Annotated in this window: 102 protein-coding genes, 1 tRNA gene and 1 other RNA gene (1 of these 104 only partly in view); 45 read left to right on the top strand and 59 right to left on the bottom strand. The window is 70.2% G+C overall.

Annotated features, from left to right (window positions below; translation table 11 throughout):
- The 11 genes from atpD to ACSGDB_RS07170 form a co-directional block, all read right to left on the bottom strand.
- Window positions 1-1,361 carry the 5' portion of a F0F1 ATP synthase subunit beta gene (gene atpD / locus ACSGDB_RS07220; protein WP_434993846.1) on the bottom strand. 103 nt of this gene lie to the left of the window's left edge, so only the first 1,361 of its 1,464 coding nucleotides appear in the window; its start codon is at window positions 1,359-1,361; its stop codon lies off the left edge, out of view.
- 85 nt (window positions 1,362-1,446) lie between these two features.
- Complete coding sequence (locus tag ACSGDB_RS07215; protein WP_434993845.1) at window positions 1,447-2,340, bottom strand: F0F1 ATP synthase subunit gamma; 894 nt, start codon at window positions 2,338-2,340, stop codon at window positions 1,447-1,449.
- Between the two features lie 92 nt (window positions 2,341-2,432).
- Window positions 2,433-4,067 carry a F0F1 ATP synthase subunit alpha gene (gene atpA, locus ACSGDB_RS07210; protein WP_434993844.1) on the bottom strand — a complete coding sequence of 545 codons (1,635 nt, stop codon included), beginning with the start codon at window positions 4,065-4,067 and terminating at the stop codon, window positions 2,433-2,435.
- 99 nt (window positions 4,068-4,166) lie between these two features.
- Window positions 4,167-4,979 (bottom strand): F0F1 ATP synthase subunit delta, encoded by an 813-nt coding sequence (locus tag ACSGDB_RS07205; RefSeq protein WP_434993842.1) that lies wholly within the window; start codon window positions 4,977-4,979, stop codon window positions 4,167-4,169.
- Window positions 4,979-5,533, bottom strand: coding sequence for a F0F1 ATP synthase subunit B (locus ACSGDB_RS07200; protein WP_434993840.1), 555 nt, complete (start codon window positions 5,531-5,533; stop codon window positions 4,979-4,981). Before ACSGDB_RS07200 ends, ACSGDB_RS07205 begins: the two co-directional genes overlap by 1 nt.
- A 50-nt stretch (window positions 5,534-5,583) precedes the next feature.
- A complete protein-coding gene (locus ACSGDB_RS07195; RefSeq protein WP_019481292.1) occupies window positions 5,584-5,799 on the bottom strand; it encodes an ATP synthase F0 subunit C in 216 nt (71 codons plus the stop codon).
- A 75-nt stretch (window positions 5,800-5,874) separates the two neighbouring features.
- Window positions 5,875-6,696, bottom strand: coding sequence for a F0F1 ATP synthase subunit A (gene atpB / locus ACSGDB_RS07190; protein WP_434993837.1), 822 nt, complete (start codon window positions 6,694-6,696; stop codon window positions 5,875-5,877).
- Window positions 6,697-6,781: 85 nt separating this feature from the next.
- On the bottom strand, window positions 6,782-7,099 hold the full coding sequence (locus ACSGDB_RS07185) for a hypothetical protein (protein WP_434993835.1): 318 nt from the start codon (window positions 7,097-7,099) through the stop codon (window positions 6,782-6,784).
- 1 nt (window position 7,100) lies between these two features.
- A complete protein-coding gene (locus ACSGDB_RS07180; protein ID WP_434993834.1) occupies window positions 7,101-7,610 on the bottom strand; it encodes a hypothetical protein in 510 nt (169 codons plus the stop codon).
- A 117-nt stretch (window positions 7,611-7,727) separates the two neighbouring features.
- A complete protein-coding gene (locus ACSGDB_RS07175; protein WP_434993833.1) occupies window positions 7,728-8,771 on the bottom strand; it encodes an MraY family glycosyltransferase in 1,044 nt (347 codons plus the stop codon).
- Window positions 8,768-10,657 (bottom strand): polysaccharide biosynthesis protein, encoded by a 1,890-nt coding sequence (locus tag ACSGDB_RS07170; protein WP_434993831.1) that lies wholly within the window; start codon window positions 10,655-10,657, stop codon window positions 8,768-8,770. Before ACSGDB_RS07170 ends, ACSGDB_RS07175 begins: the two co-directional genes overlap by 4 nt.
- A 201-nt stretch (window positions 10,658-10,858) precedes the next feature.
- Here ACSGDB_RS07170 and ACSGDB_RS07165 point away from each other — a divergent pair, with 201 nt between their 5' ends.
- A complete protein-coding gene (locus ACSGDB_RS07165; protein WP_434993829.1) occupies window positions 10,859-11,833 on the top strand; it encodes a glycosyltransferase in 975 nt (324 codons plus the stop codon).
- Window positions 11,833-12,777 carry an NAD-dependent epimerase/dehydratase family protein gene (locus ACSGDB_RS07160; protein ID WP_434993828.1) on the top strand — a complete coding sequence of 315 codons (945 nt, stop codon included), beginning with the start codon at window positions 11,833-11,835 and terminating at the stop codon, window positions 12,775-12,777. Before ACSGDB_RS07165 ends, ACSGDB_RS07160 begins: the two co-directional genes overlap by 1 nt.
- Before the next feature lie 23 nt (window positions 12,778-12,800).
- Here ACSGDB_RS07160 and ACSGDB_RS07155 read toward each other — a convergent pair whose 3' ends face one another.
- The 10 genes from ACSGDB_RS07155 to argS form a co-directional block, all read right to left on the bottom strand.
- Entirely contained in the window at window positions 12,801-13,505 is a 705-nt protein-coding gene (locus tag ACSGDB_RS07155) for an L-threonylcarbamoyladenylate synthase (protein WP_434993827.1), read from the bottom strand.
- A 67-nt stretch (window positions 13,506-13,572) separates the two neighbouring features.
- Complete coding sequence (locus tag ACSGDB_RS07150; protein WP_434993826.1) at window positions 13,573-14,514, bottom strand: glycosyltransferase; 942 nt, start codon at window positions 14,512-14,514, stop codon at window positions 13,573-13,575.
- Window positions 14,511-15,380: a peptide chain release factor N(5)-glutamine methyltransferase gene (gene prmC, locus ACSGDB_RS07145; protein ID WP_434993824.1), complete on the bottom strand. Its 870-nt coding sequence runs from the start codon at window positions 15,378-15,380 to the stop codon at window positions 14,511-14,513. The genes ACSGDB_RS07150 and prmC overlap by 4 nt, the downstream gene beginning before the upstream one ends.
- A gap of 2 nt (window positions 15,381-15,382) precedes the next feature.
- Window positions 15,383-16,462: a peptide chain release factor 1 gene (gene prfA, locus ACSGDB_RS07140; protein ID WP_434993822.1), complete on the bottom strand. Its 1,080-nt coding sequence runs from the start codon at window positions 16,460-16,462 to the stop codon at window positions 15,383-15,385.
- A gap of 183 nt (window positions 16,463-16,645) precedes the next feature.
- Entirely contained in the window at window positions 16,646-18,820 is a 2,175-nt protein-coding gene (rho, locus tag ACSGDB_RS07135) for a transcription termination factor Rho (RefSeq protein WP_434993821.1), read from the bottom strand.
- Between the two features lie 329 nt (window positions 18,821-19,149).
- Window positions 19,150-20,133: a homoserine kinase gene (gene thrB, locus ACSGDB_RS07130; RefSeq protein ID WP_434993820.1), complete on the bottom strand. Its 984-nt coding sequence runs from the start codon at window positions 20,131-20,133 to the stop codon at window positions 19,150-19,152.
- A gap of 1 nt (window position 20,134) precedes the next feature.
- Complete coding sequence (thrC, locus tag ACSGDB_RS07125) at window positions 20,135-21,238, bottom strand: threonine synthase (protein ID WP_434993818.1); 1,104 nt, start codon at window positions 21,236-21,238, stop codon at window positions 20,135-20,137.
- Window positions 21,239-22,570 (bottom strand): homoserine dehydrogenase, encoded by a 1,332-nt coding sequence (locus ACSGDB_RS07120; protein WP_434993817.1) that lies wholly within the window; start codon window positions 22,568-22,570, stop codon window positions 21,239-21,241.
- On the bottom strand, window positions 22,567-24,102 hold the full coding sequence (gene lysA / locus ACSGDB_RS07115; RefSeq protein WP_434993815.1) for a diaminopimelate decarboxylase: 1,536 nt from the start codon (window positions 24,100-24,102) through the stop codon (window positions 22,567-22,569). The genes ACSGDB_RS07120 and lysA overlap by 4 nt, the downstream gene beginning before the upstream one ends.
- A 5-nt stretch (window positions 24,103-24,107) precedes the next feature.
- Window positions 24,108-25,757 (bottom strand): arginine--tRNA ligase, encoded by a 1,650-nt coding sequence (gene argS, locus ACSGDB_RS07110; protein WP_434993814.1) that lies wholly within the window; start codon window positions 25,755-25,757, stop codon window positions 24,108-24,110.
- Window positions 25,758-25,972: 215 nt separating this feature from the next.
- Here argS and ACSGDB_RS07105 point away from each other — a divergent pair, with 215 nt between their 5' ends.
- The 8 genes from ACSGDB_RS07105 to ACSGDB_RS07070 all read left to right on the top strand — a co-directional run bounded on the left by ACSGDB_RS07105 (window position 25,973) and on the right by ACSGDB_RS07070 (window position 34,510).
- Window positions 25,973-26,500, top strand: a complete 528-nt coding sequence (locus ACSGDB_RS07105; protein WP_434993812.1) for an FMN-binding protein — start codon at window positions 25,973-25,975, stop codon at window positions 26,498-26,500.
- Between the two features lie 10 nt (window positions 26,501-26,510).
- Window positions 26,511-27,371 (top strand): FAD:protein FMN transferase, encoded by an 861-nt coding sequence (locus ACSGDB_RS07100; protein WP_434993810.1) that lies wholly within the window; start codon window positions 26,511-26,513, stop codon window positions 27,369-27,371.
- On the top strand, window positions 27,368-28,879 hold the full coding sequence (locus tag ACSGDB_RS07095) for an FAD-dependent oxidoreductase (protein ID WP_434993809.1): 1,512 nt from the start codon (window positions 27,368-27,370) through the stop codon (window positions 28,877-28,879). The genes ACSGDB_RS07100 and ACSGDB_RS07095 overlap by 4 nt, the downstream gene beginning before the upstream one ends.
- 91 nt (window positions 28,880-28,970) lie before the next feature.
- A complete protein-coding gene (locus tag ACSGDB_RS07090; RefSeq protein WP_434993808.1) occupies window positions 28,971-29,375 on the top strand; it encodes a VOC family protein in 405 nt (134 codons plus the stop codon).
- A gap of 245 nt (window positions 29,376-29,620) precedes the next feature.
- A complete protein-coding gene (locus ACSGDB_RS07085) occupies window positions 29,621-30,379 on the top strand; it encodes a LamB/YcsF family protein (protein ID WP_434993807.1) in 759 nt (252 codons plus the stop codon).
- The gene (locus tag ACSGDB_RS07080) at window positions 30,376-32,037 is read left to right on the top strand and encodes a 5-oxoprolinase/urea amidolyase family protein (protein WP_434993806.1); all 1,662 of its coding nucleotides are present in this window, start codon (window positions 30,376-30,378) and stop codon (window positions 32,035-32,037) included. The genes ACSGDB_RS07085 and ACSGDB_RS07080 overlap by 4 nt, the downstream gene beginning before the upstream one ends.
- A gap of 11 nt (window positions 32,038-32,048) precedes the next feature.
- Window positions 32,049-33,785: an acetyl/propionyl/methylcrotonyl-CoA carboxylase subunit alpha gene (locus ACSGDB_RS07075; protein ID WP_434993805.1), complete on the top strand. Its 1,737-nt coding sequence runs from the start codon at window positions 32,049-32,051 to the stop codon at window positions 33,783-33,785.
- A gap of 32 nt (window positions 33,786-33,817) precedes the next feature.
- The gene (locus tag ACSGDB_RS07070; RefSeq protein WP_434993804.1) at window positions 33,818-34,510 is read left to right on the top strand and encodes a GntR family transcriptional regulator; all 693 of its coding nucleotides are present in this window, start codon (window positions 33,818-33,820) and stop codon (window positions 34,508-34,510) included.
- A gap of 18 nt (window positions 34,511-34,528) precedes the next feature.
- On the opposite strand, the gene ACSGDB_RS07065 is transcribed toward ACSGDB_RS07070, so the two are convergent.
- Both ACSGDB_RS07065 and ACSGDB_RS07060 read right to left on the bottom strand, forming a co-directional pair.
- On the bottom strand, window positions 34,529-35,293 hold the full coding sequence (locus ACSGDB_RS07065; protein ID WP_434993979.1) for a putative hydro-lyase: 765 nt from the start codon (window positions 35,291-35,293) through the stop codon (window positions 34,529-34,531).
- 32 nt (window positions 35,294-35,325) lie between these two features.
- Complete coding sequence (locus ACSGDB_RS07060; protein WP_434993803.1) at window positions 35,326-36,543, bottom strand: NRAMP family divalent metal transporter; 1,218 nt, start codon at window positions 36,541-36,543, stop codon at window positions 35,326-35,328.
- A 218-nt stretch (window positions 36,544-36,761) separates the two neighbouring features.
- On the opposite strand from ACSGDB_RS07060, the gene ACSGDB_RS07055 reads away from it, so the two are divergent.
- Window positions 36,762-37,259 carry a tetratricopeptide repeat protein gene (locus ACSGDB_RS07055; protein WP_434993802.1) on the top strand — a complete coding sequence of 166 codons (498 nt, stop codon included), beginning with the start codon at window positions 36,762-36,764 and terminating at the stop codon, window positions 37,257-37,259.
- Complete coding sequence (locus ACSGDB_RS07050; RefSeq protein WP_434993801.1) at window positions 37,259-37,786, top strand: hypothetical protein; 528 nt, start codon at window positions 37,259-37,261, stop codon at window positions 37,784-37,786. The genes ACSGDB_RS07055 and ACSGDB_RS07050 overlap by 1 nt, the downstream gene beginning before the upstream one ends.
- Window positions 37,787-37,904: 118 nt before the next feature.
- On the opposite strand, the gene ACSGDB_RS07045 is transcribed toward ACSGDB_RS07050, so the two are convergent.
- The 4 genes from ACSGDB_RS07045 to ACSGDB_RS07030 form a co-directional block, all read right to left on the bottom strand.
- A complete protein-coding gene (locus ACSGDB_RS07045) occupies window positions 37,905-38,855 on the bottom strand; it encodes an NAD(P)-dependent alcohol dehydrogenase (RefSeq protein ID WP_434993800.1) in 951 nt (316 codons plus the stop codon).
- A gap of 58 nt (window positions 38,856-38,913) precedes the next feature.
- Window positions 38,914-39,699, bottom strand: a complete 786-nt coding sequence (locus ACSGDB_RS07040; RefSeq protein ID WP_434993799.1) for a hypothetical protein — start codon at window positions 39,697-39,699, stop codon at window positions 38,914-38,916.
- Window positions 39,700-39,926: 227 nt separating this feature from the next.
- The gene (locus ACSGDB_RS07035) at window positions 39,927-41,309 is read right to left on the bottom strand and encodes a glutamate decarboxylase (protein ID WP_434993798.1); all 1,383 of its coding nucleotides are present in this window, start codon (window positions 41,307-41,309) and stop codon (window positions 39,927-39,929) included.
- 28 nt (window positions 41,310-41,337) lie between these two features.
- Window positions 41,338-43,422, bottom strand: a complete 2,085-nt coding sequence (locus ACSGDB_RS07030) for a chloride channel protein (protein WP_434993797.1) — start codon at window positions 43,420-43,422, stop codon at window positions 41,338-41,340.
- Window positions 43,423-43,746: 324 nt separating this feature from the next.
- Here ACSGDB_RS07030 and ACSGDB_RS07025 point away from each other — a divergent pair, with 324 nt between their 5' ends.
- The 7 genes from ACSGDB_RS07025 to ACSGDB_RS06995 all read left to right on the top strand — a co-directional run bounded on the left by ACSGDB_RS07025 (window position 43,747) and on the right by ACSGDB_RS06995 (window position 49,451).
- A complete protein-coding gene (locus tag ACSGDB_RS07025) occupies window positions 43,747-45,063 on the top strand; it encodes an ATP-binding protein (protein ID WP_434993796.1) in 1,317 nt (438 codons plus the stop codon).
- 98 nt (window positions 45,064-45,161) lie between these two features.
- Window positions 45,162-45,234: transfer RNA gene (locus tag ACSGDB_RS07020), tRNA-Arg, on the top strand.
- 103 nt (window positions 45,235-45,337) lie between these two features.
- Window positions 45,338-46,069 carry a DUF4129 domain-containing protein gene (locus tag ACSGDB_RS07015; RefSeq protein WP_434993795.1) on the top strand — a complete coding sequence of 244 codons (732 nt, stop codon included), beginning with the start codon at window positions 45,338-45,340 and terminating at the stop codon, window positions 46,067-46,069.
- A complete protein-coding gene (locus ACSGDB_RS07010; RefSeq protein ID WP_434993794.1) occupies window positions 46,066-46,524 on the top strand; it encodes a hypothetical protein in 459 nt (152 codons plus the stop codon). The genes ACSGDB_RS07015 and ACSGDB_RS07010 overlap by 4 nt, the downstream gene beginning before the upstream one ends.
- A gap of 71 nt (window positions 46,525-46,595) precedes the next feature.
- Window positions 46,596-47,564, top strand: a complete 969-nt coding sequence (locus ACSGDB_RS07005; RefSeq protein ID WP_434993978.1) for an AAA family ATPase — start codon at window positions 46,596-46,598, stop codon at window positions 47,562-47,564.
- Entirely contained in the window at window positions 47,557-48,924 is a 1,368-nt protein-coding gene (locus tag ACSGDB_RS07000) for a DUF58 domain-containing protein (RefSeq protein ID WP_434993793.1), read from the top strand. The genes ACSGDB_RS07005 and ACSGDB_RS07000 overlap by 8 nt, the downstream gene beginning before the upstream one ends.
- Before the next feature lie 38 nt (window positions 48,925-48,962).
- On the top strand, window positions 48,963-49,451 hold the full coding sequence (locus ACSGDB_RS06995; protein ID WP_434993792.1) for a hypothetical protein: 489 nt from the start codon (window positions 48,963-48,965) through the stop codon (window positions 49,449-49,451).
- An 85-nt stretch (window positions 49,452-49,536) separates the two neighbouring features.
- Here the strand turns inward: ACSGDB_RS06995 and ACSGDB_RS06990 are convergent, their stop codons facing one another.
- Window positions 49,537-51,156, bottom strand: coding sequence for an HNH endonuclease (locus tag ACSGDB_RS06990; protein WP_434993791.1), 1,620 nt, complete (start codon window positions 51,154-51,156; stop codon window positions 49,537-49,539).
- A gap of 492 nt (window positions 51,157-51,648) precedes the next feature.
- Between ACSGDB_RS06990 and ACSGDB_RS06985 the strand changes: the two genes are divergently transcribed.
- The gene (locus ACSGDB_RS06985) at window positions 51,649-52,620 is read left to right on the top strand and encodes a helix-turn-helix transcriptional regulator (protein WP_434993790.1); all 972 of its coding nucleotides are present in this window, start codon (window positions 51,649-51,651) and stop codon (window positions 52,618-52,620) included.
- 80 nt (window positions 52,621-52,700) lie between these two features.
- Entirely contained in the window at window positions 52,701-56,738 is a 4,038-nt protein-coding gene (gene hrpA, locus ACSGDB_RS06980; protein WP_434993789.1) for an ATP-dependent RNA helicase HrpA, read from the top strand.
- On the opposite strand, the gene ACSGDB_RS06975 is transcribed toward hrpA, so the two are convergent.
- The 4 genes from ACSGDB_RS06975 to ACSGDB_RS06960 form a co-directional block, all read right to left on the bottom strand.
- Window positions 56,710-57,312, bottom strand: a complete 603-nt coding sequence (locus tag ACSGDB_RS06975; RefSeq protein ID WP_434993788.1) for a hypothetical protein — start codon at window positions 57,310-57,312, stop codon at window positions 56,710-56,712. The two genes, hrpA and ACSGDB_RS06975, sit on opposite strands and share 29 nt — an antisense overlap.
- Window positions 57,313-57,364: 52 nt before the next feature.
- A complete protein-coding gene (locus ACSGDB_RS06970) occupies window positions 57,365-57,790 on the bottom strand; it encodes an HIT family protein (protein WP_434993787.1) in 426 nt (141 codons plus the stop codon).
- A 175-nt stretch (window positions 57,791-57,965) separates the two neighbouring features.
- A complete protein-coding gene (locus tag ACSGDB_RS06965) occupies window positions 57,966-58,793 on the bottom strand; it encodes a sulfurtransferase (RefSeq protein ID WP_434993786.1) in 828 nt (275 codons plus the stop codon).
- Window positions 58,794-58,916: 123 nt separating this feature from the next.
- Complete coding sequence (locus ACSGDB_RS06960) at window positions 58,917-59,576, bottom strand: MBL fold metallo-hydrolase (RefSeq protein WP_434993785.1); 660 nt, start codon at window positions 59,574-59,576, stop codon at window positions 58,917-58,919.
- A 77-nt stretch (window positions 59,577-59,653) separates the two neighbouring features.
- On the opposite strand from ACSGDB_RS06960, the gene ACSGDB_RS06955 reads away from it, so the two are divergent.
- The 3 genes from ACSGDB_RS06955 to ACSGDB_RS06945 all read left to right on the top strand — a co-directional run bounded on the left by ACSGDB_RS06955 (window position 59,654) and on the right by ACSGDB_RS06945 (window position 61,348).
- A complete protein-coding gene (locus ACSGDB_RS06955; protein ID WP_434993784.1) occupies window positions 59,654-60,151 on the top strand; it encodes a Fur family transcriptional regulator in 498 nt (165 codons plus the stop codon).
- A gap of 94 nt (window positions 60,152-60,245) precedes the next feature.
- Window positions 60,246-60,761 carry a MarR family winged helix-turn-helix transcriptional regulator gene (locus tag ACSGDB_RS06950; RefSeq protein WP_434993977.1) on the top strand — a complete coding sequence of 172 codons (516 nt, stop codon included), beginning with the start codon at window positions 60,246-60,248 and terminating at the stop codon, window positions 60,759-60,761.
- Window positions 60,762-60,799: 38 nt separating this feature from the next.
- The gene (locus ACSGDB_RS06945) at window positions 60,800-61,348 is read left to right on the top strand and encodes a MarR family winged helix-turn-helix transcriptional regulator (protein ID WP_434993783.1); all 549 of its coding nucleotides are present in this window, start codon (window positions 60,800-60,802) and stop codon (window positions 61,346-61,348) included.
- Between the two features lie 46 nt (window positions 61,349-61,394).
- Here ACSGDB_RS06945 and ACSGDB_RS06940 read toward each other — a convergent pair whose 3' ends face one another.
- The 7 genes from ACSGDB_RS06940 to ACSGDB_RS06910 form a co-directional block, all read right to left on the bottom strand.
- Window positions 61,395-62,300, bottom strand: a complete 906-nt coding sequence (locus tag ACSGDB_RS06940; protein WP_434993782.1) for a metal ABC transporter permease — start codon at window positions 62,298-62,300, stop codon at window positions 61,395-61,397.
- A 3-nt stretch (window positions 62,301-62,303) separates the two neighbouring features.
- Window positions 62,304-63,143, bottom strand: coding sequence for a metal ABC transporter ATP-binding protein (locus ACSGDB_RS06935; RefSeq protein ID WP_434993781.1), 840 nt, complete (start codon window positions 63,141-63,143; stop codon window positions 62,304-62,306).
- 61 nt (window positions 63,144-63,204) lie between these two features.
- Window positions 63,205-64,197 carry a metal ABC transporter solute-binding protein, Zn/Mn family gene (locus ACSGDB_RS06930; RefSeq protein WP_434993780.1) on the bottom strand — a complete coding sequence of 331 codons (993 nt, stop codon included), beginning with the start codon at window positions 64,195-64,197 and terminating at the stop codon, window positions 63,205-63,207.
- Window positions 64,198-64,288: 91 nt separating this feature from the next.
- Complete coding sequence (locus ACSGDB_RS06925) at window positions 64,289-65,368, bottom strand: hemolysin family protein (RefSeq protein ID WP_434993779.1); 1,080 nt, start codon at window positions 65,366-65,368, stop codon at window positions 64,289-64,291.
- Entirely contained in the window at window positions 65,365-66,801 is a 1,437-nt protein-coding gene (locus ACSGDB_RS06920; RefSeq protein WP_434993778.1) for a hemolysin family protein, read from the bottom strand. Before ACSGDB_RS06920 ends, ACSGDB_RS06925 begins: the two co-directional genes overlap by 4 nt.
- A 2-nt stretch (window positions 66,802-66,803) precedes the next feature.
- Window positions 66,804-67,001 (bottom strand): hypothetical protein, encoded by a 198-nt coding sequence (locus ACSGDB_RS06915; RefSeq protein ID WP_434993777.1) that lies wholly within the window; start codon window positions 66,999-67,001, stop codon window positions 66,804-66,806.
- A 120-nt stretch (window positions 67,002-67,121) separates the two neighbouring features.
- Entirely contained in the window at window positions 67,122-68,573 is a 1,452-nt protein-coding gene (locus tag ACSGDB_RS06910) for a GuaB1 family IMP dehydrogenase-related protein (RefSeq protein WP_434993776.1), read from the bottom strand.
- Between the two features lie 166 nt (window positions 68,574-68,739).
- On the opposite strand from ACSGDB_RS06910, the gene ACSGDB_RS06905 reads away from it, so the two are divergent.
- The 6 genes from ACSGDB_RS06905 to ACSGDB_RS06880 all read left to right on the top strand — a co-directional run bounded on the left by ACSGDB_RS06905 (window position 68,740) and on the right by ACSGDB_RS06880 (window position 79,783).
- A complete protein-coding gene (locus tag ACSGDB_RS06905; RefSeq protein WP_434993775.1) occupies window positions 68,740-72,597 on the top strand; it encodes a multifunctional oxoglutarate decarboxylase/oxoglutarate dehydrogenase thiamine pyrophosphate-binding subunit/dihydrolipoyllysine-residue succinyltransferase subunit in 3,858 nt (1,285 codons plus the stop codon).
- A 114-nt stretch (window positions 72,598-72,711) separates the two neighbouring features.
- Complete coding sequence (locus ACSGDB_RS06900; RefSeq protein WP_434993774.1) at window positions 72,712-73,311, top strand: GDSL-type esterase/lipase family protein; 600 nt, start codon at window positions 72,712-72,714, stop codon at window positions 73,309-73,311.
- Window positions 73,312-73,537: 226 nt separating this feature from the next.
- Window positions 73,538-75,322 carry an ABC transporter family substrate-binding protein gene (locus ACSGDB_RS06895; RefSeq protein WP_434993773.1) on the top strand — a complete coding sequence of 595 codons (1,785 nt, stop codon included), beginning with the start codon at window positions 73,538-73,540 and terminating at the stop codon, window positions 75,320-75,322.
- Between the two features lie 103 nt (window positions 75,323-75,425).
- The gene (locus ACSGDB_RS06890; RefSeq protein WP_434993772.1) at window positions 75,426-76,958 is read left to right on the top strand and encodes an ABC transporter permease; all 1,533 of its coding nucleotides are present in this window, start codon (window positions 75,426-75,428) and stop codon (window positions 76,956-76,958) included.
- A gap of 9 nt (window positions 76,959-76,967) precedes the next feature.
- Window positions 76,968-78,002, top strand: a complete 1,035-nt coding sequence (locus ACSGDB_RS06885; protein ID WP_434993771.1) for an ABC transporter permease — start codon at window positions 76,968-76,970, stop codon at window positions 78,000-78,002.
- On the top strand, window positions 78,002-79,783 hold the full coding sequence (locus tag ACSGDB_RS06880) for an ABC transporter ATP-binding protein (protein WP_434993770.1): 1,782 nt from the start codon (window positions 78,002-78,004) through the stop codon (window positions 79,781-79,783). Before ACSGDB_RS06885 ends, ACSGDB_RS06880 begins: the two co-directional genes overlap by 1 nt.
- Before the next feature lie 70 nt (window positions 79,784-79,853).
- Here ACSGDB_RS06880 and ACSGDB_RS06875 read toward each other — a convergent pair whose 3' ends face one another.
- Window positions 79,854-80,819: a zinc-binding dehydrogenase gene (locus ACSGDB_RS06875; protein ID WP_434993769.1), complete on the bottom strand. Its 966-nt coding sequence runs from the start codon at window positions 80,817-80,819 to the stop codon at window positions 79,854-79,856.
- Between the two features lie 133 nt (window positions 80,820-80,952).
- Between ACSGDB_RS06875 and ACSGDB_RS06870 the strand changes: the two genes are divergently transcribed.
- Complete coding sequence (locus ACSGDB_RS06870; protein ID WP_369299106.1) at window positions 80,953-81,027, top strand: 50S ribosomal protein bL37; 75 nt, start codon at window positions 80,953-80,955, stop codon at window positions 81,025-81,027.
- Window positions 81,028-81,148: 121 nt separating this feature from the next.
- Here the strand turns inward: ACSGDB_RS06870 and rsrA are convergent, their stop codons facing one another.
- Window positions 81,149-81,409: a mycothiol system anti-sigma-R factor gene (rsrA, locus tag ACSGDB_RS06865; RefSeq protein WP_104165803.1), complete on the bottom strand. Its 261-nt coding sequence runs from the start codon at window positions 81,407-81,409 to the stop codon at window positions 81,149-81,151.
- A complete protein-coding gene (locus ACSGDB_RS06860) occupies window positions 81,406-82,101 on the bottom strand; it encodes a sigma-70 family RNA polymerase sigma factor (protein WP_434993768.1) in 696 nt (231 codons plus the stop codon). Before ACSGDB_RS06860 ends, rsrA begins: the two co-directional genes overlap by 4 nt.
- A 342-nt stretch (window positions 82,102-82,443) precedes the next feature.
- Between ACSGDB_RS06860 and ACSGDB_RS06855 the strand changes: the two genes are divergently transcribed.
- The 11 genes from ACSGDB_RS06855 to ACSGDB_RS06805 all read left to right on the top strand — a co-directional run bounded on the left by ACSGDB_RS06855 (window position 82,444) and on the right by ACSGDB_RS06805 (window position 92,073).
- Entirely contained in the window at window positions 82,444-82,959 is a 516-nt protein-coding gene (locus ACSGDB_RS06855; protein WP_434993767.1) for a DoxX family protein, read from the top strand.
- A gap of 5 nt (window positions 82,960-82,964) precedes the next feature.
- The gene (gene aroA, locus ACSGDB_RS06850) at window positions 82,965-84,329 is read left to right on the top strand and encodes a 3-phosphoshikimate 1-carboxyvinyltransferase (protein WP_434993766.1); all 1,365 of its coding nucleotides are present in this window, start codon (window positions 82,965-82,967) and stop codon (window positions 84,327-84,329) included.
- Window positions 84,326-85,456: a ribosome small subunit-dependent GTPase A gene (gene rsgA / locus ACSGDB_RS06845; protein WP_434993765.1), complete on the top strand. Its 1,131-nt coding sequence runs from the start codon at window positions 84,326-84,328 to the stop codon at window positions 85,454-85,456. The genes aroA and rsgA overlap by 4 nt, the downstream gene beginning before the upstream one ends.
- 163 nt (window positions 85,457-85,619) lie before the next feature.
- Window positions 85,620-85,823, top strand: a complete 204-nt coding sequence (locus ACSGDB_RS06840) for a cold-shock protein (RefSeq protein ID WP_043446208.1) — start codon at window positions 85,620-85,622, stop codon at window positions 85,821-85,823.
- A 134-nt stretch (window positions 85,824-85,957) separates the two neighbouring features.
- A complete protein-coding gene (gene hisN, locus ACSGDB_RS06835) occupies window positions 85,958-86,767 on the top strand; it encodes a histidinol-phosphatase (protein WP_434993763.1) in 810 nt (269 codons plus the stop codon).
- Between the two features lie 30 nt (window positions 86,768-86,797).
- A complete protein-coding gene (locus ACSGDB_RS06830) occupies window positions 86,798-87,559 on the top strand; it encodes a class I SAM-dependent methyltransferase (RefSeq protein ID WP_434993761.1) in 762 nt (253 codons plus the stop codon).
- Between the two features lie 31 nt (window positions 87,560-87,590).
- Window positions 87,591-88,511: a metal ABC transporter substrate-binding protein gene (locus ACSGDB_RS06825; RefSeq protein WP_434993760.1), complete on the top strand. Its 921-nt coding sequence runs from the start codon at window positions 87,591-87,593 to the stop codon at window positions 88,509-88,511.
- On the top strand, window positions 88,508-89,272 hold the full coding sequence (locus tag ACSGDB_RS06820) for a metal ABC transporter ATP-binding protein (RefSeq protein ID WP_434993759.1): 765 nt from the start codon (window positions 88,508-88,510) through the stop codon (window positions 89,270-89,272). The genes ACSGDB_RS06825 and ACSGDB_RS06820 overlap by 4 nt, the downstream gene beginning before the upstream one ends.
- A gap of 1 nt (window position 89,273) precedes the next feature.
- The gene (locus ACSGDB_RS06815; protein WP_434993758.1) at window positions 89,274-90,167 is read left to right on the top strand and encodes a metal ABC transporter permease; all 894 of its coding nucleotides are present in this window, start codon (window positions 89,274-89,276) and stop codon (window positions 90,165-90,167) included.
- Window positions 90,095-90,919, top strand: a complete 825-nt coding sequence (locus ACSGDB_RS06810; protein WP_434993756.1) for a metal-dependent transcriptional regulator — start codon at window positions 90,095-90,097, stop codon at window positions 90,917-90,919. Before ACSGDB_RS06815 ends, ACSGDB_RS06810 begins: the two co-directional genes overlap by 73 nt.
- Window positions 90,920-90,972: 53 nt before the next feature.
- Window positions 90,973-92,073 (top strand): carboxylate-amine ligase, encoded by a 1,101-nt coding sequence (locus ACSGDB_RS06805; protein ID WP_434993754.1) that lies wholly within the window; start codon window positions 90,973-90,975, stop codon window positions 92,071-92,073.
- A gap of 57 nt (window positions 92,074-92,130) precedes the next feature.
- On the opposite strand, the gene ACSGDB_RS06800 is transcribed toward ACSGDB_RS06805, so the two are convergent.
- The 10 genes from ACSGDB_RS06800 to prfB form a co-directional block, all read right to left on the bottom strand.
- Window positions 92,131-94,275: an alpha-galactosidase gene (locus tag ACSGDB_RS06800; protein WP_434993753.1), complete on the bottom strand. Its 2,145-nt coding sequence runs from the start codon at window positions 94,273-94,275 to the stop codon at window positions 92,131-92,133.
- A gap of 40 nt (window positions 94,276-94,315) precedes the next feature.
- Window positions 94,316-94,543 (bottom strand): hypothetical protein, encoded by a 228-nt coding sequence (locus tag ACSGDB_RS06795; RefSeq protein ID WP_434993751.1) that lies wholly within the window; start codon window positions 94,541-94,543, stop codon window positions 94,316-94,318.
- Window positions 94,544-94,591: 48 nt separating this feature from the next.
- Entirely contained in the window at window positions 94,592-95,734 is a 1,143-nt protein-coding gene (locus ACSGDB_RS06790; protein WP_434993750.1) for a D-alanyl-D-alanine carboxypeptidase family protein, read from the bottom strand.
- A 118-nt stretch (window positions 95,735-95,852) separates the two neighbouring features.
- Window positions 95,853-96,220, bottom strand: a transfer-messenger RNA (tmRNA) gene (ssrA, locus tag ACSGDB_RS06785).
- Window positions 96,221-96,336: 116 nt separating this feature from the next.
- Entirely contained in the window at window positions 96,337-96,711 is a 375-nt protein-coding gene (locus ACSGDB_RS06780; protein WP_434993749.1) for a hypothetical protein, read from the bottom strand.
- Window positions 96,708-97,181 (bottom strand): SsrA-binding protein SmpB, encoded by a 474-nt coding sequence (smpB, locus tag ACSGDB_RS06775; RefSeq protein WP_434993748.1) that lies wholly within the window; start codon window positions 97,179-97,181, stop codon window positions 96,708-96,710. The genes ACSGDB_RS06780 and smpB overlap by 4 nt, the downstream gene beginning before the upstream one ends.
- 64 nt (window positions 97,182-97,245) lie before the next feature.
- Window positions 97,246-98,721 (bottom strand): peptidoglycan DD-metalloendopeptidase family protein, encoded by a 1,476-nt coding sequence (locus ACSGDB_RS06770; RefSeq protein WP_434993747.1) that lies wholly within the window; start codon window positions 98,719-98,721, stop codon window positions 97,246-97,248.
- 101 nt (window positions 98,722-98,822) lie between these two features.
- On the bottom strand, window positions 98,823-99,737 hold the full coding sequence (gene ftsX, locus ACSGDB_RS06765; protein WP_434993746.1) for a permease-like cell division protein FtsX: 915 nt from the start codon (window positions 99,735-99,737) through the stop codon (window positions 98,823-98,825).
- Window positions 99,734-100,438 carry a cell division ATP-binding protein FtsE gene (gene ftsE, locus ACSGDB_RS06760; protein WP_434993745.1) on the bottom strand — a complete coding sequence of 235 codons (705 nt, stop codon included), beginning with the start codon at window positions 100,436-100,438 and terminating at the stop codon, window positions 99,734-99,736. The genes ftsX and ftsE overlap by 4 nt, the downstream gene beginning before the upstream one ends.
- 168 nt (window positions 100,439-100,606) lie before the next feature.
- A complete protein-coding gene (prfB, locus tag ACSGDB_RS06755; protein ID WP_434993744.1) occupies window positions 100,607-101,722 on the bottom strand; it encodes a peptide chain release factor 2 in 1,116 nt (371 codons plus the stop codon).
- 240 nt (window positions 101,723-101,962) lie between these two features.
- Between prfB and ACSGDB_RS06750 the strand changes: the two genes are divergently transcribed.
- Window positions 101,963-104,083, top strand: a complete 2,121-nt coding sequence (locus ACSGDB_RS06750) for an acyltransferase family protein (protein ID WP_434993743.1) — start codon at window positions 101,963-101,965, stop codon at window positions 104,081-104,083.
- A gap of 112 nt (window positions 104,084-104,195) precedes the next feature.
- On the opposite strand, the gene ACSGDB_RS06745 is transcribed toward ACSGDB_RS06750, so the two are convergent.
- From ACSGDB_RS06745 to ACSGDB_RS06715, 7 genes are all read right to left on the bottom strand, one after another.
- Window positions 104,196-104,666: a pilus assembly protein TadG-related protein gene (locus tag ACSGDB_RS06745; protein WP_434993742.1), complete on the bottom strand. Its 471-nt coding sequence runs from the start codon at window positions 104,664-104,666 to the stop codon at window positions 104,196-104,198.
- Complete coding sequence (locus tag ACSGDB_RS06740; RefSeq protein ID WP_434993741.1) at window positions 104,663-105,049, bottom strand: hypothetical protein; 387 nt, start codon at window positions 105,047-105,049, stop codon at window positions 104,663-104,665. Before ACSGDB_RS06740 ends, ACSGDB_RS06745 begins: the two co-directional genes overlap by 4 nt.
- A 100-nt stretch (window positions 105,050-105,149) precedes the next feature.
- On the bottom strand, window positions 105,150-105,554 hold the full coding sequence (locus ACSGDB_RS06735) for a TadE/TadG family type IV pilus assembly protein (RefSeq protein ID WP_434993740.1): 405 nt from the start codon (window positions 105,552-105,554) through the stop codon (window positions 105,150-105,152).
- A 15-nt stretch (window positions 105,555-105,569) separates the two neighbouring features.
- Window positions 105,570-105,785 carry a hypothetical protein gene (locus tag ACSGDB_RS06730; RefSeq protein ID WP_434993739.1) on the bottom strand — a complete coding sequence of 72 codons (216 nt, stop codon included), beginning with the start codon at window positions 105,783-105,785 and terminating at the stop codon, window positions 105,570-105,572.
- Window positions 105,786-105,816: 31 nt separating this feature from the next.
- Window positions 105,817-106,758, bottom strand: a complete 942-nt coding sequence (locus ACSGDB_RS06725) for a type II secretion system F family protein (RefSeq protein WP_434993738.1) — start codon at window positions 106,756-106,758, stop codon at window positions 105,817-105,819.
- The gene (locus tag ACSGDB_RS06720; protein WP_434993737.1) at window positions 106,755-107,612 is read right to left on the bottom strand and encodes a type II secretion system F family protein; all 858 of its coding nucleotides are present in this window, start codon (window positions 107,610-107,612) and stop codon (window positions 106,755-106,757) included. Before ACSGDB_RS06720 ends, ACSGDB_RS06725 begins: the two co-directional genes overlap by 4 nt.
- Window positions 107,609-108,835 carry a CpaF family protein gene (locus ACSGDB_RS06715; RefSeq protein WP_434993736.1) on the bottom strand — a complete coding sequence of 409 codons (1,227 nt, stop codon included), beginning with the start codon at window positions 108,833-108,835 and terminating at the stop codon, window positions 107,609-107,611. The genes ACSGDB_RS06720 and ACSGDB_RS06715 overlap by 4 nt, the downstream gene beginning before the upstream one ends.
- Window positions 108,836-109,244: 409 nt before the next feature.
- On the opposite strand from ACSGDB_RS06715, the gene ACSGDB_RS06710 reads away from it, so the two are divergent.
- Both ACSGDB_RS06710 and ACSGDB_RS06705 read left to right on the top strand, forming a co-directional pair.
- Window positions 109,245-111,743, top strand: a complete 2,499-nt coding sequence (locus tag ACSGDB_RS06710; RefSeq protein WP_434993734.1) for a hypothetical protein — start codon at window positions 109,245-109,247, stop codon at window positions 111,741-111,743.
- Window positions 111,744-111,833: 90 nt separating this feature from the next.
- Window positions 111,834-113,999, top strand: a complete 2,166-nt coding sequence (locus ACSGDB_RS06705; protein WP_434993733.1) for a GH25 family lysozyme — start codon at window positions 111,834-111,836, stop codon at window positions 113,997-113,999.
- Window positions 114,000-114,006 lie beyond the last annotated feature (7 nt).

The raw sequence follows: 114,006 nt of genomic DNA, 5'->3' as shown, positions 1-114,006 counted from the left end.
TTGCAGATCGCCGAGAAGCCCTCGATGGTGTCCTTGATGGAGACCGTCGAGCCCTCCACACCGGTGAACTGCTTGGCGGTGTAGGTGTTCTGCGAGAGGAACTGCTGGATGCGGCGCGCTCGTGCGACGACGACCTTGTCCTCCTCGCTGAGCTCGTCGATGCCGAGGATCGCGATGATGTCCTGCAGTTCCTTGTTCTTCTGCAGGATCTGCTTCACGCGCACGGCCGTGTTGTAGTGGTCGTGGCCGATGTACTGCGGGTCCAGGATGCGCGAGGTCGAGGCGAGCGGGTCCACGGCCGGGTACAGGCCACGGGACGCGATCTCGCGGGAGAGCTCGGTGGTCGCATCGAGGTGCGCGAAGGTGGTCGCCGGGGCCGGGTCGGTGTAGTCGTCGGCGGGGACGTAGATCGCCTGCATCGAGGTGATCGAGTGACCCTTGGTCGAGGTGATGCGCTCCTGGAGGAGGCCCATCTCGTCGGCCAGGTTGGGCTGGTAGCCCACGGCGGACGGCATGCGGCCCAGCAGGGTCGACACCTCGGAGCCCGCCTGGGTGAACCGGAAGATGTTGTCGATGAAGAGCAGCACGTCCTGGTTCTGCACATCGCGGAAGTACTCCGCCATGGTCAGCGCCGACAGGGCGACACGGAGGCGCGTTCCGGGCGGCTCGTCCATCTGGCCGAAGACGAGGGCGGTGTCCTTGAGGACGCCCGCCTCCTCCATCTCGACCCAGAGGTCGTTGCCCTCGCGGGTACGCTCGCCGACGCCGGCGAACACCGAGGTGCCGCCGAAGTTGCGGGCCACACGCGTGATCATCTCCTGGATGAGCACAGTCTTGCCGACACCGGCGCCACCGAACAGGCCGATCTTGCCACCCTTGATGTACGGCGTCAGGAGGTCGATGACCTTGATGCCGGTCTCGAGCATCTCCGTGGAGCCCTCGAGGGAGGCGAAGCTCGGTGCCTTGCGGTGGATGGGCCAGCGCTCGGTGATCTGCAGTTCGGACTCGTCGACGTCGAGCGGCTTGCCGAGGACGTTGAAGATGTGGCCCTTGACGCCGTCGCCGACGGGCACGGAGATCGCCGAGCCGGTGTCCTGCACCACGGTCCCGCGGACGAGTCCGTCGGTGGCCTGCAGCGAGATGGCGCGCACGAGGTTGTCGCCGAGGTGCTGCGAGGTCTCGAAGGTGATCAGGCGGGTCTCACCGTTGAGAGTGATCTCGGTGGTGAGGGCGTTGTACATTGCGGGGATTGCGTCGGCCGGGAACTCGACGTCGACAACCGGGCCGATGACACGTGCAATACGGCCGGTGGCGCCGGGGGCAACTGAGTCCGTACCGTGTTCAACAGTCTGGGCAGTCATCTCTCTCACTTCATTTACGTAGATGGCGTGGAACTAAGTCTAGCGGTGCACCCGGCGCCCTCGAGGACCCGGATGGGGAGGTGCGTCAGGAGGCGTTCAGCGCGTCCGCGCCGGCCACGATCTCCGAGAGTTCCTGGGTGATCTCGGCCTGACGTGCGGTGTTGCGCAGGCGCGTGTACTTCTTGATCAGCTCCGTCGCGTTGTCGCCGGCGGACTTCATCGCCCGCTGGCGGGCGGCGAGTTCGCTGGCCGCCGCCTGCAGCATGGCGGCGAAGATGCGCGATTCGATGTACCGCGGCAGGAGGGCGTCCAGGACCTGCTCGGGCTCCGGCTCGTACTCGTACAGCGGCAGGAGGTCACCCGGCTGGGTCACTTCCTCGTCCACGACCTCGAGCGGGAGCAGGCGCATGACGGCCGGCTCCTGCACGACCATGGAGCGGAACTTCGTGTAGACGACGTGGATCTCGTCCACTCCGCCGTCCTCGTAGTCCTTCAGGAACGCGGCCAGCAGGGCCTCGCCGATCTCGCGGGCCGTGCTGAACTCGGGCGCATCGGTGGAGCCCGTCCAGACCTTCTCGTAGCCGCGTCCACGGAAGTCGAAGTACACCTGGGACTTCCGGCCCACCAGGAAGGCGTGGATCTCCTTGCCCTCCGAACGGAGCGTCTCGAAGAGCCCTTCCGCCTGCTTGAGCGCGCTGGCCGAGTACGACCCTGCGAGACCGCGGTCGGAGGTCATCACCAGGACGGCGGCCCGGCGGACCTGCCCGTGCTCGGTGGTCAGCGGGTGGTCGATTTCAGACTGCGACGATACGGCCGAAACGGCGCGCGTGATCGCGTTGGCGTACGGCAGTGCCGCCGCGACACGTGAGCGCGCCTTGCCGATGCGAGAAGTCGCGATCAGCTCCATCGCCTTGAAGATCTTCCGCGTCGACGTGGTCGAGGCGATCTTCTGGCGGTAGACCCGGATCTGGGCTCCCATTCTTGTCCTTTCCTTCGCCTCCGCTACGGGAAGCGATCAGGCCAGGGTCCTGCGGCCGGGAGGGGCTGGGCCCCTCCCGGCGAGCAGATCCTCTAGCGCTTCTGTCGAACGATCTTTTCCTGCTCGACCGAATCGGCGTCGATCGCTTCGAACTCCTCGTGGCCTGCGCCGAACCCGTCCGCGCCGGCACCGAAGAAGCCCTGCTTGAACCCGGTGATCTGCGTCTTCAGTTCCTCGGCCGTCGAGTCCTCGAGCTTGCCCGTCTGGGCGAGCGTGGTGAGGACCTGCGACTTGTGCCCGAGGTGCTCCAGGAACTCCGTCTCGAAGCGGTTGATGTCCTCGACGGGGACGTCGTCGAGGTACCCGTTGGTGCCTGCCCAGATGGACACGACCTGCTGCTCGACCGGCATCGGCGAGTACTGGCCCTGCTTGAGCAGTTCCATCAGGCGTGCACCGCGGGTCAGCTGCTGGCGTGACGCCGCGTCGAGGTCGGACGCGAACATCGCGAAGGCCTGCATGTCGCGGTACTGCGCGAGGTCCAGCTTCAACGTGCCCGAGACCTTCTTCATCGACTTCACCTGTGCGGCGCCGCCCACGCGGGACACCGACACGCCGACGTCCACGGCGGGACGCTGGTTGGCGTTGAAGAGGTCCGACTGCAGGAAGATCTGCCCGTCGGTGATGGAGATGACGTTGGTCGGGATGTAGGCCGAGACGTCGTTCGCCTTCGTCTCGATGAGGGGCAGGCCCGTCATCGAACCGGCACCGAGCTCGTCGGAGAGCTTGGCGCAACGCTCCAGCAGGCGGGAGTGCAGGTAGAACACGTCGCCCGGGTAGGCCTCGCGTCCCGGCGGGCGCCGGAGCAGCAGGGACACCGCACGGTAGGCCTCGGCCTGCTTCGACAGGTCGTCGAACACGATGAGGACGTGCTTGCCGCCGTACATCCAGTGCTGCCCGATGGCGGAACCGGCGTAGGGGGCCAGGTACTTGAAGCCCGCGGGGTCGGAGGCGGGAGACGCGACGATGGTCGTGTACTCCAGGGCGCCCTTGTCCTCGAGGGTCTGGCGGACGGCGGCGATCGTCGACGCCTTCTGGCCGATGGCCACGTAGATGCAGCGGACCTGCTTGTTCACGTCACCGGAAGCCCAGTTGGCCTTCTGGTTGATGATCGTGTCCACGGCGATCGCGGTCTTGCCGGTCTGCCGGTCGCCGATGATCAGCTGGCGCTGTCCCCGGCCGATCGGAATCATGGCGTCGATGGCCTTGAGGCCGGTCTGCATGGGCTCGTGCACCGACTTGCGCTGCGTGACGCCGGGAGCCTGGGTCTCGAGCGCACGGCGCCCTTCGGCGACGATCTCGCCGAGGTCGTCAATCGGCTGGCCCAGGGGGTCGACGACGCGGCCGAGGAAGGCGTCACCGACGGGGACCGAGAGGATCTCGCCCGTGCGGTGTACTTCCTGGCCTTCTTCGATCCCGTTGTAGTCACCGAGCACCACGACACCGATCTCTCGGGTGTCGAGGTTCTGGGCGAGTCCGAGCGTGCCGTCCTCGAACCGCAGCAGCTCGTTGGCCATGACGGAGGGAAGACCCTCGACACGGGCAATGCCGTCGCTTGCGGTGGTCACGCGGCCGACTTCGACGCGCTCCGCGTTTCCGGGCTCGTAGGACGCCGCAAAGTCGTTCAACGCACTACGGACGTCTTCGGCGTTGATGGTCAATTCGGCCATCTCAGTCCCTGCTCTCCTGTGTTGTGATCACCATGGGATGCGTGGCGACCGGTGTGTGATTCAGTGATTGTGGCGCGGATCGGACAGGGCGCGGACGCCCTATCCCGCCAGCTTGCGGCGAAGTTCGGACAGCCGCGTGATGACGGTCGAATCGACCATCTCGTCTCCCACGCTGACACGGACTCCGCCGATCAGTGTGGGGTCCACGGTGACGTTGACCTTGAGCTCGCGGTCGTACATCGCGTTCAGACCGGACTCCAGCCGTTCGAGCTGGCTTGCCGTCAGCGGACGGGTGACGCTGACATTGGCAATCCAGCGCTGCTGGCGCGCGGCGACCAGTTCGAGGAACCGTTCGACGAGGATCGCGGGCTTCAGCCCGCGCGGGGAACGCACGGCCTGGGCGATGAGGAGCTTACCGGCGGGCCCTGCCTGGGGTACGAGCTTCAGGCCGAGGACCACCTTCGACTCCGGGGTGGCCTGCGCGTCCGAGAGCGCCCTCTGCAGGGCGTGGTTCGACGCGACCACCTGGATGAAGGAGAACAGCTCGTTCTCGAGCCGGTCCAGGCCCTCCACACCGCTGCCCCGCTCGGCCACGGCGATGACCACGGTGGCTGCGAGGGTCTCCAGGGCATCACCGATGTCGCGGGCGTTGGCCCAGCGCTCGCTGACGAGGTCCCTGACCACGGCTGCGGCTTCGGACGACACGCGGCCCGCGATCAGCTGGTCGACGAGCACCGCCTTGTCCTTGCCGGTGCGGGAAGGGTCCGTCAGTGCGCGGCGCAGGCCGGCATTGCTGTCGAGGATCGACAGCACGCCGAACAGCTCCTCCGCGAGGCCGAGGGTCGCGCCCGGCAGGCGGGCCTCCAGCCCTTCACGGACGGTTGCCAGGGACTGGCTCGATACTCCTGCCATTACTTCGCCGCACCTGCGCTCTGTGACGAGGTCTCGAGGTCAGCGAGGAAGCGGTCGATGACGCGGGACGAGCGGGCGTCGTCCGCGAGGGACTCCCCGACGATCCGGCTCGCGAGATCGGTCGCGAGCGTGCCGACCTCGGCGCGGAGCGAGACCACGGCGGCCTGCCGCTCGGCCTCGATCTGCACGTGGGCCTGCTCGGAGATGCGTGCCGACTCCGCGGCCGCCTTCTCCTTCAGGTCCGCGAGGATCTGGGCGCCCTCGGCGCGTGCTTCCTCACGGATGCGGTTGGCCTCGGTGCGGGCGTCCACGAGCTGCTGCTTGTACTCCTCCAGCGCCGCGTTGGCCTCCGCCTGTGCGGCTTCCGCCTTGGCGATGCCGCCCTCGATGGCGGCCGTCCGTTGTTCGAACGTCTTCTCGAATGCCGGCATGACGTACTTGATGACGATGAACATCAGCACGGCGAAGCCGGCCAGTGTCACGAGGAACTCCCACCAGTTCGGTGCGAGCGGGCTCGTGCCCTCCTCCGCCGCCATAATCGCTGCGTTAAGCATTTTTCACCCGTCTTTCTTCAGCTGGTCTTCGGTCGGTCAGGGCGGCCTTGTCAGGCGCCGATGACGAAGGCGAAGACGAGACCCAGGATCGCGAGGGCTTCGGTCAGCGCGAGGCCGAGGAAGGCGATGGGCTGGAGAACACGCTGTGCCTCGGGCTGGCGAGCCACGCCATTGATGTAGGCCGCGAAGACGAGACCGACGCCGATACCACCGCCGATTGCGGAGAGACCGTATCCAACGAGGTTGAGGCTACCCTGTACTTCCATTGTGTTCCTTTCAAGATGCCGCCTTGGTGCGACAGGTTGTTTGGGATCATCCCCGACGGGGAAGACTTGTGTGAATCAGTGGGCGTCGGCGTGCAGTGCGCCTTCGATGTAGATCGCGGCGAGCAGCGTGAAGACGTAGGCCTGCAGGATCATGATCAGTACCTCGAGCATGTACATCGCCACGGCGCCGACCAGGACCAGGACGCTGGTGCCCTGCAGCAGGATGTTGCCCGTCATGACCATGTACTCGATCGCGGATCCGGCGAGGGTCACGATGAGGTGCCCGGCGAGCATCGTCGCGAAGAGCCGCAGCGAGTGGGTGACCGGCCGGACGATGAAGTTCGAGATGATCTCGATCGGCACGACGATCGGCAGGATGTACCAGGGCACACCCGACGGCACGACGGCGAGCTTGAAGTAGCGCAGGCCGTGCTTCTGGACGCCGATGCCGACCCAGAGGACGTAGAAGATCGCCGCGATGGCGTAGGCACTGCCCGGGTGCGAGAAGGAGGGCAGCTGCAGGAACGGGATGGCCCCGAAGATGTTGTTCACCAGCACGAAGAAGAACGCGGTGAACAGCCAGGGGACGTACCGCATGAAGTCCCTGCCGCCGATGATGTCCTTGCCGATGGAGTTGCGTACGAAGCCGTACGCGGACTCACCGAGGAACTGCACCTTGCCGGGAACCATCTGCTGGCGCCGCGACGCGATCAGGAAGAAGGCGGCGATGATGATCACGGACAGGATGACCATGAGCATCTGCTTGCCGAAGCCGGGATCGAACCAGACTCCGTAGGCGTCACCCCAGGGGAGGATGTCCCGGTAGTGGGTGTCCTCGATCGTCGGGGCTACGAATCCCTCTTCGGTAGTTGCGGCCGGGAGCGCAAGCGCGATCAACGCGTTTCCTCTCTGCAGTGTCCATCGTTGGGCAAGATCTGTTCGGCCGCAGCGTGACTGGTCCGACTCATGAAGTTCTGGGGATTCACTCCGGTTCATCCTCGGCACCGGACGTCGGCCGGTCTCCGCGCTGCGGATCCGGCGTGTGGTCCTGGGTGAGGTTGTGCATGTGGGAGAGGTAGAAACCCCCTGCTGCACCTAAGAACGCTCCCGCCAGCACCAACCAGCGCGTGTCGAGGAGATTATCCAGCCCCCAGCCTATCAAACTCCATACCGCGATCCCGCCAATCATGTAGCTCAGGACCGCGATGCCGGCGTTGTAGCCGCCGTTGGAAAACCGCGCCTCATCCGGCGTCGGGGTGTCTCCGGAGGAGTGGTCCGGACCCGGGGAGGTGCCGCTCACGTCAGGGTCCTTCCGGCCGTGGGGGTGCGGGGGAACCCGCGGTCGCCCCGGGCGCGTCGCCGTAGAGGGGCGTGCGGAGCCGCGAGAACGCGAGGACCTCCGCGACCTGCCACACGAGGACGGTCGCGAGGGCGCCCCAGAAGAACCAGGTCCGGTCCAGCCAGTCCGGCGTCCCGAACAGGAACAGGACGGCGGCGAACCCGACGACCTTGATGGCGTAGGTGACGGCGAACAGTCCGAGTGCCCCGGAGGGGTTGGTCCTGCCGGTGAAGTGGCCGATCAGCAGGCTCACGCCGAAGAACACCATGACCAGGGCCGCGCCGAACAGGACGCTGAGGCCGGCGGCGGGTGAGGCCGCGAGCAGCGCGACGGCCGCGAGCAGGACGGCGGTCGCCGCTCCCCCGGCGGCACTCCGTCCGAGGATGCCCAGCCAGGGACTCTCGGTGGGCCCCGATGCCGGGGGGAACGACGCGTGGTCGGCTCCGGTGGCCGGGTGCTCCGGTCGTGGCACGTGCTGTCCGCTCTGTCGGCTGCGCCGTCGGCGCCCTGCTGGTCCCCCGGTCGACGGCGTCGTCAGGTCGGGAGCCGGATCGGCGGGCCCCACCCACCGCGCCCGGCGCCTGAAATTCTACCTCACGGGGCGCTCCGGTCCGGCGTCGACCGCGGCTCGACGACGTGCGAGTGCACGGAAGATCCGCGGGGAGTAGAGGTACAGCGCGACCACGGCGGCGGCGAAGAGCGAGGCGGACACCGCGAGGGGCGCCGGCGCGGTGGCGAGCACGAAGCCCGCGGCGCCGGTGAGCGCGGAGAGGACACTGACGAGGAGCGCGACCTGGACATGGGTGAGCCCGGTGTCGGTGAGCCTCTGGTACACGTGCTGGCGATGCGCGAGGGCCAGCCGCTCCCCGCGCCGGGCCCGGCGCAGGACCGTGGTGAACGTGTCCGCCAGGTAGATGAGCACCGGCGAGAGGAGGTATTCGAGGTAGACGCCCGCGAGCAGTCCCGTGACGGCGATGGCCGCGATCGACGCCCCGAGCAGGTAGCTGCCGACGTCGCCCAGGAACACGAAGCCCCGGCCGAGGTTCCAGGGCAGGAACCCCGCGAAGGCCGCGGCGACCACGAGCCCCGCGACCGTCAGCCACAGCTGGTCGCTGAGGACCCCCGCCCACGCGTAGAAGAGTCCCACGACCACCCCGTGCAGGCCGGAGATGCCGTTGATGCCGTCCATGAAGTTGGCGGCGTTGATGTACGTGGCCACGGCGACCGCCCCGACGGGGACCCACCAGTAGCTGCTGTCCTCGATGGTCGTCGCGAGGACAGCCGTGCCGAGCACGCCGATCATGAGTTGCGCGGCGATGCGCACCCGGATGGACAGGCCGCGGAAGTCCTCGATCCACCCGAGGGTCGCGGCCGCTCCCACCATGCCGATGACCACGAGGATGAGCGAGCGGTCGACGGCGACGAGGCCGATGGCGAGGGAGACGGCGAGGGCGACGAGGATCGCGGCCGCGACGGCCATCCCCATGCCCCGGATCACGACGGTGGTGTGCGAGGAGCGGCTGTTCGGGATGTCGACCACGCCCCACCGCTTCAGCAGCGGCTTCACGACGAGGGGCAGTGCGAGGGACAGGCCCAGGGCGACGAGCCCCACGACCACCAGCTGCGCGGTCATGTCGCGGGTCCGACCGTGCGGGCGGTCGACGGCGCCGCGACGTCGTCCGGGAGGACGTCGAGCTGGCCCCGCCCGAAGCCACCCTCGGTCTTCCAGCGCTGCAGGTTCAGCTTGCCCGGGTGCAGCGGGGCCACCGACGTGTGGGAGATCTTCGGGTGGAGCGGACGGGAATCGTTCTCGCCCACGCCGATCAGGTCCTCGTGCATCTTCTCCCCCGGCCGGAGGCCCGTGAAGACGATGTCGATGTCCTTGCCGGACATCGCGATCATGCGCTGGGCGACATCGAGGATCTTGACGGCCTCGCCCATGTCGAGGATGAGCACCTCCCCGCCGCTGCCGATCGCGCCCGCCTGGACGACGAGCTGGCAGGCCTCGGGGATGGTCATGAAGAAGCGCGTCACCTCGGGGTCGGTCACCGTGATGGGGCCTCCGTTGCGGATCTGCTCGGTGAACAGCGGCAGCATGGAGCCGCGGCTGCCGATCACGTTGCCGAAGCGCACCGACACGTAGCGCCGGCCCGTGGCCTCCGCGTGCCAGGAGGTGAGCTTCTCGGCGACGCGCTTGGAGTGCCCGAGGACGCTCGTGGGGTCGGCCGCCTTGTCCGTGGAGATGTTGACGAAATGGGTCACGCCGACGGCGGCGGCGGCCCGGAGGACGTTGAGCGACCCCTGGACGTTGGTCTTCCAGGCCTCTTCCGGGTACTGCTCGAGCAGCGACACGTGCTTGAGGGCGGCCGCGTGGAAGACGACCTCGGGCCTGCGGTCCTCGAAGATGTCCAGCAGGGCGTCGGCGTCCCGGATGTCCGCGAGGACGGTGTCGCGACCGGTCAGCAGGCCCCGCCCAGTGAGGGAGATCTGCGTGGACTGCAGGCCGGTCTCGTCGCGGTCGAGCATGATGAGCTCCGACGGGGCGAAGGTCGCCAGCTGGCGGCACAGTTCGGAGCCGATCGACCCGCCGGCCCCCGTCACGAGCACGCGCTTGCCGGCGACGTACCCGGCGACCTCGTCCGGGTGGATGTCCACCGGACGGCGGCCGATGAGGTCCTCGACGGCGACCTCGCGGAAGTCCGCGATGCCGGCGCCGGCGGCGCCGAGCATGTCCCGCAGCGGGGGCAGGACGAGCACCCTGATGCCGAGCCCGGCCACGAGGTCGGACACCCGGCGTACCTGGGCGGCCTCCACCTCGGAGAACGCGATGACCAGGACCGAGGCCTGCGTCCTCGCGACGATGTCCCGCAGGTCGTCGACCCGCCCGAGGACCGGCACGGTGGAGAGCCGCAGGTGCTTCTTGGCCGGATCGTCGTCGATCAGGCCGACCGGGAAGTAGGGCGAGCCGGGGTCCTGCATCATGCGGCCCACGAGCGAGTTGCCGAGGAACCCCGCACCGTAGATCAGGGTGCGCTGTGCGTCCTCGCCGGGCTTCGCCTTGCTCTCCACGTACATGCGCTTGAGGTAGCGGGTGGCGGCGAGGAACATGCACGCGAACGGGAACGCGATGACGCCGATGCTGCGCGGGACCTCGATGACCGTGAAGAACGCGACGCTGACGAGCACCAGGATGACGGCGACGAGCACCGCGACGATGACGAGCAGCTTCGCCTCGTGGAAGCTCCCGAAGCTGTACCTCCCCCGGTACAGCGCGAAGCTGAGTCCCACCACCAGCTGGGAGACGACGGCCACCGCGCAGAACACGGCGATGCCGGGGACGTTGATCTCCTTGACGAGGAGTTCGTAGCGCAGGATCAGCGCGAGCAGGATGGCCACGATCCAGGCCGCGGCGTCGAGCAGGTACTGCGACCACAGCCAGATGGCCGGTTTGTCGCCGGAGGAGGCCACGGCCGTCGAGCCGGATGTCCGGGGGGAGGCCCGGCCTTCGTTGAGTCCCATGATTCCTAACGGTGTCATGCATTCGTTCCACCGCGAACCGGGCGCGCGGCGGCCCGGGAGCGCCCGTCACCCGTGGTGTCGGGACCCGTCCGGCAGGGGCTGGAACACGGTGTAATAGACTGCTGGTACCCCAGAATACTAACCGCCCCGCCTGTGCCAGGACCGTTGCACACCGTCATGGCGCGGCCCGGAAGGAACAGGTTGCACGTCCCCGACGCCGGCTCGCCCCGCGTGTTCCTCGTGATCACGACGTTCAACCGGGCGGCCCTCCTGCGGGAGCTCCTCGCGTCGATCGCGTCCCTCGAACCGGCACCCGCCGCCGTCGTCGTGGTCGACAACGCCAGCACCGACGCCACCGGCGAGGTCCTCGCCGGCACCCGCCTCCCGGTACCCCTGCTCGTGGAGCGGCTGCCCGTGAACGCGGGCGGCTCGGGCGGGTTCGCGGCCGGCGTCGCACGTGCCCTCGCCGAAGGAGCCGACTGGGTGTGGCTGATGGACGACGACGTCGTCGTCCTCCCCGACGCCCTCGCGTCCTTCGGCCCCTGGATGGGCCGGTACTCGTGCATCCACGGCCGCCGCTACGACGCCGCGGGACGGCCCTTCTTCTGGCAGCACGTGCTCGACGAGTTCACCGGCGTCCACCTGCCGGTCCGGGGCGACGTCTTCGCCGCGTCACCGGTCTTCCACACCAATGTCGCGTGCTTCGAGGGCATGCTCGTCGCGGCGGACGTTGTCCGTGAGATCGGCCTGCCCGACGCCCGGTTCTTCCTCAACGGCGACGACCTCACGTACGGGTGGCTCGTCTCGCAGCGGTACCCCGTGGCGTACATCGACGCCTTCGTGCTCCGGAAGACGCGCGCGCAGCGGCAGGTGGACCTCGGCGTCCGCCACCTGAACGAGTCGAGCGACCTGTCCCGCTTCTGCGGGATGCGCAACCGCGGCCACCTCGCGCGGTACCTCCAGCTCCACGGGCGCTACCACCGGGTGGGCTTCGCCCTCGGCACGCTCCTGTCCGCCGCGAAGGAGCTCGTCCGCCTGGTCGCCGTCGAGCGCTCCGTCTCCGGTGCCTCCCAGGTGTGGCGCGGGTGGAGGGCTGCCCGGGTGATCCTGCACGATCCCCACTGGCGGCCCGAGCCGCCCCTGCGGGAACCGGTCGGGCAGACGGGCGGCTCCTGATGCGCTGGCTGGTGCTCGGGGGTTCCGGTTTCGTCGGCTCCGCGGTGCTGCACGCCCTGCACGCGGCCGGCATCGATGCGCACGCCCTGCCCGCGCCGCGGCTCGCGACGGCCGCCGACACACCCGCGGCACTCCTCGCCGCCGCGGCCGCCACGGACACCACCGGGCTGGAGACCGCGATGGCGGGATGCGACGTCGTCGTGAACGCGGCAGGCCTCGCCACCCCGTCCGCGACCGGCGGCGCGGACCTGCTCGGCGCCAACGCGCTGCTGCCCGCCGTCGCCGCGCGCGCCGCGTCCGCGGCCGGGGTCCGCCGCCTCGTCCACCTCAGCAGCGCGGCCGTGCAGGGCCGGACCCCGGTGCTCGACGAGACCGGGACCGTGCGCCCCTTCTCGGCGTACTCCCGCAGCAAAGCACTCGGCGAGCAGGCCCTGGAGCTCGCGGCGGCGCGAGAGGACTCCCTGGCCGTCGTGACGGTGCGGGCCACTTCGGTGCAGGGCGGAGGGCGTCCGACGACGGCGGCCCTGGCGCGCCTGGCCCGCTCGCCGCTCGCGTCCGTCGCGTCCCCCGGGACCGCGCCATCGCCGATCACCTCCGTCGGCTCCCTCGCGGAGCTGGTCCTGGCGCTCGGTCGTCACCGCGGGGCTCTTCCGCCGCGGGTGCTGCAGCCCTGGGAGGGCCTCACGGTGCGCACCGTCCTCGAGGCCGCGGGCGGGAGACCCCGGGTGCTGCCGGCACCGCTGTGCCGCGCCGTGGTCCGTGCCGGCTATCTGGTCTCGTCCCTGGTGCGCGGACGCCTCGACGGGCACGTGCGGCGCGTCGAACTCATGTGGTTCGGCCAGGACCAGGTGCCCGGCTGGGCCGCGGACCAGGGCCTGGTCCCCGCGCCCAGGGTCCGCGAGGTCCTCGCCGGCGCCGCGACGCCCGGTGCCGGCGGGCGCTGAGCCGGACCCCCTCGGGCCGTGAGCTACGCCCCGGCGGCCGGTGCGTCCGGTGCGGCGCCTGCGGCCGGTCCGGCACCGTCGATCCCGACGACGCCCGGCACCACGTCCCGCAGCTGCTCGAGCGACACCGTGCCCTGCCGGACCACGCGCAGCGCCTCCCCCGTCGTGTCGACGATGGTGGACCCCGTACCGCCGCCGTCGGGGCGCGGACCGGCGTCGAGGTAGACGGCCACCGACTCCGCGAGCTGCTCGGCGGCCTCCGCCGCCGTCGTCGCGGCCGGGTGGCCCGTCCGGTTCGCGGAGGACACGGCGAGCGGTCCCGTGAGCATCAGCAGCTCGAGGGCGACGTCGTCGTCGGGCATCCGGAGCGCGACGGTGCCGAGGGTGTCGCCGAGGTCCCAGGTGAGGGACGGCTGGGCCAGGCAGATGAGGGTGAGGCCGCCGGGCCAGAACGCCTTGGCGAGGCGGCGGGCGTCGGGGTGGACGTCGGTCGCCAGGCCGTCGAGGGTCTCGATCCGCGGTATGAGGACCGGCGGTGGCATGTTCCGTCCGCGTCCCTTGGAGGCGAGCATGGTGGCCACGGCCTGCGGCGAGAAGGCGTCCGCGCCGATGCCGTAGACGGTGTCGGTGGGCAGGACGATGCACTGCTTGAGCGATACCGCCCGCTGTGCGGCGGCCAGCCCTTCGCTGCGCTGGGCGGGATCGGAACAGTCGTAGCTCGTTGTCACCCGATCATCCTTCCACTGCTACCCGCGCCCGCGCACATCGGCGACGGTCCCCGCCCGGAGCGTGGACTCAGGACGGCGGCGGCGGCCCGAAGCCCGTCCCGCGGAGGCCGGCGGAGTAGGCGGCGAACCAGGAACGCAGGCCCCGGAGGTCGCGCTGCGTGAGGAAGTAGTAGGGGAAACCGATGACGTCCGCCCCGAACCACCGGAGGTTGCGGTACTTGCGGGCGAGGTAGGCCCGGTTCCGGAAGTAGGAGAAGCGCTTGAAGTCGCCGTCGGGGATCACCGGGGTGATGAAGCCGCCGAAGATCGGCTTCATCTCCGACCAGGTGGCCGGGTGCCGCACCGCGACCGTGGCGAGTGTGCCGTACTTCAGGCCGGCCTTCCGCACGCGGGCCAGGAAGTCCACCTCGTCGCCGCGGATGAAGAACTTCATGTCCGGCAGGCCGATCTTCGGGAACACGTCCGCGCGGACCAGGGCGCCGTTGAAGAAGTGCACCATGCCCGGCAGGTAGCCCCTGGCCTCGAGTGCGGCGCGGTCGTTCGTCAGCAGCCCGTTGATGCGGAAGTTGAAGGACAGGCGTGAGGGGTCCGACGTCGCCGCGACGAGCGGGCTCACGATGTCGAGCCCGTGCTCGTCCGCGGCCTTCAGCAGTTCGGCGAGGCAGCGCCCGTCCTCGGGGTGGCCGTCGTCGTCCATGAGCCAGATCCACTCGGCGCCGCTCGCGATGGCCGCGAGGATGGCGAAGGCGAAACCGCCCGCTCCCCCGAGGTTGGCTTCCGAGCGCAGGTGGTGGATGGTGCTTCCGGCCGCCGTGGCGGCGTCGACGACGTCGGTCGCGGGCGTCGAGCCCGAGTCCACGAGGGCCACGGTGCCGATCGGCGCGGTCTGCGCCGCGAGAGACCGCAGGAGCTGCGCCAGCTCCTCGTGCCGGTCGTAGGTGACCGCCGCGACGGCGACCAGGGGACGCGGGCCGCTGCCCGGCCGGCCGGGTGGGGTGTGCTCGGTCATCGGTGTGCCTCTCGGGGATCGGGGGCGGGGGTGCCGGCGGTCAGGACGGCACTCGTGGCACGGTCACGGCCGCTGAGGTCCTGGTGGGTGGTGACGGCGGTCCAGGCGCCCGTCCGCTCGAGGAGGGTGGCGACCCACGGGGCCTGCACCTCCGCGTGCTCCATCACGAAGTACCCGCCGGGCCTCAGCAGGCGGGCCGCGGAGGCCGCAGCAGCCCGCGGGACCTCCATGCCGTCCGCTCCCCCGCCGTACAGCGCCATCCGCGGATCGTGCGCCGCGACCTCCGGCTCGTGGGGGACGGCCTCCGCGGGGATGTAGGGCGGATTGGAGACCACGATGTCGAACGTCGCGTCGTGCTCCGGGAGAGCCGTCGCGAGGTCGCCCCGGACGAGCTGCACGCCGTAGCGCGCGAGGTTCGGTCCCGCCCACGCGAGGGCGAGGTCGCTGAGCTCGACGGCGTAGACCTCCGCGCCGGGCACCTCGTCGGCGACGGCGGCGGCGATCGCACCGGACCCCGTGCCGAGGTCGACGATCCGCGGCGCGGCGAGGCCCGCCGCACGGTCGATCACGAGTTGCGCGACGGTCTCGGTCTCCGGCCTCGGGATGAAGACACCGGGTCCCACCGACAGTTCGATGCGGCGGAAGTACGCCACGCCGGTCAGGTGCTGCAGCGGCACGCGCCGCGCCCGCTCGTCGACGAGGGCCTGGAAGCCCTCCGGGACCGCCGACCCCATCAGCGCCAGGGCCCGCAGCCGTCCGCGGGAGACCCCCAGCAGGTGGGCCGCCAGCAGCTCGGCGTCGACCCGCGGACTGGGAACGCCCGCCGCGCGGAGCTGCCGTTCGGCCGCCCGCAGCGCTTCCTCCACGGCTACTCGTCCGCGCCGATGGCGTCCAGGCGGGCCTGCTCGTCCATCTCGATGGCCGACTGCACCACCGGCTCGAGATCGCCGTTCATCACCGCGTCCAGGTTGTAGGCCTTGTAGCCGGTCCGGTGGTCGGCCACCCGGTTCTCCGGGTAGTTGTACGTGCGGATGCGCTCCGACCGGTCCATGGTGCGGATCTGCGACTTCCGGATGTCGGAGTTCGCGGCGTCGATCTTCTCCTGCTCGTGGGCGAGGATGCGCGAGCGGAGCACGCGCATCGCCGCTTCACGGTTCTGCAGCTGGGACTTCTCGTTCTGCATGGCGACGACGATCCCCGTGGGCAGGTGCGTGATCCGCACCGCCGAGTCGGTCGTGTTCACGGACTGGCCGCCCGGCCCCGAGGAGCGGTAGACGTCGATCTTGAGGTCGTTCTGGCTGATCTCGACCTCCTCGGGCTCGTCCACCTCGGGCAGCACGAGCACGCCGGCGGCCGACGTGTGGATGCGGCCCTGCGACTCGGTGACGGGTACGCGCTGGACGCGGTGCACCCCGCCCTCGAACTTGAGGCGCGCGTAGACGCCCTCCGCGGGGTCGTTCGAGGACCCCTTGATGGCCATCTGCACGTCCTTGTACCCGCCGAGGTCCGACTCGTTCGCGGAGATCAGCTCGGTCTTCCAGCCGCGGGACTCCGCGTAGCGCGTGTACATGCGCAGGAGATCGCCCGCGAACAGCGCGGCCTCGTCGCCGCCCTCGCCGCCCTTGACCTCGATGATGACGTTGCGGCCGTCGTTCGGGTCGCGCGGGATGAGGAGCCGGCGCAGCTTCTCCTGCGCCGTCGCGAGCTGCTCCTCGAGGACGGGCACCTCGGCCGCGAACTCGGGATCCTCGGACGCCATCCCCCGGGCGGCCTCGAGGTCGTCCTCGAGTGCCCTCCAGCGGTTGTGCGCGTCGACGATGCGCCCCAGCTCCGCGTACCGGCGGCCGAGCCTGCGGGCCAGCGCCTGGTCGGCGTGGACGGCGGGGTCGGCGAGCTGGTCCTGCAGCTCGGAGTGTTCGTCGAGCAGTCCCTGGATGGACTCAAACATCGGAAGTACCTCTTTCGGCTTGTGCAGCCAGTCTACGAAGGTCGAGAAGGCAGAAATGACCACCCTGCAGTGCGTTCACCGGTCGTTCCTGCCCTCTCGACGGAGCAGGCCGGTTAACGGACACAGCCGTCCGGGGTGTACCGGCCAGAATATGGCGGGCGCACCCCGGACGGCTGTCCGCTGCTAGTCGGAGTCCTTGGAGCCCAGCGTGGTCTTCTGGACCTGCATGAGGAACTCGACGTTGGACTGCGTCTCCCGGATCTTGTTGGTGAGCAGCTCCAGGGCCTGCTGGGTCTCGAGACCCGACAGCACGCGGCGCAGCTTCCACATGATCTTGACCTCGTCCGGCGAGAGCAGGTTCTCCTCGCGACGCGTGCCGGAGGCGTTGACGTCGACGGCGGGGAAGATGCGCTTGTCGGCGAGGTTCCGCGAGAGGCGGAGCTCCATGTTGCCGGTGCCCTTGAACTCCTCGAAGATGACCTCGTCCATCTTGGACCCGGTCTCCACGAGGGCGGTCGCGAGGATGGTGAGCGAGCCACCGTTCTCGATGTTGCGGGCGGCACCGAAGAAACGCTTCGGCGGGTACAGCGCCGCGGAGTCGACGCCACCGGAGAGGATACGGCCCGACGCCGGAGCGGCCAGGTTGTACGCGCGGCCGAGGCGGGTCATGGAGTCGAGGAGCACGACGACGTCCATGCCCATCTCCACGAGGCGCTTGGCGCGCTCGATGGAGAGTTCGGCAACCGTGGTGTGGTCGTCGGCCGGGCGGTCGAACGTCGAGGCGATGACCTCGCCCTTGACCGTCCGCTGCATGTCCGTGACTTCCTCGGGACGCTCGTCGACCAGGACCATCATGAGGTGGACCTCAGGATTGTTGATCGTGATGGCGTTGGCGATCGCCTGCAGGATCAGGGTCTTGCCGGCCTTGGGCGGCGACACGATCAGGCCACGCTGGCCCTTGCCGATCGGGGCCACGAGGTCGATCACGCGTGGGCCGATCTTCTTCGGGTCCGTCTCGAGGCGCAGGCGGTCCGACGGGTACAGCGGCACGAGCTTCGCGAACTCGACGCGATCCTTCAGCTCCTCGGCGGGCTTGCCGTTGATGGAGGTGACACGGACCAGCGCGTTGAACTTCTGGCGGGTGCTGGCCTGGGTCTCGCCCTCGCGGGGCGCACGGATGGCACCGACGACTGCGTCGCCCTTGCGCAGGTTGTGCTTCTTGACCTGGGCGAGCGAGACGTAGACGTCGTTCGGGCCCGGCAGGTAGCCGGAGGTCCGCACGAAGGCGTAGTTCTCGAGGACGTCCAGGATGCCGGCGACGGGCAGCAGGACGTCGTCGTCCGTGACCTCGACGTCGTCGACCTCGGGGTTCTGGTTGCGGCCCCGACGGCGGTCGTTGCGCTCGTTACGGTCGCGGAAACGGCTGTTGCGGTCCTCGGGACCGTTGCCCCCGTTGCGGTTCGCACGGTTGCGGCGGTTGCGCCCGCGGCCCTCGTCCTCGTTGGAGTTGTTGCCGCGGTTGTCGCTGCGCTCGTTGCCGTTGCGGCCGCCGTCGTTCTGGCCGTCGTTGTTCGACTGGCCGTTCGACGGGCTGTTGAACTGGTTGCCCGACTGGTTGCCGGAGCCGTTGCCCGAGCGGTCGTCGTCGCGCCCGTTGCGGGAACGGCTGCGTCGCTCGCCGCGGTCGCTGCGCGCGTCGCCCTGCCCGGACGCGGCGTCGGCCTGCGCCTCGCCCTGCCCGGCGTCCCGGGACTCGCCCTGTGCACCGTTGGAGGACTCGGTGGAGCCCGACGGGGCGTCCGAGCGGTCCTCGCCGCGGCGGTTGCGGCGGTTGCGCTGGCTGCGGCCGCCGTTCTCGCGGTCACCGTTCTCACGGTCGCCACGATCCTGCTGCTCGGAGCCCGAGGCGTCCTCGGCACCGTCGCGCGACGGCGCCTCGACGGAGGCGGTCTCGGCCGCCGGCGCGGAGACGACGCCGTCGCTGCCGGCGCGGCGGTTGCGGTTGCGCGTGCGGGGCTGGCGTTCGGCGGGGGCGGACTGCGCGTCCTGGCCCCGGTCGTCCGCTCCGGCCTGGACGCTCTCGGCGACCGGTCGCTCTGCCTCGGCGCTGCGCTCGGTGCGGACGCTGGGGGCCTGCTGCCGGTCGGCGACCGCGCCGCCGCGCTGGTGGTCGGAGATCGCGGAGACGAGATCGCTCTTGCGCATCCTCGATCCACCGGTGATGCCGAGCTGGCCGGCCAGGGCCTGCAGCTGCGCGAGCTTCAGGCCGGCGAGCCCGCTGCTCTTGGAAGTTGTTGCGCCGGTTGCTTCAGCGTCTTGGGTGGCCACACCTGGTAACAGGTCAGTGGTGTCAGTCACGAAGGATCCTTCCCCCTCGTCGGGCGGCCACGTGATCAGTGGTCCGCGGTGGTTTGCCCCGTGCCGCATATGAAGCAGGCGGGAGATCAGCCGAACCGGAGATGATCCGGCAGGCCTGGGTGATACTGGGAGCCAGAGAATGTCCCTGCGCGGAGGAGAAGTCCATACGCTCGGGGATAGGGTCGGAGGCTACACCGTCAGGATGTGCTGCTGCTGATGGGACCTGCAGTGTTGCGGCGGTCCAGAGAGGACGGCCGACTCAACAGAAGCACACGACACATCTCGACACGAACTTTCGAGACGCACAGCAGGTCGGCCTGAAAGCCGCACTACCCGTGGTGCCTTCCTATTTTAGCACCTTCCTGCTCCACGGCCAGACGGAGCACCCGCCAAGCGCCCGGCGTGTCGCCCGCGCCGATCAGGCGATGCAGCGCCTCCTCGGCGGCGTCGGCGCCGGCTCCTCCGACGGCGAGGGTCAGCACGCTGGGCCCCGCCCCGGAGATGGTGCTGGCGAACCCGGCGGCCCGCAGTCCGCGCAGCAGGGTGGCGCTCGGGAGCATGGCCGGCGCGCGGAAGTCCTGGTGGATCGAATCCTGCGTGGCGGGGAACAGCAGGGACGGATCGGTGCCGAGCGCGTGCACCATGAGGGCCGCCCGGCCCGCGTTGGCAGCGGCACTGGCGTGGGACACGGACGCCGGCAGCAGCGCCCGGGCGCTCTCGGTGGACAGCGCGAGGTCGGGCACCGCGAGGATCGGGACGACATCCGGGTGCACCTCCACGCGCGTGCTGTGGAACGCTCGCCCGCTCTCCCAGGAGATCGCGAGGGCACCCATGAGCGCGGGGGCCACGTTGTCCGGGTGTCCCTCGATCGAGGCCGCCCACTGCAGGAGGTGCGCGGCGTCCATCCGCTCGTCGGCCGGCAGCAGCGCGTTGCCGGCGAGGACTCCCGCGACGATCGCGGACGCGGAGGACCCGAGTCCCCTGCCGTGCGGGATCACGTTCACGGTGTCGAGTTCGAGCCCCGGAGCGCGTCGTCCGGCCCGGTGGAGGGTGCTGATCAGCGAGCGTGCGACGAGGTGGCGCGCGTCGAGCGGCAGCTCACCGGCCCCCTCTCCGGTGGGACGGACGGTCGTCGAACCCGACGTCGTCGTGCGCACACGCACGGCGTCGTGGAGGGAGAGCGCGAGTCCGAGCGCGTCGAAGCCCGGCCCGAGGTTCGCACTCGTGGCGGGGACGCTGACCTCGACGTCCTGACCGGCGTCGACGGCCGGGAGGTCGAGCAGGTCCTCCGGCAGGGGTGCCGCATGCAGCATGTCAGTCCTCGAGTCCCAGCGCGGCGGCGACGCTCACGACGTCGAACTCCACCTTGGTCGGCTCGACGTCGGCCCCGTCCGCGGTGCGCAGCGCCCACTGGGGGTCCTTGAGGCCGTGGCCGGTGACCGTGATGACGATCGTCTTGCCCGTCGGGACGAGGCCCTCGGCGTGCTTCTTCAGCAGCCCCGCGACACCCGCGGCGGACGCGGGCTCCACGAAGACACCCTCGCGGGAGGACAGCCAGCGGTGGGCGTCGAGGATCTCGTCGTCGGTCACGGCCTCGATGAGCCCGCCGGACTCGTCGCGCGCGGCCACCGCGAAGTCCCACGACGCCGGGTTGCCGATGCGGATGGCGGTCGCGATGGTGTCCGGCTCGGTGATCGGGTGGCCCTTGACGAGCGGCGAGGCGCCCTCCGCCTGGAAGCCCCACATGATCGGGGTGCGCGTCGCGACGGCCGGGAGCACCCCGTGGTACATGGAGTCGTAGGGTGCGGCGTACTCCTTGTAGCCCTTCCAGTACGCGCTGATGTTGCCGGCGTTGCCCACCGGCATGAGGTGGTAGTCCGGGGCGTCGCCGAGGGTGTCGACGACCTCGAAGGCCGCCGTCTTCTGTCCCTCGAGGCGGGCCGGGTTCACGGAGTTCACGAGGAACACCGGGTATGCCTCCGCGAGCTTCCGGGCCACGTCGAGGCAGTTGTCGAAGTTGCCGTTGACCTGCAGCAGTTCCGCGCCGTGGGCGATGGCCTGGCTCAGCTTGCCCATCGAGATCTTGCCGTCCGGCACGAGCACGGCGCACGTGATCCCGGCCTGCGTGGCGTAGGCGGCGGCCGAGGCGGACGTGTTGCCCGTGGAGGCGCACACCACGGCCTTCGCTCCGGCGGCGACGGCCGCGGTCATCGCCATGGTCATGCCACGGTCCTTGAAGGATCCCGTGGGATTCATGCCCTCGACCTTGAGGTAGACGGTGGAACCCGTCAGTTCGCTCAAATGCCGGGCGTGCACGAGCGGCGTGCCGCCCTCGCCGAGGGTGATGACCTCGGTGGAGTCGGTGACAGGCAGGCGTTCGGCGTATTCGCGGATGACTCCGCGCCACTGGTGGGCCACTTAGATTCCCTCTACTCGGAGCACGGATGAGACGGCGGTGATGACATCGAGCGCGGCGACCTGTTCGACGGTCGCGGCGAGGGACGCCTCGGGCGCACGGTGCGTGACGATGCGCAGTTCGGCGGTGGTGCCGCCGTCGGGCCCGCCCTGGTGGATGCGCTGGCGCATGGTCTCGATGGAGACGCCGTTCTCCGCGAAGATCTGGGCGATCCGGGCGAGGACACCCGGCTGGTCCGCGACCTCGAGGCCGATGCAGTAGCTCGTGCGGACGGTGTCGATACTCAGGGGCGGGACGTGCCCGGTGGTGGTCTCCGTGCGGCCCGGGCCGCCGAGCACCATGCGGCGCGCGGCGCTGATGACGTCGCCCAGCACGGCGGACGCCGTGGGCGTGCCGCCGGCGCCCTGACCGTAGAACATCAGTTCCCCGGCGTTCTCCGCCTCGATGAAGACGGCGTTGAACGCGCCGTGGACGGCGGCCAGCGGGTGGGTGCGCGGCAGGAGCGTCGGGTGGACGCGGACGCCGACCCCGGCGGCACCGGCCTCGTCGGTGAGGATCTCGGCGATGGCCAGCAGCTTGATGACGTAGCCGTCCTCCGCCGCGGCCGCAATGTCGTCGGCCGTGACCGCGGTGATGCCCTCGCAGTGGACGTCCTCGAGGGCGAACCGGGTGTGGAAGGACAGGGAGGCGAGGATCGCGGCCTTCGCTGCGGCGTCGTGGCCCTCGACGTCGGCCGTCGGGTCGGCCTCGGCGTACCCGAGGTCCTGGGCGGCCTTCAGGGCGTCCGCGAAGGAGGCACCCGTGGAGTCCATCTGGTCGAGGATGTAGTTGGTGGTCCCGTTGACGATGCCGAGCACGCGCGTGATGCGGTCACCGGAGAGGCTGTCCCGGATGGGGCGCAGGATCGGGATCGCGCCGGCGACGGCGGCCTCGTAGGACAGCTGGACGCCGGCGGCGTCGGCCTGCTCGTAGAGCTCGGGGCCGTCCTGGGCGAGGAGCGCCTTGTTGCCGCTGACCACCGTGGCCCCGTGCTCGATGGCGCGGAGGATCAGGGACTTGGCCGGCTCGATGCCGCCCATGAGCTCGATGACGATGTCGGCGTCCTCGACGAGCTTCTCGGCGTCGAGCGTCAGGAGACCGGCGGGCAGGTCGACGTCACGCTGCGCGTCGAGGGTGCGGACGGCGACCCCGACGAGTTCGAGGGGGGCTCCGGCGCGGCGCCCGAGGTTCTCCGCGTCCTCGAGCAGGATGCGGGCGACCTGCGAACCGACGTTGCCGCAGCCGAGGAGGGCGACGCGGAGTGGCTGGCGTGAGGGCGTGGCTGGGGTGTTCATACGGTCCGTGGGGCTCCTGGTTCCGGGGCGGGCAAGGCGGGGTCGTGCGTGGCCGGTGGGCGCTGGACGTCCCTGCGGAACAGGTCCTCCTCGGTCTCGCCGCGCACGATCAGCCGGGCACGGCCGTCGGCCACCGCCACGACGGGCGGACGCGTCAGGTAGTTGTAGTTGCTCGAGAGCACCCAGCAGTAGGCTCCGGTGCCCGGGACGGCGAGGAGGTCACCGGCTCCGGTGTCCTCGGGGAGGTAGACGTCCCGCACCACAATGTCACCGCTCTCGCAGTGTTTTCCAACCACGCGGGAGAGCACCGGCTCCGCCTCGGGCGCGCGGGAGGCCAGGACGGCCGAGTAATCCGCGCCGTAGAGCACCGGGCGGGCGTTGTCGCTCATGCCACCGTCCACCGACACATAGCGTCGCGGGTGCGTAACGGAGGCGTCCTGAGGCTCCCCGGACCCGGCCGCGGCGTCCACGCGCACGGTCTTGGTGGTGCCGGCGGTGTACAGCGTGAACGTGGTGGGACCGACGATGGCGCGGCCGGGTTCGATGGAGATCCGGGGGACCTGCAGGCGCAGCTCGCGGCAGGTGGCGCCGACGACGGACGCCATGGCGCGGGCGATCTCCGCCGCGGGCCGCGGTTCGTCCTCCTCGGTGTAGGCGATGCCGTAGCCGCCGCCGAGGTCGAGTTCGGCGAGTTCGACGCCGTGCCGGTCCCGGACCCCCGCGAGGAAGCCGAGCAGTCGCTGTGCCGCCAGTTCGAAACCCTCGGGCTCGAAGATCTGCGACCCGATGTGGCAGTGCACGCCCAGGAGGTTGATGCCGGGGTGGGCGAGGGCGTCCGCGACGGCGCGCGCGGCGGGCGAAGTATCTTCCCCTGCGGCCTGGCCGGGGCCCTGGTCGGTGGTCAGCGACAGACCGAACTTCTGGTCCTCGTGCGCCGTGGCGATGAACTCGTGGGTGGAGGCATGGACGCCCGGCGTCAGGCGGAGCATGACGTTGGCGCGGCGCCCGCGCTGCACGGCCAGGTCCCCGACGAGGGCGACCTCCTGCAGGCTGTCGACGACGATCCGGCCCAGGTCGGCGTCGATGGCGCGCGTGATCTCCGCCGCCGACTTGTTGTTCCCGTGGAGCCCGAGCCGGTGGCCGGGCATGCCTGCACTGAGCGCGACGGCGAGTTCCCCGCCCGAGCAGGTGTCGAGCCCGAGGCCTTCCTCGCGCACCCAGTGGGCCACCTCGGTGCACAGGAAGGACTTGCCGGCGTAGAACACGTCCACTCCCCCGCACAGGTCGCGGAAGGCGTCGTCGAACGCATCACGGAAGGTCGCGGCGCGCGAGCGGAAGTCGCGTTCGGACATCACGAACAGCGGGGTGCCGTACTCGGCGGCGAGCTCGTCGACGGAGACGCCGTCGATGCGCAGCACGCCGTCGTCGCCGCGGTCCACGTCCTCGGCCCACAGCTTCGTGTCCAGCCGGGCCTGGTCCTGCGGGAAGGAGAGCCAGGCGGGGGCGAGCGGGGACCGGTCCGGCGCGGGCACGGCCGTCACATCCTCTCCGGTGCCGAGACGCCGAGGAGGTCGAGGCCGTTGGCCAGCACCTGCTGGGTGGCGTTGTTCAGCCAGAGGCGCGAGCGGTGGACGTCCTCGACGGGCGCCTCGCCGAGCGGTGCGACACGGCAGGCGTCGTACCAGCGGTGGTAGGTCCCGGCGATCACCTCCAGGTGGCGGGCCACCCGGTGCGGTTCGCGGAAGGTCGCGGCCTGCGCGACGACGCCCGGGAACTGGCCGAGGGCGGCGAGCAGCTCGCCCTCCGTGGGGTGGCTGAGCGATGCGGCGTCGAATGAGCCGGTGTCCACGCCCGCCGAGACGGCGTTGCGGGCGACGGCGTGGGTCCGGGCGTGCGCGTACTGCACGTAGAACACGGGGTTCTCGTTGGTGCGTCGCGTCAGGAGGTCCAGATCGATGTCGATGTTCGAGTCCGCCGAGAATCGGGCGAGGGTGTACCGGGCTGCGTCCACGCCGACGGCGTCGACGAGATCCTCCAGCGTGACCACCGTGCCGGCGCGCTTGGACATGCGGACCGGCGCGCCGTCCTTCATGAGGTTCACCATCTGGCCGATGAGCACCTCGACGGTGTCCGGATCGTCGCCCAGAGCGGCTGCGGCAGCCTTGAGGCGGGCCACGTACCCGTGGTGGTCGGCGCCGAGCATGATGATGTTGAGGTCGAACCCCCGGCGGCGCTTGTTGACGAAGTAGCCGATATCGCCCGCGATGTACGCCGGAGCACCATCGGACTTGATGACCACGCGGTCCCGGTCATCACCGAAATCGGTGGACTTCAGCCACCAGGCGCCGTCCTCGAAGAAGAGGTTGCCCGATTCCTTCAGTTGTTCGAGCAGGCCGCCCACGAAGTTGTTCTCGAAGAGCGAGTGCTCGTGGAAGTAGACATCGAAGTCCACGCCGAAGTCGTGGAGCGAGGCCTTGATGTCGGTGAACATGAAGTCGACGCCGACCGCACGGAAGCGCTCGACTGCGTCCGCCTCCGGGAGCGTCAGGATGTCGGGCTCGACGGCGACGACGCGCTGCGCGATGTCCTCGATGTACTGGCCGCCGTAGCCGTCCTCGGGGGCGGGTCCGCCCGCGGCGCTCGCATGGAGCGAGCGCGCGAACCGTTCGATCTGCGCCCCGTGGTCGTTGAAGTAGTACTCGCGCACCACGGTGGCGCCCTGTGACTGGAGCACCCGGGCGAGGGCGTCCCCCACGGCCGCCCAGCGCGTCCCGCCGATGTGGATCGGCCCCGTGGGGTTGGCCGACACGAACTCGAGGTTGATCTTCTGGCCGGCGAGCGCTGTGCTTCCGCCGTAGGCCGGGCCCGCCTCGACGATCGTCCGGGCGAGCTCGCCGGCCGCCCCGGCGTCGAGCGTGATGTTGAGGAACCCGGGACCGGCGATGTCGACGCTCTTCACGCCCTCGATGCCGGCGAGTCGGTCGCTGAGGATCTGGGCGAAGTCGCGGGGGTTCATCCCCGCCTTCTTGCCGAGCTGCAGTGCGATGTTCGTGGCCCAGTCCCCGTGCTCACGGTTCTTCGGCCGCTCGACACGCACCTCCGAGGGGAGGTCGACCGTGAAGTCACCGGCCTCGACGGCGGCCGTCAGGCATGCGGAAATAGCGGCAGAGAGTTCTTCGGGAGTCACGTGTCCAGCATAGCGGCGCGGTCCCGACCGCCCGGATTTTCGTGACGTGGGTCAAGTGCGGGCGGAACCCCGCGGAGAAACCGTCCGCGGCGGCCGCTGGGACGAATGGATGAGTAGATCGTCGGGCTGACCACGGCTGTCGGTTTCAGGTTCAATGATATCGACGGGCCACACGTCCAGCCCGGCCCGCCGCCGCACATCGACAGGAGCACCCCGTGACCAGAACAGGCCTCACCCGAACCGCTGCGGGAGCCGCGGCCGGCGCGCCCGGCTTCAGCCGCCACCAGCGGGTCCTGACGGCGCTGGCGGCCGCATCGATCCTCGGCGCCACGGGATGCGCCGGCGCCGAGGAACCGGCCGGAGGAGCGCCGGCATCGGAGCAGCCCGTCGCCGGACGGTCGGCGACCGACGCTCCGGCCGGGACGCCCGCTGCCGACGGATCCGGGGCCTACGAGGACGGCACCTATGCCGCGACCGGCAGCTACCAGTCCCCTGCCGGGCAGGAGGAGGTGGGCGTCACCCTCACCCTCGAGGCCGACGTCGTCACCGCCGTCGACGTGGAGCCGATGCCCGACAACCCCACCACCAGGGAGTACCAGGGGCGTTTCGCGGGCGGGATCTCGGAGGCCGTCGTCGGGAAGAGGCTGGACGAACTCTCCGTCGACAAGGTGGCCGGCTCGTCCCTGACGAGCGGCGGGTTCAACGACGCCCTGGGGAAGATCAAGGGCGAGGCGCGGCTCTAGGCGGGCCGGCATGGCGGATTCGTTCAGTTTCGAGGCGATCGGCACCGGCTGGCGCGTGGACACGGGTGCGGCGCTGCTGCCCGGGCAGCGGTCACACCTGCTGCGCCTCGCCGAGGAGTACGACGCGCTCTACTCCCGGTTTCGCACCGATTCCGGTGTCATGGCACTCGCCGCTGCGGGCGGCTCGCTGCCCCTCCCGCCCCACGGCGCCGACCTCGGACGCCTGCTGCGCTCGCTCTACGAGCTCACCGGCGGCGGTGTCTCACCGCTCGTCGGTGACCCGCTCGCCGCACAGGGCTACGACGCCGGTTACTCCCTGACGCCCACGCAGCAGCCGGCCCCCGCCCGGGCCTGGAACGACGTCCTGACCTGGACGGACGACGGCCTCGCCCTGCGGGAACCGGCGATCCTCGACGTCGGCGCGGCCGGCAAGGGACAGCTCGTCGACCTCATGGTGGACTATCTGCGCGCCGAGGGCCACGACGACGTGGTCGTCGATGCCAGCGGAGACATGCGCAGGGCCGCCGACGGCACCATCACCGTCGCCCTCGAGCACCCCTACGACCCGACGTCGGCGATCGGCGTGGTCGGCCTCGGAACCGGCGCCCTGTGCGCCTCCGCGTCGAACCGCCGCGCGTGGGGTGACGGCCTGCACCACGTCCTGGACGCAAGGACCGGACGAAGTGTCGACACCGTCGTCGCGACCTGGGTCCTCGCCGCGGACGCCATGACCGCCGACGGCCTGTGCACGGCCCTGTTCCTCACCGATCCCGCGGACCTCGCGACGGCGTTCACCTTCGACTACGTCCTGATGTACTCGGACGGACGCGCCCGCTGTTCCGCACCCCTCGCAGGAGCCCTCTTCTCATGACCGCAGCACTCGACGGCCTCCTCGGCCGCATGACCATGTACCGGCTCGCACTCGTGCTCCTGGTGATCCTCACCGTCGAGGCGCTGGTCCTCGCACTGGCCGGCCTGCTCGCCTTCACCCCCGCCGAGATCGGCGGGACCCTCGTGGCTGCGGTGGGCGGCACGATCATCGGCACCCGGCTGATGGCACTGATCCTCCGCCTGCGGCCCCATGGCGAGTCCTCGCTCATCACCGGGCTGATCCTCTTCCTGATCATGTTCCCGTCAGCCACGGGAGCCGGCCTCGCGGGCATCCTCGCGGCCGGTGTGGCCGCCGGCGCGTCGAAGTTCCTCCTGGCGGTGAGGGGTCGCCACGTCTTCAATCCGGCCGCGGCGGGGGCGGTGGTCGCCACGCTGTTCGGCGTGGGGGTTGCCGGGTGGTGGGTCGCGAATGCCTACATGCTCCCCGTCGTCGCGGTCGGCGGTGCGCTCCTGCTGTACAGGACGCGGAAGGCGGGCATGGCGGCCGTGTTCCTCGTGGTGACCATCGGCGTCCTGCTCTTCGGCCTGGTGCAGAACGGGGTGATGCCCGGAGCCGGCCTCCAACTCGTCCTGACCTCGTACCCCGTCCTGTTCCTGCTCGGTTTCATGCTGACCGAGCCGCTGACCCTGCCGCCGCTGCGGTGGCAGCAGTGGCTCGTCGCCGCCGTCGTGGGCGTGGTGTTCGCCCTGCAGCTCTCCGTCGGCCCGGTCTTCCTCGGGCCCGAGTTCGCCCTCGTGCTCGGCAACGCCCTCGCTTTCGCCCTGGGCCAGCGTCGGAGTGTGCGCCTCTCCCTCGCGGGGAGACGGCAGCTGACCCCCACGAGCACCGAACTGGTCTTCGCACCCGAGCACCCCGTGCGTTTCCGGGCCGGCCAGTACATGGAGCTGAATCTGCCGCACCGCGGGGTCGACAGCCGCGGCAGCCGCCGGACCTTCAGCATCACGTCCGCGCCGCAGCAGCGTGACGCCGTGACCTTCGGCCTGCGGACCACGGAGGGGGGCAGCTCCTTCAAGACCGCACTCCTCGGTCTTCCGGACAGCGCGCACGTCACGGGGACGCTCGTCGGAGGCGACTTCCACCTGCCGCGCGATCCGGCGGTCCCCCTGCTCCTGATCGCCGGAGGCATCGGGGTGACGCCGTTCATGAGCCAGCTCCGCGATCTCGGCGAGCGCGGCGAGGAGCGCGACGTCGTGCTCGTCTATGCGGTCCGCAGCGGGCAGGAGATCGCCTTCCTCGACGAGCTGGCCGGCCTGGGGACGCGCGTGGTGCTGTTCGTGCCGGCCTCCGACGACGTGCCGGCGCTGCCGGGACGGTGGACCCTCGCGGGAACGGAGCCGACGGCGGACGCCCTCCTCGCGGCGGTGCCGGACCTCGCCCGTCGGACGGTCCTCGTCTCGGGCTCCCCCGCGTTCATCGGACGTCTGCGTGCCGCCGTGCGCTCGGCGGGCGCCTCGCGGGTGAGGACCGACGCCTTCCTCGGCTACTGATCCGCCGGCTGCTGCACTCCGGCCCTTCTCCACACCGGCGGTGCGGCCTACGCTGGCCCACATCATGGTCGGCGAGGACGAGGAGTGAGCCATGAAGATAGCCCTGACGAGCCTGTTCGTCGACGACCAGCGGAAGGCCCTCGCCTTCTACACCGACGTGCTCGGGTTCGTGAAGCGCCAGGACGTCCCGCTCGGCGTGCATTCCTGGCTCACCGTGGTGTCCCCCGAATCACCGGAGGGGCCCGAGCTGCTCCTGGAGCCGTCCAGCCACCCGGCCGTGAAACCGTTCCGCGATGCCCTCGTCCACGACGGGATCCCGCTGGCCCAGTTCGCGGTCGGGGACGTCGAGGCCGAGTACGCACGCCTGAGCGCACGGGGCGTGACCTTCACCCAGCCGCCGCTGGACATCGGCGCCGCCGTCGTGGCGATCTTCGACGACACGTGCGGCAACCTCATCCAGCTCATGGAGCCGAAGCCGGACGACGCCCAGTCCTGACGCCGGCGCGCTGTCCTCGGCGGACGAGGCGACGCGGGTGGAGGAGGTGCCCTTCTCGTCTTCGCCACCCGGCAGGAGGGCGGGTGATTCACGCTGACACCGTTCGAGGGCAGCCTGCCCGCGACGCCGGACGCGGTCGAAGCCCTCCGGCGATGATCGCCGGCGGACCCCGGACAAAACATTGTTGAACAATCCGGCGGACTCGGGCATCCTTGAGGAACCACTCAGGAGAGACGAGGATCACAATGGTGCAGATCGACCTCAACAGCGACGTCGGCGAATCGTTCGGCAACTGGACCATGGGGGACGACGCCGCGATCTTCCGCTCCGTCTCGAGCGCCAACGTCGCGTGCGGCTTCCACGCCGGGGAACCGTCCACCATCGCGCAGACCTGCCGGGACGCGGTGGCGGCCGGCGTGACGATCGGCGCGCACGTCGGCTACCGGGACCTGGCCGGGTTCGGCCGCCGCTTCCTGGACTGCTCCCCCACCGAACTGGCCGACGACGTCCTGTACCAGATCGGCGCCCTCGACGCGATCTCCCGGGCTGCCGGCGGCACCATCAAGTACGTGAAACCCCACGGCGCCCTCTACAACACCATCGTCACCCACGAGGTGCAGGCCCGGGCCGTGGTGGATGCCGTCAAGGCGTTCGGCGGCGACCTCCCGCTGCTGCTCCTCCCCGGCTCCGCGGCGCTGAAGGCCGCGGAGAAGTCGGGCCTCCGCGGGGTGGCCGAGGCCTTCGCCGACCGGGCCTACAACCCGGACGGCACCCTGGTCTCCCGCCGGGAACCCGGCGCCGTCCTCCGCGACGAGGACGAGGTCTCCGCCAACATGGTGCGCCTCGCCCAGGACGGAGTGATCATCGCCCGCGACGGGTCGACGATCAGGACCACCGCGGAGAGTATCTGCCTCCACGGCGACACCACCGGCGCGGTGTCCATGTCCGCCGCGGTCCGCCGGGACCTCCAGGCCGCGGGCGTCGAGATCCGGAGCTTCGTGTGACCCGTCCCGAGATCCGCTGGGCCGGGCCGCGCGCCCTCCTGATCCAGCTCGACTCCCTGGAGTCGGTCCTCTCGGTGCACGCGCACCTGCAGGAGCACCCGCTCCGTGGACAGGTCGACGTGCTCGCCGCCGCGCGGACCGTCCTGGCCGTCTTCGATTCCGGCACCAGCGCCCGTGCCGCGCGCACCGCCGTCGCGCAGCTCGACACGGCACCCGGGAAGGACACCGCCGCCGCCGGTGATCCGGTGCGGATCGAGGTGGTGTACGACGGCGAGGACCTCGCCGAGGTGGGCCGCCTCACCGGCCTCGACCCCGACGCCGTCGTCGCCGCGCACACCGGCCAGCTGTGGACCGCAGCCTTCGGCGGATTCGCGCCGGGGTTCGCCTATCTGGTCGGGGAGAACGAGGCGCTCACGGTCCCCCGCCGCAGCACGCCCCGCACGGCGGTGCCCGCCGGAGCGGTGGCCCTGGCGGGAAACTTCTCGGCCGTCTACCCACGCCGCTCCCCCGGGGGGTGGCAGCTCATCGGGAGGACCGCGTCCCGGCTCTGGGACCTGGACCGGGAGCAGCCTGCCCTCCTCAGGCCGGGGACCACCGTGCAGTACGTGGCCGTCCGGGAGTCGGTCACGCTGGGACACCGGGCCGGGGGTTCGGACGCCGGGGGCTCCGAGGCGATCACGGAGACCCCGCCACGGCAGGGCCACGCCCTGGAGATCCTCGCCCCGGGACCGCAGTCGCTCATCCAGGACCTGGGCCGGCCCGGCCTCGGCGACGTGGGCGTCTCGAAAGCCGGCGCCGCCGACACGGCGAGCGCCCGTCAGGCCAACCGACTCGTCGGGAACGCACCCGGCGACGCGGTCATCGAGTCGGTCCTCGGCGGTGTCACCGCCAGGGCCCACGGCGAGCTGACCGTCGCCGTGACCGGCGCCCACACGCCCCTCGAGATCGTCGGCGACGACGGGCCGCGCCCTGCGCCCATGCGCTCACCGTTCGCCCTGCACGACGGCGAGACCCTCCACCTCGACCTGCCCGACGCCGGGCTGCGCTCCTATCTGGCGATCCGCGGCGGGATCGACGTGCCGGAGGTGCTGGGCAGCCGTTCGACCGATGTGATGTCGGGCATCGGCCCGCCTCCCCTCGCCACCGGGACCGTGCTGCCGGTCGGCGCGGTCGACCGGGGCCGCACGGTCGGCGCTCCCGAGCCCTCCACGCTTCCCGACGCCCTCCGACCCGGAACGCAGGAGCCTGTGGTGCTCCGGATCACCGGCGGTCCCCGCCACGACTGGTTCACCGACGCATCCCACGGGGCGCTCACGGGCCAGGAATGGACCGTGAGCGCGGAATCGAACCGGATCGGCGTCCGCCTCGCCGTGACCGGGCACGACGGCGCCGCCGGCGGGCCGCTGGAGCGCGTCAGCTCCGATGAGCTGCCCAGTGAGGGGGTCGTCGCCGGATCGCTGCAGGTGCCGCCGTCGGGCCTGCCCGTGCTCTTCCTCGCCGACCATCCGGTGACAGGCGGATACCCGGTGATCGGCGTCGTCGTTCCCGAGGACCTGCCAACCGCCGCCCAGCTGGCGCCCGGCACCCGGCTGCAGTTCCGGGCCGTGGATCCCGAAAGCCTCCAGCCGCTCCATCCGCTCCCCACCCGAAGCTCGTGAAAGTAGCAGCCATGAAGAAGGTCCTGATCGCCAATCGCGGCGAGATCGCCGTCCGCATCGCCCGTGCGTGCACCGATGCGGAACTGACCTCCGTCGCCGTGTATTCCGATCCGGACGCCGATGCGCTCCACGTCCGCCGTGCCGACGAGGCCTACCCCCTGGGAGGATCGGCCGGCGCGGACACGTACCTCGACATGGGCAAGCTCCTCGCCGTCGCCGCCAGGTCCGGCGCCGACGCCGTCCACCCCGGGTACGGCTTCCTCTCGGAGAACGCCGACTTCGCCCAGGCCGTGCAGGATGCGGGGCTCATCTGGATCGGCCCGTCGCCCGACGCGATCCGGAGCCTCGGCAACAAGGTCACGGCCCGCGAGATCGCCGTGAAGGTCGGCGCCCCCCTGGTCCCCGGATCCGACGGACCCGCCGCCGACGCCGAGGAGGTCCGCGCCTTCGCGGACCAGTACGGCGTCCCCGTCGCCATCAAGGCCGCCTACGGCGGCGGCGGCCGCGGCATGCGGATCGCCCACCGGATGGAGGACATCGACGACGCGTTCGACTCGGCGGTCCGCGAGGCCACCGTCGCCTTCGGCCGCGGCGAGTGCTTCGTCGAGCGGTTCCTGGCCACACCGCGGCACGTCGAGGCGCAGGTCCTCGCGGACACGCAGGGCAACGTCGTCGTCGTCGGGACCCGCGACTGCTCCCTGCAGCGCCGCAACCAGAAGCTGGTCGAGGAGGCCCCCGCGCCGTTCCTGACCGACGACCAGCGCGCCCGCATCCACGAATCGGCGCGCGCCATCTGCCGGGAGGCCGGCTACACCAGTGCCGGCACGGTCGAATACCTGGTGGCGCCCGACGGCGTGATCTCCTTCCTCGAGGTCAACACGCGCCTGCAGGTGGAGCACCCCGTGACCGAGGAGACGTCGGGCGTCGACCTGGTCCGTGAACAGTTCCGCATCGCCGCCGGCCTGCCCCTGAGCATCACCGAGGACCCGACCCCGCAGGGCCATGCCATCGAATTCCGGCTCAACGCCGAGGACGCCGGCCGCGGGTTCCTGCCCTCCCCCGGCCCGGTCGAGGTCTTCGAGGCTCCCACCGGGGCCGGCATCCGCGTGGACACCGGGGTGCGCTCGGGGTCCCGCGTCCCTGCCGAGTACGACTCCCTCATGGCCAAGCTCATCGTCCATGGCGAGGACCGCCCGCAGGCGCTGCGCCGCGCCCGCGCCGCCCTCGACGAACTGCGGATCGATGGCCTCCCCACGGTGCTCCCCTTCCATCGCGCGGTGGTCCGGGACCCCGACTTCACCGATCCCGACCGGCTCGGCGTCTACACCACGTGGATCGAGTCGGCGTTCGCCGAACGCCTCGAGGCAGCCCTCTCGAGCGGGACGGCGGGGCAGCTGGCCCGGCGGGAGACCCTGACCGTGGAGATCGACGGCAAGGCCGTGCAGCTGGGCCTCCCCGCAGAGCTCTTCGCCGCGCTGATGAGCGGCGGCAACGGCGCCCCCGCCGCCCCCTCCGTGGAGGCGACGACGGACCACCACGGGGCGATCACCGCCTCGATGGGCGGCACCCTCGTGAAGTGGCTGGCCGACGACGGTGCCGCGATCGACGCAGGGCAGCCCGTCGCGGTGGTCGAGGCGATGAAGATGGAGACCGAGGTCGTGTCGACGGCTGCCGGGAGGTTCCAGCGCGGCGGCCAGGAGCCGGGGGCCGCCGTCGCCCGCGGCGAGGTCCTGGGCGCGGTGGGCTAGCATCGGCTGGTGACGACGTATGGGGGAAGACCATGGCAGTAGGGACAGCAGCGGAGCTCGATCGCGGGACCATGAGGACGGCCGGGCATGCGCACACGGCGGCGTGGATCGCCACCGTCCTGCGCCGTCGCATCGCCGCCGGTGAGCTGACACCCGGGTCGAAGCTGTCGGAACAGGCGCTGTCGACGGCGCTCGGTGTCTCCCGGAACACCCTGCGCGAGGCGTTCTCGACGCTCGCCGGCGAATCGATGGTCACCCGGATCCCCAACCGGGGCGTGTTCGTCGCCTCCCCCGGGGCCGAGGAGGTGCGCGAGATCTACCGGATACGCCGGATGATCGAGCCCGCGGCGGCACTCTGGGGCGAAGTGACCCCGGAGGCGCTGGCCGACATGGAGGCCATCGTCGAGCGGGCACAGGCAGCCCGCGACGCCGGGGCGGTCGCCGACATGGCCGACGCCAATCAGGCCCTGCACAGCGCCGTGGTCGGCCTGACCGGCAGTGCGTCCCTGCTGATGCTGATGGACCGCGTGCTCGCCGAGATGCGTCTCGTGTTCCACGCGATGGCCTCGGCCCCGGACTTCCACAGCCAGTACGTGGACCGCAACGTGCAACTCGTCGAGCGTCTCCGGGCCGGACGCCGGGAGGAGGCGGCCGCCGGGCTGCGCGCCTACCTGGACTCGTCCGAGGCGGAACTCCTGGAGCACCTCGCGGACGAGTCCGGGTAGCACCGGCCGCGCATCCGCCTAGGGCACCAGGTAGTCGCTGTCCCGGGCATCGGTGATGAGCATGTGCCCCGGCGCGTGGCCGATGGCCAGCGGCGGGCGCGACTGCATCACCGCCGCCTGCGGGGTCACTCCGCACGCCCAGAACACCGGAAGATGCCCCTCGGGGATCCGCACTGCGTCACCGAAGTCCGGCGCATCCACGTCGACCCCCAGTTCCTCCGGATTGCCCACGTGGACCGGAGCGCCGTGCACGGCCGGATAGCGCGAGGTGATGCGGACGGCGTCGGCCACCTGCGCGGCCGGGACCGGGCGCATCGACACCACCAGTGGACCGGACATGGCACCGGCCGGAGCGGCCTCCCGGTTCGTCCGGTACATCGGCACGTTCACACCCTGGTCGATGTGCGCGATCCTGACGCCGCCGTCCTGCAGCGCCGTCTCGAAGGTGAAGGAGCACCCGAACAGGAAGGTCACCAGGTCCTCGCGCCAGTGCGCCAGGACGTCGGTGGGCTCGTCCACCAGGACGCCGTCGTGGTACACGGTGTACTTGGAGACGTCGGTCCGGATGTCGCCGCCGGCCAGCAGTGGCCCGGAGGTCTCGCCCGGCTCCAGCACCCCGAGGATCGGGCACGGTTTGGGATTGCGCTGGGCGAAGAGCAGCAGATCGAACGCCTGGTCACGCGGGATCGACAGCACGTTGACCTGCGCGTACCCGCGGGCCCAGCCCGACGTCGGCGTGACCAGTCCTGCACGGAACGCGGCTCGCGCGTCGGCCGGCAGCATCGCTGCCGGGTCGGCCGGGCGGGCGGCGGGGTTCAGCCCCACAGCCGTGCCAGCCCGGTGAGAGCCGTGTAGCCCAGGAACACGGTCAGGAACCAGGTGATGATGCCGACGATCAGCAGCCATGCGGGGTAGGCGTAGCCGTGCATCAGGTCCCGGCGGCGCCAGGCCACCCAGAGCAGCACACCGAAGCCGACCGGCAGGATCAGGCCGTTGAACGCTCCGGCGAAGATCAACAGTTCCTGGGGTGCCTGCCCGAGGAAGAGGTAGGCGACGCCGCACCCGGCGATGAACGCGACCGTGATGAGGTTCCGCCGGCGTTCGGGGGTCTTCGAGGTGGTGATGAAGGAGACCGAGGTGAACGCGGCTCCGATCACCGAGGTGAGAGCGGCAGCCCAGAGGACGATACCGAAGACCCTCATGCCGATCTCGCCTGCCGCGACACCGAAGGCCTCCGCGGCCAGGTTGTCGCTCGTCAGCACCGCTCCGCCGGCCACGACGCCGAAGATCGCGAGGAACAGCAGCACCCGCATGACGCCGGTGACCAGGATGCCGAGTACCGAGCTGCGGGTGATGTGCTTGACGTTCTCGACGCCCGTGGCGCCGGAATCGAGCATGCGGTGCGCGCCGGCGTAGGTGATGTAGCCGCCGACCGTGCCGCCGACCAGCGTGGTGATGATGAGGAAGTCGATCTGTTCGGGGAGGACCGCGTTCCTGAGCGCTTCACCGACGGGCGGGGCGGCGACGACAGCCACGTAGATCATCAGGAGGATCATGACCGCACCGAGGAGCACCACGATACGGTCCAGTGCCATTCCGGCTTTCTTGCTGACGAAGATCATGATGGCGATGACCGCCGACACGGCTCCACCGATCTTCGGGTCGATGCCGAGCATCGCATTGGCACCGAGTCCGGTGCCGGCGATGTTGCCGATGTTGAAGACCACGCCCCCGACGAAGACGAGACCGGCGAGGAACCATCCGACGCCGGGAAGGACCTTGTTGCCGAGTTCGTGGGCGCGGAGTCCCGAGACTCCGATGACGCGCCAGACATTCATCTGGACCGCGATGTCGATGAGGATCGACGCCAGGATCGCGAACGCGAACGCGGCACCGATCTGGACGGTGAACACGGTGGTCTGGGTGATGAAGCCCGGCCCGATGGCGCTGGTGGCCATGAGGAACATGGCACCCAGCAGCGCGGTGCGCCGGGCGGAGGAGCTCAGTCTCGGTCTGTTCTGTGTATCTGCCATCGGCCCGTCCGTTGCGTGAGGGTGACCGGAGTCACATTGGGTGGTGCGGCTGACGCTACAGGTTGTTGAACAATCGGTGCAAGGCATTGTTCAACAACTTCGGGGCTGACGGTTGGGGCCGGATGCGGTATGACCCTCGGCCCGCTTTCCGGCCCCCGGTGTGCAACGGGAGGGAGTGTCGACCCGGGGCAACCCCTACGGCGTGGCACGCTGGCGGGATGGCAGACGCAGCGTGGCACCGGGAGATCGACCGCTTCTACGAGCAGGAGTTCGACGACGCCGATCCGGAGGGCGCCATCGGCAGGATGCGCGAACTCGTGTCGGCCCGGCCCGAGGACGATGCAGAGGCGCTCTTCGAGCTGGGCGGGGTCCACGACGCTCTCGGGCTCGAGCAGGAGGCGATTCCGCTGTACCGGCGAGCCCTCGACGCAGGACTGGAGGGTCCGAGCGCGCTGCGCGTCTCCATCCAGCTCGCGAGCACGCTCCGCAACGTCGGCCGGTCCGCCGAAGCGGTGGCGATCCCCGAAGCGATGCCCGACGCCGGCGTCGACGAAGGGGCACGCCAGGCCTTCCTCGCCCTGGCCCTGCATGACGAAGGCCGCCACGGGGACGCGCTGAGGACGGCGCTGCTCGCCCTCGTCCCCACGCTCGACGGCTACAGGAGGGCTCTCACCGCCTATGCGGCGGAACTGCCGAGCACCGCCGGGAACAGCTGATGGGCCCTGCGAGGGATGGCCTCGTGATCCGGGTCGGCGGGCAGTCGCGTGACGGGATCCGCAGGTCACTCCTCGGCGCAGGCGTGCAACTCAATGCCTTCGCGGAGACGCTGCTCGCCCACGCGGCATTCGACGACCCCGGAGGTCGGGCCCTCCGAATCGTGGAGCGGACCGTCGAGGGCCTCGGTCTGGTGGGAGGCGCCGTCCAGTCGCGGGTCTTCGCGGCAGCGAGGAGTCAGGGCCTGGAGCTCTGCCCCCTGGTAACCGGCCCCTATCTTCGGCTGGCGCTGATGGACCAGGCCGATGCGCCGGATTCGATCCTGTCCGCAGGTCGCGCTCCGGCCGGCGCTCTCCACGTCGCGTCCGCGCCCGTGAGCGAGGACGCGGAGTACCCCCGAGGCTTCTACCTCCGGGTCGTGGACGGGAAACCCTGGCTGAGGGGTTACCGGTGTGACGACACGTACGTCTGGTCGCCGGAACAGCGGGTCGCGTTCGTCCTGCCCGAGGGCCCTTCAGGCGCGGGCTGACCTCCTCGGCAGGTACCTGGGACGGAGTGGCGACATGACTCTGGATGACGAACTCGACCTGATCGTCGGGCGCCGGAACTGCGTCCGCAGACCATGGGCACGCACATCGCGGGCGGCGTCAGGGGACGACGACGACCTTGCCGAGCGCCTGCCCGGTGCCGACGTAGGCGAGGGCCTGCGGCACCTCGCCGAGCGGGAAGGTGCGGTCGATGTGGAGGCGGAGATCGCCGTCGATGCACCGCTGCGCGACGGGCTCGAAGGACGCCGGGCCCTGCCGGACGGCGAGGATCCCGATCCGTCGTCCGGTGAGGAGGCCCGCAGCGGCTCCGACGGTCGCGACCTGCAGGAGTGTCCGGACGGGTCCGCCGACGCAGAGATACCGGCCGCCACGCGTCAGCGCCCGCCGGCAGGCCATCGCGGATCGGTGGGCGACGAGGTCGAGCACCAGGTCGTAGGGCTCGAGCCGGGTGAAGTCCTGACTGCGGTAGTCGATGACCTCGTCGGCCCCGAGGTCCCGCAGGAAGCCGAGCTTCCCGGCGTTGTCCACCCCGGTCACGTGCGCACCCGAGAGCCGGGCCAGCTGGATCGCGAGGGAGCCCGACCCACCGCCCGCCCCGTTGATGAGCACGCGCTGCCCACGGCGAGCGCGGGCGGTCCCCTGGAGAGCGATCGCGCCTGACTGCGGCAGCGTCGACGCCTCAGCGAAGGTCAGCTCGGCGGGCTTGGAGGCGAGTGCGGTCTCGGGCACTACCGCGTACTCGGCGAAGCCGCCCTTGAGCCCGAGGTTGTCCCCGTACACCTCATCGCCGGGCCGGAACCGGGTGACGTCGGAGCCGACGGCGGTCACCCGTCCCGCGATGTCGGAGCCGAGCACCCGGCGGGCCGGGGTCCGCAGCCCTCCGATGCGCGCGTACAGCGGAGTGCCGCGTAGTCCTTCCCAGTCCGAGAGGTTGACCGACGTGGCGGCGACCTCCACGAGCACCTGGTGGGCTCCGGGCACCGGCTCCGGGACGTCCCGGAGCTTCAGCACGTCCGGTGGACCGTAACGCTCGTACACGACGGCCTTCATGCGGTGCTGCCCTGCGTGGCCTTCACGGGACGGGATGCCACGGACGGCGAGGGGGCCGTCACCGTTCCCGGCTCCAGGCGACCAGGAGGACGACGGCGGCACCCACCGCGGCTGCAGCAGCGGACCTCGACCGCCGGCGTTGCCCGGCCATCACGCCCGCGAACGCCCAGAGGAGCGTCCCGGTGTAGGACCGGGACGAGACGGTCGACCGCTCCGGGCCCGTGACGACCCGGGCGCCGAGCGCGCCGAGCGCCGCGAGGAGGGCGACTCCGAGCGTGGCAGCCTTCGGCCCTGCAGGAACGATCTCCTCGGCGACGAGCAGGGAGGCCAGGTTCACGCCACATGCCGCCTGCCCCCAGGCCGCCAGCATGCCTGCCGCGGGAGCCGCGGCAGCCACTTCGGCACCGCTCAGCCCGTCCTCCACCTCCGCCCGGGCGATCCGGCGCCGTCCCGTCTCCGCCAGGACGGCGAGCGCAACCAGCGCCGCCTGCGCGCCCCAGACCCGGCGCGACCGTGCCAGCGGGGCCCAGAGACCGGCTGCCGCGAAGGCCCCGGCAAGGGGCCAGCCCGCCGCCCGCCAGACATCCCGGGTGCGGGCGGGGCCGCGAGCCTGGTGGACCGCGTAGGTGATGGACGAGGCGAAGATCGGGAACCAGACGGCGAAGGCGTACGGGGCGGGCTGGATCACGTTGGGCGGAGCATCCTCACCCCGGAACCGGGGGCCGTAGAACGTGGGCAGCAGTACCTGGGCGGCGGCCGCGACGCAGGTGAACGCCTGGCGGGACGGATCACCCGACGCCGCCGCCGACACCCGACGGACGATGCTGGAGGACAAGGCGGTCATGGCTGCTCCTCAGGGGATGACGCGGGCCCGGGGATGGCCCTGGTCCAACGGTACGTACTGGCACGCGGCAGGTCACCCCGGCGCTCCGGGTTCCCCGCCCGGGCCCCGTCACGGCGTCTGGCACCGCAGGGTGAGTGACGCCAGCACCAGGACCGCCAGCACGACGGCGGCCCGGCCCCGGGCTCCCCGCCGGAATCCGTCCGGCCCCGCGCGTCGTGGGACATCGGTCAGTGACCCGGTCCGGTCCGGATCTTGTTCCGCTCGGATTCGTGCGCGCCGCCCTTCTTCGCGAGCGTGGAGCACGCCTCCTCGATGTCGCGGGCGAGCGTGTCGACGTGTTCGCGGCTCATCGTCTCCTTGACGAGCGCCCGCATGATCGTGACGTCCTGGGCGTTCGGCGGCAACGTGTAGGCCGGGACCATCCAGCCGCGCTCGGCAGAGAGCTGCCAGGCGATGTCGAACTCGTCGTATCCGGTGTCCTCGGCGAGCCGGAACGCGACCAGGGGAAGTTGCTCCTCGGCGGGGTCGATGATCTCGAAGCGGCCCATGGCGGCCAGTTTCTCGGCGAGGACGCGGGCGTTGGTCTGCATGTTCTGCATGATGTACGTGTAGCCGGCGCGACCGTAGCGCACGAGGTTGTAGTACTGGGCGAGGACCATCGCGGAGCCGGTGGAGAAGTTCAGCGTGAAGGTCGAGTCGGTCTTGCCGAGGTAGTTCTCCTCGAAGACGAGGTCCCTGGCGAGGTCGGCCGTCTCGCGGAAGATCAGCCAGCCGATGCCGGGGTAGACGAGCCCGAACTTGTGTCCGGAGACGTTGATCGAGTGGACCTGCTCGAGCCGGAAATCCCATTCGGAGTGGGGGTAGAGGAACGGCCAGACGAACCCTCCGCTCGCCGCGTCCACGTGCATCGGCACGTCGAGGCCCTGTTCCTTCCTCATCCGCAGGAGCAGGTCGTTGATGCCGACGATGTCGTCCTTGTGACCGGTGAACGTCGTGCCCAGGACGGCTGCGACACCGATGGTGTTCTCGTCGATGTACGCCTGCACGTCGTCCGGGCCGATGGTGTATTTCCCCGGCGCCAGGGGCACGATTCTCGGCTCGACGTCGAAGTAGCGGCAGAACTTCTCCCACACGACGTGCACGTCACCGCCGAACACCAGATTGGGGCTCGACGTCGACCCGCCGGCGGCCTCGCGACGCTTGCGCCAGTTCCACTTCAGGGACAGACCGCCGAGCATGATCGCCTCGGACGACCCCTGGGTCCGTGCCCCTGTCGTCTCGCCGGGGGCGTGGAAGAGGTCGGCGAGCATCCGGATGCAGCGCTGCTCGATCTCGGCGGTGCGGGGATACTCGGCGTGGTCGATGAAGTTGCGGTGCAGGTTCGCGGCGATGATCCGCTGGGCCTCCGGTTCCATCCACGTCGTCACGAAGGTGGCCAGGTTACGGGCCGGGTCGCCCTCCAGCGCGAGGTCCTCCGACACGAGGCGCAGGGCATCCTGGGCGGAAATGCCGGTCTCCGGGAACTCACGGCTCGGCACCTCCTGGGTGACGAATCGGTTGCCGAACAGTGCCGCGTCGGCGTCGAGCTTCTGGGAATCTCTTGACATCATTGCTCCTTCGGAAACGGTTGGCTGGGTTTCACGGACGGGTTCCCCGGTCGGCCGGCACCGGGGCGCCGGCGGGTTCGGGACTCAGCATCAGGATCGCGCCGGTGAGGAAGCACAGGGCTCCGACGAAGGTGCCGAAACCGGCGAGACCGGCGTTCAGGACGTCGCCGCTCGACGGCAGGACGAAGGATGCGGCAGCCGAGATGCCGAACGCGACGGATCCGGCCATGTTGATCACGCTGATCGTCCACGACCGGGGCGTGGGCCCGCCCGCGACGGCGCTGGATCGGGCATACCGCAGCGCCTGACCGCTCGCCACGAGGAAGGCCACGGACCCCAGGGCGTCGGGTCGCCATACCCGTTGCTCGGCCACTGCGGCACTGAGATTCGTCAGCAGTGCGTTCGCCGTACTCCAGTTGAACCACAGCGTGCCGGCGAGCTGGACCGCCCCGGCGAACCAGACGGCATTCCCCGGTGCCCACGCCCAGAACGAATGACGGCGGGTGTCGGGAAGCGGGAGCGCGTCGACGGCCTCGCGGTACTGCAGGTACGCCGCGGCGGTGAAGAAGAGGGAGCCCGTGAAGAAGGTGAGTCCGCACAGGTGCGCGCCCACGGCGTCGGCGTACGGCGGCACCGCACCGAGGGCGAACAGCCCCGAGCCGATGATGAACAGCCACGCGATTTGCCGTTCCCGGCGGGCAGGCCGGGCCGGAGCCGCAACCGCAGCCGTCGCGCCGGTGTTCATGGGAGCCCTATGGTGCCCGGCGGCGATGTCGCCCGGCGGGCCGGGCTCCTTCGACCCGCGCTCCTGCGGCCCCGGGGCCGGCAGCACGTTGATGACCACGAAGGCCACCACCACGGCCACCACCACCTGGGGTGTCACGGCCACTCCGTCGACGCCCAGCAACAGGGTGGCCAGCAGCGTCGACGTCAGCGGCAGCCGCAGCATGGCCGTGCACATGGCACCCATCCCCATGCCGATCCCGGCAGCAGGATCCATGCCCGGCAACCCACTCGCCGCGAGGCCGAGCGCCGCGCCGATGAACATCGAAGGAAATACCGGACCGCCACGGAAGGCGCTGAGGGAGAACGCATAGACCAGGGTCTTGCAGACGATCAGCAGGACCAGCACCGGCAGCGAGTAGTCCGCCGCGTTCCCGACCAGCTCGGGCAGTGCATCCTGCCCGGAGAACAGCACCTGGGTGAAGCTGAGCCCGGAGATCAACTGGTACGCCATGGCGGTCACCCCGATCAGCGCGCCGAGCGCCGTCGTCACCAGCACCCGATTCCAGTGCACGATCGGGCGAAGCGACAGCGCAGCCCAGCGGATCGCCCATCCCGACAGGGCACCGACGACGCCCATGAGGACCGCCCAGCCCAGCGTGGCCACGGTCGGCGGCACGGCGGGCGGCACCGCGGGCAGCGCGAGCGAGAAGCTGCCCAGCCCGGTCCAGCCGTCCAGCCCGACGAACACCAGCGCCCCGACGCCCGCGGCGAGCAGCCCGGGCAGGGCCACCAGGCTCAGCGTCATCCCACTGATCCCGGCGGCCTCCATGATCAGGAACGCGCCGAGCACGGGGGATCCGAGCAGGGTGCTGATCGCCGCGAAACTGCCGGCCGACGCCATGATCGTGAGGGCCATCGGCGGAGCGTCCTTCTTCACCAGGTGTATCGCCAGCGCCCCGAGGCCTCCACCGATGGCGATCAGCGGGCCCTCCGGTCCCAGCACCGCCCCGAGGCTGAGCGTGGTCAGCGCCGCGAGGACGATGCCCACCAGTTCCCGGCCGCTCGGCGGGGCGCCGCCCGTCGCGAATCCGGCCGACGGCGAATGGCCCCCGGTACCCGGCAGGTACCGGATGGTCGCCGCCGTCAGCAGCCCGCACAGCACCAGCCACGGCACCGGCCACCAGGCCGGAGCAGTACCCCCGAGGAGTCCGCTCGGCAGGCCGACGAAGACGAACTGCTGGACCGCCGCGACGAGAGCGAGGAAGCCGTAGGCCAGGACGGAGATGGGGACGCCCAGGACCGCCGCCAGGACGAGCGCGGTGATGTACGACCGGGAACGGAGGACGGCGATCGGATCGACACCGGGCGACGCCGCGGCAGGCACGCTCATGCCGGACGTCCTGGTGCGGGGTGAGCCGTCGAGGAGGGGCCGGTGCGCCGGTGGTTCGAGCTGGGCACTCCTCCTCCTTCCGTTGGCCGCCCGCCGACGACCGGAGTCGTCGGTGCGGGACGGGTGACAGAAGCCGGTGATCACACGGTTGCCAAGCTAGTACCTCCGGTGCCCGCAACCATCACCGGTTGCGGGTGAACCAGGCTCCGGGAGCGTCACGCACCCCGGGGTCGCGCATCGGTGGAGTGTGGCGGCCCATGACAGGCGTGTTTGACATGGGCGCTCCTTCATCCCAGCGTGGTAGGAAACCCCAAGGAGACATGAATGACCAGCTGGCGGATCAGGGATTTCCACTCGGCGGACCTGGACGGGATCCTGCACCTGTGGGAGACCCTCAAGGCGAGCAACGTCGACCCGGTGTATGCACTCTCCGAGGTGCTCGCGTCGTGCGAGAAGGATCACGCCGTGGTCGCCGTCCAGGGCGACCAGGTGGTCGGTGCCGCCGTCGCGCGTGCCGCCCACGACCAGGGGTGGATCGTCTTCCTGGCCACTCTTCCCGAGTATCGCGGGCGGGGTATCGGCACGTCGCTGCTGACGGCGGTCGAGAACAGCATGTCGCCGCACGGGCTGAACAGGCTCTCCGCCCTGATGCCGGAGTCGGAGACGAGGGTCGAGGCGTTCCTGAGCCGCGGCTTCGCCCTGAAGAAGAACCTGCGGTACTTCGAGCGCACCATCCCCGTGCAGCGACAGGAACTTGGTGCCCTGGGCCAGCTGGGCGGCCGCATCCTGGCCCGCGATCAGTGGGAGAAGGTGGCGGGCATGCGCGAGGAGAAGGAACTGCTCGAACGCCGCCTGGTGCTCCCCCTCGCCGAGGCGGACCTGGCCGATGAGTTCGGTGTCGTGCCGCCGCGCGCCGTCGTCCTCTTCGGCCCGCCGGGCACGGGCAAGACCACCTTCGCGAAGGCCATCGCCTCCCGGCTGGAATGGCCCTTCGTGGAGGTGTTCCCCTCCCGCCTGGCGGCCGATCCCCAGGGGCTGGCCGGAGCCCTCCGCGAGACGTTCCTGGAGATCGCGGAGCTGGAACACGCCGTGGTGTTCATCGACGAGGTCGAGGAGATCGCCTCGCACCGCTCCGGGGAGCCGCCGTCGCCCCTGCAGGGTGTCACGAACGAGCTCCTGAAGATCATCCCGGCCTTCCGCGAACAACCCGGACGGCTGCTGGTGTGCGCCACCAACTTCATCCGGGCCCTGGACTCGGCGTTCCTGAGGCACGGGCGGTTCGACTACGTCATCCCCATCGGCCTGCCCGACCGACAGGCCCGCGAAGCCATGTGGCGGCGCTTCATCCCCGTTCCCGTCGTGGATGCGGTGGACGTGGCACTGCTCGTGGACCGCACGCAGGGCTTCTCCCCCGCGGACATCGAGTACGCCGCTCGCAGCGCCTCCCAGCGCGCGCTGGAAAAGGCTGTGTACGACGACGGTGGCCTGGTCGCCGGACGCACCCTGTCCGTCCACGAGGGCGGCCGCAAGGGCCCCACGACGCAGGACTACCTCGACGCCATCGGGGAGACGCGGACCACCGTCAGCGACGAGGTCTACCAGGACTTCCTGGAGGACATCGACACCCTCGGCCGTGTCTAGGAGGAGAATCGCCCCACCCGGGGCGGGCGCGTTTTCCCCTCCCTGCGCCACCTGCTAAGCTCGATGAGTCCCTTACGGGTACGGGAGTTTCCGTATCTGCCTTCGTAGCTCAGGGGATAGAGCGTCTGCCTCCGGAGCAGAAGGTCGTAGGTTCGAATCCTATCGAGGGCACATCCACCGCCGTCGGCCATCAGGCCGGCGGCGGTTCTGTTTTGGTAGGCTCCACGGAACGCGGCCCTCGGGACCCGCGCGGGCACCTACCGGCAGGGGGAACGTGGGGACGACAGCCGGACCGCCGCGCGCCGCAGCCGTCCTCACCCTGATCGTCCTCGTCCTCGGTGTGCTCGCGGCCGGCTTCCTCGGCGACTTCTCCGCCGACCCCGTGATGGTTCCGCCGGACTCCTCCCCCCAGGAGACGGACGCGCCGGCCCCGACCGCGACGGGCACGGCACCGTCGCTGGCCGACGGGGAGCGCATCGTCGTCGACGGCGGCACGCTGGCCGCGGTGACCCTGCTGCTGCTCATGCTCGCCCTGGCCCTGCTGGTACGGTTCCTGCTGCGCTTCCGCGGCCGTCACGGACCCGACGGGGATCCGCCGGAGCGGTCCGGCCCTCTCCATGTCGGCACCGTCCCCCTGACGACCGAGGCCCTACCCGAGTGGGCCAGGACGTCGCGGGCCGCGCTGGCGGGCGGCGGCAGCACCTCCGACACGGTCATCCGCTGCTGGCTCGAGCTCGAGCGCCTCTGCGCCGACGCGGGCGTCGGCCGCACCTCCACGCAGACGACGTCGGAATTCGCATCCTCGGTGGCGGTCACGCTCGATCTTCCATCCCTGCCGCTGACCACCCTGAACCGCCTGTACCAGCGCGCCCGCTTCGGGCAGGCCGACGGGGACCGCCCCGCCGGCCCCCTCGGCCCGGGCGACCGCGACGCGGCAGCAGCGAGCCTCGATCAGCTGGAGTGCTCCCTCGCCGCAGGTGCCCGGCACCCGGAGGCCCGGACGTGAGGCGGTCGGCGTGGGCCGTGACGGCCGGGCTGGTCGGCCTGGCGCTCGTCGCCGTATGGTTCTTCGGCCTCGATGCCCGGCACGCCGTCGTCGTCGTCGGCGCAGCGGGCGCTGCGGGCATCGCGAACGGCGTCCTCGAGGGCGTCGACGTCCCGCGGGCCGTCCTGCCGCGCCCGCCCGAACCGGAGCGCGGACTCGCCGACCTGCAGGCGCTCGAGTTCTCGCTCGCCTCGACCGAGCCGGGCATGCGCGCCGTCCTCGAGGTACACGCCCTCGCCCTCTCCGTGGCGGCGGCACGGCCCGACGCTCCCCGGAGCCGGGCGCTCGACGACCTCGTCGCGACCAGCCGGCCACCGGCGCTGACCCACCGCGAACTCCAGGCGCTCGGCGCGGAACTGGAGCGCATCGTCCTCTCCCCCGCGCTCGAGCCGATCCCTTCCCAGGAGGCACCATGACCGAGCCGAACCCCACGCCGCCGGACGCCGGTCGCGACCAGGGAGTGGTGCTGACCGGCACCCCTGCCGACATGACGGGCACGGACACCGCCGACGCGGCCCAAGTGGGCCGCGAGGTCCTCGCCCGTGTGGGGACCGTCGTCGTCGGCGCCGAGGAAGCCCTCCGCCTGGCCCTCGCAGCCGTGCTCGCGGGGGGCCATGTCCTGTTCGAGGACCTGCCCGGTCTCGGAAAGACCCTCGCAGCCAAGACGCTGGCCCAGGCGCTGGGCCTCGACTTCCGGCGCCTGCAGTTCACGCCGGATCTCCTGCCCTCGGACGTCACCGGATCGTCGATCTTCAACCCGGCCACCCGGGAGTTCGAGTTCAGGCCCGGTCCCATCTTCACGGGCCTGTTCCTCGCCGACGAGATCAACAGGACGTCCCCGAAGACCCAGTCGGCGCTCCTCGAGGCGATGGCGGAGGCACAGGTGTCCGTGGAAGGCACCACCCTGCCGCTCCGGCGGCCGTTCCATGTGTTCGCCACCTCCAACCCCATCGAGTTCGAGGGCACGTACCCGCTGCCCGAGGCGCAGCTGGACCGCTTCCTGGTGCGCCTGCGCTTCGGCTACCCCGGTCCCGGCGGCGAGCAGGACATCATCTCGCGGCGCATCACGCGGCAGCAGGACGAGACGCACGTGGCGAACGTGACGACGGCCGAGGGTCTGTCGCGCCTGCAGTCCGCCGCCGAGTCCGTGGGCGTGGACGACGACGTCATCGACTACGCGGTCCGGCTCACCGCCGCGACCCGGACCCATCCGGCAGTGGAGGTGGGGGCCTCCCCCCGCGGGTCGCAGGCGCTGGTACTGCTCGGCCGCGCGCTCGCCGTCCTGGACGGTCGGACCTTCGTGCTCCCCGAGGACGTGAAGGAGGGCGCCGAGGCCGTCCTCGCCCACCGGCTGACGCTGACACCGTCCTCCTGGGCTCAGGGTGTTGCGACGGAGAAGGTGGTGCGGGACGTCCTGGCCGAGGTGCCGACCCCACCGACAGTGCCGCGTGGCTAGCGCCGCCCCGGCCGCCCGGTCGCCCGTCTGGGCCCTCGCGGTGATCCTCATGCTCGTGTGCATCGTGGCGGGCCTGGTGTCCGGACGTCCGGACACCGTGGCGCTCGCCGCGCCGTTCGCGTTCCTCGCCCTCGCCGGTCGTGCGGGGACGGTACCGGGCACCGGCTGCGCGGTGCACGTCGAGCCGTACCGATCGTCGGCCGCCGTCGGCCCGCGCCTGCGCCTGCGGCTCGCCCCGCGGGAGGCGGGCGGCAGCGGGGTACCCGGACGCCTGGTGGCCACCGTCCTGGCCGCTCCCGCATGTCCCCCGGATGCCGTCGTCCTGCTGGACGGCGAGGAGTGCCCGCTCCTCGCGGATGCGCCGCCTTCGGGGGAACGGGACGTGCTCGCGTACGGTGCCGCGGCTTTCACGGCCGACCTGGCCCGACCCACCGCCTTCGCGCCGGCGCCGCCGGTCCGTGTGAGCATCCTGCCGCGGGTCGGGCCGACACTCGCGCGACCGGTGTCCCGCCGGCTCGTGGGCCTCGCCGGGACGCACCGGTCGGGCCGCCCGGGCGACGGCGGTGAACTGCGGTCCGTTGCCCCGCTGCAGCCTGGAGATCCCCTGCGCCGCATCGACTGGCGCGCCACGGCCCGGCGGTCCACCGACCAGGACCGGATCATGGTTCGACGCAGCTTCGCGGACGCTGAGGCCTCCGTCTTCCTGGTGGTCGATCAGGCACACGACCTGCCGTCCTCGACGGCCGACTGGTTCGCCGCGGCTCCTCCGCGCCTGGCAGCCGGCTCCCTGCACGTGGCCAGGACGGCTGCGGCGACGGTCGCGGCGTCCTACCTCGCCGTCGGTGACCGGGTGGGCCTCGACGACCTGTCCGGGACGCGGCGCGCCCTGCGCTCGGCGGCCGGAGCACGCCACCTCGAACAGGTCCGGGTCCGGCTGGCGGGCACATCCGTGGTGCCGCGGCGTCGGCGACGGAGGGACCCGGTGCCGCCGCAGGGCGCCGTCGTCGTCGTCTTCTCCGCCTTCCTGGACGCCGAGCCGGCACGCCTGCTGCGCCTCTGGCACGCGCAGGGGCATGTGGTGGCCGGTGTCGACTGCATGCTGCCGCTGCACCGCACGGAGACGACGACGGCGCAGGCCGAGGCCGTGCGGCTCACGCTCCTGCGGCGTCGGCTGCTGCTCGAGGGCCTCCAGTCCGAGGGGATCCCCGTGATCGCCGGAGCGACCGCCGACGCGCAGCACGGCATCCCACGGGACGGCCTCGATGCACCCTACGGACCGGACCTCGATACCGGCTTCCGGCTACTGGCCCGCCAGACCGTCCGGCGTACCGGCCAGGGCTCGGGATGGAGGTTCCGGTGAGGATGCAGCGGTCTGCCCGGTCCGCAGGCTCGCCTGCGGTGCCCGATCGGCGCGACCTCGTTCCCCTGTGGGTGATCCGCAGCGCAACGGCACTCCTCGCCGTCCTTCTCGGCAGTATTGCGTGGAGCGGCTCCGTCTGGATCGTCCTGCCCGTCGTCGTGGCGGCGGGGGCGGCGGTCCTCCCGTCGGTCGGCCTGGTCACGCTGTCCCTGCTGCTGCTCTCTATTGCGTACGCGGTGAATGTGCCGGCAGGATCCGCGTGGCTCCTCGTGTTCGTGGCCGGGTTGCACGCTGTCTTCGTCCTCTACCTCCTGCTCCTGCATCTGCCGCTGCGGGGATGGATCAGCGCGGCTGCGCTGCGTCAGCTCGCTCTGTCCTTCCTTCGGATCCAGGCCCTGGCGCAACCAGTCGCCGTACTCGCGCTGCTGGTCGGCGATGCCGGGTCCAGCCTCCCCGTGGTGGTGATCGGTGTGGCGGCCCTGCTCGCGTGGGCGGTCTGGCTCGTCGCTGGACGCACACGGGGGTGATCCGCAGGACCACGATGATGCAGTCTTCCGCGAGTCCTCATCAGGCGCAGGTCCATCACGCGGTTTCGCGGCTCCACGGCGTGGCTCAGGCGAGGAGCAGTTGGGCCCGGCGGGAGTCGCGGACGGGCCGTGTCGGTGTACTGCCATCGTTCCGCCTGTGGCCGTCCGGCATCGGCGGGTGGCTCGGTTCACTGCCGCGCTGCCCTTGCCGTTCTCGTTGTTCGTGGTCCGTCCTGTTCGGTCTGCTGCCGGGGAGGGGTGGTGCGGTGGAGGAGTAGGTGTGGCCGGTGGGTGTGCTGATGGTGAGGGTGTGCCGGGCACTGAACCCGGGGCCGGGGCAGGGGCTGGGTGGTGCTGTGGCCTTCCAGCCGGGGAGTTCCTTGGTGTGGTTGCAGGCCTCGCAGAGCCCTGCCCCGTTGGCGAGGCTCGTGGGTCCGTTGGTGTGCCAGGCGATGATGTGGTCGTAGTGCCGGATCGGGGCATCGCAGTACGGGGTCCGGCACAGATCATCCCGGGCCTGGAGGAAGCGGCGCTGCCCGGCCGTGAACAGCCGGGACCGGGAATCGGCGGCGATCAGATCCCCAGAATCGGGTGCCGTGTAGAGGCGTCGGAGCCAGATCTCGAACCCCCGGGTGGCCGCCGGATCGGCTGTGTTCGTCGAAGGCTTCTCGCCGGTGAGGAGGTTCCGGGCCCAGCCGGCGGGAACGATCCCGTACCCGGGTAGCCGTGCCGGTTCGCTGTCGCCCTGGAGCAGGGCACGGTCGGTCATGATCAGCTGCACCTCCACCCGGGAGAACCCACCCGGTGTCCCGGTGGTCCGCTCCACCAGGGCGTCCGCCATCAACTGCCCCCGGCTGCGCTCATCGCCTGCCGCGCGGCAGGTGTCGGCGTGCCGGGTCAGCTCCGCATGCATCGCCACGCCCTGCGCCACCGGGAGCAGGGCTGTCAGGTACGTCATGGTGTCCGGCGCCGGACGCAGACTCACATGCCGGTCCCTGGCAGCGTGGGACGCCCGCTGGGTCACTGAGCGGGGATCCCGCCGGTACGCCGCCGCCCGCGCCGCGGCAATGAGTGTCCTATCCCCGGCGCCCTCGAAGGTTCCCCTGTCCGCTGCCAGGTCCTCGTCGACCGCGCACCGATCCGCCGCCGACAGGCACGCCGTCTCCCGGACCAGCAGCGTCGCCCGCCACTCATTCAACTGGCCCGTGTCCAGGGCGGTGAGGGTGTGCGCCATCTCCGTCACCAGCGCCCGCGCCAACCCCAGGAGTCGGCTTCCGCGGGCTGGGGACTCCTTTCGTGCGAGAGCGAGCTGCGCGCCCACCCCACGGCTCTGCTCGGAGGCCGGAACACCTGCCTGAGCCTGCGCTTGGCGTTGGGCGAGATCGAACGCTACCGCCGCCCGCGCCTGGACCCCGGCGATCGCTGACTTCAACTCCTCCAACGTGCCGACAAGATCGATCAGCTCAGCACCGTCCGCACCAGCCGCGCCGACTACACCACTGGCATCGACCGTGCCGACCGGAAGCGACCGCACCGCACCGATCAGCTCCCGCACCCGAACAGCCGGCGCCGTGGAACGCACGCCAGCCGCAGGAACCGCGCCGGACAAGATTGACGCCGACCGGCCGGGAGCCGACGAGACACCCACCCCCGAAGCACCACCGCTGTCGGCGGTGACGGGAGGAGCATTCCGGCTGCTGTCCATACCGAATTCTCCCAACCACCACCGACATTTTCAGGTCGGTTGCGACCCCTGTGCACAGACCGATACCTCGCAGACGAACGACCCTTCAGCACCCGCCCACCACCTCGTCCATCACCACCGCCGACTGCGAAGAACACCGTCTCCACCCACCGGTCCGTATCGACGGGCTGGCGATTGCAGCGCCACCTCGGACAGCCCCGCGGTCAGCCGACAAAATCCAGCGGTGAATCACCGATGCGCCGGCGATTGCCGACGGTCTGCACCGATCAGATCGAGACCTCCAGAACTTCCGACGTCAAGTAATCGGTGCGAATCACCGATTCGCCGGTTATCGCCGCCGACCTACACCGATCCGATCGAGACCTCCAGACCTTCCGGCGTCGGCCACCGGCCGCCACCCCCGACGTGCCACGCCGGCCGCTGGCCACCGGATCGGCCAGAAGGCATAGATCGAGGACAGCTCCCGTCCGCTTTTCGCCGTACCGTTGGTCCATGATCGAGACGTCGGCGCGTCTGCTGCAGCTCCTCTCGCTCCTCCAGCTCCGGCGCGAGTGGACCGGCCCCGCCCTCGCACAGCGCATGGGCGTCACCGAACGGACGGTCCGACGGGACATCGGCAAGCTGCGCACGCTCGGCTACCCCATCAACGCCTCTCCGGGCGTGGCCGGCGGGTACCAGCTCGGCGCCGGGGCCCAGCTGCCGCCCCTCCTGCTCGACGACGACGAGGCCCTCGCCGTCGCGATCGGCCTGACCGCGGTCACGGCCAGCCCGGTCTCCGGCGTGGGGGAAGCCTCCGTGCGAGCGCTCACCAAGCTCGAGCAGGTACTGCCTCCCCGGCTCAGGCCCCGCTTCGCTGGATTGCGCTCGGCGGTGACACGCATGGCGGCGGTGAGTACACCGGTCGATCCGGAGATCCTGACCGCGCTCTCGGTAGCCATCACCGAGCGCCGCAGCGTCGCGTTCCGCTACGACCGGCACGACGGCGAGTCCTCGCGGCGCGTCGTCGAGCCCTACCGGCTCGTGGACACCGGACGGCGGTGGTACCTGGTGGCCTTCGACCTGTCCCGGGAGGACTGGCGGACCTTCCGGGTGGACCGGTGCCGCAGCGTGCCGGCGGCCCGGGACCGCTTCCTGCCCCGTCCCCTGCCCGCTCCCGACCTCGCGGTCTACGTGCAGGAGTCCATCACACGCTCGCCCTTCTCCTACGACGCCGTGATCCGGTTCCACGCGCCCCTCCAGGAGCTGGAGCCGCACGTCCCGCCCAGCACGGGCACCCTCGAGGCCGACGGCGACCACCACACAATCCTGCGGGCGGGCTTCGACTCCCTGGACTTCCCGCTCGCCTACCTGGCGAGCTGGGACATTGATTTCGAGGTCCTCGAACCGGCCGCGATGCGCGAGCGCGCCGCCGTCGTCGCCGACCGGCTCCGCCGCGCGACGGGTGCGGCACCGCGGGAGCCATAGGTCGACGGAGCGCCGGGCCCCCGCCCTCGGTGAACATCCGGCCTGCGACCCGGCACGAGGAACTAGACTGGCAGGCAACTATGCCACTGACAATCTCCTACCCCGCGGATCTTCCTGTCTCCGAACGCCGGGCCGACATCATGGCCGCCATCGCGGCCAACCAGGTCACCATCATCGCCGGTGAGACCGGGTCCGGAAAGACGACGCAGATCCCCAAGATGTGCCTGGAGCTCGGCCTCGCGGAGCACGGGCTGATCGGTCACACCCAGCCCCGGCGCCTCGCGGCCCGCACCGTCGCCGAGCGCATCGCCGAGGAACTGCAGGTCCCGCTGGGCGACGAGGTGGGCTACCAGGTCCGCTTCACCGGATCGGTGGGCCGGAAGACGAAGATCAAGCTGATGACGGACGGCATCCTCCTCGCCGAGATCCAGCACGACAGGATGCTGCGCAAGTACAGCACGATCATCATCGACGAGGCGCACGAACGCAGCCTCAACATCGACTTCATCCTCGGCTACCTCAAGCGGATCCTTCCCGAGCGGCCGGACCTGAAGGTCATCATCACCTCGGCCACCATCGACCCCGAGCGCTTCGCCGCGCACTTCGCCGCCGATGCCGCCGTCGCGCACACCTCCCCCGCCCCGATCATCGAGGTCTCGGGCCGCACGTATCCGGTCGAGATCCGCTACCGGCCCCTCGACCAGCCGCCGGGCGGGCTCGACGACGGCGAGGGCGGCGCGGACAGCGAACTCGAGGAGGAACGCGACCCGCTCGACGCCGTCTGCGACGCGGTGGACGAGCTGTCCCTGGAAGCCCCCGGCGACGTCCTCGTGTTCTTCTCCGGCGAGCGCGAGATCCGGGACGCCGCCGACGCCCTCCGCGCGCGCATCCAGTCCACCACCCGCCTGCGCGGCACCGAGGTGCTCCCCCTCTTCGCGAGGCTCTCCCTCGAGGAGCAGCACCGCGTCTTCCGACCCACCGGCAGCCACCGCCGCATCATCCTCGCGACGAACGTCGCGGAGACCTCGCTCACCGTGCCCGGCATCAAGTACGTCATCGACACCGGCACCGCCCGGATCTCCCGGTACTCGCACCGAACGAAGGTGCAGCGCCTGCCCATCGAGCGCGTCTCCCAGGCCTCCGCGAACCAGCGGTCGGGCCGCAGCGGCCGTGTGTCCGACGGCATCGCCATCCGCCTCTACTCCGAGGAGGACTACGCGTCGCGACGGCCGTTCACCGAGCCGGAGATCCTCCGCACCAGCCTCGCCGCGGTCATCCTGCAGATGGCGGCCATGGGGGTCACCCGCAGCCCCAAGGACATCGCGGATTTCCCGTTCGTCGAGCCTCCCGAGACGAAGGCGATCAACGACGGCGTCGCGCTGCTCCGCGAACTCGGAGCGCTGAAGGACGACGGCGGGCTGTCCCCGGTGGGCCGCAAACTCGCGCAGCTCCCGGTCGACCCCCGCCTGGGGCGCATGATCGTCGAGGCCGGGGCGCGCGGCTCGGTCAAGGAGGTCATGGTGCTCGCCGCGGCCCTGACCATCCAGGATCCACGGGAACGGCCGTCGGCGGACCAGCCGGCCAGACAGCAGCAGGCCGCCGAGAAGCACAAGCGCTTCGTGGACGAGAACTCGGATTTCACGGCCTACCTCAACCTGTGGCGCTACCTCCAGGAGAAGCAGGACGAGCTCTCCTCGACGCAGTTCCGCAAACTGTGCCGCACGGAGTTCATCAACTACCTGCGCGTGCGGGAGTGGCAGGACCTCTTCCAGCAGCTGCGCCAGCTCGCGAAGCCGCTCGGCATCACCCTGCCGGCCGGCCCCGTGGATCCCGTGGGCCTCCACGAGCAGATCCACATCAGCCTGCTCTCGGGCCTGCTGGGCAACATCGGCCTCTACGATCAGCGCAAGCGCGAGTACTCCGGCGCCCGGGGGACCCGCTTCGCCGTGTTCCCGGGATCGGCCCTGTTCAAGAAGTCACCCGACTGGGTCATGGCCGCGGAGCTCGTGGAGACCTCCCGGCTCTGGGCCCGCGTCGTGGCGCGCATCGACCCGCTGTGGGCGGAGCAGGTGGCGCCGCACCTCGTGAAGCGCTCGTACAGCGAACCGCACTGGTCCCGGAAGATGGGCTCGGTCATGGCGTACGAGAAGGTGACGCTCTACGGGGTGCCGATCGTGCCGCAGCGCCGCATCAACTACGGGCGCATCGACCGTGAGGTGGCCCGCGAGCTGTTCATCCGGCATGCCCTCGTCGAGGGCGACTGGAAGACCCACCACACGTTCTTCAGCCGCAACCAGGCCCGCCTCGCCGAGGTGGAAGAGCTCGAGAACCGCCTCCGACGGCGCGACCTGCGGGTCGACGACGAGACCCTGTTCGAGTTCTACGACCAGAGGATCGGCCCCGAGGTCGTCTCCGAGCGGCACTTCGACTCCTGGTGGAAGAAGGCGCGCCACACGTCCCCGGACCTGCTCGACTTCGACCCCGAGAAGCTGCTCAGCGAGGACGCGGCGGAACTCGACGAGACGGCCTTCCCGAGCACCTGGCACCAGGCGGGCTTCGAGCTGCCCCTGACCTATGAGTTCTCGCCGCTCACCCCCGGCGCGCACGACGGCGTCACCGTCACCATCCCCGTCCTGTTCCTGAACCAGCTGGACCCGAAGCCGTTCCGCTGGCAGATCCCCGGACAGCGCGTGGAACTCGTCACCGCGCTCATCAAGTCACTGCCGAAGCAGATACGGAAGAACTTCGTGCCCGCCCCCGACGTCGCCCGAAGCGCCGTCGCAGCCCTCGCGACGGACTTCGATCCCGCGCAGGACGATCTCGAGACGTCCCTCGAGCTCGCGCTGCGCCGCCTGCGGGGCCACGTCATCCCGCCGGGGTCGTGGACCTGGTCCGCGGTGCCGCCGCACCTGCTCATGATGTTCCGGATCGTCGACGCCGCCGGGCGCGTGCTCGACGAGTCCCGCGACCTCGAGGCACTGAGGGAGGCCCTGGCGTCCGCGGTCAGCCGCGCCATCGCGGAGTCCCTCGGCGCGACGCCCGGCAGCACCCGGCCGGCGGGCGGCCCGGGCCGCGGGGGCCGCGTGAAGGCCTCCGCCGGTCCCGCCGGCCGGAGCGGCACCGGACCGGCAGGCCGCGGGTCCGGCCGGACGCCCGCGGTGGACGCCTCCACGGGGGGCGGGCCGTCCGCGCACGGAGCGTCACCGTCCCGTGGCGGGCTGGCCGTGGCGGAGGCACCGGCGGTCGCGGAACGGACGGGTGAGAGCACCTGGGTCTTCGGGGAGCTCCAGCGCGAGGTATCCCGTACCGTCGCCGGACACCGGGTCACCGGGTACCCCGCCGTCGTCGACGAGGGCACGTCGGTGGGCCTGCGGGTGTTCCCGACCACGGGCGAGCAGGCGACGGCGATGCGCGCCGGGATCATCCGGCTCCTGTCCCTGCGCATCCCGAGTCCCGCGAAGTACGTGCTGGAGCACCTCAGCAACACCGAGAAGCTCACCTTCAGCCAGAACCCGCACGGCAGTGTCGCCGAACTCATCCGCGACTGCTCGCTCGCGGCGATCGACAAGCTCGTTCCCGAGCAGCTGCCCTGGAGCGAGGCGGCGTTCGACCGGCTCTACGAGGAGGTGCGTGCTGAGCTCATCGACACCGTCTTCATCGTGACGGCGACCGTCGAGAAGGTGCTCTCCAGCAACCGGCGCATCCAGAAGCAGCTCAAGGGGACCACGAGCCCGGCGCTGATCACCGCCCTGAACGACGTCCGGAGCCAGCTCGAGCACCTCGTGCACCCCGGCTTCGTCGCGGCCACGGGCTACGCCCAGCTGGCGCACCTCCCGCGGTACCTGCGGGCCATCGAAGTGCGACTCGAGAAGCTCCCGACCAACGTGCAGCGCGACGGCCTCGGAACAGCGGTCATCCAGCGTCTCGAGGACGAGTACGACGACGCCGTCGCGTCCCTCGCCGCCGGACGGCACCGGCCCGCGTCCCTGGCCCGCGTCCGCTGGATGATCGAGGAGCTGCGGGTGAGCCTGTTCGCCCAGGACCTCGGGACCGCCTACTCGGTGTCCGAGAAACGCGTGCGGACAGCCCTCAACGAGGCCCTCGCCGAGACGCGGTGACCGCGACGCGTCCGCCGCCGTCGGACGCCGGAGCGCCGGACGGCTCCCGGTCCCCCCTGGCCCTGGCAGCGAGGTTCCGCGCCCGCTCGGCCACCGACGTCCGAGGGTCCTCCGCCAGGCGCTCCAGCTGGGGGTCCAGCCACGCGCGCAGGGCGGGATCGCCGTCGGACCATGCGGAGAGCGTCTCCATGGTGTTGATCAGGACCACCCAGTCGTGCTCCCGCTCGAGGTTGCGCTGCAGGAGGAGTGTCGCGCGGTCGCGCTGGTCCGGCGTCAGGTCCGCCGTGAGGCGCAGGAAGAGCTTCGCGAGCGTCCACTGCGCGGAGGGCTGGTCCAGCGTCCCGACGTCGTCGATGAGCCGATCGGCGAACGGGACCAGCCACTCGTGCCGCGCGGCCTCGAGGCGCTTGAAGGCGCTGGAGGTGCGCAGCCGGACCACCGGGTCCTCACTGCCGTAGCAGTCGAACAACTCCTGCAGTCGCGACCGGTCCGCCGCCACCAGTTCGACGACCTCGACCGTACGTCCCATCGAGTTGGGGTGCCCACCCGACAGCATTCTCTCGATCGCTTCCATGCTCCGGGAACCTACCAGCGGCGAGCGGTCAGCGGTAGCGGTCCAAGGCCCCTCAGTCGGGGACGGACGCGGAATGGCCGGCATCCCGCAGCGCGCTCCGCAGGACCTCGGCGTTCCGGTCCATCGCTGCCGGGTCCGGCGCGTGGTCCACGCGCTTGACGTCGAAATCCTCCGGTGACCGGGTGGGCCAGACGTGCACGTGCAGGTGCGGCACCTCGTAGCCCTCGAGGAGGACGCCCACGCGCTCGGCTCCGAAAGCCGCCTCCTGCGCCCTGCCGATGGTCTGGGCCACGGCCATCACGCGGGTCAGGGTCTCCGGATCGGCCTCGAGCCAGTGCGGGATCTCCCGCCGCGGGACCACGAGCGTGTGTCCCGGGGTGATCGGAGCGATGGTGAGGAACGCGACAACGTCGTCGTCCTGCCACACGAAGCGCCCGGGCACCTCGCCGTTGATGATCCTGGTGAAGAGAGTGGTCATCGGTCCTCCTGGGGTTGCTGCCGGGGGAACACCGCCGCGCGCCCGGCCGGCAGGCAGCGGGATGCCGCCGCGCAGGGGAGGCGGTGCGGGTCGTCCTGGGGTCATGATCCGACGCTACCGCGCCGTCGTGCGGCGGGGCCACCGTGAACCCCGCCGCAGGACCGCCCCAGGTGGGTCAGGCGCCCGTCGCGACGGGCAATCCCTCCGTCGTCGACCACTGGGACCACGAGCCCGGGAACAGCGCCGCGTCGATCCCGGCGATGTCGAGCGCCGCGATCGAGTGCGCCGCCGTGATGCCCGACCCGCAGTAGACCGCGGTGCGGCCACGGCCGGCGCCCAGACCCTCGAACCGGCGGCGGAGCTCCTCCGCGGACCGGAAGCGGCTGTCGTCGCCGAGGCTGTCGGTCGCCGGGGCGCTGACGGCCCCGGGGATGTGGCCGGCCTTCGGGTCGACCGGCTCGTGCTCGCCGCGGAAGCGTTCACCGGCGCGGGCGTCGAGCACCACGTCATCCTGCGCGGGGTCGAGCAGATCGGGGATGGAGACCACGGGCATCCGGCCCGAAGCGAGGTGGACGCTGCCCACGCAGTGTTGCTCCTCCCCGCCCTCGACGTCGTACCCCGCCCCGCGCCAGGCACTCAGCCCGCCGTCGAGGAGACCGACCCTCGCGAAGCCTGCGTCGCGGAGGAGCCACCAGAGACGTGCGGCGGCGAGATTTCCGGAGTCGTCGTAGGCGACCACGGTGTCGCCGTCGCTCAGCCCCCACTGGCGGGCGGCCTCCTGGAGTGCCTCGGGGTCGGGCAGCGGGTGGCGTCCGAGTCCAGGACCGCCCGGGGCGCAGAGCTGCGTCTCCAGGTCCACGTACACGGCGCCGGGTATGTGGGCTTCGCGGTAGTGCCGGTGGCCGTGGGGATCACCCAGGGACCAGCGCACATCCAGCAGGATGGTCTGCCGGCCGGAGGTCATCCGGTCCCGCAGCTCCTGCACATCCATCAGAGTCTTCATCGAGATCTCCTGTCGGAAAGGGCGACCGGACCACGGGGTTCACCGCGACCGGTCCTGATGCAGGTCAGTCCACCACACGGGGTTCCGCCCTCCAAGGACCCGGCCCGGTGGTGAACGGGACGGTCAGACCTGGACGGCCTCACGGACGGCGAGGTGGCGGTAGGACGTGCCGTACCCCGCACCCAGACGCGTGAGGTGGCCCTCGACGATGTCGAGCCCGTCCTCGTTGAGGAGTGCGTCATGGATCTGGAAGGCACGGGGTGCCCTGACCGAGGCCACGAAGTCCACGACCTCGGCCAGCTTCGACCAGGGCGCGTGCACCGGGACCAGGAGCGTCTCGACGCCGATCCCGTCCGGCACGATCAGCGAGTCGCCGGGGTGGTAGACGGCGTCCTCGATGAGGAAACCCACGTTGGCGATCACGGGGATCAGGGGATGGATCAGCGCGTGCTGCCCGCCGAAGGTCCTCACCCGGAACCCGCCGGCCGTGAACTCCTCCCCTCCGCCCACGGCGTGGACACGCTCCCCCGTCGCGTTCCCCAGGCCCTCGATGACGGCGTCCGCCACGCTCCGGGGCGCCCACAGCTCCACCGAAGGATGCGCGGCGAGCACGGCGACCACGCGGTCGACGGCGATGTGGTCGGGGTGCTCGTGGGTGATGAGGACGGCAGCGGCTCCCGAGAGTGCCTCCTCGACCTCGGAATAGGTTCCGGGATCGAGCACGAGCACGGACCCGTCCCGTTCGAGCCTCACGCATGCATGGGAGTACTTGGTCAGCAGCATCGCCTCAGACTACCGCCGTCCGCGCTGATAATCTTGACTCTGATCCCGGGCACCCGAGCCCGCAGGAAGGGTAGGACATGACGCCGAAAGGGACTTCCGAGGCAGGAACGAGGGCGGTCCCGGCCGCGCCCTCCGCGCGGCCCACGCCGCCGGCGCCGCCCACGCGCAGGGGTTCCGAGCAGCGCGTCACACGGCAGCGGCGTGCCGTGAGCGCCGCCCTCGACGCCCTCGACGACTTCGTGAGCACGCAGGAACTCCACCGTGTGCTCCACGAGCGCGGCGAATCGGTCTCGCTCGCCACCGCGTACCGCATCCTCCAGTCCATGGCCGACGACGGCCTCGTGGATGTCCTGCGCAACGGCGACAACGAAGCGGTCTACCGTCGCTGCGCCGTCGAGCACCACCACCACCACCTGCTCTGCAGGAACTGCGGACGCGCCGTGGAGATCGAGGCGCCGGCCGTCGAGCAGTGGGCGGCCAGGGTCGCAGCGGACCACGGCTTCACCGACGCCGCCCACACGGTCGAGATCCACGGCCTGTGTCCGGACTGCACGGCGGCTGCGGGCCGCCCCTGAGCGGTTGGCACCGCACGGAGCCGCACGACTGTCATCCTCGTCATCACGGCGGAGTACAGACGGTGTCGGTGCGGTCCATTAGGCTGGTCCGGTGATGTCCCCCGACGGCGCCGAGCGCGCGGATCCCGTCCACGATCTCGTGGACGCCATACGTCGTTACCGGGATGCCGAGAGCTCCATGCGGGGCCAGAGCCGGGACTCCATGCACCTCGGCAGGACGGACATGACCGCGCTGCGCGTCATGCTGCGCGCGGGCCAGGCCGGACGGCCGGTCAGCGCCGCGGCCCTGTCCCGTGAACTCGGGATCTCCTCCGCCGCGACGACCGTGCTGATCGACCGCCTGCAGCGGAGCGGCCATGCCGAACGACGCCGGAACGCCGCCGACGGCAGGGCGATCGAGATCTGGCCGACAGCGACGACCGAGCACGAGGTGCGGTCCACCATGGGCACGATGCACGAGCGGATGATGCAGGTCGCCTCCGCCCTTCCGCCCGAGGACAGCGCCACCATCCACCGGTTCCTCGTCGCCCTCAGCCGTGCACTGCCCGACCTGGAGTTCCCGGCGGTCGGGACCGCCGACCCCCCGGCCGAACAGCCGGGGTCCATGTAGCTAGGCGGGCTGACTACTAGATGGTCTAGGATAAATCCATGAGACCTTCGGACGCGCGGCAGGGAGCGGGCTACTGGTATCCCCCGTCCGGGGAAGGCGCCCCCCACCAGGCCGCGACGGGCGTGGACGTCCTCAATGCACTCAGGGCCTACCGGACCGTGGAGAGCGGTCTCCGCCGGGCGCTCAGCGAGCGGCTCAGTATCAACGAGACCGATCTCGCCGCCCTGCGCTACCTCCTCGGCGTCTGGCAGAAGGACGAGGGGGCGAGCCCGAAGGAACTGGCATCCGCCCTCGGGATCTCGAGCGCATCGACCACCCTCGTGATCGACCGGCTCGAGAGGGCCGGATTCACCCGGCGGCGCCGCCATCCCGTCGACCGCCGCGGGGTCATCCTGGGACCCGGCGACAGGGCCACGGAGGAGTTCAGATCCGCCTTCGACATCGAGAAGCGCGGCGTCCTCGCCGCCGCGGACGGCCTCACGGGCGAGGAGACCGAGACGGTCACCCGTTTCCTGCGGAACATGGAACAGGCGATCGCCGACGCCGTCCGGCAGCCGGATCACGACGCCGGTTCCTCGTCCAACTAGTCCTTGGACTCTCGGCCGGGGCTCGTCCGCTCCTGCGTCGTCGCCCTCAGGCGGGAACACCCGCCGTCGTCCGCTGCGATCCGATGCCGCTCCCCGACCGGCGGGATCTCCGCACCGCACGGCGGGACCCGACCACGCGGCACACGAGGTAGATGGCGAAGGAGATGGTCGTGACGTACGGGCTGATCGGGATGCGGCCGCCGAGCGCGAGCAGGATCCCGCCCACCACGGAGGTACACGCGAACACCACGCTGAGCAGCACGACCACGCCGGGCGACGACGACACCTTCAGGGCGGCGGCGGCGGGCGTGATCAGCAGGGCGAGGACCAGGAGGGCGCCGACGACCTGGATGGACAGGGCGACGGAGATGCCCAGCAGCACCATGAAGAGGATCGAGAGGCCCCTGACCGGCACGCCGCGGGCCTCGGCCAGGTCGGGGTCGGCGCTCGCGAAGGTGAGCGGCCGCCAGATCGCGGCCAGGGCGAGCATGACGACGACCGCGCACCCCACGAGCAGATTGAGCTGCACGTCGTCGACCGAGACGATCTGCCCGGTCAGGAGACCGAACTTGTTGGCCGCACGCCCTTCGTAGAGGGCGAGGAAGAGGATGCCGAGGCCGAGGCCGAAGGGCATGACGACGCCGATGATCGAGTTCCGGTCCCGCGCGCGGATGCCCATGAGGCCGAGGACGAGCGCGGCGAGGACCGAGCCGACGAGCGACCCGGCCACCACGTTCGCCCCGACCAGGAGCGCGAACGCGGCCCCGGCGAAGGAGAGCTCGGCGATGCCGTGCACCGCGAAGGCGAGGTCGCGCATCATGACGAAGGTGCCGATCAGCCCGCCGAGGAGGCCGAGCACCGCACCGGCGATGAGCGAGTTCCTGACCAGCGGCAGCAGCTGGGCGTAGTTGTCGAACGTGAAGACGGCGTCGAGGATGTCCTGGAAGTCCATGGCCTAGGCGCTCTCATGATGGTGGGTCGTGGCATCCGGCAGGCCGACGACGACGATCCGCCCGTTGCTGTGCAGCACCTCGACGGGGCTGTCGTACAGATCGGAGAGCACCTCGCTGGTCATGACCTCCGCGGGGCTGCCCACCCGGAACTTCCCGTCGGCGAGGTAGAGCACGCGATCGACGTAGTCGATCACGGGGTTGATCTCGTGGGTCACGAAGACCACCGCACTGTTCTGCTCGTGGCACTGCCGGTTGATGAGGGCGCTCACGGCCTGCTGGTGGTTCAGGTCCAGCGAGAGCAGCGGCTCGTCGCACAGGAGGACGGCCGGGTCCGTCGCGAGCGCCTGCGCGGCCCGCAGCCGCTGCTGCTCGCCGCCCGAGAGGAGCCCGACCGGCGCGTCCGCATAGGATTCGGCGCCGACGGCGTGCAGGAGACGGTCCACGTGCTCGCGGTATCCGCGGCCCCTCACGCGCAGCCCCCAGCGGTGGCCGTCCACTCCGAGCCCCACGAGGTCGCGGGCCCGCAGCGGTGTCTCGGCGGGGAAGGATTTCTGCTGGGGGATGTACCCGAGCGCCCGGCTGCCGCGCGTGACCGGGCCGCCGTCGACGGTCGCGGTGCCGGAGTCGAGGGCCTGCAGCCCCAGCAGGACCTTCAGGAAGCTCGTCTTGCCCGACCCGTTGGGGCCCAGTACGGCGAAGAACTCACCGGGCATGATGTCGAGGTCCAGCCCCTCCCACAGGGTGCGGCTGCCGAAGGACAGCGCCGCGTCGCGCAGACTGATCGCCGGTCGCACGCCCGTCCCCCCGGAGGGGGGCGCGGACCGGGGCACTGTCGAGGTCATGCGGTGCGGCTTCCAGTCTGTCGTGGGTCACGGTGCGGGGGTGGTGCGTGGTGCGGGGTCCTCAGGATCCGAGGGCGGCTTCGATGCTGTCCGTGTTGCCCGCCATCCAGGACACGTAGTCCTCGCCGTCGGGCAGGGTCTCGGTGAACTCGACGACGGGAAGGTCCGCCTCCTCGGCGACGGAACGGACGGCTTCCGTCTGCGCTCCCTCGGTCTGGCCATTGTAGGCAAGGAAGGCGAGACCGCCACCCGAGACGAGGGTCTTCATCTCCTCCAGCGCCGCCACCGGGACGTCCGACTCCTCCTCGATCGCCTCGATGAACCCCTCCGGCGTCACGTCCTCGAGGCCGGCGGCCTCCAGCAGGTACGCGGGGACGGGCTCGGTCACGGCGATCTCGACGTCCTTCGCCGCGTTCTCCGACGCCAGCGCGGCGAGACGCTCCTGGACGGGCTGCAGGTCCTCGATGAAGGCGTCGGCGCGCTGGCGGTAGGCATCGGCGTTGGGTCCGTCGAGGCGGGCCAGCTCGTCCGCCACGGCGTCGGCGAGCGTCGCCATGGCGGCGAGGTCGTACCAGACGTGCTCGTTGAAGGACCCGTGGGCGTGCTCCTCGCCCGCGTGCTCCTCGTCGGCATGCTCGTCCCCGGCAGGCTCCTCGCCGGCGTGCTCGTCGAGGCCGGACACCTCGACGGCGTTGAGCACCGTCCCGACGCCGGTCTCGTCCGCGAGGCGCCCGAGGAAGGCGTCGTACCCGCCGCCGTTCTCGATGACGAGGTCCGCCTCCGAGACGGACAGCTTGTCCTGCACCGTCGGCTCGTACGAGTGCGGATCCTGGCTCAGGCTGTCGACGATCGACGTGACCTCCACGTCGTCGCCGCCCACCGCGGCGGCGATGCCCCCATAGACATTCGTCGACGTGACGATCGTGATCGCCGCGTCGCCGGAGTCCCCCGCCTGCCCGGCCGCGGCGTCGGCTCCTCCGTCTCCGCACGCGGCGAGGCCGAGGGCCGAGACGGCCACGAGGGCGGGAAGGGCGAGACGACGGGAGACAGGCATGGGACCTCGATCTGACTAATGAGAACTGTTCAGGTTAGGGCTTCGAGCATAGCCTAAACGCGAACGGTTCGCATTGCTTGCGGGCCGTCCGTCACGCGTCGGGGCCGCCGATGCCCTCCCCCGATCTCCGCGCGCCCTGGTTCTGGGTGGCGTCGCGGATCTCGCCGACGAGCTGCTCGATCACGTCCTCGAGGAAGAGGACGCCGCGCGTCGACCCATCGGGACCGAGCACGCGCGCCAGGTGGGACCCGGTCCGCTGCATGACCGTCAGGGCGTCCTCGATCTCGTCCTGCAGGGACAGGTTGGCCAGCGTGCGGACCTTGTTCTCCGTGATGGGCCGGCGGTACATGGCCTGGGGCATCGACATGATGTCCTTCAGGTGCAGGTAACCGGTCAGGTTGTCGTCCTCGTCCACCATGACGAACCGGGAGAACCCGGTCCGTCCGACGGCGCGCTCGAAGTCCTCCGGTGTGGCGTCGGTGCGGACGGTGACGAGCTCCCCGAGCGGCACCATCGTCGTCGCGGCCGTCTGCCCGGAGAATTCGAGTGCACTGGTGATCAGACCCGATTCGTCGTCCACGAGTCCGCTCTTCGTCGACTCCTCCACGATCGACTGCACCTCCTCCAGCGTGTAGGTCGAGGACACCTCGTCCTTCGGCTCCACCCGAAGGGCGCGGAGGATGTGGTTCGCGGCCCAGTTCAGGGAGGCGATCACCGGGTTGACGATCCTCGCGATCATCACGAGCGGAGGGGCCAGGACGAGCGCCGCCTTGTCCGCGACGGAGACCGAGATGTTCTTCGGCACCATCTCGCCGAAGGTCACGTGGAGGAAGGTCACCAGGATCAGCGCGATCGCGAAGGCCAGGCCGCCGGCCAGGCCCTCGGGGACGCCGACGGCCTCCAGCGGCACCACGAGCAGGTGGTGGATGGCCGGCTCCGCGACCTGCAGGATCAGCAGCGAGCAGACCGTGATACCGAGCTGCGCGCACGCGAGCATGAGGGAGACGTGCTCCATGGCCCAGATCGTGGTCCTGGCACGCTTCGAGCCCGACTCCGCCAGGGGTTCGATCTGGCTGCGGCGCGCCGACATGATGGCGAATTCCGCGCCGACGAAGAAGGCGTTGCCGGCCAGGAGGACGACGAGCCAGACGATTCCCGCCCAGTCACTCATCGGGAGTCCTTTCGGTAGGCCGTGCTGCCGGCGAGGACGGGGCCGGGAGCCTGCGCGGCACCGGAGGGCCCATGGGGCACCGCCTGGTGCTCGGGGACGACCGCACTCTCGGCGTCGTTCCCGTGGCCGATCTCGGGAGTGGGTGCCGGGCGGAACTGGACGCGGTCGATGCGCCGCCCGTCCATGCGTTCCACGGTGAGGGTGCCGGCGGGGACGTCGACGGCGTCTCCGGGCGCCGGGACCCGGCCCAGCTCGGCCATGATGAACCCGGCCACGGTCTCGTAGCCCGCTTCGTCGGGCACCACGAGGCCCGGGATCTGCAGCGTGACCTCGTCGGGGCGCAACAGACCGGGGAAGAACCAGTCACCCGCGGCGCTCTGGAGCACCCCGAGCTTCAGCTTGTCGTGCTCGTCCGCGACCTCGCCGACGATCTCCTCGACCAGGTCCTCGAGCGTCGCGACACCGGCGGTGCCCCCGTACTCGTCGAGCACCACCGCCAGCTGGAGGTTCGCCTCACGCAGCTCGCTGAGGAGCGAATCGAGGTGCACCGTCTCGGGAACGCGCAGGACGTCGGTCATGATGGTGCCCGCAGGCAGCTCCGCGCGCTTGTGGCGCGGGACCGCGACGGCCTTCTTGACGTGGACCACTCCCCGGATGTCGTCCGCGGAGTCGCCGATCAGCGGGAAGCGCGAGTAGCCGGTGCGGCGTGCGGCTTCGACGACGTCGGCCACGGACTGGTCCGAGTCGATCACCTCCATGCGGATGCGCGGGGTCATGACATCGGCCGCCGTCCGCTCCGAGAAGCTGAAGGTGCGCGCCAGGAAGTTGGCGGTGCCCTGGTCGAGCGTGCCCATTTCGGCGGAGCGCCGCACGAGCGAGGAGAGTTCCGACGGCGTCCGCGCCCCGGAGATCTCCTCCTTGGCCTCCAGCCCGAAGATGTTGAGGATGCGATTGGAGAAGCCGTTCAGCACGAGGATGGCGGGCTTGAAAACGGCGGTGAACACCAGCTGCGGACGGGCCAGGGCCCGGCCGACCCTGAAGGGCAGCGCGATGGAGAGGTTCTTGGGGACCAGTTCACCGATGAGCATGGACAGCAGGGTCGCGAGGATCATCGCGAGGATGAGCGAGGCGGAGGCGACCAGGGCCTCGGAGAGGCCGAGCGCGGTGAGCGGCGTCTCGAGGAGCTTCCCCACGGAGGGTTCCATCACGTAGCCGGTCAGCAGCGTGGTGAGCGTGATACCCAGCTGGCAGCTGGAGAGCTGGGTCGAGAGCGACTTCAGGCAGCGCAGCAGCGGGACGGCCTTCGTGTCCCCCTCGTCGACCGCCCGCTGGACGTACGTCTGGTCGAGGGCGACGAGGGCGAACTCGACGGCCACGAAGAATCCCGTGCCGAGGACGAGGAGCAGGCCGGCGGCCAGGTAGATCCATTCCACCGCTACTTCCCCTCCTCGGTCAGGCCGGGACGGGAGAGCAGCGGTCCGGGTTTGAGGGGGTCCGCGGCGTCCGACGGGGCGGGCGGGGCGCCCTGGTCGGAATCGGCGTCCGCGGCCCGTCCGGAGTCGGCTCCGGGCAGCGGATGGGCAAGGAGGGAGGGTGCGCCGGCGTCGAGCCGGCCCCTGGAAGGACTGTCCATAAGGCTCCCAGTTTACGGGCCCGCCCGGCGACCGGCGGACGGCATCGGCTGCGCCGCTCCGGGTTCTTCGCTCACAGCGCAATGCACCGTCCCGGGCACGTCAGCGCCCGGGACGGGATCTCACCAGCTCTGCGGAAGGGGTCGCCCCTCCTCGTAGCCGGCGGCGGACTGCACCCCGACCACCGCGCGCTCGCGGAACTCGCCCAGCGTCGTCGCTCCGGCGTAGGTCATCGAGCTGCGGACTCCGGCCGTAATCATGTCGAGGAGGTCCTCGACGCCGGGGCGTGCCGGGTCGAGGTACATCTTCGAGGTGGAGATCCCCTCCTCGAAGAGTCCCTTGCGGGCCCGCGCGAAGACGTCATCGGTCCGGGTCCGGTTCTGCACGGCCCGGGCGGAGGCCATCCCGAAACTCTCCTTGTACCGGCGTCCGGTGCTGTCGGTCTGCAGGTCGCCCGGGCTCTCGTACGTCCCGGCGAACCAGGAGCCGATCATGACCTGGCTCGCGCCGGCCGCGAGGGCAAGGGCCACGTCGCGAGGGTACCGCACACCGCCGTCGGCCCAGACGTGGGCGCCGAGCTCGGCGGCCGCCTGCGCACACTCGTGGACCGCGGAGAACTGCGGGCGGCCGACCGCCGTCATCATCCGCGTGGTGCACATGGCGCCGGGCCCGACGCCCACCTTGATGATCGACGCGCCGGCCGCGACGAGGTCGCGGACGCCCTCGGCGCTGACCACGTTCCCGGCCACGATCGGCACCGTCGGGTCCAGGCTGCGCACGACGGCGAGCGCGTCGAGCATCTTGCGCTGGTGCCCGTGGGCGGTGTCGACGACGAGGACGTCGACGCCGGCGTCGAGCAGCGCGGCCGCCTTCGCCTCCACATCGCCGTTGATGCCGACGGCGGCCGCCACCTTCAGCCGGCCCGCGGCGTCGAGCGCCGGGTCGTAGATGGTGGACCGGAGCGCCCCGGTGCGGGTGATGACGCCCTGCAGCACGCCGTCGCGCACCACGGGCGCCAGCGAGACGCGCGATCCGTCGAGGTCCTCGAAGGCCTTCTGCAGCGCCGCCGCGGGGTCGGCGTCGAACATGGACGCCTCGAAGGCAGCGGGCGCCGGGCGCATCACCGACTCCAGGGAGGCGAAGCGGTCCACCTCCTCGCAGTCGTCGGCGTCGACCACCCCGACGCACCGCCCCGCGTCGTCCGTGACGACGACCGCCCCGTGCGCGCGCTTGTGCATGAGATGCAGCGCATCCACCACGGTGTTGCCGGGCCGGAGCTGCAGCGGCGTCTCGAACACCGGGTGGCGCTCCTTGACCCACGAGGTGACCTCGGCGATGACCTCCGCGGGGACGTCCTGCGGCAGGACCCCGATGCCGCCGCGCCGCGCGATCGTCTCCACCATGCGCCGCCCCGTCACCGCCGTCATGTTGGCCACGACGAGCGGGATCGTGGTGCCCGTGCCGTCGTCCGAGGAGAGGTCGACGTCGAACCGGGAGATCACCTCGGACGTGGAGGGGACGAGGAACACGTCCGAGTAGGTGAGATCGGTGGTGGGCGGGTTGATGAAGCGCATGGTTCTCCTTGATAGACAGCCGCAGAAAGTCTAGTGCGTCCGGCCCGGCTGATTGGATTGTTCGTAACTCCTGTCACTACACTTGGACAGGGTCCGGGCGCGGCGTCGCGCCGAGCCTGCAGACCGCACCGCGCTCATGGCGATCCACGGAAGAGGCGTATACCAAGTGCCAGAACAGACCAGCCACCGTCTACCTGAAGAATTCGGCGGAAACGAGTGGCTTGTTGACGAGCTCTACGAGCAGTTCCAGCGCGACCGCCACTCGGTGGACCGCAAGTGGTGGGAGCTCTTCGACTCGTTCGACGCCGACGGCGCGCCGTCGGGAGACGCCCGGCCTTCCACGGACGCCCCGGCCGACGGGGCGGCATCGCCCGCCGTCGCCACCCCGGCCGCACCCGCACCGGCGAGCCCGCCGTCGTCCGCCCGGTCCGCAGCGAATCCCCCCACGCGGGAACTGCCGGTCGTGAAGGCGGAGGCCCCGGCACCGAAGGCCTCCGGCGAGTCCCCCGCGAGCACCCAGCAGAGCGGGAAGCCGCCCGTGCCGAACGAGCCGGCGAAGAAGCCGGAGTCGTCGCGCCAGGACAAGCCCGCCGCGAAGCCCATCCCTGCCCAGCTCCCCGCCTCGGACCGCAACGCCGAGATGGACGAGAACCGGGTCAGCGTGCTGCGCGGCCCGGCGAAGGCCATCTCCACCAACATGGAGGCCAGCCTCAGCGTCCCGACGGCCACGAGCGTCCGGGCCATCCCCGCGAAGCTGCTCATCGACAACCGCGTGGTGATCAACAACAACCTCGCCCGCGCCCGCGGCGGCAAGGTGTCCTTCACCCACCTGATCGGGTACGCGATCATCCGCGCACTCGCCCAGTTCCCCTCCCAGAACGTCTACTACGACGTCGTCGACGGCAAGCCGTCCGCCGTCCAGCCCGCCCACGTGAACTTCGGCCTCGCCATCGACATGCCGAAGCCGGACGGCACGCGCTCCCTCGTGGTCCCGAACATCAAGAAGGCCGAGACCATGAACTTCTCGGAGTTCTGGCACGCCTACGAGGACCTCGTGAAGAAGGCCCGGGCGGGCAAGCTCGGCGCCGACGACTACGCCGGCACCACGGTGTCCCTGACCAACCCGGGCGGCATCGGCACGGTGCACTCCGTGCCGCGCCTGTCCAAGGGCCAGGCCTGCATCATCGGCGCGGGTGCCCTCGAGTACCCCGCCGAGTTCCAGGGGTCCAGCGAGAAGACGCTGGCGAAGCACGCCATCAGCAAGACCATCACGCTGACCTCGACCTACGACCACCGCGTGATCCAGGGCGCCGGCAGCGGCGAGTTCCTGCGCATCATCCACCAGTTGCTGCTGGGCGAGCAGAACTTCTACGACGAGATCTTCGAGTCGCTGCGCATCCCCTACGAGCCCGTGCGCTGGAGCGCGGACATCCAGGTGGATCCGATGGACCAGATCAACAAGGTGGCCCGGATCCAGCAGCTCATCCACGCCTACCGCGTGCGCGGCCACCTCATGGCGGACACCAACCCGCTCGAGTACGTCCAGCGCAAGCACGCCGACCTCGACATCCGCACCCACGGCCTCACCCTCTGGGACCTGGACCGCGAGTGGCCCACGGGTGGCTTCGGCGGCCAGCCCTCGCTCAAGTTCCGCGACATGCTCGGAGTGCTCCGCGACGCCTACTGCCGCACCACCGGCGTCGAGTACATGCACCTGCAGGATCCCGAGGAGCGCCAGTGGTTCCAGGACGAGCTGGAGCACCCGTATTCCAAGCCGAGCCGCGAGGAGCAGCTGCGCATCCTGCACAAGCTGAACTCGGCCGAGGCGTTCGAGACGTTCCTGCAGACCAAGTTCGTCGGCCAGAAGCGCTTCTCCCTCGAGGGCGGTGAATCCCTGATCCCGCTGCTCGACGCCGTGATCTCGGGGGCGGCCGACGACGGGCTCGACGAGGTCGCGATCGGCATGGCGCACCGCGGCCGGCTCAACGTCCTCACCAACATCGCCGGCAAGACCTACGCCCAGATCTTCCGCGAGTTCGAGGGCACCCAGGACCCGCGGTCCGTCCAGGGATCGGGTGACGTCAAGTACCACCTCGGCACCGAGGGGACGTTCACCTCCGACGCCGGCAACGAGACGAAGGTCTACCTCGCCGCGAACCCGTCGCACCTCGAGGCGGTGAACCCGGTCCTGGAGGGCATCGTCCGCGCCAAGCAGGACCTCCTCGACCAGCGCGGGACGTTCCCCGTCCTGCCGATCCTCATCCACGGCGACGCCGCCTTCGCCGGCCAGGGCGTCGTGGCGGAGACCCTCAACCTCTCGCAGCTGCGCGGCTACCGCACCGGCGGCACCATCCACGTGATCGTCAACAACCAGGTGGGCTTCACCACGAGTCCCACGTCGTCGCGCTCCTCCGTGTACTCGACGGACGTCGCGAAGATGGTCCAGGCACCGGTCTTCCACGTGAACGGCGACGACCCGGAGGCCGTGGTCCGCGTGGCCCAGATGGCGTACCAGTTCCGCCAGCGGTTCCACAAGGACGTCGTGATCGACATGGTCTGCTACCGCCGTCGCGGCCACAACGAGGGTGACGACCCCTCGATGACGCAGCCCATGATGTACAACCTGATCGAGGCGAAGCGCTCGGTCCGGAAGCTGTACACCGAGGCCCTGATCGGTCGCGGCGACATCACGCAGGAGGAGGCCGAGCAGGCGCTGCGCGACTACCAGGAGCGCCTCGAGCGCGTCTTCGCCGAGACCCATGCGGCCCAGACCTCGCCCCTCCCCGTCCTGGCCAAGGACCCGCAGGCGGTCTCCGACCTCGAGCGGCCCTACGCCCAGCAGTCCGACGGCGGCGACGCCGCCGTCCCGGAGACCGCGATCAGCACGGAGACGCTCGCCCGCATCGGCGCGGCCCACACGGCGATCCCGGACGGCTTCACCGTCCACCCGAAGCTCAAGGCGCTGCTCGACAAGCGCGAGCAGATGTCGCGGGAGGGCGGGATCGACTGGGGCTTCGGCGAGATCGCCGCCTTCGGGTCGCTCCTCATGGAGGGCGTCCCCGTGCGGCTCGCGGGCCAGGACTCGCGCCGCGGCACCTTCGTGCAGCGGCACGCCGTCTTCCACGACCGCGCCACCGGCAACGAGTGGCTGCCGCTGGACGACCTCAGCGAGGACCAGTCCAAGTTCTGGATCTACGACTCCCTGCTGAGCGAATACGCGGCCATGGGCTTCGAGTACGGCTACTCGGTGGAGCGCCCCGACGCCCTCGTGATCTGGGAGGCGCAGTTCGGTGACTTCGTCAACGGCGCGCAGACCATCATCGACGAGTTCATCAGCTCGGCGGAGCAGAAGTGGGGACAGCGGTCCTCGCTGGTCCTGATGCTCCCCCACGGCTACGAGGGCCAGGGCCCCGACCACTCGTCCGCGCGCATCGAACGCTTCCTGCAGATGTGCGCCGAGGAGAACATGGTCGTCGCCAACCCGAGCAACGCCGCCTCGCACTTCCACCTCCTGCGCCGGCACGCCTACACGCGGCCGAGGAAGCCGCTGATCATCTTCACCCCCAAGCAGCTCCTGCGCCTCAAGGCCGCGGCGAGCTCGGTGGAGGACTTCACGCAGGGCACCTTCCGGCCGGTCATCCCGGACACGCTGGGCACACCGGGCAAGGACGTCGAGCGGGTCATCCTCGTCTCGGGCCGGCTCTACTACGACCTGCTGGCCTCGCGCCAGAAGCTCGACGACGGCAGGACGGCCATCGTCCGCGTGGAGCAGCTCTACCCGCTGCCGGTGGAGGAGATCCGGGCCGCCCTGGACACCTACCCCGGCGCGGAGATCGTCTGGGCGCAGGACGAGCCGGCCAACCAGGGGCCGTGGCCCTTCATCGGGCTCAACCTCCCCCAGGAGCTCGACCGGCCCGTCCGGCTCGCCTCGCGGCCCGCCTCGGCGTCCACGGCGACGGGGTCGGCCAAGAACCACGCCAAGGAGCAGGAACTCCTGGTCAAGCGGGCGTTCGGCCGGGAATAGCAAGCGATCAGTATGATGTCGGGTGGGGCTCGAGGCCCCACCCGATGTCTTTAAGGGCCTGTCACCGGCGTGTCCGGACAGCCATGTACCTCCGACGAGCACACCGAGGAACCAGTGGAACAACGCAGAATCCGGCTAGCAGCAGTGGGCGACGAACTCCTCGCAGGGCTCGGTGATCCGCGGGCTCTCGGCTGGCTCGGTCGCGTGATGGCCCGGACCAGGCCCGACAACGTGGCCGTCGAGGCCTACAGCCTGGCCGCCCCCGGCGAGGGGACCGAGGCCCTGGCGAACCGCTGGCTGCAGGAGGCCGGACGCCGTTTCGCGGACGGCTACGACAACCGCCTGGTGGTCGGCCTGTCCGACTGCGACCTCGACCTCGAGCTGTCCACCGCGAGGAGCCGCCTCAACCTGGCGAACATCCTCGACGGCGCCTCGCAGTCGAGCGTCAAGGCCCTCGTCGTCGGGCCTCCCCCCGGGCTCGACGCCGAACGCAACCGCCGGCTCGCCGACCTCTCCGCGGCCTTCGGTGATGTCACCACGCGCCGCAAGCACGTCTTCGTGGACACCTTCACCCCGCTGCTCGCGCACGAGCAGTGGCGCCACGACCTCGCGGCGAACGGCGGGACGCCGGGCCAGGCCGGCTACGGCCTCATGGCCTGGCTGGTCCTGCACCGCGGCTGGTTCCAGTGGCTGGAAGTACCCGCGCCAGAGTAAGGCATGCAGGCAGTGGAAGGCCCTGGGACACGCTGTTCCCGGGGCCTTTTCCGTTGTTCAGGAGCCTTATGTTTCGCAGGGGTAACAAATGGGTTATCAACGGCTTACTGAGTGTCCGAAGGCAACGATCCTTCGCTATGCTGTCCCCGTGTGATTGCCGTCACTGGGAATCCGCCTCGTGGGACCTATCTTCGTCCCTCGCGCCCAGCACAGTAAGGACTATCGAATGCGTAATAAGCGCACAATGACGCTCGCCGCACTGTCCATCGGAGCGCTCATGCTGAGTGCCTGTGGATCGGCGGGCGGGACGGCCGAGACCCCGGCCTCCGAAGGTGCCGAGGAGAACCTCGCATCGACGATCAACATCGCGATCAGCCAGGCTCCTACGGCCTACAACGGCCAGACCGCGGCAACCAACGCCGTGTACAACACCTATGTCGACAACCTGACATCGAGTGGCTTCGCTGCGTTCGCCGCCAACGGCAACCTCGAGCCCAACGAGGAATTCGGCACCTACGAGAAGACCAGCGACGATCCGCTCACGGTCAAATACACCATCAACGAGGATGCTGTGTGGTCCGACGGAACGGCGATCGACTACGACGACGTCCTGCTGACCTGGGCCGCCATGTCCGGCACCCACCCGACCGGCGAGAAGGACCCGGACACGGGCGCCGAAGCCGACCTGTTCCAGGCGGCCTCCACCAACGGATTCGCGTCGATGAAGATGATCGAGGGCGAGCCGGGCTCCAAGGAATTCGAGGCGGTGTTCGACGAGCCCTACGCCGACTGGGAGGCCCTCTTCACCACCGGCGTCTTCCTGCCCGCGCACATCGCCGCAGAGCAGGGCGGGATGTCGCCGGAGGGTGACGGCGCCGAGCTCGTCGAGGCCATCCAGGCGACCGACATCGAGGCGCTCACGCCTGTTGCCGAATTCTGGAACACCGGCTGGAACTACGAAGCCGACCTCCCCAAGCTCCCCGATACGGCCATCCTCCCCTCCTCCGGCCCCTACAAGCTGGACAACGCCACCAACGGCACCCTGACGCTCGTGAAGAACGACCAGTACTGGGGCGAGGAGCGGGCCGGCAAGACCGACACGATCGTCTTCAAGACCATCGTCGACGAGGAGGCCGTCCAGGCCCTCCAGAACGGCGACGTCGACATCATCGAGCCGTCCAGCCCGACGGTCGACACCAAGACCGCCCTCGAGCAGATCGGCGAGACCGTCACGGTCGACACCGGACAGTCGCTGACCTTCTCGCACGTCGACCTCGACCAGCGGCCCGGTGCCGTCTTCGAGGACCTCAAGGTCCGCCAGGCGTTCGCGAAGTGCATCCCGAGGGCCGACATGGTCGACAAGTTCGTGACCCCCGTCGACCCCGAGGGCACGGTCATGAACCTGCACGAGTACCAGCCGGCACAGGAGGACTACCAGACCGTGCTCGACGGCGCGGAGGCCGCCCAGGGCGACGGCGTCGCCGACATCGAGGGCGCCAAGGCCCTCCTCGAGGAGGCCGGCAAGACCGAGCCCGTCAAGGTCTCCATGATGTTCGCATCCACCAGCCAGCTGCGCGCCGACCAGGTCGCCCTGGTCAAGGACTCCTGCGACCAGGCCGGCTTCGAGATCACCCCGCAGCCCGAGCCCGAGTGGAGCGCCAAGCTCTCACAGCCCGGCGCCTGGGATGCCGTGGTCTTCGGCTGGGCCGGTTCGGGGCTCGTCGCCTCGGGCCAGTCCATCTACATCACCGGCGGTGAGCAGAACTTCGGCGGTTACACCGATTCCGAGGTCGACCGTCTCTGGGACGAGATCGTGACCACGACGGATTCCGAGGAAGTCATCCCGCTCAAGACCGAGCTCGAGCAGCGCCTCGCGGAGACGCAGTACAACGTGGTGCTCTACGCCAACCCGAACATCGCCGGGTACTCCTCGAAGCTCGAGGGCGTCGAGCTGAACCCGACGCAGACCGGCATAACCTGGAACGCCTACAGCTGGACGAAGCAGAACTGATTGCAGCCTCTCCGCTGATGCAGAAGGACGGGCAGGCCCTCGGGCCTGCCCGTCCCTGTGCCCGGCGCCGCGACAGCCTGCACCGCCTCCAAGGAGCCCCCACGTGTTCTACTTCATCGCCAAGCGATCCATCATCTCGTTCTTCATCATGCTCGCAGCCACCACGCTGATGTACTTCCTCACCATCAACTCGGGCGACCCGTTCGAGGACCTCGGTGAGGCCAGCGGCCCGGAGAAGGCCGCGACCATCGCCGCGCGCACCGCCGCCATGAACCTCGACGTCCCGCCCATCCCCCGCTACTTCCTCTGGCTGCAGGAGGTCGGCTACTGCCTCGTCCCCGGCGGCGTGGGCTGCACGCTCGGCACGGACCGCGCAGGGGCCGCCGTCCTGCCGCAACTCGAGAACGCGATGGGCTCGACGCTGCGCCTCGTCGTCGTGGCGACCGTGCTCGCCCTCGTGCTCGGCGTGATCGTCGGGATCGTCACCGCGATCCGCCAGTACAGCACCTTCGACTACTCGGTCACGTTCATCTCGTTCCTGCTGTTCTCCCTGCCCCTGTTCTGGCTCTCCACCCTGCTCAAGCAGTACCTGGCGATCGACCTCAACACATGGCTGGCGAATCCGCAGTTCTCCTACCTCACGATCGTCCTGATCGGGGTGGTCGCCGGCGTCATCTGGGCGGTCGTCGTCGGCGGTGACCGCAGACGCAGGCTGACCACCTTCGGCATCGCCGCCGCAGCCACCGCCGTCGCGCTGTACCTGCTCCTGGTCACCGGCTGGTTCGTCAGCCCGGGCCTCGGCGTCGTCGGCATGCTGGTCTCCGCCGCGGGCATCGCGGTCCTCTGGACGGCCCTGCTCGCGGGCTTCCGCCGTCGGCGCGTCCTGAACGGCGCCCTCGCGGCGGCCGGCGTCAGCTACCTCGGCTACCTCGTCTCGCTCGTCCTGTTCGACGATCCCAACTGGCTCGTGGTGCTGGCGCTCGTGGTCGTCACGGCGGTGCTCGCCTACGTCGTCGCCGGCGCGGTCGGCGGTCCGTTCCGCGCGCAGGCCGCGAAGATCGGGGCGGTCATCGCCGTGTCGGTGAGCCTGCTGATCGTCCTGGACCGCCTCCTCCAGGCCTACCCGACGCTCTCGGCCAAGGCCGGCGGGCGGCCCATCCCGACGACGGGATCGCAGTCGGCCAACCTCGCGGGGACCTTCTGGGAGATCAACCTCGACTACGCACTGCACCTGATCCTGCCGACCATCGCGCTGACCCTCATCTCGTTCGCCACGTACACGCGGTACACGAGAGCCAGCCAGCTGGACGTCATGAACCAGGACTACATCCGCACCGCGCGGGCCAAGGGCCTGAGCGAGCGCACCGTCCTCGTCAAGCACGCGTTCCGCAACGCGATGATCCCCATCACCACCCTGATGGCGTTCGACTTCGCCGGCGTCCTCGGCGGCGCCGTCATCACCGAGCAGGTCTTCGGCTGGAACGGCATGGGCAAGATGTTCGTGGACGGCATCAACCACGTGGATCCGGGGCCGGTCATGGCCTTCTTCCTCGTGGTCGGCACGGCCGCCGTGCTCTTCAACATGCTCGCCGACATCGCCTACGCGTTCCTCGACCCGCGCATCACCCTGAGCTAGGACCCGATCATGAGCAATCACCAGAACCCGCGGGACGACGCCCGCCCGTCGGTCGAGCTGTCCGAGATGACCCTGCAGAGCCAGGACACGGACATCGCCACCGCCGTCCCCACACGGGCGCAGACCGACCGCATCCGCACGACCGAGGCCAAGAGCCAGGGGCGCCTCGTCCGTGAACGCTTCTTCCGCCACAAGGGAGCACTGGTCGGCATCGCGCTGCTCGTGCTGATCTTCCTCCTCGCGTTCACCTCGATCGGTTTCGCCGGCATCCCGGGCTGGTGGAACAAGGACTACGACGTCCTCGCCGCCCGCTTCAACGAGGGCAAACCGACTCTGACGCTGTGGCCCTTCAGCCTCGGCGAGCATCCGTTCGGCCAGGACGTGCTCGGCCGCGACTACTTCGCGCTGACGATGCGCGGCATCCAGACCTCCCTGATCATCGCGTTCGTCGTGGGGATCGTGGCCATGGTCATCGGCACCACGGTGGGCGCCGTCGCCGGCTACTTCCGGGGCTGGACCGAGGCGTTCCTCATGCGCATCACCGACGTCGTCATCACCATCCCGACCGTCGTCATCGCGGCGGCCGTCGCGGGCATCGTGGCGAAGAACGGCATCATCCCCTTCGCCGTGTTCCTCGGCCTCGTCACCTGGACCGGGCTCGCGCGCCTGGTCCGGGGCGAGTTCCTGTCGCTGCGCGAGAAGGAGTTCGTGGAGTCCGCGAAATCGGTCGGGGCGAGCTCGGGCCGCATCATCTTCCGGCACATCCTGCCCAACACCGTCGGAGTCATCATCGTGTCGACGACGCTGGCCATCTCCAGCGCCATCCTCCTCGAGACCGCCCTGAGCTACCTGGGTCTCGGGGTCACGGCACCCGACACCTCCCTCGGCAAGGCCATCAACGACAACCGCTCCGCCCTCACCGTCCGGCCGTGGCTGTTCCTGTGGCCCGGAGTGTTCATCATCGGCATCGCCCTCGCCGTCAACTTCATCGGTGACGGCCTGCGTGACGCGTTCGATCCCAAGCAGACAAGGGTGAAGCAGTAATGAGTTCCAGCACCGTCACCATCACGGACGAACAGACCACACCGGCGAACGGCCCGATCCTCGCGGTCCAGGGCCTCGGCGTCGAGTTCAACGTCGACAACGAGTGGGTCATGGCCGCCGAGGACGTCTCCTACGAGATCCACCCCGGGGAGATCCTCGCGATCGTCGGTGAATCCGGCTCGGGCAAGAGCATGTCCTCCATGGCCCTGCTCGGCCTCCTCCCCCGCAACGGGCGGTCGCACGGCAGCGCGAAGATGCTCGGCAAGGAGCTCATCGGCGCCTCGCAGGGCACGCTCCGGCGCGTCCGGGGAAAAGAGATCGCGATGATCTTCCAGGAGCCCATGACCGCGCTCAACCCGGTGCTGACCGTCGGTGAGCAGATCCGCGAAGCCGTGGAGCAGCACACCGAGCTGTCCCCCACGCACGCGAAGCAGCGCGCCATCGAGCTCCTGCGCCTGGTGGAGATCCCCGAGCCGGAACGCCGCTACGACAACTTCCCCCACCAGTTCTCGGGCGGCCAGCGGCAGCGGGCCATGATCGCCATCGCGCTCGCCAACGACCCGATGCTGCTCATCGCCGACGAACCGACGACGGCGCTCGACGTCACCGTGCAGGCCGAGGTCCTGGACCTCCTGCGCAAGCTCAACAAACGGCTCAACAGCGCCGTGCTCCTGATCACCCACGACATGGGGGTCGTCGCCGACCTCGCGGACCACGTGGTCGTCATGGAGCGTGGGCGGATCGTCGAGGCCGCGCCGACCGCACAGCTGTTCGCGGCCCCGGCCGAGGACTACACCCGGCAGCTCCTCGGGTCGGTCCCCCACCTCGGCTCGAAGGTGGGCGGCGTCCTCACCGACGTCGAGGTCGTCGACGGGCACCTGAGCATCCACGAGGAGTACGCCGCCGAGGCCCTGCGCAGGAGGGACTCGCACACCGCGTCCGGCGTCGTCCCGGCACTCGAACTCACGGACGTCGACATCGAGTACCCCGGGCGCTTCCGCCAGCCGGCCTTCAAGGCGGTCACGGGCGTCTCGCTCACCATCAACCCGGGCGAGGTGCTGGGCCTCGTCGGGGAGTCGGGCTCGGGCAAGTCGACGATCGCACGCGCCGTCACCGGCCTGATCAGGACCTCCGGGGGCACGGTCAGGATCGGCGGCACGGACATCACGCAGCTCAGTGCCCGGCAGCTCCTGCCGCTGCGCAAGCGCTTCGCGATCGTGTTCCAGGACCCGGCGGCCTCCCTCAACCCGCGCCTGTCGATCGGTGAGAGCATCGGGGAGCCCCTGTTCCTGCACGAGAAGCTGAAGCGGGCGGAACTCGACCAGCGGGTCGCGTCGCTGCTGGAGGACGTGCAGTTGCCGGTCGCCTTCCGCAACCGGTACCCGCACGAGCTCTCGGGCGGCCAGCGCCAGCGCGTCGGGATCGCCCGCGCCCTCTCGCTCCAGCCGGACCTCCTGGTCGCGGACGAGCCGACGTCGGCCCTCGACGTCTCCGTGCAGGCGAAGGTCCTCGATCTGTTGCAGGAACTGCAGCGGGAGCGGGGCTTCGCCTGCCTCTTCGTCAGCCACGACCTCGCCGTCGTCGAGCTCCTCGCGAGCCACATCGCGGTGCTCAACAAGGGCGTGCTCGTGGAACAGGGCAGCACGGAGCAGATCCTGAAGTACCCCCGCGATCCGTACACCCGCCGCTTGCTCGCAGCGGCGCCCGTACCGGACCCGGCGGAGCAGGCGCTGCGGCGCCGGCAGCGCTCGGCCATCCTGGCGGCCGGCGCGGCGGAGTAGCAGTCCCCTGCCCGACGACGAAGGCCCTCTCCGCGTGGAGGGGGCCTTCGTCGTCGGGCGCGCTGTCCGCTCAGTGGCGGAAGACGATCTTCCCGAAGACCTCGCCGTCGAGCATGCGCCGGAAGCCTTGCGCGGCGTCGTCGAGCGGGAGGACCGCGTCGATGACGGGCCGCACCCCGGTGGCCACCAGGAAGCGGGTCAGCCTGACGAGCTCGTCCCGCGTGCCCATGGTGGAGCCGAGCACCCGCAACTGCAGGAAGAACACCCGGTTGAGGTCCGCCGACGGGGCCGGGCCGCTCGTCGCCCCGCAGGTGACCACGGTGCCGCCCGGCACGAGGGACTTCAGGGAGTGGGCCCAGGTGGCCTCGCCCACGGAGTCGAAGACGACGTCGACGCGCTCCGGGAGGCGGGCCCCGGCGTCGAACGCCTGCTCGGCCCCGAGCTCCAGGGCGCGCTGCCGCTTGTCCCCGCTGCGGCTCGTCGCCCACACCCGGTAGCCGGCCGCCGACGCGAGCGCGATCAGGGCGGAAGCGACCCCGCCTCCGGCGCCCTGGACGAGCACCGTGGAGCCGGGTGCTGCAGGAGAGACCGTGAACAGCATGCGGTACGCCGTGAGCCATGCGGTGGGCAGGCACGCCGCCTCCTCGAAGGACAGCTCCGCCGGCTTGGGCACGAGGTTGCGCTCCGGCACCCAGACGTAGTCGGCCATGGTGCCGGGGTGCCGTTCGGAGAGCAGGGACCGCTTCGGGTCGAGGGTCTCGTCGCCGCGCCAGCCGTCCGAGGAGATGACACCGTGCACGATCACCTCGTTGCCGTCGTCGTCGATCCCGGCCGCGTCGCAGCCGAGGACCATCGGCAGGCTGTCCTGCGGGAGCCCGACGCCCTTCAGGGACCACAGGTCGTGGTGGTTCAGGCAGGAGGCGACGACCTTCACCCGCACGAAGCCCTCGGGCGCTGCGGGGGTCTCGAGGTCCCCGACCGTGAGGCCTGCGAGCGGGGCGTCCGCGGACTGGGTTGCGGCGTAGACAGCGCGCATACATAAGCTCCTTCGATCATGGATGATCCCCTCATCCTAGGCCGGGCCCCTGTTTAGGTGACGCCCGTCGCCGTGTGGGAGACTGGGGTGCAGTTCTGCACTTTCCCAGTGCCTGAAGAAGAAGGAGGCAGCCATGAGCAAGCGAGCACGCAAGCGTCGCGACCGGAAGCGTGGTGGCGCGAACCACGGTAAGCGCCCCAACACCTGAGTCCAGGCGTACACGGCGTCCCCGGTCTTCGAGGACGTACCGACAGAGAACCTCCGGCCCCTGGGCCGGAGGTTCTCTGCTTAATCGGATTCCCTGTCCTGCCGGTGCTGCGTCCGGCGGCTCAGTGGTCCACGGTCTTGAGGTGGCTGATCCTGTCCAGGATGCTCGCCTTCAGGGTGGACGGCGCCACCTCGGTGCAGGACCGCTTCACGACCGATCGGATGACGCACTCGAGGTCGTGCTCCTCGGCGCACTGGGGGCAGTCGTTGAGGTGATCCTTGATCTCCACGAGATCCTGGTGGGACAGCGCGCCGTCCAGGTACTCGTACAGCCGCTCGATCCTCGCATCGGCGCAGTCGCCCATGCTCCCGCAATCGCTCATTTCTCCATCTCCTGTTCCTTGCCCTTCGCCCCCGCTGCGACCGTGGCCTTCGTGCCGGCTCCGCTGCCGGCACCCAGCCCGCGATCGCGCGCGTACTCCGCGAGATGCTCGCGGAGCAGCTTGCGGCCGCGGTGCAGCCGGGACATGACGGTCCCGATGGGCGTGTTCATGATTTCCGAGATCTCCTTGTACGCGAAGCCCTCGACGTCCGAGAAGTACACCGCGAGCCTGAACTCCTCGGGGATCGCCTGCAGGGCGTCCTTGACGTCCGAGTCGGGCAGGTGGTCGAGTGCCTCCACCTCGGCCGAGCGGAGTCCCAGGGAGGTGTGCTCGGCCGCCTTGGCCAGCTGCCAGTCCTCGATCGTGTCCGAGTGCGACTGCAGGGGCTCGCGCTGCCTCTTCCGGTACAGGTTGATATAGGTGTTGGTGAGGATGCGGTACAGCCATGCCTTGAGGTTCGTCCCCGGCTTGTACTGGTGGAAGGCCGAGAACGCCTTGGTGTAGGCCTCCTGCACCAGGTCCTCCGCATCGCTGGGATTGCGGGCCATGCGCATGGCTGCCGAGTAGAGCTGGTCGACGTACTGCATGGCGTCGCGTTCGAAGCGCGCCTTGCGGTCCGCCTCCGACTCCGTGGACACGTCCAACTGTGCATCTTCTGCCGGGCTGCTGCCTGCGGGGGCTGTGGTATCCATCGAGCGAAAGTCTACGCGCCCCCGCCGTCGCGGCGCCGGGGTGTCGGCCCGCCGGGGCGAGGTCGACAACTGGAAATCCGGTCTCTCGGCCGTCGCGGTCCGTGCCCCTGCCATTCCGGTATCCCCTTCACTGTCCTGCGGTCCGTTACGCCTGTTCCAACCCCTCGCCGCATCCCCTTATTCCTGTCCGGGCACAGGCCGGGGCCCCGGCTCCGTCCGCAACCCCACGCACCGGCCGGGGGCGCGGAGCGTGACCGGTGGGAGGGCATGCAAAACTAGAGCCAGCGTGCTTCGTACTCGAAACCCATGTCCGGCCGACGCGCCGGCACCCAGGAGGCAGTCATGACCCTTGTCCGCGTAATCGCCCGACCCCTGATCGCCAGCAGCTTCGTCGTGAGCGGCGTCGAGCGTCTCCGCACGGCGGGCGCCACGGCCCCGCAGCTCAAGCCCGTCCTCACCGGCGTCACGAAGGTCGTCCCCTCGGCCGGCGCGATCACCGGCAACGAGAAGCTCGTGGGCCAGGTCCTCGGCGCCACCCAGGTCGGCGCGGCCGTGCTCCTCGGCATCGGCCGGTTCTCCCGCGTCGCGGCCCTGCTGCTGACCGTCACCACCACGGTGAACGCGCTCGTCGACTACCGCTCGGCGGATGCATCGACCTCCGAGGGCAAGAAGGCCCGCCGGTCGCAGCTGCTCAAGAACCTCTCCCTGATCGGCGCCGTCCTGCTCGCCGCCGTCGACACCAACGGACGCCCCGGCATCGCCTGGCGCGCCGAGCACCTCGCGACGGACGCCCGGAAGCAGCTGAAGAAGGCGGACAAGGCCGTCCGCAAGACGGCGTCCGACGTCGTGGGTTCCTAGGCCCCATGGCAGCGTCATCAGGCGGGGCACCCTCCCGGACCGGGTGGAGGGCGCCCCGCCTGACCCGTCCCGTGGACGCCGACCTCTCGGTCCCCGGCTCCAAGTCCCTCACCAACCGCTACCTCGTGCTCGCCGCCCTGGCCGACGGCCCGTGCCGCCTGCGCCGGCCCCTGCACTCGCGTGACTCGGCCCTCATGATCGCCGCGCTGCGCGGCCTCGGGGCCGTCATCGAGGAGGTCCCCGGCGACGGCGACTTCGGCCCGGACCTCCGGGTGACCCCCCTGCAGGGCGGAGGACCGGCCTCGCGCACCGTGGACTGCGGCCTCGCGGGCACCGTCATGCGCTTCGTGCCCCCGCTGGCGGGCCTGGTCACCGGCACCACCACGTTCGACGGCGATCCGCACGCGCGCCGCCGCCCCATGGGCAGCATCATCGACGCCCTCCGCGGCCTCGGCCTCAGCATCGACGACGGCGGCGCGGGCGCCCTCCCCTTCTCCGTGCGGGGCGAGGGGCAGGTGCGCGGCGGCCGCCTGGTCATCGACGCCTCCGCGTCCTCGCAGTTCGTCTCGGCGCTCCTGCTCGTCGGCGCGCGCTTCACGGACGGGCTGCACCTGGAGCACGTCGGCAAGCCCGTACCCAGCCTCGACCACGTCCGCATGACGGTCGAGACCCTCCGGGCCGTCGGCGTCGCCGTGGACGACTCCGTGCCGAACCACTGGCGCGTCTCCCCCGGCCCCATCGCCGCGTTCGACGTCGCGGTGGAGCCCGACCTCTCCAACGCCGGCCCCTTCCTCGCGGCCGCCGTCGTCACGGGCGGCACCGTCCGCATCCGCAACTGGCCCGAGGGCACCACGCAGGTCGGCGACGCCTGGCGGCGCATCCTGCCCCTGATGGGCGCCACCGCGGACCTCCGCGGCGGGGTGCTCACCGTCACCGGCGGCCCGTCGATCGCCGGCGGGACGTTCGCCGACACCTCCGAGCTGGCACCGACCGTCGCGGCGCTGTGCGCACTGGCCGCGACGCCGTCGACCCTCACCGGGATCGCGCATCTCCGCGGCCACGAGACGGACCGGCTCGCGGCGCTCGTCGCGGAGATCAAGAACCTCGGCGGGGACGCGGAGGAGACGCCCGACGGCCTCGTCATCCGACCGGCCCCGCTGCACGGGGGCCTGTTCAGCACGTACGACGACCACCGGATGGCCACCGCGGGCGCGATCCTCGGCCTCGCCGTCGACGGCGTGGACGTGGAGAACATCGGCACCACGGCCAAGACGATGCCGGAGTTCCCCGAGCTGTGGGCCGCCGTCGTCCGCACGGCGGACGGGCCCGACGGCGCGCCGTCGCCCGCCCCACCCGTGGCCACGGCATGAGCGAGGCCGGCACCCGTCGCGGATCGCGGGCCTGGGACGAGTCCGACGTGCGGATCCGCCCCAACAAGAAGGGGACCCGCCCGCGCACCAAGAACCGCCCCGCCTACGAGGACGCCGTGACCGGACGCGTCGTGACGGTGGACCGCGGGCGGTACACCACCGTGGTGGACGAGGGCACACCGGAGGAGAGGACGGTCATCGCCGCCCGTGCGCGCGAACTGCGCCGCAACGCCGTCGTCGCCGGCGACCTCGTGGCGCTCGTCGGCGATCTCTCGGGCGGCCCCGACTCCCTCGCGCGCCTCGTGCGCATCGAGGACCGGACGACGGTCCTGCGCAGGAGCGCTGACGACACCGACCCGGTGGAGCGCGTGGTGGTCGCCAACGCGGACCAGCTCGTGATCGTCGTCGCGGCCGCCAACCCCGAACCGCGGACCGGCTTCATCGACCGGGCGCTCGTCGCCGCCTACGACGCCGGCATCGAACCGCTGCTGTGCATCACGAAGGCCGACCTCCGCGACCCGGCGCCCCTGCTCGCCAACTACGAGCACCTGGATCTCCGGGTCATCATCAGCGGCACCGACGAGGGCACCGGCGTCGCCGCCACCTCCGACGACGGCGAGTCCGCGCGGCTGTCCTCCGCCGCCGTGGACGCCCTGAGGGAGGAGCTCGACGGACAGGTGAGCGTCCTGCTGGGCCACTCCGGTGTGGGGAAGTCCACCATGGTGAACGCCCTGACCGGGTCCACGCGCGCCACCGGCGGCGTGAACGCGGTGACGGGCCGGGGGCGGCACACGTCCTCCTCGGCGCTGGCCCTGAAAGCCGCCGACGCCGCGCCCGGCACCTGGATCATCGACACCCCCGGCATCCGGTCCTTCGGCCTGGCGCACGTGCAGGCGGATCGCATCCTCAAGGCGTTCCCCGACCTGGAGCCGGGCACCGAGCGCTGCGAGCGCGGCTGCCGGCACGACGACCACGCCGTCGGGTGCGGCCTCGACAGCTACGTGGCGGAGGGACTCGCGGGCGAGTCCGGGCCGGTGCGCCTGGCCTCGCTGCGCCGACTGCTCGGTGCCGGCACGGCCGAAGCGCGAGGCAGCTCACACGACGCCAAGGAACTCGGACACCAGTGATCGGCGCGATCACTGGTAGGGTCGATCCTGTTGTTGTTTGCGCATTACATCTCTAAGCCTTGACCCTCCACCTGGAGTTCGACAGCTTTTTTGATAAGCGGGTAACGAACTGCACGACGAGCCCCCGAACGTCGGGACGCTCCCACCAGGTAAGGAATTCTCAATGGCTACTGGCACTGTGAAATGGTTCAACGCCGAAAAGGGCTTCGGCTTCATCGCTCCCGAGGACGGCGGCGCCGACGTGTTCGCCCACTTCTCCGCGATCAACTCGAACGGCTACCGTTCCCTCGAAGAGAACCAGAAGGTCAACTTCGAGACCACCCAGGGCCCCAAGGGTCCCCAGGCCGAGAACATCACCGTTCTCTGATTCTTCCGACACCGCCTGGCGGTGACGGCCCGAAAGCCACCGTGCGGCGCGAGCCCGCGGTGGCTTTCTGCTGTCCAGGGCCAGGTCCCGCGCCCCGCACGGGATGCGCCCACCGAGACGATAGGTTGAACGGTATGAGTTTCACGCAGGGCTACAACGACGACCTCCGTCTCGCCCACATCATGGCCGATTCGGTGGACGACCAGACCATGTCGCGCTTCAAGGCGCTCGACCTGCGGGTGGAGACCAAACCGGATCTCACCCCCGTGACGGACGCCGACAAGGGCGCCGAGGAGGCCATCCGCGGACAGCTCTCCCGGGCCCGGCCCCGGGACGCGGTCCTCGGTGAGGAATTCGGCAGCACCGGCTCCGGCTCGCGCCGCTGGGTGATCGACCCCATCGACGGCACCAAGAACTTCGTGCGTGGCGTGCCGGTCTGGGCCACGCTCATCTCGCTCATCGACGACGGCAAGCCCGTCGTCGGCCTGGTCAGCGCTCCCGCGCTGGGCAAGCGCTGGTGGGCGGCCCAGGGCACCGGCGCCTACACCGGGAAGTCCCTCGCCGCCGCCCAGCGCCTCCGGGTCTCCAACGTCTCCCGCCTCGAGGACGCCTCGCTGTCCTACTCCAGCCTGTCCGGCTGGCGCGAACGCGGGACGCTCGCCGAATTCGTGAATCTCGCGGACCGGGTCTGGCGCACGCGTGCCTACGGTGACTTCTGGTCCTACTGCCTCGTGGCGGAGGGCGCGGTGGACATCGCGTGCGAGCCGTCCCTGAACCTGTACGACATGGCCGCGCTCGTGCCGATCGTCACCGAGGCCGGGGGACGCTTCACGTCCCTCGACGGCCAGGACGGACCTCACGGCGGCAACGCCCTCGCGACCAACGGCACCCTGCACAGCGAGGTGCTGCGGACCCTCAACCCCGATGTGGATGACCTGCTCTAGCAGCGGGCGCCGCGCCGCAGGACCGGCAGGGTGACGGGCGGGCCCCGGCTCGCCGAGGACCGCCGGAGGGACCTGGCCGCGGCCTACCTGTCCGGTGCCGGCCGGTACGACCGCGTCCGCCCCGGCTACCCGGACGCCGTCGCCGACTGGGTGGTCCCTCCGGACGCCCGCCGCGCCGCCGATCTCGGTGCGGGCACCGGCCTGTTCACGGAACTGCTCGTGCAGCGCGGACTCGCCGTGACGGCGGTGGATCCCTCCGAGGACATGCTGGCCGTCCTCGGAGGGAGGCTGCCCGGCGTGCCCGCCGTCCGGGGCCCCGCCGAGGAGACGCACCTCCCGGACGCCTCCCAGGATCTGCTCACCCTGGCCCAGGCGTGGCACTGGTGCGACCACGCCGCCACGGTCCGGGAGGCGGCGCGGGTCCTGACGCCGGCAGGCCGGCTCGCCCTCGTCTGGAACCAGCTCGACGTCTCGATCCCGTGGGTGCACCGCCTGTCCAGGATCATGCACGCCGGCGACGTGTTCTCGCCCTCCTACCGCCCCTCGTTCGGGGACGCCTTCGACGCACCGGAGGACCTGGTGGTGCACTGGGCCCAGGACCTCGACGTCGCCGGCGTCCTCGACCTCGCGCGGTCCAGGAGCTACTACCGGCGGGCGGCGCCCGCCCTGCAGGCCCGTGTGGAGGCCAATCTGCGGTGGTACCTCACCGACTACCTCGCGTTCGGTCCGGACGCCTCGCTCACGCTGCCGTACTACACCCATGCCTGGCGCGCGTCCCTGCGGACGCCGTAGATTTCGGCATGCCTAAACGCTAGATTTAGGCATGCCTCAAAGCCGGCGGTGCTCGCCCCTCCTGCGCGTGGTCCTCCCATGCCTCCTCCTCGCCGTCGTGGCGACCGGGTGCGCACGCCCGGCACCGCCGTCCTCCCCGGACGACCGCCCGCACGTGCTGACCACCTTCTCTGTCCTCGCCGACCTCGTCGACACCGTGGGCGGCGGGCACGTCCGCGTCGAGTCGATCACCAAGGTGGGCGCGGAGATCCACGGGTACGAGCCCACGCCGTCGGACCTCGTCCGGGCCCAGGACGCCGACCTCGTCATCGACAACGGGCTGGGGCTCGAGCGCTGGTTCGAGCGGTTCCTGAACTCCGTGGACGCACCCCACGTTGTCCTCTCCGACGGCGTCGAGCCCATCGACATCCGGACCGGCGACTACCGGGGGCGGGCGAACCCCCACGCGTGGATGTCCCCCGTCGCCGCGCAGACCTACGTCGACAACACCGTCGTCGCCCTCTCCGGGCTCGCCCCGGAGCACGCCGCCGACTTCGAGGCGAACGGACGCGAGCTCAAGGCGGACCTGGCGGACCTGCTGGCGGACTTCCGGGAGGACCTCGCGGACGTCGACGCCGCGGCCCTGGTGACCTGCGAGGGGGCCTTCTCCTATCTCGCCCGTGACGCCGGGCTCCGGGAATCCTTCATCTGGCCGGTCAACGCCGACTCCGAAGGGACGCCGCGGCAGATCCGCGATGTCATCGCCTTCGTCGAGGAGAACCGCGTGCCGACGCTCTTCTGCGAATCCACGGTCAACCCCTCCGCCCAGGAGCAGGTGGCCCTCGCCACCGGGGCGCGCCTCGGCGGGACGCTGTACGTCGACTCGCTGTCCGGGCCCGAGGGCCCGGTGCCGACCTTCCTGGACCTCATCCGGTACGACCTGCACACCATCGCGGAAGGACTCGCACGATGACCACCTCCGGGGAGACGGGCGTCCCACCCGTCATCGACGCACGGCACCTCACCGTCCGCTACACCGACGTGCTCGCCCTCGACGACGTCAGCCTGCGGCTCGCGCCCGGGAGCATCTGCGGGCTCATCGGCGTCAACGGATCCGGGAAGTCGACGCTCTTCACCTCGCTCATGGGGCTCCTCACGCCGCAGGCGGGCTCCGTCGAGCTCTTCGGCACCTCGATCGCCTCCGCGCGGAAGCGCGGGCTCGTCGCCTACATGCCGCAGGCGGAGGGCGTCGACTGGACGTTCCCGGTGTCGGTGTCCGACGTCGTCGGCATGGGACTGTACGGGCGGCTCGGGACGGCGCGCCGCCTGCGGCCGGCCGACCGCGCGGCCGTCGACGACGCCCTCGAGCGCGTGGGCCTGGCCGCGCTGAGGAAGCGCCAGATCGGGCAGCTCTCGGGCGGGCAGCGCAAGCGCGTGTTCATCGCCCGGAGCATCGCCCAGGACGCCCGGCTCCTGCTCCTCGACGAGCCCTTCGCGGGCGTCGACCGGTCGAGCGAGCACACCATGACCGCGCTGCTGAAGGCGTTGCGTGACGAGGGGCGGTCGGTGCTGGTGTCCACGCACGATCTCGCGGGTGTCCCCGACCTGTGCGACGAGGCGGTCCTCCTGCAGCAGCGGGTCCTGGCGCAGGGTGACCCGTCGCAGGTCCTCACCCACGGGAACCTCGCACTCGCCTTCGGCCCGCATCCCTCCTCCCCGAACGGAGCACCCTGACATGGACGTCCTCGCGTTCCTCCTCGAACCGCTCCAGTACGGCTTCCTGACGAGGGCCCTCGCCGTCACCGTCGCGGCGGCCGTCGTCGCCGCGGTGCTCTCCTGCTGGCTCATCCTCATGGGGTGGTCGCTGATGGGCGACGCCGTGTCGCACGCGGTCCTGCCCGGCGTCGCCCTCGCCTACATCCTCGGCATCCCCTTCGCCATCGGCGCCTTCGTCTTCGGCGTCGGGGCCGTGGCGCTCATCGGGCTCGTCCGGTCGACCACCAAGCTGAAGGGGGACACCGTGATCGGCGTGGTCTTCACCGGCCTCTTCGCCGCGGGCCTGGCCATCGTCTCGGCCACGCCGTCGCAGATCGACCTCATGCACATCCTGTTCGGCAACGTCCTCGGGGTGTCCGCGGGCGACGTCTGGCAGGTGCTCGTCCTCGGTGTGCTGACCCTCGTCGTGCTGCTGGTCAAGCGCCGCGACCTCACCCTGCTGGCCTTCGACCGCACGCATGCCCACGTGATCGGCCTGAACACGCGGTTCCTGTCCGCGCTGCTCCTCGGCCTGCTCGCGACGACCGTCGTCGTGGGCCTGCAGGCCGTGGGCATCATCCTCGTCGTGGCGATGCTCATCACGCCCGGCGCCACGGCGTTCCTGCTCGCCCGGAGCTTCGACCGCATGCTGGTGATCGCCGTCGTGCTGACCGTGGCGGCGTCCGTGGCCGGGATCTACGCCAGCTACTACCTGGACATCTCCACCGGTGCCGCCGTCGTGCTGTGCCAGGCCCTCGTGTTCGCGGTCGTCTACCTCGTCGGCAGGCCCGACGGCGTGCTGTGGCAGGCACGCCGGCGACGGACGGCGGCCGCCCCCTCGGGCACGCCGGACGCACGGCTGCGGGGCGCCTGATGGCGGGCCGCCGGGGCGCCGTGCTCAGTATCGAATCGACCAGCGTGCAGGACTACGTGAAGACCGTCTACGCGTTCACGGAATGGCAGGCGGAGCCGATCACGGCGTCGCACCTGGCCGCCCGCCTGGGGGTCGCGAACTCGTCCGTCACGGGCATGGTGGGCAAGCTCGTGGGCCTGGGCCTGGCCGAGCACCGCAAGTACGGGCCGATCAGCCTGACGCCGTCCGGCCGGGCGCTCGCCCTCGCGATGGTCCGCCGCCACCGGCTCATCGAGACGTTCCTCGTCACCGAACTCGGCTACGGCTGGGACGAGGTGCACGACGAGGCGGAGCTGCTCGAGCACACGGTCTCGGACGCCTTCGTCGAGCGCCTGGACCTGAAACTGGGACGGCCCGCACGCGATCCGCACGGTGATCCGATCCCGGGCGCGGACGGCCGGGTCCGCTACCCTCCGGCGCATCGGCTCGACGGCCTGGACGAGGGCCACCTCGGCCGTCTCGCCCGGGTCAGCGACGAGGACCCCGACGTGCTGCGCCTCCTCGACCGGCACGGCATCGCGCTCGACGCCGACCTCCTGCTGGCCCGGGACGGTGCCGGTGCGCTGATCGAACTGCGCGTCGGCGCGGACGCCTCCGGGCCGAGCCTGCCGGTGGACGCCGCCCTCGCGCGGTCGCTGTGGATCGAGAGCACGGCCCCCCACGCGGGCTGCACGGTCGACGCCGGGTCACGGGAGCACGCCACGCCCTCCTAGACTGGTCGGGACCTGCAATGCCCCGCGCCCTGCCCGCTGAACGGAGTGTTCCGATGACCACGCTCGGACTGGAGGAGGAGTATCTCCTCCTCGACCCGCAATCGGGGCTGCCCGCCCCTCACGCCGCCGAGGTGGAGGGCATCCTCGAATCCCACCCGGAGGTCGGCGCCGACGAGATCCAGCGCGAGCTGCTCTCGTGCCAGATCGAGACGGCCACCCCGGTCTGCTCCACCCTGACGGAGGCCGAGGAGTCGCTGCTGAACTTCAGGAGGAGGTTCGCGGACGCGGCAGCACGCACGGGGAGCATCGGCGCGGCGACCGGCACGGCGCCGCGGATCCCGCAGGCCTACCCGGAGCTGACCGACAAGCAGCGCTACGAGGACCTCCGGGCCAGTGCGCCCGGCATCGTCGGCGACCAGTTCGTGAACGGCCTGCACGTCCACGTGGGGGTGCCGGATCCCGAACGGGGCGTGCAGGCCCTCAACCGGATCCGCCCGTGGATCCCCCTGCTGGCGGCCCTGAGCGTGAACTCCCCGTTCTGGCTGGGCCGCGACAGCGGGTTCGACAGCTGGCGGGTGATCCACTACCGGCGCTGGGCCGTCCAGGGGATCGCCCCGTACTTCGCGGACGCCGCCGACTACGAGCGCCGGATCACGCGGCTCGCCGCGACGGGCGCGATCCTCGACCGCGGCGTCCTCACCTGGGTGGCCCGGCTCTCCGACCACTACCCCACGCTCGAGCTCAGGGCGTGCGACGTCCAGCTCGAGGCGCAGGACTCGGTACTGCTCGGCGCCCTGACGCGCGCGCTCGTCGTCACGGAGCTCCAGGCGGCCGAGGCCGACACCGCTCCCCTCGTCCCGGATCCGGAGCTGCTCGACGCCGCCCTCTGGCAGGCCGCGCGCGACGGGATGGGACGCCACCTCATGGACCTCGCGACGGCGGAGCCCGTGCCCGCCGACCGGCACCTCGCGGCGTTCCTCGAGCACGTGGGCCCCGCGCTGGAGGCCGAGGGCGACACGGAGTGGGTGAAGGCGGGCCTCGAGACCGTCGCCGAGCGCGGCACCGGCGCGCAGCGCCAGCGCCGCGCCATGCACGAGGGCGGAACCCAGGCGCTGCTGTCCCTCTACACGGAGACGCTCACCTTCGAACCGTGAGGACCGGGCGCTGCCCGTCGGGACGACGGCGGTGGCCACCGTCGTCCCGACGCAGGCCTAGCCGTCGACGGCGCGGAACTCGATCAGCAGGCTCTGCTCGGGCAGCAGCACGGGAGCCTGGACGCCCGCCCGGGCCAGGGACCGCCCGGACAGGCGCACCGGTTCCCCCTCGAGGGCCCGCTGCAGCCAAGCCAGCGGCGACTGCCCGTTGCCGGGATGCCCCTCCTCCGGGACCGCGGGACGCACCTCGTAGAGGACCTCGGGGTCGAGGCCCGGGAACGTGAGGGGGCCGGGCGGGTAGCTCGCGCTGGACGCGGTGAGCGAGTACCCGAACAGGGCGCGGCGCCGGTCGGCGGACACGATCCCCCGCAGGTCCATCGCCGGGTCCGGACACTCGGCGTGCACCACGCTGCCGCGGTGCAGATCGTCGCGCCAGGACCGGTGGAGGGCCACATAGCGGCCGAGGATCTCGTACTCCGCCTCCGTCAGGTCGGAGATGTCCCACTCGATGCCGTAATGGCCGAAGATCGCGGTGGCAGCCCGGAACGGCAGCGTGTGGGAGCGGCCGGTCGAGTGCGAGACCGGACCGCCGATGTGCATGCCCAGCAGTTCCGGCGGCACGACGAGGCCCGTGTACTTCTGGTTGACGAGCCGTTCGATCGGATCGATGCAGTCGCTCGTCCAGATGCGGTCCGTCCGCGCGAGGATCCCCAGGTCCACGCGTGCACCCCCCGAGGCGCAGCTCTCGATCTCGAGGCCCGGATGCCTGCTCCGCAGTTCGTCGAGCAGGCGGTAGAGCGCCTCGACGTGCCGGTGGACGGCGGCCCGGCCCGTCCTCGCATCCGCGGCCTCGAGGAGATCCCTGTTGTGGTCCCACTTCACGTACGCGATGTCGTTGGCCGTCAGGATGTCGTCCAGGCGCTCGAGGATGTACGCGTAGGCGTCCGGATGGCCGAGGTTCAGGACCTGCTGCTGGCGTCCCGGCAGCGGCAGCCGGCCTTCCGCCTGCAGGATCCAGTCCGGATGGGCGCGGGCGAGGTCCGAGTCCGGGTTGACCATCTCGGGTTCGAACCACAGGCCGAACTCCATGCCGAGGTTCCGTACGTGGTCGATGATCGGTGCCAGCCCGTCGGGCCACACCGTCTCGTCGACGAACCAGTCGCCGAGGCTGGAGGTGTCGTCGCGACGCCCGCGGAACCAGCCGTCGTCGAGCACGAACCGTTCGACGCCGAGGGACGCCGCGCGGTCCGCGAGGGCCAGCAGGCGTGGGAGGTCCAGGGCGAAGTAGACGGCCTCCCAGGTGTTGAGCGTGACCGGGCGGGGGCGCCGCGGGTGGGAGTCCCGTGCCCGGAGGTCCCGGTGGAAACGGCCGGAGAGCTCGTTCAGCCCGTGCCCCCAGGATCCGACGGCGGGCGGCGTGGTGTAGCTCTCCCCCGGCGCCAGCACGACCTCGCGGGGGGACAGCACCTCGCCGGCCGAGAGGAACACGGAGCCGGCGGGGGTCTTCTCGGCGAGCACCTGCTGGTTGCCGCTCCACGCGAGGTGGATGCCCTGGACGAGACCGTGTTCGAACCCGAACCCGCGGGTACCCGCGGCCAGCAGGACGGTGGCGTCCGCCCCCGGCCTGCCACGCCGGCTGGTCCGCGCGTAGGTGCCGGTGGTGAGGTCGTGGCGCTGGGGCGACCGTTCGCGCAGGTGCCGGCCGGTGGTGTCCAGGATCTCGGCCGCCGTGTGGTGCAGCGGGAAGAACAGGTTGAGGGCGCGCACCTCGTAGTCGTCGTCGCCCGTGTTCGTGACCTCCAGGCTCTGTGTGAAGAGGCCGGCCTCCGTGAGGGCGAGGCGCGCACGCACGGAGAGCCCGGCGTCGTCGTCGCGCGCCTCGACGAGCGCGCCGCCGTCCTGCCGCTCCATCGTGGTCACCGTGAACCGCGGGTAGAGCTGGGCGCCCGCGCGGTCACCCAGGAGCCCCGGTGTCCCCTGCCAGCCCGCGGACTCGAGCGGCAGGAGGGTGAGAAGCGCCGGGACGTCGATCCCGCCGGACACGCGTTGGGGCTGGTGTGCCGTGGTGATCCCGCGCAGCTCGTCGGGGCTCACGTCGCCGAGGTCGGGGCCCCAGTACGCGATGGTGGGCATGCCGTAGGGATGCGGGTCCAGCACCACGCTGGTGCAGCCGCGCGAGAGGTGGAGCGGTTGGGAGGTCATTCCTTATTTTTATCGCGTAAATAAAGCCGCGGCAACACGCCTACCGTGTGCGCGTGTCCCGCCGGAGCAGGCCCGTGATCAGGCAGAGGAGGCCGAGCAGGAGGGGGATGAGCGTGTAGAGCGTGTGGGTCCCGCCGAGATAGCTCATGACGAAGATGTACACGAAGGTGCTCCCCACGAGGATCCAGCCGAGCACGATCAGGCCGCGTCCCCGGCGGGGCGGCGGTAGCGGGGGGAGCCACGACGGCGTCCTGTCAGTCCAGCTCATCGCCCCAGTGTAGTTCGCGCGCCGGGCTCCCGGTCCGCGGGGAACCGGTCAGTAGGACGGCGCCGCCGGGAGCGACATGTAGTGCTCGAGCGTCGGCAGCCGATGCGCGCGCATCTCCGAGGAGATCGTGGTGCCCACGTACCGCAGGTGCCACGGCTCGTACGCGTACCCGGTCACGGAGGTCTGGCCCCGCGGGTAGCGGATGATGAACCCGTACCGCCACGCGTTCTGCGCCGCCCAGGCCCCGGCCGGCGTGCCCGCGAAGCATTCCTGCAGACCGCACGCCCCGTTGCTGTTCCCGATGTCGATGGCCAGGCCCGTCTGGTGTTCGCTGTAGCCGGGGCGTGCCGAGATGAGGTCCGCCGTCACCCGCCCGTACTGATTGACGTAGGAGGTGTAGAGGGAGGCCTGCGTGTCGAACGAGCGGTATCCGCTGACCGGGACCATCGCGACGCCCGAGGCCCTGGCATCGGCGAGCAGCCGCGTGAACTGCTGCGCCGCGTCGCTGCGCAGCGACGGACCGCCCACTCCCACCAGCGGACCGGGGGCGTACCGCGCCGGGCTCAGCGGGCGGCGCTTGTTGACGACGACCACCGAGGACGAGGCGACGTCGATGTCGCGGGACAGCACCGTTCCAGCCCTGGCCGTCCACGTGATGAGGCCGCGCTGGTACCGCTGCTTGCAGGTCCCCGCACTGCACTCCTCGTTGGAGACCGGATAGCCCAGGGCGCCGTTCTCGAAGTTGGTGGAGGCCCACCGTGCCCGGATCGCCCCGACGGAGATGCGCGCCCCCGTGGTCGGCGACCAGATGATCGACCCGCCCTGGTAGTTCTGGTAGCAGCCACCATCGCGCAGCCCGCACACCTCGGGCCCCGTGGGATACCCGAAGCGGCCGTTCTGGGAGCCGTACGCCAGCCACGTCTGGCGGATGGCACCGTACGAGGGCTGCGCTCCCGTGGCCGGCGACCAGACGATGGAACCGCGCTGGTAGTTCCGCTGGCACCCTCCGTTGCGGAGCCCGCAGAACTCGGCACCCGCGGGAGCCCCGAGGCGCCCTGCGGCGCCGCCGAGTTGCGCATACCGTGCGTCGATCGCGGTGAGGGCCTGGCCCGGCGGCGCCGTGGCGAGGCTGCCGGCCGCCATCAGGGCACAGCACAGGGCGGTCAGGAGGTGCACGAGTATGCGGTTCATTCCGTCCCCCGGACGTCGGCGTGGGATCAAGGGTAGACGCGTCCACCGTCCGGGAGAAGGGTTCCCCGGCCGCGGACGACGAATCGCCCCGCCGGGGACCGGCGAGGCGTTTCATCAGTGGTGGAGATGGCGGGAATTGAACCCGCGTCCGATGCAGTGTAGTCAGGGCTTCTCCGGGCGCAGTTCGCGTCGGTTTTTCTCGGCTCCAGTCATCCTGCGAACGGGTGACTGCCGAGCCCAGTTGCATAAGAGTCCCCCCGGTCCCTACAACGAGGACCGGGAGCAGTGGCCCTCTAAATGACGCCAGTATCCGGGGCGAGAGCAAACCCGGGCTGACGGACTAGCTAGGCTGCTTAGGCAGCGAGAGCGAAGTCAGTGCGCTTTTGTTCGGCACTTATTGTTTTACAAGGAGCGTTTACGAGATAACCCTGTATCCTCGGCCCGCTTCCCCTGTCGCGACTAACATCGTCGAAACCTGTCATCCCCATGTTCAGTTATCAAGTGATCCCTGTGCCGTCCGGCCCACCGGCCGTCCAGTTCCTCCATGCTACCCCACCCGCGGAACCCGCCGGCGGGGCTTCGCCACCGGTGAACGGGGCGGGTCACTGCCCCAGCGGAATGCCCAGGATGACGACCGGCGACTGCCAGAGGCGCACGACCACGAAGGCCAGGGTGACGAAGGCGATGCCGAGGGCCGCCAGGGCGGTGGTCGCGGCCTGCTTGCGGCGGAACCCCCACCAGAAGATCGCCGCGTTCAGGGCCAGCAGCACGGGCGAGATCCAGACGAGGACCTGCGCGAAGAAGACGTAGACGAGGAAGACGAACGGGATCAGGGAGAGGATCCCGACGGGCACCACGATCAGCAGCAGGACCAGGTCCACCAGGGCGCCAAGCGTCACCCACCAGGGCCGCTTGAACCTCAGCTCCGACGGCTCGGGATCCTCGTCCTCCTGGGTCTCCCAGAAGACGTCGCTCATGCGCCGAGGTTCTTCTCACGCATGGCGCGCAGCGCTTCGCGGTTGTCCTGCTTCTCGCGCAGGGTCTGCCGCTTGTCGTAGTCGCGCTTACCCCGGGCGACGGCGATCTCGACCTTCGCCCGGCCGTTGAGGAAGTAGAGCTGCAGCGGGACGAGGGTGAAGCCGGACTCGCGGATCTTCTGCGAGATCTTGGTGAGCTCCTCGCGGTGCAGGAGCAGCTTCCTCCGGCGGCGGGCGGCGTGGTTGGTCCAGCTGCCCTGCGAGTACTCGGAGATGTGGATGCCTTCGAGCCAGAGCTCGTCGTTGTAGAAGACCGCGTAGCCGTCGACGAGGGAGGCGCGTCCGGCGCGCAGCGACTTCACCTCGGTGCCCATCAGGGCGATCCCCGCCTCGTAGGTGTCGAGCACGGCGTAGTCGTGGAAGGCCTTCCGATTGGTGGCCACCACTTTCCGGCCACTTTCCTTCGGCACGGCGTTACTCCTTCTCGCGACACTGCTGCGGACGGCGGCCCGCGGGTGGGCAGTGCCTTCCATCCTACGACCCGAGCAGGCCGAGCGGGTCCACGAGCGTGCCGTTCAGCATCGTCTCGAAGTGGAGGTGGCAGCCGTCGGAGTTCCCCGTGCGGCCCGTGTACCCGATCAGCTGCCCGGCACTGACGCGCTGCCCCACCGAGACCACGTAGTTCGTGAGGTGGTAGTAGTTGGTCGCGAGCGCGTTGCCGCCGACCACGCCGTGGTTGAGGACGATCCGGTTGCCGGCGCCGGGCAGGACGCCCGAGTCCGCGTACCAGACCTCGCCGGCGGCCGGCGCGTACAGGGGCGTGCCGCAGCCCACGGCGTAGTCGATCCCGGTGTGCACGTAGCCACCCGTGCCGTTGAAGTCGATGGTGCCCAACGGCGTCGGGCGGTACCCGAAGCCGGACGAGATCGGTGCGCCGACCGGTGACCTCAGGCCGAACCCGGCGGGGCCGGACGGCGCGGGGGCGGGTGGCTCCGGGATGACGGGCGCCACCGGGGCGACGACCTTCGGCGGCACCGGCGCGGGCGCGGGCTTGTCGGCGGCCGCCGCCTCCGCTGCCCGGCGAGCCGTCTCGGCTGCTGCGGCGGCTTCCGCCTCGGCCCTGCGGCGGGCCTCCTCGGCGGCGGCCGCTGCCTCCGCCTCGGCGCGGAGGCGTTCCTGCTCCGCCTTCTGGCGCGCCTCCTCGGCCTTGCGCGCCTCCTCGATCTGGCGGCGCTGGCGCTCGGCGATGTCGGCGTTGACCTTCTGCTGCGCCTTCTCGACCCCGGCCAGCTTCGCTTCGATGACCGGCTTCTTCTTCTGCAGCTCCGCGGACAGCGCGGAGGTGTCGGCCACGAGCTTGTCCACCTTGGCCTTCTCCCCTGCCGCGGCGTCGCGCGCCGACTGCTCGGCGGCCAGGGCGGCGTCGGCTTCCTCCTTGAGCGTCGCGATCTCGGCCTCGACGGCGACGAGGCGTGCCTGGCTGTTCTCGTTCGTCGCATTCTGCTCGGACAACCGTGCCATCGCGGCATTCTGGCTGCGCAGGGCCTGGTCCACCATGTCCATGGAGCGGGTGAAGTCCTCGACGCCGTCGGCGCCCAGCAGCAGCGACACGTTGGTGGGCACGCCGCCGTTCTTGTAGGCCTCGGTGGCGATCCGGCCGATCACCTCGCGGGTCTCGTCCATCTCCTCCCGGTCGGCGCGGAGTTCCTCGGTGATCTTCGTCTTCGTCTCCTGCGCCAGGTCGACGCGCACCGCGAGGGCTCCGACGTCGTCCGCCGCCGTCTCGACCCGGCCCTGGGCATCGGCCAGGGACTGCTGCGCCGCGGGCAGCTGGTCCTGGTAGGTCCTGAGCGCGCCGATGGTCTCCGCGATGTCCCCGTCGAGGTATTCCATGGACTGCTGGACCTCGGCGACCTCCTTCTCGAGGGCGCTCTTGCGGTCGTCGAGCTCGTCCGCCACGACCGGGGTACCGGAGCCGAAGGCGAGGGCGGCGGCGAGCGCGATCGACACCCCCGCCGTTCCACGGACTGCGACGGTCCGCTTGTCCCCGCGCGCCCGCCACGACGATCCCGGCGAGCATGTGTGTCCCCTGGCACTGAGCATCATCGCTGTCAGACCTTCACGTATCGTCGAAGAGTGAGCAGGGACGAGATCCCTGCCAGGAGGGCGCCGAGCAGGATGAGCGCCGGGACCAGGAGCAGGACCTGCTGCGAGGAGATGAACGCCGTCTGCGGGAACGTGTTCACGAGCCAGCCGTCGATCAGGAAGCGGGAGGCCGCCCACAGCGTCGCGGACGCGAGGGCCGCCCCGATCACGGCGGCGATCACGCCCTCGAGGATGAACGGCAGCTGGATGACGGCCTTGGACGCGCCGACCAGGCGCATGATGCCGGTCTCCCGGCGTCGGCTGAACGCCGAGAGCCGGATGGTCGTGGCGATCAGCAGGACGGCGCAGAACGTCATGACCCCGGCGATCCCGAGCGCGACGACGGACGCCCAGTTCATGTAGCGGAAGATCGCCTCGAGGAAGTCCCGCTGGTCGCTGACCGCGTCCACGCCGGGCTCCGAGGAGAACGCCTCACTGATGACCTCGTACTTCTCGGCGTCGACGAGGCCGACGCGGAAGGATTCGGGCAGCTGATCGGCCGTCACGGAGTCGACGATCGGCGAGTTGGCGAACTGGTCGCGGAAGTGGACGAGCGCCTCCTCCTGGGTCTCGTGCGTGACGGTGTCGACGTACGGGGCGAACTGCCGGGATTCGAGCTTCGCCTCGATGGCCTCGCGCTGGTCCTCCGTCACCGGCCCTGCCGCGCAGCTCGCCTCCGACGAGTTGTCCACGCAGAGGTAGACGGTCACCTGGACGCGGTCGTACCAGTAGCCCTTCATCTGGTTGATCTGCAGCTGGAACAGGCCGGCCGCGCCCACGAAGGTCAGCGAGATGAAGGTCACCAGGATCACCGAGGTGACCATGGACAGGTTGCGGCGGATGCCCGAGCCGATCTCGGACAGGATGAAGGCGACCCTCATCCGGCGAGTACTTCGGACCGGCCCACGTAGATGCCCTGGGCGTCGTCGCGCACCACGGACCCGCCGCGGAGCTCCACGACGCGCTTGCGCATCGTGTTCACGATGTCGTCGTCGTGCGTGGCCATGACCACCGTGGTGCCGTTCTGGTTGATGGTGTCCAGGATCTTCATGATGCCCATGGAGGTGGTCGGGTCGAGGTTCCCGGTGGGCTCGTCGGCCAGCAGGATGCCGGGGCGGTTGACGATCGCACGGGCGATCGCGACGCGCTGCTGCTCGCCGCCGGACAGCTCGTGCGGCATGCGGTTGTCCTTGCCCTCGAGGCCCACCGTGGCGAGGACGTCCGGCACGGTCTCGCGGATGACGGCCCGGCTCCTGCCGATGACCTGCATGGCGAAGGCGACGTTCGCGAAGACCGTCTTGTTGGGGAGGAGGCGGAAGTCCTGGAAGACCACGCCGATGCCCCGGCGCAGGCGGGGCACGCGCCAGCTGGGGATGTTCGCGACGTTCTGGCCGGCCACGTAGACCGCGCCCCGCGAGGCCCGGTCCTCCTTGAGGACCAGGCGGATGAAGGTCGACTTGCCGGACCCGGAAGCGCCCACGAGGAAGACGAACTCGCCGCGGTCGATGTCCAGGGAGACGGCATCGAGGGCGGGCTGCGACGTGTGGTCGTAGGTCTTCGTGACGTCGTCGAATCGAATCATGATCACTCTGCGCCCGTGGATCGCCGGGGCACGGGCATTGGTTCGGGGACGGGACGCCGGCTACTCGACTATAACGATTCGCCCGCAATCGCCCACTACATCCGCGGTGTGTCGCAGGCAAGTATTTCCGCGGTAAACAGGTAGTTTGCGCCCGAAGACGCGTACCTTTTAGCCGGCCTCGTTGCGGTTGTTCGTGCGCCACCGGATGCCGGCGTCGATGAAGTCGTCGATCTCCCCGTCGAACACCGACGACGTGTTGCCGACCTCGTGGTTGGTGCGCAGATCCTTGACCATCTGGTAGGGGTTGAGCACGTAGGAGCGCATCTGGTCGCCCCAGGACGCCTTGACGTCGCCCGCGAACGCCTTCTTCTCGGCGTCCTCCTGCTCCTTCTTGAGCAGCAGCAGCCGCGACTGGAGGACCCGCATGGCGGCGGCGCGGTTCTGGATCTGCGACTTCTCGTTCTGCATGGAGACGACGAGCCCCGTGGGCAGGTGCGTCAGGCGCACCGCGGAGTCCGTGGTGTTGACGGACTGTCCTCCGGGCCCGGAGGACCGGAAGACGTCGACGCGGATCTCGTTGTCGGGCACCTCGATGACGTCCGTCTGTTCGATCAGCGGGATGACCTCGACCGCGGCGAAGGAGGTCTGGCGCCGGCCCTGGTTGTCGAAGGGGCTGATGCGGACGAGGCGGTGCGTCCCGGCCTCCACGGACAGCGTGCCGAAAGCGTACGGCGCCTTGACCTCGAACGTCGCGGACTTCAGGCCCGCCTCCTCCGCGTAGGAGGTGTCGAGGACCTGCGTCGGGTAGCCGTGGCGCTCGGCCCAGCGCAGGTACATGCGCAGGAGCATCTCGGCGAAGTCGGCGGCGTCCACGCCTCCGGCGCCCGAGCGGATGGTCACGACGGCCTCGCGTTCGTCCCACTCGCCGGCCAGCAGCGTGACGATCTCGAGGTCATCGAGGGACCTCCCGAGGGAGACGAGCTCCCGCTCGGCCTCGGCGAGGGAGTCCTCGTCGCCCTCGTCCTGGGCGAGCCCGACGAGGACCTCGAGGTCGTCGATGCGGCTCTCGAGCGTTTCGAGGCGCTCGAGGGCCGACTGGCGGTGGGACAGCTTCGAGGTCACCTTCTGCCCTGCCGCGGGGTCGTCCCAGAGGTCCGGGGCTCCCGCTTCCTCGCTCAGCTCCTCGATGTCCTTGCGAATCCCCTCGACGTCGGAGACCTGCTCGATCGACTGGTACTTGGCGCGCAGGGCGCGGATCTCTGCGGGAAAATCAGTGGTTGCCATGGTCCGTCCAGCCTACGTCATGGGGCTCTGCCGCCGGTCTACCGGACGAGTTCGGCGCGGGCGTCCGCCTCCGCGACGATTACCTTGATCGGCGTCCTCGATGACCGCGAACGAGCCGGATCCGACCTGCCCCACTGCCACGCCGCGGTTGACCCCTTGGTCCGACGGCAGCGGAGCCGCTGAGCTGGGCCGGAGCGCAGTGAGGCATAATCGGTGCAGGTTCCAACGTTCAGGGGAAGCATGTCCTTTCAAACCACCACTCCCGCGCGCCCTGATGCGGTTTCCGCGCCGCATCGTCGGCGCGCGGACATCCAGGGGCTGCGAGCAATCGCGGTAGGGCTCGTCCTCATCTATCACGCAGGAGCGCCCTTCTTGCCCGGCGGCTTCGTCGGTGTCGACATATTCTTCGTGATTTCCGGGTTCCTCATCACGGGCATCCTCCTCCGCGAAGCACGACAGAGCAGCAGGATATCTCTGCTGTCCTTCTATGCCCGCCGAGCGAAACGGATCCTTCCTGCAGCGCTGATAGTCCTCGCCGTGACGACGTTGCTGACGATCACGATCCTGCCGAGGTCACGGTGGGACGATTTCGGGATTCAACTCCTGGGCTCCGTTTTCAGCGTCGTGAATTGGGTCTTCGCCGGCACGGCAACGGACTACTTGCGCAGCAGCGACGCACCCAGTCCGCTGCAGCACTATTGGACTCTTTCTGTCGAGGAGCAGTTCTACCTGGTCTGGCCGCTGCTGCTCGTCGTCGCCATCGTTCTGGCCCGTAAGCGCAGGAGTCACCGTAGGCAATTCGTCAGCGAGGGCCGCCTGCAGAAATACGCGCTGGCAGCCGCGCTCCTCATCACCATCCCGTCACTGGCCTATTCCGTCTTCTATACGACGGCGAACCCCGGAGCGGCATACTTCGTCACGACCACGCGCATGTGGGAACTCGGCATCGGCTGCCTTCTGGCAGTAACCGCGACAACATTGCCTCGCATGGGCCCTCTGGCCTCGAACCTCATCGGTGTAGGCGGCATCGCAGCGATGCTCGCTGCGGCCGTTTTCTTTTCCGCGGGCACACAGTTCCCTGGATACGCCGCCCTGCTGCCCACTCTCGGTGCTGCGGCGGTAATCGTCGGCGGCATGCACCACGACACTGCTGCCTCGCGGATATTGTCGCTCAAACCGATGCAGTTCATCGGTGACATCTCTTACTCGCTGTACCTCTGGCACTGGCCGCTGATAGTCATCGGCACCTTCCTCCTGGGCGGGCTGGCGCTCCATGAAGGTATTGCCATCGTCCTGCTCTCCCTCATTCCCGCCTACCTGAGCTTCCGGTTCGTCGAGACACCAGCGCTGAGGACTCCGCGCCTCGCGGGGAATCTCCGAACGCTCGGACTGGGGGCACTGGCAATGTGCATGGTCGGTTCGGCGGCCATCGCAGTCATGGTGGTTGCACGCCCACCCGTCGACACCACCGCCTATGCTTCGGGGCTTTCTGCTGAAGGAGATCAAGCCTCGACCCCACCTGCCGGTGCGGAGTTGCTCGCGATCGACCCCGCTGTAGGCATGCCTGTCGACCAGACCACGTTCAGGCCAGACGCCCTGGCAGCGCCGAAGGACAATCCGGCGTTGTACGAGGACGGTTGCCACCTGGGTGTGGAGGAAACCACCCCCAGATCATGCGCTTACGGTGACGAAGACGCGCAGTACACCGTCGCTCTCGTGGGAGATTCTCACGCCGCGCACTGGGCTCCTGCGCTTACACAGCTTGCGACCGAAAAGGGTTTCCGGCTCGAAACAGACACCAAGTCGTCATGTCCGTTGGTGGATAGCCCACTGAACCTTACGGACGGGTCGCAATATGAGGAGTGCGCAGCGTGGAACTCCAACGTCACAGAGCAGCTACTCGATGAGAGACCCGATCTAGTGGTCGTGTCGACGGCGGAATACGATCCTGCCGATGGAAGCTCCCTTTCGGACGGTCTTACTCGCGCGTGGGAACCCATCCTCGCAGCAGGAATCCCGCTCGTGGCGATAGCCGACATCCCGATTCCGGGAATCAACGTTCCTGAATGTGTCGAAATCAATCCAACTCAAATGACGAACTGCGCGGTCCCCCGCGAGGAAGCTCTGAACAATGCACGGCAGGACCAAGAGCGGGCCGTTCAAGCGACTGGTGCATCCTGGATCGACCTGACGGACATGATCTGTCCGACGGAACAGTGCGCTCCGGTCATCGGGAACGTCCTGGTGTTCCGTGACAAGAGCCATCTCACTGCGACCTACTCGATGTCGCTTGCTTCAGCGTTGGGAGCACAACTCGCGACGCTGGGTGTTCCACCCACTGCAGTCGCGGACGACAAGTAGCCGAGTTCGACGACGAAAGCGCCGCTTGCACTGCACATTGGGGACGTCGTGCAATCGCGGTTGCGTTCGGCAGCGAAGCCATTCGAAGGAATATCTGGGCGCTGCCGCCGGTCTACCGGACGAGTTCGGCGCGGGCGTCCGCCTGCGCGACGATCGGGATGCCGGCGGGCACGAGGAAGTTCACGATCGGTGGGCGGACGACGGCGGTGAGGACCACCCGGGCGGTCCGTCCATCCTCCGCGCCGGTCGACGGGTCGACGGACAGCTGCTCGAACCGGGCCCCTGCCCCGGTCGCGGCGAGGTATCCCGCCGCCGATTCCTCCACTCCTGAATCTTGCAGGGCCGGAAGCGGCGTCGTCGCGCCTCCTCCTCCCCCACCGACATCGATGCTGTAGTTGTCGGCGGCCGCCAGCGCCGCGCCGTCCGCCGCGGACAGGAGCTTCTTGTGTTCGATGTAGACGGCCGACACCGCGAGGACGACGGTGACGACGAAGAGGCAGACGAGCAGGTAGCCGATGACCAGGACGCCGATCTGCCCGTCCTCGCCGCGCGCTGCGTTCGCCCTGACGGCGGGCGGGGTCATCCGAAGCGCTCGACGATCTGCGTCGACGTCGCGTCCACGGTGGCCGCCGAGGGATGGGTCCCCGCGATGGCCGGGACCAGAGGGAGGGGGACCTCGAGGCGGACGACGACCGTCACGGTCGTCCCCGGCGTGAGGCACTCCCCGCTGCAGGCGATGTCCACCACGGCCTGCTCCGGGCCGAACCCGAAGTCGGCCAGCGCGATGCGCGCCGCCTCCCGCGCCCTCGCGTCGGCCTCCTGCGGGGTGGTCGCGTCCGCGTAGACCTTCGCCGCCTGGTCGGCGGCACCGACGACGGCGAACGAGCCACCCTGGAGCTGCCCGACCGTGAGGACGAGGTAGACGACCGGTACGAGGAGCAGCACCCCCAGGAAGACGAACTCCACGACGGCACTCCCCCGTTCCGACCCGGGGCGGCGGAGTCGAGGGCCCCGGTGACAACCGGTTCCCGCGCCCGCGCGGAGGGCCGATCGGTCGGGCGCCGCCTCAGGACGGGAGCGCCGCATGGCCCCGCACCTCCAGGATCCCTGCCGGTCCGATGAGTCCGATGACGGGCAGCGGGGCCCGGACGACCACCTCGAGTGTCCTGACGCCGCCGACCGTGCTCTCACCGACCGAGACGTCGGACCCGTAGGAGTCGGCGAGTGAACCGCGGATCAGGTCCTCCGCGCGTCCCACGGCGTCCTGCGGGGAGCGGTCCGCGAGCGTGCCGTACCGCGCTCCCGAGGCGGCGGCGTCGATGAGGGTGTTCCGCACGTGCAGGACGAGCGTCAGCTGGAGGATCGCGACGAAGACGACCGTCAGCAGGCCTCCGACGAGGGCGAAGTCGACGACGGCAGCACCGCGCTCCCGGTCCTCGCAGCGCGAGCGACCGGGGCGGGGGTGGCGCATCGCGACGACCATTACCTACGGCGAGACCTGGTCGATCGCCTGGTTGAACAGGCCCTCCAGGGCGGGACCCGCGATCGCCAGCAGCGCGGCGACGAGGACCGCCGACATCAGCGTGATCATGACCCAGCCCGGCACGTCACCGCGCTCCCGGTCCCCGGATCTGGCCAGGAGGACCGACAGGGCGCTCAGGAGGAGGTGGGCGAGGCGCGAGGTGCTGGTCATGATCTTCATGGCGTTTCCCTTCCGTGGCGGGGTTGCAGTGTCAGAGGCCGAGATTGATCAGGGCGATGCCCGGGTAGACGGCGAAGAGGACGGTCAGCGGAAGGACACCGAAGACCAGCGGGACCATCATGGCGATCTCCTTCTTGCCGGCGGATTCCATCAGTTCGCGCTTCGCCAGGTCGCGGACGTCCTGGGCCTGGGCGCGGAGGACGTCCGCGAGCGGTGTGCCGCGCTGGACCGCGACCGTGATGCCGTCGACGAACCGCGCGAGCGGGGCGAGGCGGGTGCGGTGCGAGAAGTCTTGCAGGGCCTCCACGAGCGGCTTGCCCGCGCGCGTCGCGGCGAGCACGAGGGCGAACTCGCCGGCCAGCTCGCCCGTCGCCGTCCTGCAGATGCGCTCGAGCGCGCCCGTCGTGCTCTCCCCCGCGGAGACGGCCAGGGCCATGAGCTCCGCGAGGCTGGGGAACTCGGCGAGCATGCGCGCCTCGCGTCTCCTGATATCGGACGAGAGGAGGTAGTCGCGGCCCACGAACCCCATTACGGCGCAGCCGAGGACGATCACCACGGCGAGCGGCACGTTGATCGATCCCGCGGCCGCCAGGAGCACCATGACCAGCGTCGACGCGGCGAGTCCCCCTGCGGCCCAGAGCAGCTGCTGGGCCCGGAAATCGGCGGGCGTCTGCTCCCGTCCCGCCTGGGCGAGCCTGCGCGCGAGGGTCGCCGTTGCCGGGTTGAAGCGGTGCGACCACGCGACCGCGTCGGCGAGCAGCGGACGTAGGATGCGCTCGAGCGGCCCGAAGGGTGTGACATTGCCGGGCGGGTCCATGAGCAACCGGGACCGCAGGTCCACGGCGCGCAGCTGGGGCGCGATGCGCTCCGTCAGGGTCGTGGCACGCATGACCGGGAGGCGGACGAAGACCAGCCACAGACCCGCACCGAGCAGGAGCCCGCACAGCATCGCCAGTGCGACCGCCGGCGTCATCGGAGCACCCGCTCGTCCTCGGGCAGCGCCCCGATCCGGAGCATGACGCGGTAGCAGACGACGGAGACGATGAGCCCGCCCAGCAGCACGACCGCTCCGCCTGCCGTGTTGTACGCGCGCACGGCTTCTGGGCGCGTCGACAGCAGCATGAGGACGAACCAGGGTGCCGCCACGGCCAGGCGGGCGGCGTTGATCGTCCAGGACTGCCGGGCCTCCAGTTCGCTGCGGGTGCGGGCGGCGTCCCGCAGGAACTCGGACAGTGTGCCCAGCAACCGGCCGAGGTCCGATCCGCCCACTTCCCGGGTCATGCGGAGCGCCTCGACGATGCGGTCCGCGACCGGGTCCGCCATCCGCTCCTTGAGCCGGTTGAGCGCGTCGTCGAACCGTCCGCCCGCGCGGTAGTCGGAGCCGAAGGCGCGGAAGGCCGGACGCAGTTCGAGCGGCCCCTTCTCGCCCAGTTGGATGAGTGCCTCGGGCAGCGACAGGCCCGCCCGGATGGCCGAGCGGAGGTGGTCCACGACGTCGGGCCACAGCTCGCGCAGAGAAGCGCTGCGCCTCGCCGCGCGCCATCGGACGATCGAGAAGGGCAGGAATCCACCGAACAGCGCGAAACACAGCGCGATCGGCCCCGACCGGGTCAGGACGAACACGATGAGGAGTACGAGGAGTCCCGTGGCGGCGCAGGTGGCGAGCAGTCCGCGGACCGACACCCGCTCGACCCCGGCCCGCAGGAGGAGATCGTCGAGGGGCCGCCGCCGCGTGGGCGCCCTGCGTTCCCTCGGGGGCCGCTCCCAGCACGACCACCAGATCAGGAACAGGCCGACCCCGACGCCGACACCCGCCGCCGTGGTCATGCGCGCGCCCCCAGGAGCGACGCGACGTCGACACCCGCGGCCGCGAACTTCTCCTCGGCGGGCATTCCGGTGGCCGTGAGCTCGAGGCTCCCGTCAATCCTTCGGAACACCGGGGAGGACTCGATGACGCCGTTCTCCACGCGCCGCCCCAGCGCCATGATCTCCGTGACCCGACGCTGGCCGCCGGGCAGCCGGGCGCAGTGCACCACCAGGTCGATGCAGGACGCGACGGTCGGCACCACGAAGCTGCTGGAGATGTTCTCGCCCGCCAGGAGCGGCAGGGTGCAGATCTTGGTGACGGCGTCGTGCGCGCTGTTGGCATGGACGCTGCACATCCCCGGCAGTCCGCTGTTGAGGGCGATGAGCATGTCCAGGCTCTCGGCCTCGCGCACCTCGCCGACGATCAGCCGGTCCGGCCGCATCCGCAGGGCCTCCTTCACGAGGCGCCGCAGCGGGATCTCCCCGTGCCCTTCGAGGTTGGGCTGGCGGCACTGCAGGCCGACGACGTCGCGCAGCGGCAGTTGCAGCTCGAAGATCTCCTCGACGGTGATGACCCGCTCCCGCGGGCCGATCGAGGCTCCCAGGCAGTTGAGCATCGTCGTCTTGCCCGCCTGGGTGGCCCCGGATACCAGGATGTTCAGGCCGGCAGCGACGGCCGCGCCGAGGAACCGTGCAGCGTGCGGGGACAGTGTGCCCAGCTCCACGAGGTGCTCCAGCCTCGAGGCACGCGCGATGAACTTCCGGATGTTCAGGGACCAGTGGGTGCGGGTCACGTCCGGGATCACGACATGCAGCCTGGAACCGTCGGGCAGCGAGGCGTCGACGAAGGGCGAGGACAGGTCCAGTCGCCGCCCGGAGGACTTCAGCATCTTCTCGACGAGGTCGCGTACCTGCTGATCCGTCAGCGACAGGTCCGTGAGCTCGGATTCACCGTTCCGTGCGACATAGACCTCCGAGGGCGCATTGATCCAGACCTCCTCGATGGTCGGATCGTCGAGCAGGGGTTGCAGGGCTCCGAACCCCGCCACAGCGTCGTAGATCTGCTTGCGGGCGGCATCAAGGCGTCCCAGCGGTGGGAGGACCCCGAGGACCGAGCGCTCCTCGTAGTCGGCGACGGCGTCATGCACCAGGAGCTGCACCTCGCCGACCTGGCGGGCGGGGTCGAGTCCGCGCCTGCGGATGAGCTCCCGCACCTCGCCCTCGACAAAGCGAACAGCATCCATTGATGTCCCCCATATGTCCGCCCGCGACGTCGATATGGCGTTCGGGCCCGGAATTGCTTCCGCGACCTCACCCTACTGAACGGAAGCGCGCCCGAACAGGGCGCGCGGCATATGTGCACAGGCAAAGGACGGGACGGAAATCACAGCGTTCGGCACTGCGCAAGACCGACACGCCGCGTCGGACTCGGACAAAAGCGCAGGTTTTGCCTAAGATTCCTCCTTCACTTCCGAAACGTTAGTCACGCCCGTAACAGAACTGTAGTCTGCACGGGAATTCACTCAGCTGGCTGACGCCCGGACTCTGCTGGAGAAACCCTTGACCCTGACCGCCCCCGCCCGGCTCTTGTGCGCCGCCCTGTTGTCCGTCGGACTTCTCGGCAGCGCGGTTCCCGCAGTAGCAACCGATGCTGTGACCGCTCCGTCGCCCGCCGCGACTCCCGCTCCCACCGTCTCGCCGACGGCTCCTCCTGAGCCCTCGGCCACCACGGCTCCGACGGCGGCGCCTGCGCCGACCGCGGCGCCGGCCCCGGTGGCGACCACCGCGCCGAGAGCTCCGGCGCCCACCCAGGACGCGGCTCCGGCCGAACAGCCCGCGGCGCAGGACGAGGTGACGTCCTTCGTCCCGGATCTGGACTGGAATCCCCTCGAGGAGCCCGGTTCGAACGCCCGTTACGGAGAGCACTACGCAGAGCCCGTCACCCCCCTGAAGACCGCCGCGCCGTCGAATCTCGACGGCAGCGCCGGGACCGCAGCGATCGCACCGCGGTCCGGAACCTTCAAGGTCACGCTGGTCGCCGTGCAACTGTCGGGGAAGACAGTTGCCGATACCAATGCGATCAACATGACGGCGGCGCGGAACTCGATCATTGCCAGCAACGCGTACTGGAATTCCGCGTCTGCAGGGCGGCTCTCGATGACGAAGGTCGACGAATACCGGCACGTTTCGAAGGCGAAAATCACCGATTCCTACAACACGATCATGAGGATTGTGACGGAAGAGTTGAACTGGCAATCCAACTCCTACGAAGCCCTGGTGATCTTCGTCCCGCACAAGGACCTCAACTACAACGGATCCTGGGGCATCCTCGGTGGCGGGTTCACTGACAGTGCCACCAGCGGCCGGGTGATCATGCCTTACCCGTCGGCCCTGACGAACAACGTCGTCACGCACGAATTCGGCCACGTCCTGGGACTCCACCACGCGAACTCGCTGGCCTGTAACAACGCCCGCTCCGACGTTCCGCGCTCGGGTGGCTCGTGGGCCGACCCCGCCTGCTACTCCGCCGAATACAGCGACACCTCGGACCTCATGGGCTACGCGCAGACCAGTTCCCCCCAGATCAACTCGTTCCTCTGGGAGTACGGCGGATTCGGGCGAGGGGACGAGATCCTGAACCTCGGCGCCCTTACTTCTCCGCGGACGGTCACCCTCCGGCCCTGGGCCGGAACGGCGTCGAATCGCGCGGTGAAGTTCACGGATCCCACGAGCGGCGAGGTCTATTACGTGGAATACCGCGCGCCCGTCGGCTACGACGTGGCCACAGCCGTCGGGGGCAACCGCGGCGTGAAGATCACGAAGAAGGACATCCTCGGGTGGAGCGGCAATGCGTCGATCGTCCTCACCCCGGACAGCATGCGCTCCGGGTGGGGCAACACGTCCCTCACCTGGCAGGCGGGCCAGACCTTCACGACGCACGCCGGCACCAAGGTGCGCATCGATGCGCTGGACAGCGCAGGCGCGCGTGTCACGGTCACAGGCCCGCAGTCCGCGTCATCCATGGGAGAGTCCGCGATTGCCGCCCTGGCGGCGCGCACGACGAAGCTCGGCGGGGCGACGTCGGGTGTGGTGTGCGGTCTGATCGGCGGCGGCTGCTACCAGAACTACCAGCGCGGATCCATCCACTGGACCGCCACCACCGGAGCCCACGCAACCCTCGGCGCCATCCGCACCACCTGGGCCGGCACCGGCTACGAAAAAGGACGCCTCGGCTACCCCACCGGACCCGAAACCTGCGGCCTGCTCGGCAGCGGCTGCTACCAGAACTTCCAACGCGGAACCATCCACTGGACCACCGCCACCGGAGCCCACGCCACCCTCGGCGCCATCCGCACCGCCTGGGCCGCACACGGCTACGAAAAGGGACGCCTCGGCTACCCCACCGGAGCCGAAACCTGCGGCCTGGTCGGCGGCGGCTGCTACCAGAACTTCCAACGCGGAACCATCCACTGGACCTCCACCACCGGAGCCCACGCAACCCTCGGCGGCATCCGCAACACCTGGGCCGGCACCGGCTACGAGAACGGGCGCCTCGGCTACCCCACCGGCCCGGAAATCTGCGGCATCACCGACGGCGGCTGCTACCAGGACTACCAGCGCGGAGCCATCCACTGGACCACCGCCACCGGAGCCCACGCAACCCTGGGCGCCATCCGCCGCGCCTGGGCCGGCACCGGCTACGAGACCGGGAGCCTGGGCTTCCCGGCCGGGCCCGAAACCTGCACCCTCGTCGGCGGCGGCTGCTACCAGAGCTTCCAGCGCGGAGCCATCCACTGGACCACCGCCACCGGAGCCCACGCCACCACAGGAGCCATCCGCCGCGCCTGGGCCGGCACCGGCTACGAGAACGGACGCCTCGGCTACCCCACCGGACCCCAGACCTGCGGCCTGGTCGACGGCGGCTGCTACCAGAACTACCAGCGCGGCGCCATCCACTGGACCACCGCCACCGGCGCCCACGCAACCCTCGGCGCCATCCGCAGCACCTGGGCCGGCACCGGCTACGAAAGGGGACGCCTCGGCTACCCCACCGGACCCGAGACCTGCGCCAACAACCGCTGCACCCAAACCTTCCAGGGCGGCACCCTCACCTGGACCCCCACCACCGGAACCCGCATCACCTACAAATAACCCCCGATGACAGGAACCGCGTCATCTGCACGTGAAGCGAGGCCACGCACCGCTGGCCGGCTTCGGACGTTTCAACCCACGGAGAAGACAGTGACACCACCGAAATTGCGTCGTCTGGCGACTGCCGGTCTCATCGCCGCCCTGCTGGCCGGACCCATGCAGGCTGCCGCCGCCCAGGAACCGCTCGTGGACCATACCCCTGGACAGGCGGACATCGAGGGCGGGGCAACCGCACAGCAGGACACGAACTCCCTGGACGCTTCGCTGTCCGATGCGGAGAAGACTGCCGATTCCGTGCTCACCGTCGACCAGATGGCCGCGAACCAGCGGGCACTGGCGTCGGAGATCGGACCGGATGGGAGCTCTCTCGGGCAGGGCATCGAACGCCTCGCGACGACGGGTGACCCGCAGGTGGCGCCCGTTGATGCTGACGCGCCGACGGGCACTGCGGCAGTCAGCTACTGGCGCCCCTCAGGTGTTTACGGAGTCGACGTCAGCAGCCACCAGGAGACCGTCGATTGGCGTGCTGCCCGCAACCAGGGGTCACAGTTCGCCTACGTCAAGGCGACCGAAGCGACGGGCTACATCAATCCTTTCTTCTCTCCGCAGTACGGCGGATCGGAAGCAGCCGGGATGCTGCGGGGCGCTTACCACTTCGCCATCCCGAATGTCTCGACGGGTGCGCAGCAGGCAAATTACTTCATCAACAATGGTGGCGGCTGGGTCAACGACGGAAAGACACTGCCCCCGCTGCTCGACGTCGAATACAACCCGTACCCCAGCCTTGGTAACAGCTGCTACAACATGAGCGCGGCACAGATGGTGAGCTGGATCAGGGACTTCTCGAACACGGTGGTCACCCGCACCGGTCGGTTGCCCATGATCTACACCACCACGGACTGGTGGAACACCTGCACCGGGTACTCGACGGCATTCGCCGACCACCCCCTGCACATCGCCAACTACAACAACTCCGGCGCCGGGACGCTGCCCGCAGGGTGGACGGGCTACGAGCTGTGGCAGTACACGAGCATCGGGCCCGTCGTCGGCGACTGGAACCAGTGGCCCTCCACCCTGAGTGCCCTCCAGGCCTTCGCCCGGAACAACACTGCTCCTGCGCCGTCTGCGGGCAGTGCAGCAATCACGACCCTGGCGGGGCGGACGACGAAGCTCGGCGGGGCGACGTCGGGTGTGGTGTGCGGTCTGATCGGCGGCGGCTGCTACCAGAACTACCAGCGCGGATCCATCCACTGGACCGCCACCACCGGAGCCCACGCAACCCTCGGCGCCATCCGCACCACCTGGGCCGGCACCGGCTACGAAAAAGGACGCCTCGGCTACCCCACCGGACCCGAAACCTGCGGCCTGCTCGGCAGCGGCTGCTACCAGAACTTCCAACGCGGAACCATCCACTGGACCACCGCCACCGGAGCCCACGCCACCCTCGGCGCCATCCGCACCGCCTGGGCCGCACACGGCTACGAAAAGGGACGCCTCGGCTACCCCACCGGAGCCGAAACCTGCGGCCTGGTCGGCGGCGGCTGCTACCAGAACTTCCAACGCGGAACCATCCACTGGACCTCCACCACCGGAGCCCACGCAACCCTCGGCGGCATCCGCAACACCTGGGCCGGCACCGGCTACGAGAACGGGCGCCTCGGCTACCCCACCGGCCCGGAAATCTGCGGCATCACCGACGGCGGCTGCTACCAGGACTACCAGCGCGGAGCCATCCACTGGACCACCGCCACCGGAGCCCACGCAACCCTGGGCGCCATCCGCCGCGCCTGGGCCGGCACCGGCTACGAGACCGGGAGCCTGGGCTTCCCGGCCGGGCCCGAAACCTGCACCCTCGTCGGCGGCGGCTGCTACCAGAGCTTCCAGCGCGGAGCCATCCACTGGACCACCGCCACCGGAGCCCACGCCACCACAGGAGCCATCCGCCGCGCCTGGGCCGGCACCGGCTACGAGAACGGACGCCTCGGCTACCCCACCGGACCCCAGACCTGCGGCCTGGTCGACGGCGGCTGCTACCAGAACTACCAGCGCGGCGCCATCCACTGGACCACCGCCACCGGCGCCCACGCAACCCTCGGCGCCATCCGCAGCACCTGGGCCGGCACCGGCTACGAAAGGGGACGCCTCGGCTACCCCACCGGACCCGAGACCTGCGCCAACAACCGCTGCACCCAAACCTTCCAGGGCGGCACCCTCACCTGGACCCCCACCACCGGAACCCGCATCACCTACAAATAACCCCCGC

Origin of the sequence: Arthrobacter sp. Ld5 (assembly GCF_051172775.1) — a bacterium.
GTDB lineage: Bacteria > Actinomycetota > Actinomycetes > Actinomycetales > Micrococcaceae > Arthrobacter_D.
This window is presented reverse-complemented; position numbering and strand designations above follow the sequence as displayed.

Excerpts from the sequence above, each read along its gene's own strand:
- ACSGDB_RS07215 (WP_434993845.1), bottom strand. The coding sequence starts at position 2,340 with ATGGGAGCCCAGATCCGGGTCTACCGCCAGAAGATCGCCTCGACCACG.
- atpA (WP_434993844.1), bottom strand. The coding sequence starts at position 4,067 with ATGGCCGAATTGACCATCAACGCCGAAGACGTCCGTAGTGCGTTGAAC.
- ACSGDB_RS07205 (WP_434993842.1), bottom strand. The coding sequence starts at position 4,979 with ATGGCAGGAGTATCGAGCCAGTCCCTGGCAACCGTCCGTGAAGGGCTG.
- ACSGDB_RS07200 (WP_434993840.1), bottom strand. The coding sequence starts at position 5,533 with ATGCTTAACGCAGCGATTATGGCGGCGGAGGAGGGCACGAGCCCGCTC.
- ACSGDB_RS07195 (WP_019481292.1), bottom strand. The coding sequence starts at position 5,799 with ATGGAAGTACAGGGTAGCCTCAACCTCGTTGGATACGGTCTCTCCGCA.
- ACSGDB_RS07175 (WP_434993833.1), bottom strand. The coding sequence starts at position 8,771 with ATGACCGCGCAGCTGGTGGTCGTGGGGCTCGTCGCCCTGGGCCTGTCC.
- ACSGDB_RS07170 (WP_434993831.1), bottom strand. The coding sequence starts at position 10,657 with ATGGGACTCAACGAAGGCCGGGCCTCCCCCCGGACATCCGGCTCGACG.
- ACSGDB_RS07160 (WP_434993828.1), top strand. The coding sequence starts at position 11,833 with ATGCGCTGGCTGGTGCTCGGGGGTTCCGGTTTCGTCGGCTCCGCGGTG.
- ACSGDB_RS07150 (WP_434993826.1), bottom strand. The coding sequence starts at position 14,514 with ATGACCGAGCACACCCCACCCGGCCGGCCGGGCAGCGGCCCGCGTCCC.
- prfA (WP_434993822.1), bottom strand. The coding sequence starts at position 16,462 with ATGTTTGAGTCCATCCAGGGACTGCTCGACGAACACTCCGAGCTGCAG.
- thrB (WP_434993820.1), bottom strand. The coding sequence starts at position 20,133 with ATGCTGCATGCGGCACCCCTGCCGGAGGACCTGCTCGACCTCCCGGCC.
- ACSGDB_RS07120 (WP_434993817.1), bottom strand. The coding sequence starts at position 22,570 with ATGAACACCCCAGCCACGCCCTCACGCCAGCCACTCCGCGTCGCCCTC.
- ACSGDB_RS07100 (WP_434993810.1), top strand. The coding sequence starts at position 26,511 with ATGGCGGATTCGTTCAGTTTCGAGGCGATCGGCACCGGCTGGCGCGTG.
- ACSGDB_RS07095 (WP_434993809.1), top strand. The coding sequence starts at position 27,368 with ATGACCGCAGCACTCGACGGCCTCCTCGGCCGCATGACCATGTACCGG.
- ACSGDB_RS07090 (WP_434993808.1), top strand. The coding sequence starts at position 28,971 with ATGAAGATAGCCCTGACGAGCCTGTTCGTCGACGACCAGCGGAAGGCC.
- ACSGDB_RS07085 (WP_434993807.1), top strand. The coding sequence starts at position 29,621 with ATGGTGCAGATCGACCTCAACAGCGACGTCGGCGAATCGTTCGGCAAC.
- ACSGDB_RS07075 (WP_434993805.1), top strand. The coding sequence starts at position 32,049 with ATGAAGAAGGTCCTGATCGCCAATCGCGGCGAGATCGCCGTCCGCATC.
- ACSGDB_RS07070 (WP_434993804.1), top strand. The coding sequence starts at position 33,818 with ATGGCAGTAGGGACAGCAGCGGAGCTCGATCGCGGGACCATGAGGACG.
- ACSGDB_RS07065 (WP_434993979.1), bottom strand. The coding sequence starts at position 35,293 with ATGCTGCCGGCCGACGCGCGAGCCGCGTTCCGTGCAGGACTGGTCACG.
- ACSGDB_RS07060 (WP_434993803.1), bottom strand. The coding sequence starts at position 36,543 with ATGGCAGATACACAGAACAGACCGAGACTGAGCTCCTCCGCCCGGCGC.
- ACSGDB_RS07055 (WP_434993802.1), top strand. The coding sequence starts at position 36,762 with ATGGCAGACGCAGCGTGGCACCGGGAGATCGACCGCTTCTACGAGCAG.
- ACSGDB_RS07050 (WP_434993801.1), top strand. The coding sequence starts at position 37,259 with ATGGGCCCTGCGAGGGATGGCCTCGTGATCCGGGTCGGCGGGCAGTCG.
- ACSGDB_RS07045 (WP_434993800.1), bottom strand. The coding sequence starts at position 38,855 with ATGAAGGCCGTCGTGTACGAGCGTTACGGTCCACCGGACGTGCTGAAG.
- ACSGDB_RS07040 (WP_434993799.1), bottom strand. The coding sequence starts at position 39,699 with ATGACCGCCTTGTCCTCCAGCATCGTCCGTCGGGTGTCGGCGGCGGCG.
- ACSGDB_RS07035 (WP_434993798.1), bottom strand. The coding sequence starts at position 41,309 with ATGATGTCAAGAGATTCCCAGAAGCTCGACGCCGACGCGGCACTGTTC.
- ACSGDB_RS07030 (WP_434993797.1), bottom strand. The coding sequence starts at position 43,422 with ATGAGCGTGCCTGCCGCGGCGTCGCCCGGTGTCGATCCGATCGCCGTC.
- ACSGDB_RS07025 (WP_434993796.1), top strand. The coding sequence starts at position 43,747 with ATGACCAGCTGGCGGATCAGGGATTTCCACTCGGCGGACCTGGACGGG.
- ACSGDB_RS07005 (WP_434993978.1), top strand. The coding sequence starts at position 46,596 with ATGACGGGCACGGACACCGCCGACGCGGCCCAAGTGGGCCGCGAGGTC.
- ACSGDB_RS06990 (WP_434993791.1), bottom strand. The coding sequence starts at position 51,156 with ATGGACAGCAGCCGGAATGCTCCTCCCGTCACCGCCGACAGCGGTGGT.
- ACSGDB_RS06985 (WP_434993790.1), top strand. The coding sequence starts at position 51,649 with ATGATCGAGACGTCGGCGCGTCTGCTGCAGCTCCTCTCGCTCCTCCAG.
- hrpA (WP_434993789.1), top strand. The coding sequence starts at position 52,701 with ATGCCACTGACAATCTCCTACCCCGCGGATCTTCCTGTCTCCGAACGC.
- ACSGDB_RS06975 (WP_434993788.1), bottom strand. The coding sequence starts at position 57,312 with ATGGAAGCGATCGAGAGAATGCTGTCGGGTGGGCACCCCAACTCGATG.
- ACSGDB_RS06970 (WP_434993787.1), bottom strand. The coding sequence starts at position 57,790 with ATGACCACTCTCTTCACCAGGATCATCAACGGCGAGGTGCCCGGGCGC.
- ACSGDB_RS06965 (WP_434993786.1), bottom strand. The coding sequence starts at position 58,793 with ATGAAGACTCTGATGGATGTGCAGGAGCTGCGGGACCGGATGACCTCC.
- ACSGDB_RS06960 (WP_434993785.1), bottom strand. The coding sequence starts at position 59,576 with ATGCTGCTGACCAAGTACTCCCATGCATGCGTGAGGCTCGAACGGGAC.
- ACSGDB_RS06955 (WP_434993784.1), top strand. The coding sequence starts at position 59,654 with ATGACGCCGAAAGGGACTTCCGAGGCAGGAACGAGGGCGGTCCCGGCC.
- ACSGDB_RS06950 (WP_434993977.1), top strand. The coding sequence starts at position 60,246 with ATGTCCCCCGACGGCGCCGAGCGCGCGGATCCCGTCCACGATCTCGTG.
- ACSGDB_RS06945 (WP_434993783.1), top strand. The coding sequence starts at position 60,800 with ATGAGACCTTCGGACGCGCGGCAGGGAGCGGGCTACTGGTATCCCCCG.
- ACSGDB_RS06940 (WP_434993782.1), bottom strand. The coding sequence starts at position 62,300 with ATGGACTTCCAGGACATCCTCGACGCCGTCTTCACGTTCGACAACTAC.
- ACSGDB_RS06935 (WP_434993781.1), bottom strand. The coding sequence starts at position 63,143 with ATGACCTCGACAGTGCCCCGGTCCGCGCCCCCCTCCGGGGGGACGGGC.
- ACSGDB_RS06930 (WP_434993780.1), bottom strand. The coding sequence starts at position 64,197 with ATGCCTGTCTCCCGTCGTCTCGCCCTTCCCGCCCTCGTGGCCGTCTCG.
- ACSGDB_RS06925 (WP_434993779.1), bottom strand. The coding sequence starts at position 65,368 with ATGAGTGACTGGGCGGGAATCGTCTGGCTCGTCGTCCTCCTGGCCGGC.
- ACSGDB_RS06915 (WP_434993777.1), bottom strand. The coding sequence starts at position 67,001 with ATGGACAGTCCTTCCAGGGGCCGGCTCGACGCCGGCGCACCCTCCCTC.
- ACSGDB_RS06910 (WP_434993776.1), bottom strand. The coding sequence starts at position 68,573 with ATGCGCTTCATCAACCCGCCCACCACCGATCTCACCTACTCGGACGTG.
- ACSGDB_RS06895 (WP_434993773.1), top strand. The coding sequence starts at position 73,538 with ATGCGTAATAAGCGCACAATGACGCTCGCCGCACTGTCCATCGGAGCG.
- ACSGDB_RS06885 (WP_434993771.1), top strand. The coding sequence starts at position 76,968 with ATGAGCAATCACCAGAACCCGCGGGACGACGCCCGCCCGTCGGTCGAG.
- ACSGDB_RS06880 (WP_434993770.1), top strand. The coding sequence starts at position 78,002 with ATGAGTTCCAGCACCGTCACCATCACGGACGAACAGACCACACCGGCG.
- ACSGDB_RS06875 (WP_434993769.1), bottom strand. The coding sequence starts at position 80,819 with ATGCGCGCTGTCTACGCCGCAACCCAGTCCGCGGACGCCCCGCTCGCA.
- rsrA (WP_104165803.1), bottom strand. The coding sequence starts at position 81,409 with ATGAGCGATTGCGGGAGCATGGGCGACTGCGCCGATGCGAGGATCGAG.
- ACSGDB_RS06860 (WP_434993768.1), bottom strand. The coding sequence starts at position 82,101 with ATGGATACCACAGCCCCCGCAGGCAGCAGCCCGGCAGAAGATGCACAG.
- ACSGDB_RS06855 (WP_434993767.1), top strand. The coding sequence starts at position 82,444 with ATGACCCTTGTCCGCGTAATCGCCCGACCCCTGATCGCCAGCAGCTTC.
- aroA (WP_434993766.1), top strand. The coding sequence starts at position 82,965 with ATGGCAGCGTCATCAGGCGGGGCACCCTCCCGGACCGGGTGGAGGGCG.
- rsgA (WP_434993765.1), top strand. The coding sequence starts at position 84,326 with ATGAGCGAGGCCGGCACCCGTCGCGGATCGCGGGCCTGGGACGAGTCC.
- ACSGDB_RS06840 (WP_043446208.1), top strand. The coding sequence starts at position 85,620 with ATGGCTACTGGCACTGTGAAATGGTTCAACGCCGAAAAGGGCTTCGGC.
- hisN (WP_434993763.1), top strand. The coding sequence starts at position 85,958 with ATGAGTTTCACGCAGGGCTACAACGACGACCTCCGTCTCGCCCACATC.
- ACSGDB_RS06825 (WP_434993760.1), top strand. The coding sequence starts at position 87,591 with ATGCCTCAAAGCCGGCGGTGCTCGCCCCTCCTGCGCGTGGTCCTCCCA.
- ACSGDB_RS06820 (WP_434993759.1), top strand. The coding sequence starts at position 88,508 with ATGACCACCTCCGGGGAGACGGGCGTCCCACCCGTCATCGACGCACGG.
- ACSGDB_RS06815 (WP_434993758.1), top strand. The coding sequence starts at position 89,274 with ATGGACGTCCTCGCGTTCCTCCTCGAACCGCTCCAGTACGGCTTCCTG.
- ACSGDB_RS06805 (WP_434993754.1), top strand. The coding sequence starts at position 90,973 with ATGACCACGCTCGGACTGGAGGAGGAGTATCTCCTCCTCGACCCGCAA.
- ACSGDB_RS06800 (WP_434993753.1), bottom strand. The coding sequence starts at position 94,275 with ATGACCTCCCAACCGCTCCACCTCTCGCGCGGCTGCACCAGCGTGGTG.
- ACSGDB_RS06795 (WP_434993751.1), bottom strand. The coding sequence starts at position 94,543 with ATGAGCTGGACTGACAGGACGCCGTCGTGGCTCCCCCCGCTACCGCCG.
- ACSGDB_RS06790 (WP_434993750.1), bottom strand. The coding sequence starts at position 95,734 with ATGAACCGCATACTCGTGCACCTCCTGACCGCCCTGTGCTGTGCCCTG.
- ACSGDB_RS06780 (WP_434993749.1), bottom strand. The coding sequence starts at position 96,711 with ATGAGCGACGTCTTCTGGGAGACCCAGGAGGACGAGGATCCCGAGCCG.
- ftsX (WP_434993746.1), bottom strand. The coding sequence starts at position 99,737 with ATGAGGGTCGCCTTCATCCTGTCCGAGATCGGCTCGGGCATCCGCCGC.
- ftsE (WP_434993745.1), bottom strand. The coding sequence starts at position 100,438 with ATGATTCGATTCGACGACGTCACGAAGACCTACGACCACACGTCGCAG.
- prfB (WP_434993744.1), bottom strand. The coding sequence starts at position 101,722 with ATGGCAACCACTGATTTTCCCGCAGAGATCCGCGCCCTGCGCGCCAAG.
- ACSGDB_RS06750 (WP_434993743.1), top strand. The coding sequence starts at position 101,963 with ATGTCCTTTCAAACCACCACTCCCGCGCGCCCTGATGCGGTTTCCGCG.
- ACSGDB_RS06745 (WP_434993742.1), bottom strand. The coding sequence starts at position 104,666 with ATGACCCCGCCCGCCGTCAGGGCGAACGCAGCGCGCGGCGAGGACGGG.
- ACSGDB_RS06735 (WP_434993740.1), bottom strand. The coding sequence starts at position 105,554 with ATGCGCCACCCCCGCCCCGGTCGCTCGCGCTGCGAGGACCGGGAGCGC.
- ACSGDB_RS06730 (WP_434993739.1), bottom strand. The coding sequence starts at position 105,785 with ATGAAGATCATGACCAGCACCTCGCGCCTCGCCCACCTCCTCCTGAGC.
- ACSGDB_RS06725 (WP_434993738.1), bottom strand. The coding sequence starts at position 106,758 with ATGACGCCGGCGGTCGCACTGGCGATGCTGTGCGGGCTCCTGCTCGGT.
- ACSGDB_RS06720 (WP_434993737.1), bottom strand. The coding sequence starts at position 107,612 with ATGACCACGGCGGCGGGTGTCGGCGTCGGGGTCGGCCTGTTCCTGATC.
- ACSGDB_RS06715 (WP_434993736.1), bottom strand. The coding sequence starts at position 108,835 with ATGGATGCTGTTCGCTTTGTCGAGGGCGAGGTGCGGGAGCTCATCCGC.